Genomic DNA, 83,466 nt, shown 5'->3' with positions numbered 1-83,466 from the left:
TCGAGCAGGTCAAGAACTGGCGTGGCGTGGCGACTCGGTACGACAAGCTGGCCTCGACGTATCGGGCGGGGATCGTAATGGCCCTTGCCGTGGAATGGCTGAAGCTATTGGGAGACATGACCTAGTAGAAGGGGAACCGTCGTGGGAACACCAACGGTCAGTCAGGTCCGGACTCTCGATGTGAGCCCGCTGCTCACCCTCGCCGACGAATGGCGACAGGGACATCGAACCGTGAGCGGGCAGCAGACCACTGTCGCGTCGAATGTCGTCGAATCGCAGTCCTTCTGGCAGGGAACGGGTGGCGATCTCATGCGCGATCGGCACGGCGCGACCGATGAGTTTCTGACGCACACGATCAATGCGCTCGCAGCCGGTGACACCGCCGCCCGCCAGGGCCATGCGGCGTGGTCGCCACCAGCTTCGGCCCCGACTTCGGCCGTCCAGTCTTCGCCATTGCCGAATACGCAGTTATGCAGCGGATTTCAGGCGCAGAACACTAGGCGCCGTGGGCGACCGGGCATCTGGCACGGACGAGGGCGGCCGAATGATCGGTCGGGCCGCCCTCGTCGTTTCGCGTGACCACTTCCACGGCTATCGGCGCTGTGGCCACAGCCTGGCGAGTTGCTAGTGCACTACGCAAGCGCTGCCGAGATTGATACCGTTGCCGACCTCGACTGTGACAGTCTGAGACGCGTCATCGTAGCGAGCCTCGAGGGTGTGCTGACCCGTGGCGGCCGGAATCCATGTCCAGGTGATCGTGTTGCCCGACAGCACGGGAGTCGGCCCGTTTCGCGGCTGCCACCCGTTATCGAGAAGGATCACGTGGGCGGCATCTTCCTCGACCGTCGCCGAGACCTGGTACGAGCAGCCGGTGCCGTAACCGTTGCCGAGACCGGGTGTAACCGTGAAATCGGTAATCGTGTTGGCTGTCGCATGAGGCGCGGCCAGAACCAGTCCCGCCGCTGCCGTGGCGAATACGGCGACAGGTCCGGTTCTCCTGACGTTGTTCAACATGTCTCCTGAGGGGATGCGACGCGCCGCTGCACAAGTAGGTGCCGGCATCGCGTCGAGTAAGCGAACGGCCTGATATTTCCGTTCGGATATTTCGCCGTCAAATTGCGAGTTCCCATCGATGGGGATGGGTCCATCGGGTGGACATGTTCACGTCGTTCTACGGGCGGCGGCTCTACGAACTGATGTCCGCGTACTGGCCGACCGCTGACAAGGCTCCGGACGCCGGCCCCCTGATCGTCGACTTCGCCCGCATCTGGCGCGACATGCCCAAGGTCGTGTTCTCACGCACCCTGGAATCGGCCGACTGGAACTCCCGCCTGGAACGCGGCGACCCGGTCGAGGTGGTAACGAAACTGAAGCCGAAACCGACGGCAGGCTGGAGGTGGCCGGCGCGACACTGGCCGCACCGATCGTGCGGGCCGGACTCGTGGACGAGTACCGGATCGTGGTCACTCCCACCGCCGTAGGCGGCGGCACCCCCTTCTTCCCGACACTGCCGTCATGGATATCACTGCGACTGTTGGAGAATCGCACTTTCCCGGGCGGCACGGTCCTCCTTCGTTACGAGGCAAAGCGCGACTGATCGAGCATCCGCAGGTATGCCCTTGGTATGCCGCTGACCGCGCTGGTGTCCGCTGGTGCTGCGCTTTATGTCGAGAGGCGGTGGGGATTTCAGTGTCAGACTGGGTGGTGGTAGATCCGAGTTGTGCTCGGGATAAGTAAAAACTCGCGTCCGAAGAGTTTCCGGCCCCTCACGTGGGTCTGGGCATACGAGGACTCGGTTGCACCGGCTACCGCTGGAGAAGCCTGCTGTAGCGGGTACGAGGCGGTCATGCCTTTTCCGAGGGCGACCGCGTCGATCGTTGCCGCCCAGTCACAATGGGTGCGGGGTGCGGGGGACTAGATCCCGGATGCGGCGAAGGCACTGCCGAACAACGGAATCGAGGCAGCGCTGCCGGTCGATCCGCCTCCGGAGGGCAGCGTCACCGTCACGGGTGCTCCGACGGCCACCGGTCCGCCCCCATCTCCGGAGTCCCCGCACATGGGCTGTACATGAAAGGTGCCGACCGTTCCCGCCGGCAGTTGCCACCCAGACAACGCCCAACCGTCCTCGGTGACAACCACTCCGTGCCTGTCCTTTTGGCCGACCGTGCTGATGTAACAGGTCGCTGTGGGATCGCTATTGCTGGTCACGCCGGTGAAGACCGCCTCGATGGTCGTCCCGGACACGGTGACGGTGGCGCTGCCGGTGAGGATGCCGGCGGCGGCGTCACCGGCAGCCGCGACCACGCCGATGCCGGTGACGGCGAGCGGGATCAGCGCCGTGGAGGCGGTACGAACGATGCTCACGGTAGTGCTCCGTCTCATGTCGAACAGGTGCGGAGCCGGATTCGTGACGGTTCGTCCTCGGATCTGGGGTGCCGCGGTGATAGGCCTTGCAGGATTCATGAACTCGCGCTGTGTTGCTGAATGGTGAAGTCAGCGAACATCATTGAACCCGGGTGATCGTAACAGCACTCGCTGGGCGGGGGCGGGTACCGTCCGAAGAGGCGTTGCCGCAGAGTCGGCTGCCCGGCCGGACGGACTCCCCGCTTGCGGTCATACCGGGCACCTTGTTCCGGCAGCTGGGCCGGCGCGGCAAGGCCGAAGAGGCAGGATTCCTTGCAGCACCAGGCGGCTGTCCATCTGCGCGGATCCCGGTGTCCCGGCCGGCTTCACTGGCAGTAGCGGATCGATAACCGCCCACCACTGTGCACGGAATCGCCGGGATGGCCGTCGGCGCCGGTCGCGTTGCCGAAGTACACGCGGAAATCGTTGGCGCACAGCTGGTCAGCGATATCGAATGAACCGTTCCAAAATTGTGTCCAGGTGTCCGCCAGCTGAAACCCACCCGCAGGCGCCCTCGGTGCAGTTGCGGCGAAACATCCGCACCGGGCTCCGGGTACGCCGGAAGGCCTCAGGTGGCTTCGGGTGATGCCGCGGTACGCCGCCACTCGGCGGGACTGCAGCCGTGGTGGGCACGGAACCATCGGGAGAAGTTACCGGGGGCGGAGAAGCCGAGGAGTCCGGCCGTCTCGGTGAGGGAGCGGCGCGGATTGGCAACCATGTGGCGTGCCAGTTCGGCGCGGGTCGTATCCAGCAGCGAGCTGAAGGTCTCGCCCTCGGCGGCGAGCCGGCGGTGAACGGTGCGGCGGTCCACGCCGAGACTGCGGGCCACCTGTTCCACCGAACAGCGGCCGGTGGGCAGGAGCAGTTCGATGAGCTCGCGGACCCGGCCGGAAGTGCTTGCGGCACGGTCCGGGCGCACAGGGTCCAGCAGCCGCTGGGTGTAGGTGCGCAGCTGGGGATCGGCCATCGCATTGGGTGCGTCGAGATCGGTTGTGTAGGTGAGGATTCCGTTGAAATCCTGCTCGAAAGTCACTCGTGGCCCGAACACTCGGTGATGGGCACGCAGATCGGGCGGGGCGGAGTGGGTGAAGCGGACCTCTACCGGCTGCCAACCCGGTCCGAGGAACCCGGCGAGCAGGCCGTGCAGGACGCCGACCGCCAATTCGGCGGATTGGCGGGTATCGCCCGGCTGTCCGACATCGAGGGTCAGCCGGATGGTGGCCAGCCCGTTCTGTTCGGTGACGCGGGTGTGCAGCGCCTCGTTGTACATGTCCTCGTGCCGCGCCATCACGGCGACAGCGCTGCGGACGTCGGGCTCCTCGCGGATCACCAGGCTCAGCGGGCCCAGGTTGGCGAAGCGGCGGCGCTCGGCCAGGCGCAGTCCGAAATCGGCGCAGTCGGCGGCGGTGGCGGAGCGCTCGAGCAGTTCGGCGATCGCGGCGGCGGGCGCCCAGCGGTCCTGCAGGCTCAGACCCGCCGGGTCCAGGCCCGACTCGCGGAGCAGTGCCACCGGATCCATGCCCAGCGATCGGCCCAGCTCCACATAGCCGTGGAGTGCGCCGTAGCGGGCCAAGGGCTTCATATCTCTCTCATGTCCCGAAATGAACAGAATACTGTCCCGCCATGATAAGCGATCGGCCTCGGGTCTCCCTACTGTGGGTTTCGTTCCCAGCTACCGACGCGAAGGAAGAGGCGACAGCATGGCTACCACCAATCAGGATTGGTCCACGCCGGCAGCGATGGCCATCCCCGAGACGGGTTACTTCGAGTACGAACAGGGCAGGTACGGGCCGGTCTATCCGAGGACCCCGGCCAACTACGGTTTCTCCATCGTCGCCAAGGTGAAGCCGGGCCGGGAAGCGGCGATCCGGGAGCACGGCAGGGTGATCCAGGCCGCGGTCGAGCAGGATCCGACCGTGCTCGCATCCCTGCGGCTGCACTACCTGCGGTGGGTACTGTTCGATATCGGCGACGGCCTGACATTCCAGTACCAGGGCATCTTCGACACCGATTTCGACAAGTACCTCGAGGACGCCCTCGACCTGTTCCTGTCGACGGGCATCACCACCGCATTCGTGAATCTCGAGGGCTTTCCCGAGGATTGGCGCACCGACCGGGCCGCCGCCATCGAATTCTTTCGCACGCACCAGTTCCCGAGCTTCCTCGAATACGGCGAATACCCGTATGTGACCTCCGACGAGATCAAGAAGGCGCTGCGGCTGAAGGCGGCGTTCTCCGACATGCTCGACGAGATGCAGTAGCGGGAGCGATCGTGCTCGAATTCGACGATATCCAGCACATTCTGCTGACCCGGGTGCCTGCGCTGACCGGGCGCTACGAGTTCCTGTCCTTCACCGATGCCGCCGGGGCGCGGGCCTGGCTCGCCGCGATGGCGGACCGGGTGCCGTCGGTCGCCGACCTGCGGGACTCGGTGGACGACAAGCAATGGGTGTCACTGGCTTTCACCTGGACCGGGCTGCGTGCCCTGGGCGTCCCGGCGGGGGCGCTGGCGAGTTTTCCGGAGGAGTTCCGCCAGGGTATGGCCGCCCGGGCCGAAGTCTTGGGCGATACCGGTGTCAACCATCCCGACCGGTGGAACGACGGGACCGCCGGTGACGATCTGCACGCGATCGTCATCCTCTTCGCCCGCGACGCCGCCGAGCGCGATCGCCGGGTGGCCGAACATCGGGCACTCCTCGCCGCCTGCCCGGGTGTCGAGGTGCTGTCGTCGCTGGATCTGGAGGCGGTACCCCCGTTCGGCTACGCACACGACCACTTCGGCTACCGGGATCGCTTGTCGCAGCCGGTGATCGAAGGCACGGGGGAGGAGCCGACGCCCGGCAGCGGCGCTCCGCTGAAGGCCGGGGAGTTCATCCTCGGCTACGACGACGAGAGCGGGCCACCGACGGAACTGCCGGTGCCCGAAGTCCTTTCGCGCAACGGCACCTTCATGGCCTATCGGCGGCTGCGTGAACACGTGGGGCGGTTCCGCGACTTCCTGGCCGAGCACGGCGATACGCCGGAGGATCGGGAGTTGCTCGCGGCGAAACTGATGGGCCGCTGGCGCAGTGGCGCACCGCTGGTCCTCGCCCCGGAGGCCGACGATCCGGAGCTCGGCGCGGATATGCAGCGCAACAACGACTTCGGCTACCGGCAGCTGGATCCGCACGGCTACGCGGTACCGCTCGGGTCGCACATCCGGCGGATGAACCCCCGCGACACCGGCGTGAACATGCAGCGCCGGCGCATGATTCGCCGCGGCGCGACCTACGGCCCGCATCTGCCGGAGGGGGCACCCGACGACGGCGCCGACCGCGGCATCGCGGCCTTCGTGCTCTGCGCGAGCCTGGTGCGCCAATTCGAGTTCGCGCAGAACGTCTGGGTCAACGACACGTCCTTCCACGAACTCGGCAACGAGCGGGATCCGATCATCGGCAACCAGGACGGCACCCTGGACTTCAAGATTCCGCGGCGCCCGATCCGCAAGACCATCAAGGGAATTCCGGCCTTCACCACCGTCACCGGCGGGGCCTACTTCTTCCTGCCGGGGCTGCGCGCCCTGCGCTATCTGACCACTCTCACCGACAGCGAGGTAACCGCATGAGCTCGTTCACCCCGGCCCGTACCTACAACCAGGCCCACCTGGCCCGCCCGTACACCCCGGGCAAGCGCCGCATCAGCATCTACTGGTCGTGGAGCTATCCCTGGGAGGCGCAGCGCGATCCGGCCGAACTGGACAACCGCTTCTCCACCATGACCGAGGTGCGGCAGGCCACCTGGCCCGCCTACGAGACCCCGGAATACGACGCCGCGCACTTCCTGCAGGGCATCGCCGGCACGCTCGAACTGTTCCATCGCTCGACCCTGGAATTCCAGCGGGTAGCGGGTGCGGTGACCGGGCACCCGGTGGCGGTCTTCCAGCGCATCGACCAGGCCGGCTTCGCCCAGCCCATCGACGAACGCATCCTGGCCGACACCGACACTCTGATGGTCTTCGGTCTCGATCACCTACTGGCACAAGAGGAAGCAGCTCCCGAGGAGATCGCCGCCATCCAGCAGTGGCTGCAGCGGGAGGGGACCACGCTGCTGCTGGCTCCCCATCACGATGTCGGCTTCACCGACGACCTGTTGCAGCGCCAGATGGAATTCGAACACCACGGCGACCCGCTGGTGCCACGCCAGCAGCGTTTCGGCGCCTACACCCGCTCGCTGATGACCGCCCTGGACGTCCCGGTCCGCAACGTCTACGGTCTCCGTCCCGCCGTCGTCGAGGGCACTCGCGCGATCGCGCCCCTGAGCACCTACCGGGATCTCGACACCCCCGGCCTGCTCGACGGCGTCACCACCTTCAACTTCCACCCCCACCTCCCGCACTACGAACTCACCGGGCCGGCAAGCGATTCCGTGCGCCTGCTCGCCCGTCAGCCCATCGAGCTGTCCCGTCCCCACCCCTTCATCGAGGCGGGCAATACCGAATTCAACTCCCTGATCTGGCTGCCGCCCACCGCCACCCGCGCAGGTGACATCGTCATGGCCGACTCGACCAACTTCACCACCCTCTTCGGTGGCACCGACAGCCTCGCCAACTTCTGGCGCAATCTCGCGGCGATGAAATGACCGCGACCGTCAGCGGCTTGCTGCCCCAGGCGATCGGCGTCGCCCTGTCGCCGATTCCGGTGGTGGCGGCGATTCTCATGCTGCTGTCCGCCAACGCGCGACGGGCAGGCACGGGATTCGCCCTCGGGTGGGTGGCCGGGATCCTGGCGGCCACGGGCCTGGCGACAGCCGCGGCCGCCTCGGGCCTGATGAACTCGGCCGGCCACCCGTCTGCCGCGGCCTCGGTGCTCAAGACCCTGATAGGTCTGTTGCTGGTCGTCATCGCCGTTCGGCAGTGGCGCAGCCGCGCGGACGATTCGCAACCGGCATGGATGAAGGCCATCGACGAGCTCGGAGTCGCCAAGGCGGCGGGCCTCGGCCTGGTGCTGTCCTTGTTGAATCCCAAGAACCTGCTGTTGTGTGTCTCGGCGGGTGTGACGATCGGCACCGCGGGGCTGAGCCCGGCCGCCGGCGCGTCGGCGATCACCGCCTTCGTGCTGCTGGGCGCCGCGTCGGTGGTCGTCCCGGTCGGCGGCTACGCCGTCGCGGCGAATCAGCTGCGAGGCGGCTTGGCGCGGCTGAAGAACTGGCTTCAGGCGAACAATCACACCGTGATTGCCGTGGTGTTCCTGGTGATGGGCAGCACGGCTCTCGTCAAAGGGGTCAGCGGATTCTGAGCGGTCGCGGTGGCGGTGGCCGTGCCGACCGGAACGGCCGGGCGAACTCTGACCGCCTCGACGTCTCAGCATTCGCACAATGTGCGCTGTTACTGTAGCTCGGAGTTAGCTGCCATTGCCGGAACGTGCATGGCGGCACATCACCGAGGGAGAAATGGCGAGATGGGCGCAAGGTTCGCCTTGGTACGACTACCAAACAGAATTGCCGCGCCCAGGCTCACGGTGTGGATCGAGGCGCTGGCGGCACTGCTCGGATCGGCGGTGGCGGGTCTGCTGCTGATGGCCCCGCTGATGGCCCCGACCCCGCTCGGCGGAACCTCGGAAATTCCGATACTGCAGACGGACCTGCTGGTGTCGGACTTGCCGCGGGCCGTGGCGTCCGGAGCGGCGCTCGCGGTGGTGTCGGCGGCGCTGGTGGTCGCGCTGGGGCGGCGCAGCGCCTGGATCACCTCGTGTGGAAGCGCGGTGATGCTGTTGATCATCCAGATCTGGAAGGCGAGCGCGGCCACCACGGGAGGCTTCGCCACCGCCAACTACGTCGACTGCGTCTTCAGCGGCATCCTGCTCGGCGCGCTCTCGGTCGCGGTCCTGGGCAAGCCGACCGCGATGGGCGGGTACCTGGTCGGGGCGCTGGGCGCGATCCTGGTCGGCGACCAGACCTCGCTGCCGCCCCCGGGTGGTCACTCCAATCCGCTCCTGCAGTGGGCCTCGACCGACATGCTGCCGATGTGGCTACTCGCGCTGACCGCCCTGCTGCTGGCAGCCGGGATCGCCCTGCAGCATTCCGAGCCTCCGACGGAGGAGGAGAACACCGATCTGGCGATGGGCCCGATAGTGTCCGTACTGGTGGTGGTCACCGCGACCGTACTGTCGACGGAATGGCTGGTGCGCCACGACGGTACAGCCGCGCAGATCGGGGTTGCCGCGGCCGTCACCATCGGCGCGGCCATGGTCGCTGCTTTGTTGCTGCCGGGACGCGAAGGCACTGTGGTCCTGTTGGCGGTGGCGGTGGCCAATGCGGGCAGCGCGGTCATCGTGGTGCCCCGGCCGGACTGGACCGCGCCGCTCCCGGTCATCGCCGTGGTAGTGGGGTTGGCGGCCGGCCGGCGGTGGCGCTCGCCGTGGGTGGCGCTGGCCGCGACCGGTGGGCTGGCGGTCTTCGCGGCCCTCACCGCCGACGCGGCGCACCGGTATGCGTTGATTCCGGTACTCGGCGTGACGCTCACCGCGGTGACGGTCGGGTTCTGCTTCGGTGCTGCGGTGCCCAGAACCGCAGGTAGCGCCGTGGTGGCGATCGCGGTGATGATCGTGCCCTGTCTGGTGGTGGCGCTGCGCGGCGGCAGTTTCGGCCGCGTCGCCTACTCGCCGCGCTGGTATCGGGATCCGAACGGAGTCGTCTCCGCGATGCCCGGCTGGATGGCCTTGGTGGTCAGCCTCGGCTGCGCGGCGGGGGTCTACCTGCTGTGGCGGATCCGGTCCGCGCGCCCCCTGGCCGCGCCCGAGCCGTCGCCTGCCGCCTGGGCACGGAACGGCGTGCCGCAGCATTGAGTGTCCGCCGTCGGAGGTCCGGGATCGCTGTGCCGAGCGGCTGGCGCGCTGCCCTTTCAGTCGAACGGTGCGCCGACCGGTTGAGATCAAGGTCGTTTCCGAACGCCGAGAAGCGGATCCAGATGCATCAGTGCGGGATGCGTTCGTGCAGGGTGAGCAGGATGTGGTCGGACCTCGCCACGATCGTCTCCGGCGCGGCCGGGATGTCGGGCAGCTCTGCGATCAGTTGTTGGGCGAGGTCCCGGAGGCGGGTGTTGGTCTCCTGGGACCGCCACACCAGCAGCTTGAACGCCTGGTCGGCGTCGATGCGATAGATGCGCATCAGCACGCCCTTGGCCTGCTCGATGACCGCCCGCGACTCGAGCAGCTCGGGAATCTGCTCGTCGAGGGCCTCCTGACCGACATCGGCGAGGGTGTTCGACAGGTCGACGTAGTAGCCGGCGGTGCCGACCGCGCGGCCGTCGGCGTCGTGGATGCGATCGGCGACCACCAGCACCTGATGTTCGACGCCGTGGGTATCGAGAAACCGGTGGCGGCTGGAGAACGGTGAGCCGTCAGCGAGCGAGGCAGTGATGATCGCGGCGACCTCGTCGCGGTCGTCGGGATGTTTGTGCTCGAGCAGCAGGTCGGTGGTGGGCTCGACTTCGCCGGGGGCATAGCCGTGCATCAGGTACACCTCGGGTGACCACTCCCAGCGGCGGGTGGCGAACCAGAACCGGAAACTACCGGTCCGCGGGCGAGCGGACCTATTCATCGGTTCCGGCGACGCCACCGGCTCGGAGGGTGTCGTCTCGGGCGGGCCCGGCTCTGCCGGCGGCTCGACGGGAGATTCCACGCGATCATCTTCCCACCGCGGGATCCCGCTCACCAGTGCGGATCGGCCACCCCGAACGCCTTCTTGCCCAGCTCCTGGTCCGGTGGTTCGGAGCGGGAATCTGGGTGCCAGCTGATCGCGGATCTGCAGACCATCCACAGGTTCGGCGAAGTTCCGGCCTGCCGGGTCGCAGCAGGGTCTGGGGCCGTTCTATGTCAGCCCGGCCAGGACGGTTCGCACCGGAAGGGCGCCGTCGAGGGCCGGATCGGCTGGTTCCGGCACAACCGATCTCGTCCCGGCCTGGTGAGCACCTGGCAGCGGGGCAATGTTGCTGTGCCGAGGTCCGGAGTGCGACTTGACTGAAAATTCAGTCAGGATCTATGGTCGTTCGTCGAGCGGCTCACTCGACTCGACAGGAGACCCGAGCACACGGAGCCGGGTGTAGGGCTTCCGCCGCCGGCATACCGCGGGGTGCTCGCGGCACACCCGCGACAAAGGAGAATTCCCATATGCGGCGACGCACATTCGTTCACACCTCGATGGCCGCGATCGGCGGCCTGCTCTTGGCCGGCTGCGACGACCAAGGCCTGCTGTGGGGCGGAAGCTCGAACGGGCCGACCAGCACAGCGCACGACGGGAGAAAGTGGATGATGCCCGAGGAGGGGCAGCCGCATCAGCGCACGTGGATGGCGTTCGGCCCCAGTGAACGGATCTGGGGCGGGAAGCTGCTCCCGCAGGCGCAGCGTGACCTGGCGACTATCGCCACGACGATCGCCCGGTTCGAACCGGTGTCGATGTTGGTCCGCCCGGGGGAGATGGGCATCGCCCAGGCCCTGATCGGTGGCGCGAACGTCGAGCTGATCCCCGCCGCCATCGACGACCTGTGGATACGCGACACGGGCCCGGTGTTCGTCACTGGTGACAACAGCCGCGCCGGCGTCGACTTCAACTTCAACGGCTGGGGTGGCAAACAGCAACACCGCGACGACTCGAAGGTCGCCCAATTCGTCACCGACCGTGCCGGAGTGGAGACACTGCACACCGATCTCGTCCTCGAAGGCGGTGGCATCGAGGTCGACGGCGACGGCACCGCGATCATCACCGAGAGCTGCGTGCTCAACAGCAACCGCAACCGGGGGTGGAAGAAGAGCGACGTCGAAGCGGAACTGGCGTACCTGCTGGGCATCGAGAAGGTGATCTGGCTGCCCGGTATCGCGGGTCACGACATCACCGACGGTCACACCGACTTCTACGCTCGCTTCGCCGGCCCGGGCGTCGTGGTCGCTGGGCTGGACAACGACGAGTCGTCCTTCGACTACGACCTCACCCGCCGTCACCTCGACATCCTGCACTCGGAGACCGACGCCCGCGGCCGCTCACTGCGGGTGGAGGCCTTGGAAGGTCCCTCGACCATCCGGATGAAAAGCGCCGGAGACGATTTCGCCGCCGGGTACGTCAACTTCTATGTCTGCAACGGTGCGGTGATCGCCCCCGAATTCGGTGATCCCGATACGGACTCGGCCGCCAGGTCCACCTTGGAGTCACTGTTCCCCGACCGTCAGGTCGTGCAGATCAATATCGACGCCATCGCGGCCGGCGGTGGCGGGATCCACTGCACCACTCAACAGCAACCCGCCTAGTCCGGCCCGCGAGTCGCATGCCCGAACATCGCGATTCGCCACAATCGTGTGCGGTCGGTCCGGTATACCGCCTGCCGGGCCGGCCGCACCGTAGCCCTACTGTGAGGACTCGTGTCGAAGCGCCGTATCCAGATCTTGGAAGCCGCCGTCCGCGTCATCGCCCGAGACGGCGTGCGCGGTCTGCGCGTCGAAAACCTAGCCGCCGAGGCGAACGTCTCCACCGCACTGATCTATTACCACTTCGACGATCGCGCGGGCGTGCTGCACGCGGCTCTCGAACACATCAACCACCGAGCCGTCCGCTACACCGACCCCGCCCTCACTCGAAGCGACCCCCGCAGCCGAGTCGAAGCCATGCTGCTGCTCGAACTGCAGGACATCGACGAGATCCGGGAAACCAGCATTGCTTGGGGCGAACTGCGTGCCAGCGCGGTGTTCCATCACGACCTGCGCGATGCCTTGCGCGCCACCACCGACGCCTGGAACACCGACATCGCGACCCTGATCCGTGAAGCTCAGGACACCGGGGCCATCAGTTCCGACGTCGACGCCGACGCCACCGCCGAACGGCTCACCGCTCTTGTCGAAGGGCTCAGCGAACGCTGGCACAGCGGCACGATCGACCTCGGCCGCGCCCGAGCGCTGCTCACCGACGCCGTCCGCCTCGAACTCGACAGCCCATGAACCCCAGCCTGCTGGGCCTGGCGGATCCATTCCTCAGGGTCTCGGTGGAAGTCGAGCGAGGATCGAGGATCCCTTGGACCCATAATTGGTGGATCAGTGCCCGCGCTGATCGTGCAGGGCCAGACCTTCCTTGGCCTTGATCCTGCGGTGCTCGAGCAACAACCAGCCCCCACCGAAGGTGAAACTCACCGCGCAAATCGCGCCCGCCACCCATGCTCGCCCGGCAAATCCGTACCCGGCTGCGGTCAAAGCGCATGCCAGCGCGATGATCCCCACCGCACACAACACGATGCCCGGAATGTTGTAGCCGTCCTCGATCGCCTCACCGGCGTGGGCGCGCGATGTCCGCGCATTGTCGGGGAATCCGCTGCTCTTCGGCCTGTCCACCTGGGTACCCGGCCACATCCTGGACACCTCGGTCATGGCTTCCTCCTGTTTCGCTGCCGGCGCTCCCGGTGGGACCGCCTCGGATATCCCGCGTGCTACCCGAGGGTCGTCGCCCGAATCATCGGCGGCAGCCCGAACGGGCCGGCGCCGTCGGGGTGTTTGGCCGTCCACGCCCCGGGTAGGTCGCAGGAGGTTGTGTTCGGCACAACCGTGATCCGCATTCGACTACGGAGGTAGGACAGATGCCGACCGAGGATGACGTCATCTCTCTGTTGGAGGGGCAGCACACGCAGATCAAGGATCTGTTGCGGCAGGTCGAGGTAGCAGTGGGAGAAGCCAAGCAGCGGCCGTTCGAGGATCTCGTGCGTCTGCTGGCCGTGCACGAGAGCGCCGAGGAGCAGGTCGTGCACCCTGCCTCGCGGCATGCCGACGTCGCGGGGGAAATCATCGACGATCGACTCCACGAAGAGGACGAGGCCAAGCATGTGCTGGCCGAACTCTACGAACTCGGTGTCACAGACGACCGATTCGCGAGCAAGTTCCACGCATTCTCGGCGTCGGTGATCGAACATGCCGAGATGGAGGAGAAGGAAGAATTCGAACCGTTGCGGCAGAGCTTGTCCCCGCGGGACCGCACTCGCCTGGCCACCGCGGTACGGGTCGCCGAAGCTGTCGCGCCGACGCGACCGCATCCGCACGCGGGTGAGTCCGCGACCGCGAACTTCGTGTTCGGGCCGCCGCTGGCGCTGTTCGACCGGATTCGTGACGCCGTGCGCGATTGGCGGACCGAGACCGACGGCTGATCGAGGCCGGGGTATTGCCCACGTCCGGGCACGGCCGCAACAAGAATGCGAGCGGTGATGCGGTCATGCCGAAACTGGAAGAGATCAGCGCGGGACGCGCTCGTGCAGGGTGAGCAGCATGTGGTCGAACCTGGTCACGGTCGAGTCGCTCGTGGCCGGCATGTCGGGCAGTTCCGCCATGAATTGTTCGGCGAGGTCGCGCACGCGGATATTTGTTTCCTGGGACCGCCACACCAGCAGATCGAACGCCTGGTCGGCGGTGATGCGGTAGATGCGCATGAGCACGCCCTTGGCCTGTTCGATGGCCGCGCGGGATTCGAACAGCTCCGGTAGCTGCTCGCTGAGGACAGTGGCGATGGTGCTCGACAGGTCGATGTAGTAGCCGGCGGTGCCGACGGGGTGCCCGTCGTCGTCGAGGATGCGATCGCCCACGACCAGTACCTGGTGTTCGATGCCGTGGGTGTCGAGGAAGCGGTGGCGGCCCGAGAACGGTGAACCCTCGGTGAGGGAGCGGGAGATGATCGCGGCGACCATGTCGCGGTCGTCGGGGTGCTTGTGCTCGAGCAGCAGATCGATGGTCGGTTCGACCTCGCCGGGGGTGTATCCGTGCATCCGATACACCTCGGGCGACCACTCCCAGCGTCGGGTGGCGAACCAGAACCGGAAACTGCCGGTTCGCGGGCCGGCGGACCGATTCTTCGCCTCGCCGGTCGATACTGGCTCGGAGAGTGACCTCTCGTGCAGGTCGGACGCGACTGATGACTCAGCGGGAGATGCCACGCATTGATCATCCCATTGTGGAAGCCGTCCGGCCCAGCCCAAACCCGGCACCAACCTCCTCGGGCGGTGGTACGCGGTTGCCCCCCTGGGGGCACCCCGTGGCGTGCGTGGTTCTCTCCGCGTGCGGGTAGCCGGAAGATATGACCGACTATCTCGGCATCTATCTCAACGATCAGCTCGCGATGGGCGTCCTGTGGCGGGAGCTGGCCAGGCGCGCGGCGCGCAACAACGCCGGCACCGAAGCGGAGTCCGCATTGAACGAGGTCGCGCACGAAATCTCCGAGGACGTCGAAACATTCCGCGCCATCATGGACCGAACGGGAGTCCGGGTGAGCCGGGTGAAATCGACCGCTGCGGTCGCTGCCGAACGCGTCGGCCGGTTCAAACCGAACGGCAGGGTGTTCAGCTGCTCTCCGCTGAGCCGGTTCACTGAGCTGGAGATCCTGATCATGGGCATCGATGCCAAGAAGCAACTGTGGTCGACCCTGCGTGACGCGGCCGGGCTCGGCGAGTCCCTGCCCGATATCGATTTCGACGGTCTGATCGAGCGGGCCGACAGACAGAGCACGATGCTGAAACCTTGGCGAGAGACGGCGGGCCGCGCGGCCTTCCGAACCTCATCGTGATCGAAGCGCAAGATCTGCGAGACCCTCGCCACCGCAACGGCATTCGCCATAGCTCCGGCCGACGCAAAATCGAGACCCCCGTGCCGGGAGCGGCGGGCTTCGTGCGCCCGTGGCCGGCCTCGAATCGGTCTGATCGCCGTGGCGCTACGTGCCTCGTTTGGGTGGCAGATTCCCGGGTAAGACGGTCACCGGGCTGAGTCATCGGCTCCGAACACATCGAAAAGAGGCAGTTGCTATGAGTACTACCGACAAGATCAAGAATAAGACCCAACAAGTAAGTGGCAAGGCCAAGGAGAAGGCCGGCCAGGCCACCGGCAATGTTGCCCGCGAGCAGGAGGGCAAGGACGACCAGGTGAAGTCCGACCTGAAGTCGGCTGGAGAGAAAGTCAAGGACGCTTTCAAGCGCTGACGACGAGGATTCCGGGGCGAGCGCATGCGGGTGCACCCCGGTCCGTTCATCGCTCGACTATCGCAGCGGCTGTGCCGTGGCACCAGCGGTCGAGCCAGCAAGGAGTGAGCCATGAAAGGTGGCACAAGAATTGCGATAGGGGTGGGAATCGGTTATCTGTTGGGTCGCACACGCAAGATGCGCTTTGCCTTGGCGCTGGTAGGTGCCTCGATGGCCAAACGGTCTTCGGAGGTGCCCGGTGCGCTGGTGGAGCGCGGGATTTCGTTGCTCAAATCGTCGCCGGAGCTGACTCAGCTCACGGATTCTGTTCGCGGCGAGCTGGGAGGTGCAGTGCGGTCGGCGGCGGTGACCGCGGCCAGCAATGGCATCGACACCCTCAACGCCCGACTCCAGGAGGGGTCGAAGCTCGTCCCGGCGGTTCTGGGCCAATCGAGTGAATCCGATTCAGACGAAGACAGTGAATCCGATTCAGACGAAGACTATGACGAGGAAGACACGGTCTCGGACTCCGGCGAAGAATCCGCCGATGAGGGCGGCGACCGAGACGATTCGGCAACAGACGAAACCGATGAGGAGGGCACGGAAGAATCCGCCGCCCGGCCGAGGCGGCGGGGAACGACACGAACGCGGAAAACCGGTTCTCGAGCTCCGGTTCGTAGGTCTGGGTCCGCGGATCGCAAGGCCGCCTCATCCACTCGGCGCCGTAGCCGTTCCGATGCCGACGAAGCGCCTGTGCGCCGCACGGGGAGGTGAGGACGATGCCGAAGACATTGCACGACAGAACCGACGGGGTCGGCAAGAAGACGGCTCACACCGGCAGCCGGTCGGCGCGAAGCGGGCACCGGAACACGGCGACAGCAGAGAAATCGGCCGACCCGACGGATTTACTCAAGCAATCCGTACAGGGCCTCGCCGGGACGCTGGCCGAACGCGCGGTAGCCAGGCTGTCGGACCGCGTATCCGGGACTGCTGACCGGCTGAACGACTACGCCTCCGGCGGCGGCGGGAATCTGTTGGCGGCCGTGACCGGCGTGGAGAAGTTGGCCGGCGGCGCGTCGCCGTTGAAATCCTTGATGAGCGCAGGGACAAGCAAGCTCGGGCACACGGTCCAGGACACCTTCGAGTCTGTCAAGGAGTCGCTGACCGGCGGGAAGGGCAAAGGCGGAGCGGCGAAGCCGAAAGTGACCAATATTGTCGAGCACATCGATGTGGGCGTGCCGATCGATCTGGCCTACGACCAGTGGACTCAGTTCGCGGACTTTCCGAAATTCACGAAGAAGCTCGAGCAGGTCGAGCAGGTGTCCGACGAGAAGCTCAGCTGGACGGGCAAAGTGTTCTGGTCCAGACGCACCTGGGAGTCCACGATCGTGGAGCAGGTGCCGTTCGAGCGGATCGTGTGGCGCTCCAAAGGCGCCAAAGGCTACATCGACGGTGCCGTCAGCTTCCACGAGCTCACGCCGGATTTCACCCGCATTCTCGTGGTGCTCGTGTACCACCCGCAGGGAGTGTTCGAAAAGACCGCCAATCTGTGGCGGGCCGCGGGTCGCCGATGCCGGCTGGAACTCAAGCACTTCCAGCGGTATGTCATGACGGAGGCACTATTGCACAGCGACGACATCGTGGGTTGGCACGGCGAGATACACGATTCCGAGGTCGTGGAAGACGACGAGACCGCGCGGCAGCGCGAGCAGCAAGCGAACACCGACGATGACGCGGACGACGAAGGCGCGGACGCCGACGAAGGCGCGGACGACGAAGGCGCGGACGCCGACGATGACGCGGACGACGAAGGCGCGGACGACGACGAAGGCGCGGACGAGGTAGGCGAGGTCGAGGACGAAGAAGTCGACGACCAGGAGGAGGAACCGGACTCGTCGCCACGCAGAACCGAGGCCCGGGGCAGGAGCCCGGTGACCCATTCGAAACGTGTGAACCGAGGAGCAAGCTGATGAGCATCGAACCCGCGGGCGCAGGCGGCGGAACCAGCACGTTGGCGCGTCCGAACTCTTCCAGCCTGGCCGATGTCGTGGACACCATTCTCGACAAAGGCCTGGTTATCGACGCGTTCGCCCGAGTGTCGCTGGTCGGCATCGAACTGGTGACCGTAGACGCGCGCGTCGTGGTCGCCAGTGTCGACACGTATCTGCGATTCGCCGAGGCCGTGAACCGGCTCGAGATCTCGAGCAACGAGCCGAAGGGCTTGACCGACATCGTCGGCGACGTCACCGAAGGCGCGTCGAAGCACAAGACGAAGGGCGCACTCGAGGCAGCAGGCGAAAAGGTCACCGACTTTCTCGGTGACGTACAGGGAAAGCGCGAGAAAGCGCGCAAGGCCGAACGCGAGGAGGAGTGATGGCTGCCGACTCGACAGCGGTATACGTCTACGGAATCGTGCCCGCCGACGTCGAACCCGAAGAAGATGCGACCGGAGTCGGCGATCCGCCGGGGAAGGTCGCGACGGTGCGGCACGGCGAGATCGCCGCGCTGGTCAGTGCGCTCGAGTCCGATCGGCCGCTGGGCACGCCCCAGGATCTCACCGCGCATGCCGAACTGCTGGACGGATCGGCCGCCGTCGCTCCGGTGCTGCCGCTGCGGTTCGGTGCGGTGATGACCGATACGGATGCGGTGGAGAACGAACTGCTCGAGGCGAACGAGGACGAATTCCGCGCCGCGCTGCAGGAACTCGAGGGCCGGGCCCAGTTCGTGATCAGAGGGCGCTATGTCGAAGAGGCGATCTTGCGGGAACTACTCGACGAGAATGCCGAAGCCGCCCGATTGAAGGACGAGATCCACGGCAAACCGGAGGATGCCACCCGAAATGAGCGAATCGCTTTGGGCGAGCTGATCAATCGGGCTGTCGAAGTCAAGCGAGCAGAGGACACCGCGACGGTGATCTCCGAACTCGAGCAGCTCGACGTGCTGGTCAACCAGCGCGATCCCAGCGACGAGGAGGACGCCGTCCATCTCGCGGTGCTGATCGAATCGGCTCGGAGGAAAGAGCTGGAGGAAGCGTTGCGTCGGCTCATGGCGGAGTGGGAAGGCAGGGTAGAGCTGGACCTGCTCGGCCCGATGGCGGCCTACGACTTCGTCACGAAGCGAGCACCCCAGGGGTGAGGCATGGGACTGCTCACCTGGGTCGTCTCGTTGCCCTTCGCGCCGGTTCGCGGCGTGATCTGGGTGAGCGAACTGATCCAAGACGAGGTCGAACAGCAACTACATGACCCGAAGAATCTGCGGCGCGAGCTCGAGGAAATCGACCGCGCCGTAGCGACCGGTGAGCTGTCCCCCGACGAGGCCGAGCAAGTGCAGCAAGAGGTCCTGGATCGCATGACCGGCCCCGAGAAAGGCGTGGCGACAGACCGGAAGGAGTGACGATGGCCCGCGACACCATTTCCGATGACTCCGACGCTGCTCGCTCGGCACCGGATGAACAGCCGGACCTGACCGCGGAGGAGGCGGCCGCGGTGGCGGTCGATCGCCTTGTGAACCTGACCTCGAAAGACGTTCAGGGCGTCACCAGGGTGCAACCGATCGACGAGGGTTGGCTCGTGGAGATCGAGGCACTCGAGGATCGCCGCATTCCCTCGTCCGCGGACATACTGGCGCTCTACGAGGTGGAAATCGATTTCGACGAGAATCTGCTCGCGTACCGCAGAATCAAACGCTTCAGCCGTGGCAGTACCGACATCGAGCCGGGTGAGCGACGATGACGGTGGTCGGAGGCGGTTCGTCTGTACCGCAGCCCTATGGGGGCGGGCACCAATCCACAAATCTCGCCGATATCCTGGAGCGAGTACTCGACAAGGGACTGGTGATCGCCGGCGATATCCAGGTGAACCTCCTCGACATCGAGCTGCTCACCATCAAATTGCGTTTGGTGATCGCCTCCTTGGAAACGGCCAAGGCTGTGGGCATCGATTGGTGGGAGGCCGATCCCTGGCTCAACAGCAAGGCTCGCACGCTGGAACGGCAGCAGCCGGATCTCGAACTCGAGAACAGGCAACTGCGCGACCGGATCGCCCAACTGGAGTCCGCGAACGATGGCTATCGGCCTATCGAGCGCGGCCACGAGTCCGAACGCGAACGATCGTGACCGCCGGTTTCGCAGTGTGGCTGTACGTGGTGGCACCCCGCCACGACGGCCACCCCGATCCCGCCGAACTGACCGGAGTCGCGGGCGAGCCGTTGCGGGCCGTCGTTTCGGACGACCTGACGGCTGTGGTGGGCTCAGTGCCGCTGGAGGTTTTCGGGGAACAACAGCTGCGCCGGAACTTCGAGGATCTGGACTGGCTGGAGGCGACAGCGCGGGCACACGATGCGGTGGTGTCGGCAATGGTTCGCAGCGGCCCGGTCGTTCCGCTCCGGCTGGCCACGGTCTTCCACGACGACAACCGCGTACGTGCCCTGCTGGGCGAGCGCCGAGCAGAATTCGCCGCGGCGCTGAAGCTGGTGAGCGGTCGTACGGAGTGGGGCGTGCGGGCTTATGGCGATCGCGCCGCACTCACGGCCGCTGTTGCCGGTGCCAGGATCGGCGAAGCCGGCACGATGACGCCGGGTGCGGCGTACCTGGCCCGCCGGCGCGCGCAACTGTCCGCGCAGGAGACCGTCGAACGGGACGCGGCACAGCAGGCGGACGAAATTCACGATCGTTTGGTGCGTCACGCTGTTGCCGGGCGACGTCAACCGTTGACCGACCCGGCGGTCAGCGGCCGCTCGGATTGGGTGGTACTCAACGGAACATACCTCGTGGACGACGACCGAACCGAGGACTTCAGCGCGACGGTAGCGACGCTCGACGCCGAATTTGCGGGTATCCGGCTCGAGCTCACCGGGCCGTGGCCACCGTATTCGTTCGCAGGCGTCCAGCGAGGGTCGGAATGAGCCGGGCCGTCGACGCCGACCGGCGCATCGCGCTGGTGGATCTACTGGACCGCGTACTGGCCGGTGGCGTAGTCATTTCCGGCGACATCAAACTCGCCATCGCCGACGTCGACCTGGTCCAGATCTCGTTGCGTGCCCTCATCTCCTCGATCAGCACCCTGTACGCACCGGCCGAGTCCGCGACCGACGATGTACCGGAGTCGATCACCGATGTCTGAGTTCGGCGGCATCTCACCGCGAATCGACACCGACCCGGAATCCGTCGAGCGAGGCTTGGTAACGCTGGTCCTCACCCTGGTGGAACTCCTGCGGCAACTGATGGAACGGCAAGCGATACGCCGAGTCGACGCAGGCGACCTCACCGAGGCCCAGGTCGAACGCATCGGCACCACCCTGATGTTGCTGGAACAACGTATGGACGAACTACGCGAACACTTCGGACTCACACCGGAGGACCTCAACATCGATCTGGGCCCTCTCGGCCCCCTCCTCCCACCTGCGGCGATCGATCGCCCGTAGAAGTGTGAGGTGTGGAGGATCGGGTGTGCGGTCTCCACGGCCCACAACACCGACGACGGTACTGATGCTGGGCGGCGACGGTGAGGAAGCGGATCGCGGAGGCCGACACCACGATCGAGCGCCACCGTGGCGCGATCGAAGCCGGAGTGGATCCGGCAATGCGGGTGTGCCCGCGACCGGTCCCCGCGTACGCACCGGATCGGCGAGAACTAATCCAGGTCGGCTCCACGTCGGTCACGGTTCTGGTTTCGCCGGGGCGGCGGTTCGCAGTCCGGTGCAGACCACGTCGATGACCCGGTCCGGGTCCGGGCCGTCGTAGGCCAGGCAGCCGGCCATCAGGGCCTTGAGGTCCGCGAAGGTGATTGCGGAACGGACTGCTCCGAATCGTTGGGCATCGGACAGCAGGCGACGGAGGCGGTCCGAAACGTTGCAGTCCGCGGCGGTGGCGGCACCTTCGACGTCGAATCCGGAGCCCGCGAGAGCTTCTGCCAGGCCGCGATGGGTGGCACCCTCCTGGACCAAGCGCGTGAAGAGCGTGAAGAAGGCTGTGCCGGGATCGTTGTCGGTGGCCAGGTTCTCGGCGTAGGTGCTGAGGTCCCGCATCCGGTCGAGCAGGACCGCCGCGTAGAGGGATTCCTTGGTGGGGAAGTGACGGCTCACCGTGCCTGTGCCCACACCGGCACGGCGAGCGATTTCGTGCACCGGTACCGCAAGTCCCTCAGCGGCAAAGACTTCCGCTGCGGTACGCAGGACGCGCGCGCGGTTGCGCTGTGCGTCGGCCCGCAGCGGGCGATCAGCAGGTTCGGTCACGGCGCCTCTCGATCCATTGACAAACGGGATGGCCGTCCCGGATAGTCGTAACCGGGATGGCTATCCCGATTATGCCTCAGGAGGGTGCGATGACTCGGTGGACCACAGCGAATGTCGGAGACCAGCGCGGCCGGACGGCGGTGATCACGGGCGCGAACACCGGGATCGGATGGGAGACGGCGAAGGTCCTCGCCGAATGCGGGGCCACCGTGGTGCTCGCCTGCCGTGACGACAGCAAAGCCGAGCGGGCGGCAGCTGCGATCGGGGAATCGGTGGTCACCTGCCGAATCGATCTCGCTTCTCTGGACTCGATCCACAGCGCAGCGCAGCGGATCAAGGACCAGTTCTCGCGGGTGGACCTGCTCGTCGCCAACGCCGGGGTGATGATGACGCCGGCCGCAGTCACCGCCGACGGCTTCGAATTACAGTTCGGCACAAACCATCTCGGTCACTTCGCGTTCATCGGCCTGCTACTGGAACGGATGGTAGACGTGCCCGGCTCGCGTGTCGTCGTGGTCAGCAGTTAGGCCAATCGGCAAGGCGTGATCGATCCTGCGGACCTGCATTTCCGGCAACGAAGGTATCGGCCGATCCCGGCCTACGCGCAGTCCAAGCTCGCCAACCTGCTGTACGCCCTGGAACTGAACCAACGACTGGCCGGGGCCGGCGCGGAAACGATCGCGGTCGCACTGGAACCCGGCGTCACACCGACCGACTTGGTCCGCCACGTCCGTGGTGCGACTCGGCTGGCGACACTGGCGATCACCAAGCTGCTCGGTCAACCCGACGCGAGCGCGGGCGCTCGGGTGGTGTTGCGCGCTGCCACCGATCCGGAGGCCCGCGGCGGCGACTATTACGCGCCCGACGGCCGGCCACCACTGCGTGCTCGTGGATACCCGATCCGCATCGCGCCCCCTGGCACCGACGCGGAGATCCGGCACGCCCTGTGGGCCGAGTCCGAGCGGCTCACCGGCGTCGACTACGCCGTCCTGGGTCCGGTCCGATGAAAACCCGCCTGCTGCTGCGAGGTTCGGCCCTCTACCTGGGCGCCGCCGGCGCCTTGGCTCTGCTGGCGCCACGCTCGGCCGTCTCCGGTTTGAAGTCTGATCCTGCCGCATTCGACATCTTCACCACTCGTACTGTCGGCGCCACCCTCGTCGCCCTGGCGATCACGAACTGGTCGGCCACCCCCGGCCGCGGCATTCTGCTCGCCAACCTCGTCCTGAACGCGGTGCTGGGGGTTGTCGACGTCACCGCCATCGCCGAGGGCACCATCGGCAACGACGCTTGGCAGGGCGCAGCCGTGCACGGCGGCCTGATCGCGGCTTTCGGTTCGGCGCTGCGAGCACAGCCTCCGGCGTTCCCGAGCCGAGTACAGCGCGCGCCTCGGCTGAACCTAGCGGCCGGGGGCGCGAATGCCGGTAGCCCACAGCAGTATCCGGCCGCGTGACGACAACCACAGCCGGTCGGCGTTACGGACACGGCGCGGGCGGCGTCCAGTCTGCGACCGAGCTGAAAGGCAGACCGAACATGTCGATCGACAGGACACCGCAGCGCCGCAGATGGCAGCTGCTTCTCATGGCACCCGCGCTGCTGACGGCAGCCGTACTCACCCCGGCCCAGGCGGCCCCGGTCGCGGCGGCGGACGCGTCGCCGCGACCGGGGCCGGTCGCGGCGGCGGACGCGTCGCCGGCGGCCGACGCGTCGCCGGTGGACGGATGGCAGTTCGCCGACACCGGCGTGGCACGGTTCCACTACCGCAGGGCCGGGGAGGGCCCGCCCATCGTGTTGCTACCCGGCGGGTCGCTGTGGTCCTACACCTATCGCGATCTCATCCCCGCGCTCGCCGCCAGGCACACCGTCTACGCGGTGGATCTGCCGGGCTCCGGATACACCACCCTCCACGACCCTGATTTCCGTTACGACGTGCCGGCCATGACCGAGGCGCTGCGCCAGTTCCTCGACGCCGTCGGGCTCACCCGCACATCGGTGCTCGCGCATTCCCTGAACGGTTCCGTCGCGGTGGATTTCGCCGCGCGGTATCCCGATCGGGTGGATCGGCTGGCGCTGCTGGCGCCGCTGGTTCTCGACACCACGCTGAACACGAACATGCAGTTGATGCGGCTGCCGGTCGCCGGTGAACTCGCCACCTCGGTGCTGACCGAGGACATCTACCGGGCCGGTCTGCGCGACGCCTACGCCCACCCCGAGCTGCTGACCGACACACTCGCGCAGCGATATTGGGATCCGCTGAGCCGGCCGGAGAATCGGCTGGCGATGTGGAAGCAGCCCCGCAACCTGGATCTGGCCGCCGTGCAGGCCGAAGCGGGCGCGGTTCGGGCGGACACTCTCCTGATCTGGGGCGATCACGACCACGTCGTCGATCCCGCGCAGGGTGCGCCGCTGCGGGCTCGGATGCCGGCCGCGCGGCTGTGTATCGTCGCGGGCGCCGGACACATTGTGCACGAGGACGATCCGGCCGCGGTCGCCGCAGCGCTCACCGAATTCCTCGACACACCATAGGCGGCACCGAGTGAACAGCCCGCCGGGTGCGCCCGGCGGGCCTTCGGAACAGGTCGGTGGTCCAGGTGCGGCCAGGCTCGCGATCGAAGGACGATCTGCCGGACACAGTGCGCACGAAGACGATCCGGACACAGGACTCCGGTGCCGCACTCTGCGTCATACCGCTGATCGGCGACGCCTTCGCTATCCGGTGCGCAGTGACGCCCGTCACGCCGCGTTATGCCGAAGGGGGTGCGCGCAGTCTCAGGGGCATGACTACATACACAGACATCGCCACCGTGAACGTCGTCGTGATCGGCGGCGGCTACGCCGGGACCGGCGCGGCCAACCGCCTCCTGGCCAGGCCGGGGGTGAAGGTGACCCTGGTGAACCCGCGCCCGCAGTTCGTCGAACGGATTCGGCTGCACCAGTACGTGGCGGGCACCCGGAACGCGACCCTCGACTACGGCACCCTGCTCGGCGACCGCGTCACCCTACTGGTGGACCGGGCGACCCGCATCGACGCCGACGCCCGCAAGGTGCATCTGGCCTCGGGACGCACCCTCGGCTACGACTATCTGATCTACGCCGTCGGCAGCACGGCGGCCATTCCCGCCGCGGTGCCCGGCTCGGCCGAATTCGCCTATCCGATCGGGGAGTGGGAGCACGCACAGCGGCTGCGGGCGGCGATCGACCGGGCGCCGGCCGACGCCTCGGTCACCGTCGTCGGTGGCGGGTCCACCGGCATCGAAACGGCCGCCGAGCTTGCCGACCAGGGTCGCAAGGTCACCCTGGTCTGCGGTGCACAGCTGGCGCCGACGTTTTCGGCGCCGGCCCGTCGATCGGTGGCCCGATGGTTCGGCAAGCATGCCGTCGAGGTCCTGGAGCAGGAGCGGGTGGCCGAGGTCGGGCCGGATTCGGTGGTGCTCACCGACGGGACCGTCCTGCCGAGCGCGGTCACGATCTGGACCTGCGGCTTCGGCGTCCCGGAGTTGGCCGCGGCCAGTGGCCTGCGGACCGACGAGGCCGGCCGGCTGCTCACCGACGAGGCCCTGGTCAGCGTCGACGACGACCGGATCGTCGCGGCCGGGGACTCGGCCGCGCCCTCGGGCCGGGCGCTGCGCATGAGCTGCCAGGCGGCCGCGCCGCTGGGGCTGCACGCCGCCGACACGGTGCTGGCTCTCGTAGCGGGTGTCGCGCCGGTCAACCAGAACATCGGATTCGTCGGCGCCGGTGTCAGTCTCGGCCGCAAGGCCGCCACCGTGCAGTTCACCCGGCGCGACGACACCAACAAGAACATGTACCTGCGCGGCCGCTGGGGTGTGCCGATCAAAGAACTGGCCAGCAAGGGGGCGGTCATGGGAATCCGCAACGAGGCTCGCAAGCCCGGCTCGGCCTACACCACCAAGGGTCCCGGTCATCGCCCCGCGGCGATCGCGGGGGAGTCGGATCGGATCGCGCGCCCGTGACCCTCACCGACGCCCACACCGAGCGGTTCACCCTGCTGCGACCGTTGCTGTTCACGATCGCCTACGAAATCCTGGGCTCCGCCACCGAATCCGACGACGTCCTGCAGGACAGTTATCTGCGGTGGTCGCGGGTGGATCTGGCGACGGTGCGCGACACCAAGTCGTATCTGGCGCAGCTGGTGACCCGCCAGGCACTCGACGCCCTGCGCGCCGGCGCTCGCCGCCGCGAGGACTACACCGGCCCCTGGCTACCCGAGCCGCTGCTGATCACCGATCAGGACGCCTCCACCGATGTGCTGCTGGCCGAGTCGGTATCGATGGGGATGCTGGTGTTGCTCGAAACGCTCGGCCCGGACGAGCGGGCGGTTTTCGTGCTGCGCGAGGTCTTCGGCTTCGAGTACGACGAAATCGCCGCGGCAGTCGGCAAGTCCTCGAACGCGGTGCGCCAGATGGCCTATCGGGCCCGCGCGCACGTCCAAGCGCGACGCAGCCGTTTCGGCCCGGTCGACCCGGCCCGCACCGCGTTGCTCACCGAACGGTTCATGGCCGCCGCGACCTCCGGCGACCTGGACGGACTGCTGGCGCTGTTGGCGCCTGAAGCGACCTTCACCACCGACAGTGGTGGAAAGGTCGCCGCCTGGAGCCTGGGTGCCACGGGCGCGGAGAAGGTCGCCGGCCTGCTGATCGGGTTCTCGCGGGCGGTTCTGAACACGCCCGGCGTGCGGGTCGAGGCGGTCACCTACAACCACACGCCCGCCCTCGCGATCTACCGCGGCGAGGTGCAGGAGGCGGCATGCCTGTTCGAGAGCGCGGGCGACCGCATCACCAGCCTCTACGTCATCCGTAACCCGGACAAACTGGCCGCACTCGCGGTCCCCCGAACCGTCACTCGCACCGACGCGTGACACCCACCCAACACCCTCGAACCTCCATCACGAAGGGATCTGTCGAGCACATGACCGACATCACCGACACCGCCGCCGAGAACCGCCGGATCGTCACGGAAGCTATGACCAGGTTCGCCGCCGGTGACCACGCGGTCCTCGCCGAGGTGCTGGCCGACGATTTCGTCGAGCACAGCCCCGGCAACCCCTCGGGTCGCGATGCGTTCATCGCCCACATCATCGGCGCCCCCGTGGCTCGGTCCCGGCTGCACATCGCCCGGGTGATCGCCGACGAACACCATGTCGTCGTGCATTACCACCTCGATCCCGCCGACGGCACTCGCGGCGACGCGGTCGCCGACATCTGGCGCGTCGATTCGGGCCGCATCACCGAACACTGGGACGTCGTCCAGTCAGTCCCGGAACCCGCACTGACCCCACACGGCATGTTCTGAAGCGAACCCACGCTCGCAGTGGTGCAGCGGGGTCACTCCCCGCACCCGCGCCCAGCGAACCGGGGCCGGACGGTAGGCGCCGAGCTCCGACCGCCGTCCACTACCGGTGCTCGGCGCGATGCGTTTGATCCGCAGATCCGCTACTCGCACACAGGGATGGCGGCCGCTGTGGCCGCCATTCCATGTGCGGTCAGCACTGGTGTCCGGAGGGGGCACATCCGCTAAACACGCGGATCGACCTGCGGAAATGATCGCCCAGGCCGGGTGCGGCAGGGCAGGCCACTGCTTCGCAGCTGCGAATGCCTGACTGCAAACCCAAGCAACCACGCGGCGTTGTTGCAGGGTTCTGTGCCAGGTAGGACCCGGCCTGCTCGATTGCCGAGGGCAGATATCCGAGCACCGCACACAATTCGGTAGCCCCGTCGAGTAGCCGCTGTCCGCCGGTGAGAGACATTGTCCCGGAAGGGAATCCCTGGGCCGTGATCTGCACGCCATCGCCGAGCGGCCGGGAAATCCGGTGGGATGCGCTCGAATAACCTACGGGGGAGCGGTTTTCAGGTCGACACCGAACCTGTCGCTGCCGTGCGATACGAATCGAGGCCTGGTCAGCTACCGGCGCCGCCGTGATCGGTCCAGGCGACGGCGCGCAACGGGAACGAGCCCATCCCGCGCACTGGCGCCGGCAGCGCGACCAGCCTGGCACCGATGTCGGGAACCGCGTCCAGGTTCGTCATCTGCTCGATGATCGGAATTCCCGCACCCAGCAGCGCGTGATGGCACGGCCGCGTCGGCAGCGACGTGTCGTCGATGTCGAGCGAATCGATTCCGACCAGAGCTACATTGGCGGCGACCAGTGCATCCGCGACCTCGCGGACCAGGTATGGATGGTCAGGGCTCCGGTACGCCGGCGAACCCCATCGGGCCGACCATCCGGTGTGCACGAGCACCGCCTTGCCCCACAACCGCGCGGGATCGCCCAGCACATCCGGCCCCACCGCGCGGGTCCCCATCGCGCGGATCACCACGATCGCCACGTTCAGCAGCCGTTCCAGCGGCAACTCGGCGATGTCGGCGCCATCGGCGTGGAAATGAAAAGGCGCGTCGATATACGTCCCGGTATTGCCGACCATATCCACACGCGCGATGTCGTAGGTCATGTCGATCAGCGACGGCTGCTCACGCGAAAGCTCTCTGGTAACTCGGGGCCCGGGCAGGCCCGCGCAGGTGAGCATGCCGTCCGAGATCGGATGGGACAGCTCCACAACCGCCCTGCTCATACCAGGGACCATACCGGCCGACTCCATCGGTGTGTAACGCTGTAATGAAGTTCGCCGGTCAGTGTCGGATGTTCCGTCCGTCGCGTCACGGTCCTGGTCGATGCCGTCGAAGGCTAATGCCGTGTCAGGCAACGGCGAATACACCGAGACCCCTCGTCGACGATCCGAGCTGAGCGGCCTACCGCGTCATCGGGAACTTGGTATCGCCACCATGCCAGCCGGGCACGATCGGCAGCAGCACGCTCGAGGGGTGTGTGGCGTCGTGCAGGATCGTTTGCGTGGCCCCCTGCGTAGCGGTGCTGGTCCCGAACGGATCACCGGTATTCGGGTTCGGCGCGAACTGGGGGTAGTCGCTGCTGGAAACCTCGACGCGCAGCCGATCCCCGGCCTTCACCAGGTAGCTGGTCGGCCAGATGTCGATCGAATACTGATACGGCTGCCCGGGCACGATCGGCGTGGGGTGATCCAGCGAATCGCGGAACGCGGTGTCGAGGATGCCGTTGTTCAAGTTCTCCGTCCCCCCGTCCGGCGTCACCACAACCAGCTTCGCGGTGAAGTCGGTGGCGGTGGCGGTGGATTCGGCCCACAGCTTCAGCTGTATCGGCCCGGTGAGTTCGGTATCGGCCTGTATCGGGTCGGTGGTGTAGGTCAACACGTCACTGCGTTGTTCCACCGGGCCCTGATCGTAGGGCCCCTGCGGTCCGGTGTTCGCACCGCAGCAGGAGTGCCCGCCTGCACTGGGCACCGGGTCCAGCGGGTCGTAATAGTAGGTGTCGGGCGCCTGTGGGGTGGTCGGCTCGGCCGTGCTCAGCCCGCCGGTACGACCGGTCGGTCCGATCCCGCCGGGCCCGGACAGATAGTAGGTCGTGAAACGTGTCCCAGGCACCGGCCAGGCTGATGCCGTCTTCCAGACGTTCGCGCCTCGTACGAAGTAGTCGACCGTCGGCTGCCCGGCGCTGACGTGGTTGTCTTTTCCTTTGAGGAAGTGGTCGTACCAGGCCAGCATCAACTCGTTGATCGGGCTGTCGCCTGCCGCCCCGGCGGCCTCGCCGAGCCGGGGCGCGGATATCGGGCTGCCCGGGCGGCCCCACCCCAGGTGGTCCCACGGGCCGATGACCAGCCGCTGGTTGGCGCGCGCCGCGGCCGTACCGCCATGCGCGACCATCCCGGTGAAGTTCTCCACGCCGCCGGACAAGAAGGCGTCGTACCACCCCTCGAAATCCAGTACCGGCACCTTGACCTGGGGGTACCGGTCGCGAATGCTCCACTGCTTCCAGTAGGCGTCGCGGGTGGGATGGCGCAGCCAGTCGTAGAACCACGGTGCCACGTTCGGATCACCCGGATGCAGCGGCGGAAACTGTTGGTATGGCCGGAAATTCAGCCATCGGGTGTATTGCGCGGCGTCACCGGCAAGCTGCTCGGCCGTCGCCGTGTCACCGCGGTTGAGCGCGGCGGTGGCGCCGATGGTGGCCATGGCCCAGGGCTCCACGAAGGCCAACCGGAACTCGCCGCCCTGATAGGTCCACCCGTCGTAGTAGTCCGACGCCGTGTTGGCGGGCACGATGGTGGCCAGATGCGGCGGGGTGGCGGTGGCGGCCAACCATTGCGTGGCACCTACATACGAGGAGCCGTACATGCCCACTTTGCCGTTGGATCCGGGCAATGCGGCTGCCCATTCCACACTGTCGTAGCCGTCGTTGTTGTCGTTGGCGAACTCGGTGAAGGTGCCGCCGGATTCCCCTTGTCCGCGAATGTCTTGGACGACCACGAGATAACAGTGCGAGGCAAACCAATCCGGCGACCGGTAGCGGTGCGGGTCCACCTGCGCCCCAGCCTTGCCGTACTGGGTGCGCATCACAATGACCGGCACCTGGTCCGAGGTCTGCGGCCGATACACATCAGCCTTCAGCACCACTCCGTCGCGCATGGTGGCGGGCACATTCTGCTGCTCGGCCACAGCGCACGGCCCGCGGTCGCCGGCCGGTGGCCAGGCGTCGGTGCGTTGCGCGGCCGGGCCTGATGGGCTGGTCCCGCATGCCGAACTGAGCAACGCGAGCGCGGCGGCCACTGCGCAGAATTGTCCGACTCTGCCGATCCGATCGCCTGCTCCCGCGTTTCGGCTCACCAACTGACCCTAGCAGCGTGCAGATCAGCCCATTGATCAGTTGACAGCCTGACCTGAACGACGGTGGGAGGGTCCGCCGCCGACTCTCCCACCATCTCGACCAGTGTCCGGAGAGACCGGACACCTGGAAGCCGCCGGCGCTCATCGAGCCGTAGCGCCGACGCCGTTCGGATTGCGAACTCTCCGGCGCCGAAGCTCGGTCCAGGTTCTGTTTCGAAGTGAGTGATGGGGGTGGCGTAGTCAAGAGCCGAGCGCACACCCTGCTTCAGGACTCTCGGCGGCCGACCGGCGTGATCGCTGGGTCGAAACTGTTGGCGCGCTGGTGAATTCCGTCGCCGATGCCTCTCTGGTTCGAGCTCGTCACTGCGCGGCACATGCGTGAGATCGCCTCGGTCAGCACAGCGGAAGAGGTGGCGAAGTTCATCCGGACGTGCCCTTCGCCTCCGGTGCCGAAGACATGGCCCGAACTGAGCGCGACCCTGGCGTTCTCGAGGAACATGCGGGCCGGGCCGGACACGTCGGTGACCACGCGGAGCCCGTCGGCATCGGCGCCCTCGTCGATACCCAATGCGCGGCAGTCCAGCCAGGCCAGATAGGTGCCTTCAGGTGGTGTGTAGCGGACAGCGGGCAGGTGTTCGGTGAGCAGGTCGCCGAGCAGGCGGCGGTTGGTGTCGAGGCCGGCGAGGAGGGCGTCGAGCCATGCTCCACCGTGCCGGAAGGCGGCGGTGTGAGCGATGATGCCGAGGTGGGACGGCCCGTGACCGACCTCTTCAGGGAGGCGGCGGAGTTCGGCCTCGGCTCCGGTTCCGGCGATGAGCAGGGCCGCCTTGAGGCCGGCAAGGTTCCAGCCCTTGGAAGCGGACATGAGGGCGAACGCGTCCTCGCTGCCGGGCACGCTGAGGTACGGCGTGAACCGGGCCCCGGGCAGGACCAGCGGGGCATGGATCTCGTCGGCGACGACCCGGATGCCGTATCGCCGCGCCAATTCCGCGACCGCCCGGAGCTCATCCGCAGTGTGCACGGTCCCGGTCGGGTTGTGGGGGCTGCACAGTAGGTAGGCGGGATGGCCGCCCGCGGCGCGTGCCTGCCGGAACGCCGATTCGAGGGTCTCCGGGCTGATGCGCAGGTCCTCGCCCAGCGGAGCCTCCAGAACTCTGCGGCCGTCGTGGGAGATGAAGGCGTAGAACGGTGTGTACACCGGGGAGTTGACCACCACGATGTCGCCGGGTTTCGTCACCAGCCGCAGTGCTTCGACCGCGCCCATCATGACGTCCGGAACGATCGCGGTTCGGTCGATGTCCAGACCGTGCCAGTCCCATCGCCGGGACGCGAAGTCACCGAGCGCCTCGGCATACCCCGTGCCGGCGGGATAACCGGTGTCTCCGGCGTCGATGGCGATCTTCAGCGCCTCGGCGACGGGTGGCGCGAGGCGGACGTCCATCTCGGCCACCCAGAGCGGAAGGACGTCGGCGGGATAGGTGCTCCACTTCAGGCTGGTTCTCGTCCGCAGCTGGGCCAGCGTGAGCTCCTCGAGTGGGTTCGCCGGGTACCCCATGGGTCGACAGCTCCTCCCTGCCGGCGCAGCGCCGGCTCGTACCGATCACGGGTTCCGGGGTGGCCTGACCCACGTCGCCGGCCATTCGTCGAATTCCGCGACATCGCTTCCGTCGACAATCAACGTATACGGCAGGGGCAGCGACGGTAGCGCTGCCTGAATCGGGCGCGCCTCGACCCGGGTTACCTGCGCGGGACCGCGGCGGCCAGCTGCTGGGTCAGGATCTGGCGGGCATCGATCAGGGACGGGCCGTACCAGGTGAGGCTGCGCCCGGAGACCATGGCGGCGGGAATGGCGGGGAACATCTCGGGGCCGTCGTTCTCGGTGAACGGGTACGGTTCGTCCGGCAGCACAGCGAGTTCCACTCCGGTGGTGAGTTCGTCCGGTGACACCGTCGGGTACCGTTGCGGCCGGTCGGCGTGGACCAGCCGCAGTCCGAGCCGGCGGGCGATATCGCCGGTGAAGGTGGACCGGCCGGCGGAAAATGGCGCCGGATTCGGCGGCGAAGCTGGCCGACACGGTGACCTCGAAAGCGCGGATGTCGAACCTGATCACGGAGGTGCTGCCGATCGTGCCGGCCGTCCTCGGCATCGGGTGCTGGGTCGTCGCGTTCGTGCGTGGCCGATTTCTGGCAGTAGGCGGCGAGTGTTTCCGGGATTTCTTCAGAGGTGCTGGGCAAGTACGGCTTTGAGCCGGGTTTGGAGTCGGCGGATTGTACCGGCGTCGCGGCCCGTAACGCTGCTCTCGGATCCGGCCACCGGGCAAGGCTTCTCGGCGCACGGCCGCACAGGCACTCGCGCGTGGTTTGAGACAATCGCGTGCGAGTCGTGCCCTAGCCTGCGATAGGAGCTGTCGATGGATGTTCGCCGTGTGGTTCCGAACCTGAGGTCGAAGGCGGTGGAGGAGAGCCGTGCGTTCTACGGCCTGCTCGGCTTCGAGGAGGTGATGAACCACGGTTGGATCACGACGCTGGCCGCACGGTCGGCACCCGAAGCGCAGATCAGCTTCATGGTCGAGGACAAGACCGCGCCGATCGCACCCGATCTGAGCATCGAGGTCGACGATATCGACGCGGCCTACAACGCGATCCGCGACAGCGGAGCGGAGATCATCCACCCGCTGCGGGACGAGGATTGGGGGGTACGGCGCTTCTTTGTCCGCGACCCGACTGGCCACGTGGTCAACATCCTGGGGCACCGATAACTGCCGATCGAGGCGCCGGTGCCGTTCGACCAACGGTTTCCGGGGAGTACGCCAAGGTGGAGATCCAGGACCGCCGGGTGTGGACACAAGATGTGGACACGACCTGGTCAAGACCATAGAAGATGGTCATCGGATCTGTCGTCGTATTTGATCATCGGACCGCTGGCAACAGTCGGCGGCTGACGAAGCGCTCACCACGTCCAGCATGCCCCCGGTCCAAACCGCCTGACCCCAACTCGTGTGCTCGCAGCACCTCGGGCAACGGCTCGGACCGATGTCGCGCCAGAACCTGCGGGCAACGATAACCGCATCGTATCCAGTGCATTACTCGGGGGCAATTCGGTCGTCCACGGGTTGCGTGGCCGCGAGGGGATGTTCTATACGCTCTGGAAGGGGACTCTCTTCGGCCGGACCAGGCGAGAATGGCGGGGTCGATCCCGCCAGGCTTACGTAGCCGTCGATACTCTGCTGAAGGGAAAGTGAGAAGTTGTCAGAGGTGCGCGCATATGCCGCTCGTGGCCGGGGGCCGTGATCGGTTTGGATCGGCCACCCCAGTTCGATCCAGAATCGTATGACGCTCTCGAAGATCCCGTCGACATTGTCCGGAGTTGTGCCTATAATCCAGTACGCGATATCGAAGAATTCCGCACGAACATCCTCGTCGGAGTCGTCGCAGGGTAGCGTGACGCCGTTGTGAAACCGGGCTTGCGGGATTTCGGGATGTACGAGTGCCAAGGTCAGATTCGCTGGGAGCGCGCGCAGCGTTCCCACGAAATATCGATGCAACCGCTTTCGGGCCGCTGTTTGAGTCAATTCTGTACGCATACAATCACCCTCGTCCACGTCACCTGTTCCGCCTGGGAGATCATTTCACCAGAGCCCCGTTTCCGGTAATAATCAATCCGATGTTCCGAGAAGCCGGATTGCCGGAGTCGAGATAGTGTTCCGAAGAGTGGTCCTGAGGATTCCAACGATACTCTCCCGGGGTTGAACTGGATCCGAAAACGGTAGCACCGAAGCTCGGATCAACCGGAGACGGCCCATGCGTTTTGGGCATCAATTGCACAGAATCGCTCGGCGCCATGGTGGCGAACACATGTTCGCCGATGTTCTCAGGCGCGACGCCCGACAGGCTCAACTCGCCGACGTTGCGCACTCCCGTACCCCAACTGCCGATAAAGACCATATCATCGGTGTTCAGAGTAGCCCCGTGACCCGCAGCATGACCGGCGAGGACACCTCCGTACGAGTGCCCTATGGTAGTAGTGTGCGCGGGCGGTCCTTCGTGCGTAATCTCCAGTCCTTTATGGAAATCGCGCGCCATGGCGGCCCCATCCTCAGCGTACCGGGGAAACATGGACTGCACCATCGAGTGCGGATTGTCGTAGGCGCCGAAGAACGTCACCCCGGTTCTAGCCTTGGGATCGATCCGCAATGCCGTTTGGCGTAGTTGCCGCATCGTGTCTTCGGCATAATCGATCGGGAATCGTGCCGCAGGTTTGAGCAACACCACCGCATGATCCGCGGAATCCAGGTCGTCGAGGTCGATTGCAAATCGGCCTTCACGGTCGAGATACGATAGGTAGAATGACGGATGCCCGCGCTCGCTCGTATAGAGAAGTTTCGTCATCTCGTCGTATGTTCGAGCCTGCGAAAAATCGCCCGAAGCCTGCGCTCGGTCCCACAATGTTTGCAAAGTGCTACGATTGTATATATCGCGCTCCAGCCGCGGAATACCGTTCCGGTTGCCAATGAAGGGATCCGCGCGGAACAGATCTCCTTTGTCTTTTTTGGACAGGCCCGACCAGAATTCTCGGAGTTCCGCCGGGTCCTCAGGAATCCCGATACCCGGGTTCCTGGACAGCGAACTCTCGGCTGACCGTTCAGCCTCGCCAATTATGCGGGAAACCTCCCTGTCGGAAGTCAAGAATTCATACTCTCCACGCCGCACCGATTCGGATATACCGCGATACAGTTTTTCGGCGACGCCTTCACCCGCCTCGCGAATTATCGACTCCAGCCGACGCGCGATTACATTCGCCTGGAGAATGCCTCGATGCATGGGGAGCGAAAGAAAATTGAGCGCATTCTCTTCCGGGTCGAGTGCGCTCATCTGCACCTCTTGATGATCGCGAAATCCGCTGCATGCGCCGGTGCCGCGCACCGTCCGGCCGATGTCGCCGCCCGCTCACAAGCTGGGTCGCGATCAATTGGCTGACCTATCACGTCGACAAGTTTGTCAGACGGCGCCTCCCGATCACCACACCGGACACCGACCCGGACGGCACATCCGGCGGCGCTCCCGGCGATGAGCCCGAGAGTCTCGCAGATGATCACCCATTCGATGGGTATATCACCGTTCCGGCAGCTGTACATGCCGCGGCCGGGCAGCACCTAGAGTGGCTATACGACTCGGACGAGGGTACCGCGTCCCCGCCGGACCTGACCCGAAACCTGATGGCTCACAGGATGCTCCCGGCTGGACCCGACTCGAACCCCCCACGGGCCTGACCAGCAGACATCGCATCGCCGACGAAAACACCCACCGCTGTGCTCGCATTATCGCAAATCAAGCACACTGCAGTGGGTGTCGAGATGTGCCCGGAGGGGGACAAATCCGCTAAATACACGCCTCTACTTGCGGAAATGGTCGAGCGGGGAGTCGTCCAAAGAAGTGGATGATTTCGGGCTTGGTCCCGACGCAGCGGGCTGGCGGTGGCCAGTGGCGTCGAGTCGTGCCGGATGCGCAGGTTCGGGCCCACGGGGCGAGGTCGCCGGACAGGGCGATCGAGTGCGGTGCACGGTGTCCACGACCAGCGCACCGGAGTGTGCCGATGCACCGACGCAAGAACGTCCGCCGCCACCGACAGTTTCTGCCGCCGCTCCGCTGTTCGCGGTCGGGACCTGCACCAGTGTGGCTGCGCTCATCCGGCCTTCAACCCGGTTCGCCACGCCGCCGGCCGGGCATGACCGGCGCGACACGATCAGGAAAGATGGCACCCGAGCTCATCACAAATCACCGACTTCAGCAATCACCCGACTCGATGACCCGTCGCCGGATCCCCACCGAGCGGGTCACCACGACGCGCTGCGACCTCGGCCTCTCGGCGTCGCGGCCCGTCCGCATGGATACCGCGGCTGCAGGCGACAACTCCACAACCCGTCGCGCGGCACGAACCCCCGGAGGCCGCCGGTGTCGGGCGTTGCAGACCAGTTCGTCGCGTTAGCCGATCGTTTGTCCACATACCTGCGGAAGTACGTTCAGGAGGTCCACGCCCAGGCGGGCCACCTGATCGATAGCGGGTTACGAGTGCCGCAGGAGCTGCTGGACAGTGACGCGGTGGGGGCCGGGCAGATTCGGGATGCGATGCGGGCCGAGAACTCGGCTGCCCGAAAGGACGCAATCGAACCGGATCGGGGTACCCGCGCAGAGGCGTTGACTCCTCAGTTGCCGGAAGGGCAGCGTCCCATTTTTCCTGATCGCCAGAACGTAGCGAAGATCGTGCACAGCGCTGGCGCACGGAGGGGAAACTTCGGTATCGGCGAAGGTGGCCGAGCCGAAGCGGATGCTGCCGGCCTGGCCTGGGTCGGTGTCGATGCGCGCCGGCTGCCGTATGGAGACACCTACCGCCTGGTCAGCAAGGATGGGTTGCGGCAATATCGTCCGCCTCAGCAGAAGCCGTCCGGCCGCGGAGTGGAAGCCAACTACGAGTGGCGGTCCGAATCCGGCAGGCACTGGGAAAGCAATGCCCACCTAGTGATCCAGGAGCGGTGATGAAAGCCGAACTCAAGGGAATCCATAGCCCGGACGCCGATCTCACCGACAGCGCAGACGTGCTTTCCGTCGATACGCTGCTGGTGCAGTTGATGATCGGCCCGCAGGACGCACCGGGGGAGGAGTCTTTCGACATCGTTGTCTGCACTCCCGAACGGCACGCGCGGGCCGGCGACGCGCGCGGGCCCGAACCGGATGAATACACACTGGTCCTCGACCGAATCGATCTTGCACTGATTCGCCGATACATCGAAAACTTCCTGCGAGATCTCGAACGTCCCACCTGGGAAGAATTGGCTACGGAAATAAGCCGCATCGGCAAGTGGGAATTCCAGGACTACCGCCCCCACCCGGGCGAGGTCGAGTAGACGTTGGCCGAGCACCCCGGACTTTTCGGGTTCTCGGTGATAGGCGGCGTGCCAGAGCAGCGGGCAGGGCGCCGCGAGGAAGGATCTGAGACCGTTCAGCCGCCCACCTGTTGCCACGGAGAACAATCGGCGAGCCTGTTGGGTCGTGGGCAGATCATGTATCCAGAGACGTTCGCATCCGCGATGAGCTCGGCGAACTGCTGGTGGAACGGCGTGGGTCCTGCCACGATGCGGTCGGTGGTCGTGAGGAAGTGCACGACTTGGTTTCCGCCATCGTGGAGGTTGTCGGGGGCAAACGCCAGGACGTACACCAGAGTGACCGGTGTGGGGATGACGTCCATTCCGTCGGCAATGTCGGAAGGGGCACCGTCTCTCCCGTAGATGAAGGCATGCGCTCCCGACACCTGGACCAGGTCGTTGTGCCACTCCAGCTTTGACTCGGGCGGTTCCCGGTAGCCCTCCGGCTTCTGAAGTGACAGCACCGACGACGCGACCAGGATCGCCAGGCCAGCCAGAGTTGCCACGACAGAAGCCGGGGTGGGGTCGATCTTTGTCTGGCCATCAGTGTCCGTCGTCGCCAGCGCGCGATCTGTCGGTGGCGGTACCTGCTCAGCAGCTTCAGTTCGGTCCGGTTCCATCCCCACATGGCGATCGCGACGATCGGAAAGCAGGCGAAGAACCCGGTCAGATCGAATGCGGGCGAATCGGTCCAGGCTGTGGGCAAGGGCACCAGAAACAGAAGCCACCAGTACACGGTGGTGACGATGGCCGTCAGCAAGGTGTACCTGGGCACGGAGTGGTTGTGGCGCACGGTCCACCGGGCCAGTGTCACCAGGAGACGCAGTGCCAGCCAGAGGACCGCGGCGAAGGTGACCAATGTTGTTGTGATGAAAACCGGTCCGAACCATCCGAAGGCCGAGATGCCGCCCTCGCGCACCGCCTCGAGCACGTCGTTGGTCGACTCGACAAAGCTGAGGAACAGCCCTCCGGCCACCAGAAGGGCAACCTGCAGCATGAGCGACGACGGTCTGGACCTCGGACGCCTACCCTCGAGTAGTAGCGCGTTACGAACCCGCTGTCGCTGGTAGGCCCAAAAACCCTGCTGCCGGGCGTTGTTGAGGTGATCGATCCGTTCAATCTCTCGATGAATCGCACGAAAACACTCACCGCGGTGCTCGACCGAAAACACTCACCACGGTGCTCGACCGAAATCTCAGGTCGAGCGCACCGCGATGGATCTCGAGATGTGTCCGGAGGGGGACACATCCCCTAACCACACGGATCGAACTGGGGAAATAGCGCAGCTGACTGGGCGGAGCCGCACACATCGTTTCGAAACTCCGCCCTCGTTGGGCGTGCGCACCGCGCAGTGGCCGGCCGTTCCCGGACGGGTGGCCCTCCGGCCGTGAGCGGCCCCTCAGTGGCGTGTGGTGATGACGACCGGTTTGATCTCGGTGGGGATCGCGGCCAGGGCCGAGACCGGGACGCCGAGCACGGAGGCGGTGACGTCGCGGGGCATCGAGTTCATGGCGGCGAGCAGGCCGATGTCGTCGCTGGTTTCCGGTGCGCTGGTGTTGAAGACGATCAGCAGCTCGAGGGGTGCATCGGTGCGGGCGTTCTCGAAGTAGTGGAAGAAGCCCTGCGGGGCGAAGACCAGATCGCCGGCGTGGGCTTCGAATACATCGGTGCGGTAGCTGCCGTCCGGATGTGTGCCCAGCAGTGTCCATTTCGCGGTGCCGGAGATGTGGTAGTTCAGCTCCCAGGCGGTGGGATGCCAGTGCGGTTCGCGGATGCCGCCAGGTTCCAGCCGGACGAAATAGGCTGCGCCGTTCTGGCCCGCGAGCACCGGGAAGTTCTGTTCGTGCGCGCCCTGGAGCGTGCCGCCGTCGAAGCGGTCGGGGGAGGCGGCCGTGAGGTGGAACAGATGGGTCGATCTGTTCAGGTTCGCATCGACCTCGCTCGCACTGGGCAGCGTGCTCGGTGTGGTGTCCGCGCAGGCCGCGGCGGCGGTCAGCCCGGCTCCGAGCGCCGCGCCACCCAGCGCCGCCGCACCAGCGCCCAGTGCGGACCGGCGATTCACCGTGGGCTGGTCCTCGGGTAGATCGTCGGACATGTCGCTCCGTTCTGGCGCAGAAGGGAATTGGCGATGCCTCCGAACTCGTCTTCGATCCGGAAAGCTTAACGTCGCGGCGCGGGCGCGGAGCGAACGACTCGCGCGCCGCATTCGTCGCCTGCCTGCCGGTACGGCGGCACGGTCCGGGCTCGAACGGCGTGGCACCCCTCCGACGAAAAGGCATCGCATGAGCTGCGTGACAACGTCTTTCGAGCGTCCGTTCGTCGTCGCCAACCACGACTGTGTTCGTTCCGAAGCTTCAGACAATGCGCGACGGTGTGGCGAGGAAGGCCGACCTCGTTCTCGGCGCTGCCGTTCTGCGTCGGTGTGGCGAATTTCCTCGAGGTCGAGGCAAGATCGGAAGTACAACGGCGGCTTGCTCGTTGAGACCCTGAGGTCACTGACGAAGGAGATCATGATGGCGGAAGCGTTCGTGCTCGGTGGCGTCCGGACCCCCTTCGCGCGGTACGGTGGTTCGCTGTCGCACATTCGCGCCGACGACCTGCTGGGGATGACCATGAAGGGTGCGTGCGAACGAGTCGGCGTGGGGCTCGATCAGATCGAGGACATTGTCGCGGGCTGCGTCAACCCGGCCCACGAAGGTATGGGTGATGTCGCACGGTGGGCGGCACTGGCAGCGGGATTCCCCGACACGGTGGCCGGAGCGACGATCAACCGGTTCTGCGGGTCGTCGCTGAGTGCGACGATCAATGTCGCGCACGCGATCGCAGCCGGGGATCTGGGCGTCGGAATCGCCTGCGGCGTCGAGTCGATGTCGCGGTCGGGATGGGCGTACATGAAGGGCGACGCCGCGTTCGGCCCCCGCGGCCCGGTCATCCTGCTCGACACCATGTGGGCGGGTGCGGGTGGTCCCGCCAATCCGGCGCTGCTGGCGCGCAATGCTTACATCGGAATGATCGAGACCGCACAGAACGTCGCCGACCGCTACGGGCTGACCAGAGCGGAAATCGACGCGTTCGCGCTCAGGACGCAACGAAATGCCAAGGCGGCCAGGGATTCCGGGCGGCTGGCCAAGGAGATCATGCCGATCGAGATCGCCGCGACCAAGAAGACCCCCGGCCGCCTGTTCGAGCACGACGAATTCATCCGCGACGACACCACCGCCGAAGGGCTCGCGGCACTGCCCCCGCAGCCCGGCACGACGCAGATGACCGCAGGGAACTCGACGCCACTGACCGACGGCGCCAGCGCCCTGGTGCTGGCCTCGGGTGAACGAGCACGCGAACTCGGCGTCGAACCGTTGGCGCGGGTGGTGTCGTCCGCGGTGTATGGGATCGATCCCCTCTATATGGGTCTGGCTCCGGCGTGGGCGCTGCCACTGGCGATCCGACGTGCGGGCCTGACAGCCGACCAGATCGACGTGTGGGAAGTGCACGAGGCATTCAGCGCCCAAGCGCTGGGTGTGCTACGTGAGCTGCCCAACCAGCTGGGCGGTTTCGTCATCCCCGACGAGAAGCTGACTCCGAACGGCGGCGCGGTGGCGATCGGTCATCCGTTCGGCGCGACCGGTGCCCGCTACGTCCTGACCCTTGCCACCGAACTGCGGGAACGCAACGCGCGGTACGGCGCGATCGGAGTGTGCATCGGATCCGGTCAAGGAGTCGCGATCGTTCTCGAAAACCCGTCCGCCGCTTGAAGAATTTCACCGAAGGTACGCGGTGCGTCGCATGTCTCCCCCGCGCGGTCACGAGAACGCCGACCGCGCGCGGGGGGAGACATGATCGGGTCCATGCTCATCGATACGGACCCACGCGTGCCGCGTCGAGTGTGGGTCTAATCGGCCGCGCGTAGATCGAGCCGGAGAACGGAATGGCCGGCTGTGACCCTCTCGTCAACAATGGGGGCGACGTTGGACAGCAGGTGGCGGGCCGCGGTGTTTTCCGCGAGCAGGTCGGCGCGAAACAGGGTGATGCCCGCGTGCCGTGCTTGTTCGACGAGCCGGTGCAGAAGTTGACCTCCGACGCCGTGGTGCTGCCATTCGTCGGCGATCAGTATCGCGATTTCGGCGGTATCGCTGTCGACGGCGTCTCGAGCGAACCGGGCGACGCCGGCGATACCTCGGGCGTCGACGGCGACGACGGCTTCGCGTTGTCCGGGCTCCAGGTCGAGTAGACGGTCGAGTGTCGGCTCGGTGAGCATTTTGACCGCGCCGTGGAAGCGCAGGACGGCGCTGGTGGGTGAGACCCGATCCGGCAGTCGGCGTAGTGCGGCGCGATCCGCTGCGGTGAGGGGCCGGATGGTCGGACGTGCGGTGGCGGGGGTGGGATCGTTGTCGTTCATATCTACGGCGCGACTTCCGCTTTGGTCGCGGCCGACGTCGACGTCGTGAGCGTCCGGTCGTTGGTCATTCGCTTCTCCTCGGTGCGGGTAGCGGCAGTCCAGGCTGGCTGAATCGGCGGCGGGAGGCTCACTGTCGCGCGGTCAAGGCCTTCGCGGCACGCTTTTCGTCGATCGGCTGGAAGTCAGGATAGGCACCTTCTGGCCCCAGGTGACGGCGCCGCAGACGTGATTGCACCGGCGATCGGCTCCGGTCGGCTCGCGGGCACCGGTCCCCGGGTGCCGACCAGGGATCAACACTGGTTCGACGAGCCCGGCCCGAGCGCACTCTGACAGATGCAAGCACCACCGCTGGCATCTGAACAACAAGGAGTGCAGGGCTATGAACACCACACGGGTTCCCGCGCTGAAGCTCGAAGCGGTCGTCATCCCGGTCGCCGACGTGGACCGCTCGAAGAAGTTCTACGACGGTCTGGGCTGGCGCCTCGACGCCGACTTCGAGTTCGACAACGGCTTCCGGGTCGTGCAGTTCACGCCCCCGGGATCGCCGGCGTCCATCCAGTTCGGCACGAACATCACCAATGCCCAGCCGGGCACCGCCGAGGGCCTGTACCTGGTGGTCTCCGACGTGCAACAGGCGCGCGACGCACTCGCGGCGCAGGGCGCGGAGATCAGCGAAGTCTTCCACCCCGGCGCTCCTGGATCGCAGTTCCAGCCCATGTCGGGTGACGGGCGCGTAGCGGGAGCGGCGGACGAGCGGGCGAGTTACGGGTCGTTCGCGACCTTCACCGACCCGGATGGCAATGCGTTCCTGCTCCAGGAAGTCACCATCCGGTTCCCCGGCCGCGTCGAGGCCGCCGAGACGTCGTACGCCACGACGAGCGACCTCGTCGCCGCGCTCGAACGCGCTGCTCTCGCGCACGGCGCGCACGAGGCCCGCAACGGCGGTGAATACGACCGGGCCTGGCCGCAGTGGTATGCGGCCTACATGGTCGCCGAACAACACGGCGAAGAACTCCCCGAGTAGGCCATCGCCGGCACAGCAACAACCAGCCGAAAACCGATGCAGCACAAGCAAGGAGAAAGACGATGACAACCATCCGAATGCACGCGAACACGCGTGTGACACCCGAGGAATTCGTGGCAGCCCTCACCGACTTCGGTCCGGACCGGTCGAAGCTGTTCGGCAACAGCGACGGCGAGTACCTGAAGGTCCATTCCCTGGGCGACGGTCAGGCGGACGTCACCGAGGGGTCCGGCGGCGTCTGGGAGCGCCTCCGCTACGACTGGAGCAACCCGCAGCACGTGGTACTCACCACCACGGCGTCCAACGCGTGGGGCCACGCTTCGGGCCACACCTACGACCTGACCCGGCGCGCCGACGGCACCACCGATGTCGACTACGTGGTGGTGCGGGAGGGCAAGAACCTGCGCGGCTGGTTCCTCGGCGCCGTGCTCGGCACGGTCGGAAAGAGCGTGCTGACCAACGCGTTCCGCAACTCGGTGTCCGCGATCGAGGCTCGCAAGGAGGTGCGGTCGTGACCGCGGTGGACAAGGTGATCGTGACCGCGGTGGGCACGGACCTCGAGAACAACATCGCCCTGGTATCCGAGGCGAACCTCACGGCAGGCGCCGGTGAGGTCGTGGTCGAGGTCGAAGCGGCACCGGTCAACGGCGCCGACACGCTCTTCGCCATGGGCTGGTTCGGGGTCTATCCCGAAGTGCCCGCGGCGATGGGTGCCGAGGGCGTGGGCCGGGTCGTCGCGGTGGGGTCGGGCGTGGACGCGGCCCTACTCGGGCGGCGCGTGATCATGATCCCTACCTTCCGGTTCGGCACCTGGGCGACCAGAACGGTGGTTCCCGCAGCCAACGTTGTTCCGGTCCCCGAGGACGCGGACCCCCTGCAACTGGCGATGCTCGCGGTCAACCCGGCCACCGCCCACGTGCTGCTGCACGAGTACGTCGACCTGGAGCCCGGCGACTGGATCGGTCTGGATCTGGCCAATTCGGCTGTCGCCCACTACCTCGTCCCGCTGGCGAAACGGGCGGGGCTCGCGGTACTGGCCGTCGTCCGGCGTGAGGCAGTCGTCGACGAGGTGAAGGATCTGGGCGCCGACATCGTGCTGGTCGACGGCGAGGATCTGTCTGCCCGGATTGCGGATGCGCTTGCGGGAGAACGTCTTCGGGTTTTGTTCGAGGGCACCGGTGACCCGGCCCAGGTGGCCCGGCTGGTGCCGGCGGTGGCAGACGGCGGCACGGTGGTGGCATTCGCGTCGGCGACGGGACAGACACCCGCGATCCCGCTCGCGGACTTGATCTACCGGGGCATAGCGCTGCGGTCGGTCTACATCGTCGGCTAGCTGCACAACGCACCGAGCGAGAAGGTTCAGCGGATGTACACCGAACTCGCCGGCCTGGTGTCCGAAGGAGTGATCGGCGCCGAGATCACCGCGACCTACCCGCTCGAGGACTTCGCCAAGGCAATCCGGCACGCCCAGCAGACCGAGCGCAACGGCAAGGTCCTCATCGTCCCCGTCACCCGACCCTGACCGCGCCCGTGGCGCGTGCCCGACCGCACGCACCACGGGCGCCCCCACGGAGATCGCCGACACAACACTACGAAACAGAGCGAGAAGCACATGACCACGACCGAGATCGCCGAGCAGTCCCAGCTGACCGCCCGGATCCACACTGTCGACGCCGCCAACGGCGTCACCTACGCCTACCGTCGCTTCGGTAACACCGCCGGAGCGCCGCCTTTGGTTTTCCTGCAGCACTTTCGGGGCAACCTCGACAACTGGGACCCGATCCTGGTCGACAGTCTCGCCCAGCACCGCGAGGTGGTGCTGCTCGACAACACCGGCGTCGGTCTGTCCACCGGAACGGTCCCGGTGTCGGTGACACAGATGGCGCGCGACGCGATCGCGTTCCTGGACGCGCTCGACCTCGACGAGGTCGACCTGCTCGGGTTCTCGCTCGGCGGCATGGTCGCCCAGGAGATCGCGCTGCTGCGGCCACGGGTCGTGCGCCGGCTCGTGCTGGCCGGCACCGGGCCGCGCGGCGGCCGCCAAATGCACGGCTGGACTTTCGATATCGAGCGCACCGCGATCCAGGCGGACAACGGACTCGAGGATCTGCTGCACATCTTCTTCGGCGTCACCGAGAGCAGCCGCGCACTCGGCATCGAATACGTGCAGCGCATCTTCAGCCGAACCGAGAACGCCGACCGGCCCACCGGCCCCGAGGTCGCGCGAGCGCAATACGACGCGATCGTCGAGTGGGGAATCCCGGACCCGAGCAGGCTGGCCCGCCTGGCGGGTATCACCGCGCCGACGTTGGTGGCCGCCGGAGACAACGATCTGATGATCCCCACGGTGAATTCGCAACTCCTCGTCGACCATCTGCCCAACGCCCGGCTGCGGATCTTCAGCGACGCGGCCCACGGGTTCCTCTTCCAGTACCCCAGCCAGTTCGCCACGCTGGTAGACGAATTCCTCGGCGGCCGAACCGCGTAGCGGCGCGTGCGGTACGACACGAGGGCGGTGGCTAGTGTGGCGGGATGGCCGCCACACCGACCACCGCCCTTCGCGGTCGCACGGAGGAACTGTCCCGCCTCGACGACGCCCTGTACCGGGTTCGGCACGGTGCGAGCGGTGCGCTCGTGCTCCGCGGCGAAGCCGGTATCGGCAAGACCACGCTGCTGGCCTACCTCTCGGAGCGGGCGACCGGATGCCGGGTGGCCGCGGTGACCGGGATGGAATCCGAGCTCGAACTGCCGTTCGCGGCCCTGCACCAGTTGTGCTCTCCGATGCTGGATCTGATTGCGGGCCTGCCGGATCCGCAGCAGCGGGCGTTGCGGATCGCGTTCGGATATGTGGCGGGGGATGCGCCCGACAAGTTCGTCCTCGGGCTGGCGGTCCTGGGGCTGTTGGCGGAGGCGGCGAACGACCAGCCGGCCGTGTGCCTGATCGACGATGCCCAGTGGATCGACGACGCGTCGATCCAGATCCTGGGTTTCGTGGCCAGGAGGCTGGCGGCGGAGTCGGTGCTGATGGTGTTCGCGGTGCGCGAGCCCGAGGGCGAGAAGCTGCTGGCGGGCATTCCCGCACTCCCTGTCTCGGGTCTCGGCCACGACGCGGCGCTCGCGCTGCTGACCGCGACCCTGCCCGGGCAGTTCGACAGCCGGGTTCGGGACCGAATCGTCGCTGAGACCCGGGGGAACCCCCTGGCTCTGCTGGAGCTGGCCCAGCGTGGAAAGGCCGAGCTGATGGGCGGGTTCGCATTCCCCGCGATCGGCGCCGGCAGCCTGCACGACCACTACGTGCGGCGGATTCGAGCGCTACCTGACCCGACTCGGCACCTGTTGCTGCTGGCCGCGGCAGAACCCACCGGAGACGCCACCGTGCTGTGGCGGGCCGCCGAGTCACTGGGCTTGCGGCCCTCCGCCGCGGCACCCGCAGGGGAGGAGCAGCTCTTCGAGGTCGGGGGACAGGCGCGGTTCAGCCACCCGCTGATTCGCAGTGCCGCCTACGCCGCCGGAACCGCCGAGGAGCGCCGCACGGTGAACGCCGCCCTGGCCGATGCGCTCGATCCGGAGTCCGAGCCGGAGCGCCGGGTCTGGCATCTCGGCGCCGCGACCACCGGACCCGACGAAAAGGTCGCGACCGCGCTGTACGACGCGGCCGAACGGGCCAGGACGCGCGGGGGTGTCGCGGCGGCCGCGTCCTTCCTGCAGCGGGCGGCGGCGCTCACCGCAGACGCACGACTACGCACCGAACGAACCCTGGAGGCGGCGCAAGCGCAGCTCGACGCGGGACGATACGACACGGCGCTCGGTCTCGTCGCCGAAGCCGAGGCCGGCGCGGTCGACGAGCTGCAACGCGCCCGCGCGGATCTGGTGCGCGGTCTCACCGGCCGTGCGGCGAGATCCGGCAGCGACGCCGCATTGGCGCTGCTGCGGGCGGCTCGGCGCCTCGAATCGCTCGACCGAAGGCTGGCGCGCGACACCTATGTGGACGCGTGGGGTGCCGCATTGGTCGCGGGCCGCCTGGCCGATGCGGACGCCGACCTGGTGACGGTGTCGGGAGCTGCCTGCGCGGTACCGGCCGCGGATCCGCCGGATCCCGCCGACGCGCTGGGATCCGGGCTGGCCACCATGGTCACCGCCGGAACGGCGGCCGCGGCGCCTGCGCTCCGGGAGGCAGTGACGTACTTCCTCGATGCCGAACTCCCCACCGATGTCTTCCTGCGCCGCGGTGTCCTGGTCGCAAACGCGGCCCTGTCGCTGTGGGACTTCGAGGCATGGGACGCGGTCAGCAGCCGGCACGTGGAGCTGGCCCGTCGAGCCGGAGCCCTTGCGCCGCTGGCCAATGCGCTCAACGCACATCGCGTGGTGGCGCTGTGGCGCGGCGACGTCGAGCACGCGCGTGCTCTCGGCCTGGAGGAGCAGCGGGTCAAGGAAGTCACCGGAACACTGCGGGCGTCGTACGGCGATCTGTTCCTGCTGGCCTACCAGGGAAACGCCACCCGGGCCGAACCGGTGCTCGCGACGGCGGCCGCTGAGGCCACGGCTCGCGGCGAAGGGCTGGGACTGCAGATCACCCATCGCGCCACTGCGCTACTGCAGCTCGGTCTCGGCCGATACGACCTGGCCTTCGACGCGGCGGTCCGGGCGGCCGACGGGAACCTCGGTCCGTTCACCGCGCAGGCGCTGCCGGATCTCGTGGAAGCCGCCGTACGCAGCGGGGCCGTCGCGGCGGCGATGACCGCGCTGGACCGATTGACCACCTACACAGCGGTTCCGGACTCGGATTGGGCTGCCGGGTTGCTGGCTCGCGCACGGGCCCTGACCGGTCCCGACGACACGGCCGAGCATTTCTACGCCGAGTCGGTGGACTGTCTCGGGCGCACCCGCCTTCGCTTCGAGCTGGCCCGCTCGAGTCTGTTGTTCGGTGAGTGGCTGCGCCGGCAACGCCGGCGCGGTGATGCGCGCACCCATCTGAAGCGAGCCTTCGAGGAATTCGTCGCGATGGGAGCCGACGGCTTCGCCGAACGTGCCCGGCACGAGCTGCTCGCCACCGGCGAGAAGGTCCGCAAACGGACAGCCGATACCCGTAACGATCTGACCCCACAGGAGCACCAGATCGCGCAGCTGGCGCGCGACGGCCGCACCAATCAGGAAATCGGCAGCGAGCTGTACCTCAGTGCCCGCACCGTAGAATGGCACCTGCGCAAAGTCTTCGACAAGCTGGGGATCACTTCCCGACGCGGCCTGCGCGACGCGCTGCCCGACCGCGTGGCGGACCGCGTTCGGGCTGAGTGAAGGCCGGCGAGGTGGTCGTTCTCGCTGCCACCCCGCCGCAGCCGGTTGCCGTCAGCCGACCGTCACATTGTCGAGCGCGACGGTGACGAGGATCGGATCCGCTACGCGGTGTCCGGACGCGTCGCGGCCGTAGACGACGCGGTTGGTCGGCAGGACGATGCCGTCGACACTCAGAAAGTCGCTCGAGTAATGGGCGGCAGGCGAATTCGCCGAGATGTCGACCTCGTAATCACGCCGGCGAATCAGGCCGTCGGCGTCGATGTAGAGCACCTGAACGGCACTGTGCGTAGCGATGGTGTCCGGGTATCGCACTCCTAGCCGCCGCCAGGTCTGCCCGTCCTCATGCCAGGTGCTGAGCTCCTCGGTGTACACCCCGGGCAAGGTCAACGAATAGGGCTCGGACAGGTAGGTCCACATGGCGTAGCCGGAGAAATACGCCAATTGCAAAGTCGACCAGGGGGTTTCCAGGGTATGACCGGCGAACGAGTCGCGCGGATCGGCCAGTTCCTCGACCACCCGGGCTGCGGGATCGTCGGTCTCGATCGTCACGCGATCGGGACCGAAGGACAGCCGTACATCGGGTGTCGACGCCGGCCGGAGCCAGGTGCGTTCCTCCTGCACCCGGATCTGCACGGTCGAATCGTCGAGGATCCCGTCGACACCCTTGAGCGTCCACAGCACCCCACCGACGCGCTGATGCGCGGTGATGGTGTCGAGCTGCCGCCAGCGCTCGATACCGCCGTACGCGTTGACCACATCATCGAGTAGATCCATGTCCGTCGCTCCTTGCCTCACCCGCAGGAACATCCCGCGGCATAGAACACGGTCCGTCACTGCGCCTGTGCTTCGCACCCGTGATCACCCCTGGCCGTGCGCCCGGACCATCGGGCCAGGGGTCGGGGCCACGCGAGCGAACCTCGTCGGGGAACGTCGGTAACCCGGTCGGTGCCCGTGGGCGGTGACCGTCATACTTCTTCGGCTGCGAGTGCGGTGATTGCGGCGACCTCTGTGGGCGAGAGTGCGATGCGGCCGGCAGCGATATTGTCCTCGAGGTGCTCGATGCTGGTTGTGCCGGGGATGGGCAGTGTGTGCTCGCCGCGATGCAGCTGCCAGGCGAGGGCGATCTGCCGGGCGGTGGCGTGATGCTCGGCGGCGATCGGATCGATCACCGCGCGGGCGTTCTCATCTCGAGGAATCACGCCGGGATGCCACGGGGAGAATACGATGCCGGTGCTGCGCGCGATCTGCCCGACGGCGGCACCGCCGCGCTCGGCGATGTTGTAATGCACTGTGACCGCGGCGATCTCGGTGATCGCCAGCGCGGTGCGGAGCTGGTCGCCGCTGACGTTGGACAACCCGATGTGGCGGATGAGCCCGTCCTGGCGCAGCTGCGCGAGGGTGGCGATCATCTCCTCGAAGGGCGCATCGGTCATGGTCGGGGTGTGCAGGTAGTACAGGTCGAGGTGGTCCAGGCCGAGCCGCCGGGCGCTCAGGTACGCGGCCTGCCGCAGATAGTTCCGGTTCCCGACAGCACCCAGATCGGTGTATTCGGGTCCGCCGCGGACGAATCCGCCTTTGGTGGCGATCACCAGATCCCGCGGATAGGGGTGCAGTGCCTCGCGGATGAGTTCCTCGTTGGAGTGGGGGCCGTAGACGTCGGCCGTGTCGACGAAGGTGACGCCCAGGTCGACGGCGGAGCGCAGCAGGGCGATGCCGTGGTCGTGGTCGGGGTAGGGGCCCCAGACTTTGGGCCCGGTCAGCTGCATCGCGCCGTAGCCGATCGGGCCCACCGCCAGATCGCCGCCGATGGTCACGGTTCGGGTTGCGGGGGTTGTCATTTCGAGTCCTTTCGATCGACGGAATCCTGATCCATGGCACCTGCGTCGGGTTGGACGAAGTCGGTGCGCGCGCTGAGCCGGGCCCACTTGCGGTCGGATGCGGCCTGCCGGGCGAGGATGTCGGCGGCTTCGGCGGCCACGACTTCGGAGAATCCGCCGAACTCGCCCCGGTGCGGCTCGCGGCCGTCACGAAAGCGCCTTCAGCCGTCGGCGCCGGCGCACCGGCCCGCCCGATTGCGCTGCCACCACCTGTGCCGAGCGCCGTTTCCGGTCAACTGTGTCACTTACTTTGTCTTTCCGGTGCTTTCAGCCCTGCAACGAGCTGGTCGAGCGAACGATGATCTCGTTGACGTCTACGGTGTCGGGTTGGCCGACCGCGTATTCGATGGCGGCAGCAATGGCGGAGGCGTCGAGACCGACTGTGGCGAGGGCGCTGCGGACCCCGTCCTGTAGCTCGGGTGTTCCGCCGGAGTGAGTGAGTTCGGTGCGGGTGAGCCCGGGATTGACCAGGGTGACGCGGATGTCCGGAGTCTCCTGGCGCAGGCCCTCGGAGACAGCGCGCACCGCGTATTTCGTTGCGGAATACACCACCCCGGTCGGGTCCACCCGCTCGGCCGCGGTCGAGGCGATGTTCACGATGTGTCCGGACCTGTGTACGCGCATCGACGGCAGCACCGCCGCGATGCCGTGCAGCACGCCGCGCAGGTTGACGTCGATCATTCGGTCCCAGTCCTCGACCCGTAGGTCCGCGACCAGCGATAGCGGCATTACACCGGCATTGTTGACCAGCACGTCGACCCGCCCGTGGCGGGCGAGCACATCGCTCACGACAGCACGCACATTCTCCGGGTCGGTCACATCCAGCTGCGCGTACTCCGCGTCGTATCCGGCTTCCTTCAGCTCGGTGACCAGTTGAGCCAACCTGTCCACGCGCCGCGCACCCAGGACGACGTGATGTCCGGCCGCGGCCAGACGGCGGGCCGTGGCCTCGCCGATACCGCTGGACGCACCGGTGACCAACACGATCTTCGACCTGTCCATTTTCTGCTTCTCCTGTCAGTGGTGTACGGGACCCATTCAGGACACCACTGGAGTGAATCGCCAGGTAGAGGGCAGTTTTTACCGGGGTACGGCATACCGGGGGCACAAAGTTACCCCCTCTGCGGCCCACCCGTCGTTAGCCTGGGTGATCGTGATCGAAACCGACCTTCGGGAGTTCCTACGGTCCCGGCGGGCTCGCGTCAGCCCCGAGTCCGCCGGCTTGTCCCCACACGCCGGAGTCCGGCGTGTTCCCGGACTCCGGCGTGAGGAGGTCGCCCAGCTGGCGGGGGTCAGCGTATGATTAGTGGCCCCAATTCTTTTGGGAGTGGTCACTGTGTCGAATGCCCTGGTCGCGGGTGCCGGTGGGTTGATTCTAGACATTTATGCGCGGGTATCGCGGGTCGGTGACGACCGGCAGCGGTCTACCGGCGGGCAGGTCGGCGACTGCCGGGTCCGGGTCGCCGAACACGGTGCGACCGTGGGGGAAGTGTTCGTGGACCAGGGCCGGTCGGCGTGGAACCCGCGCGTACGCCGCAAAGCGTGGGAGTCGTTGATGGAGCGCCTGGAATCAGGCGCTACCGGGGGTGTGGTGGTCTTCGACATGGCGCGGTTCTCCCGCCGCCCGATCGAGGGAGAGCGACTGATCCTGGCCGCCGAGAAGGGCCTGGTGATCCTTGACAGCGAGGGTGAATACGATCTGTCGACCGCCAACGGCCGCAAAACGTTTCGTGATCAGCTGAACGCAGCAGCCTACGAATCCGATCGCCTGTCGACCCGTGTGAAACGCGGGAAGCGGCTGAAAGCGATTGGGGGCGAAACGAATCACACCCATCGCCCGTTCGGGTACGAGCGTGACGGCGTCACCGTGAGGGAGTCCGAGGCGGTGGTGTTGCGGGAGATGGTGACCCGGCTGCTGGCCGGGGAAAGTCTGCGCAAGATCGCGATCGATCTCAACGGGCGCGGGATCACCACGACCGTGAAGGCGAAGTGGTCCGGGGACAAGGTGAAACGAGTCGCGCTCAATCCCCGCAACGGAGGGTACGTCGCTCATCTGGGCGAGATCGTGGCGCGGGCCCCGGGCACGCCGTTGATCGGTGAAACCGACTGGGAACGGCTGACAGCGCTGTTCACTGCGCGAGGCAAAGGCCGGCCTGCCTCGGCGGAGTACGTGTGCTCGGGACTGGTCCATTGCGGTCATTGTGGCCGTGGATTGACCGGGCGGCCGAACCCGAATCGGGGCTCCTACCCCGATGGTGGGGTGCGGCGGCGGTATTGGTGCCAGAAGCGGGTGACCGGGGGCGGCTGTAACAAAGTGTCGGTGGACATGCGGATTTTGGATACCGCGTTGGGGTCGCTGGTGGTGACGATCCTGTCTGACCCGCGTCACGCCGAAGCAGTCAACACCGCAGCGGTCGCAGCGGCGGAGAAACGCCGCCCGATCGCGGACGATCTGGCGACGGCGGAGGAGCTGGCGACTCAGTTGTCGGGGCGGTTGGGTCGCGGGGAGATCAGCTTGGAACGTTACGACGCAGCCGTGGAACCCCTGGATCGGCGGATCGCTGAGCTGCGCGGCAAGCTCGACGCGCTCGATGCTGTTCATGCGGTGGATGATTCGCAGGAGGCGGTGGCGGAGTCGGTGGAGGTGTGGACCGCGCGGTGGGACGCGGCGAACGTGGCCGAGAAGCGGGCGTTGATCAAGCGCGCGCTGCGGGGCAAACGGGTGAAGATCATGCCTGCCACGGTGCGGGGTCCGGTGTTCGACCGGGACCGGGTAGTGGTCGAGGACCGGACCGCCACCGCGTAGGCCGGGCGCCGAGTGACCGAGCCCCCGCCCACAGGCATCCCTCATGGCATGCGGTCTGGGCGGGGGCTCCACGATCTCGCTGCGTTCACGAGTGTGCAGCGAGATGTCGTCTTCTGACGGATTCCGGTCCTCAGCCGGTCGTCTCTAGGCGAATCCCGGACTCGACTGGCGGCGTGCTGCTGTGGCTACTGCCGTGCGGAAACTGTTGGTGGCCGCTGACATTCGCCGACACCAGCGCGTCAGGCGGCGTGTGGCCGTTGCTGCGGGCCGCCGGCGTGGGTGGCAGTGGCCCGGCGCTGGTCGATGCGGGCGACGATGGCGGCGATGGCGTCGATCTGGTCGCGGTCCAACGGCGGCCAGGCGCGGGTGTAGTTGCGCCAGTAGTCGATCCAGTCTTCGTCGAAACTCAGCTGCTCGGGCTGGGTTTGACTGGCGCGGGGTGGGCGGAGTCGGCGGACGTTGTCTGCGGTGGTGTCGTCGGGCATGGCGGGGCCTTCCGTGATCGTCCGGGCGGGGCGGCGGCTGCCAGCGCTGGCGGGTCGCCGCCGGGGTGAGCGGGCGGTGGGGCTCACTGATTAGTGTCTGGATTTCGGCCGTTTTTGGACAAGGACCGGTGAGCATCACAACGGCCCTGGTATGCGCGGCGTGGCGTGGTCACGGTGCCGACGGGTCCTCGCGCCACAGTGCGGGGCATCGCGGCGGCGGTACGGGCAGGCTCACCAGCCCGCCGCTGGTGTGCGGGACCTGTTCGGACTCGGGGACCGGTGGTGCCACGGTGCGGGCGGGCCATACCGCGGCCAGCTCGTGCAGGAACAGGCGGCCGGAGGTGGTGGGGCCCAACGGTATCCACACCCGGTCGGCTGGGCCGGGATGCGGCGCATCCGGATCCAGCAGAGCGGCGGCAGCGGTCGCGACCGGCACCTGTTGCCAGTTGGGCAACTTCGCCCACACCTTGTGCAGGGCCACCCGGGCGTGTTTCTCGCGTGCGAGGCTGGGGAACCAGAACAGGACCGGGGTGACGACGCCGGTGGATCGGGCGAGGTCGGCATAGCCGAACAGTTTCGCCGCGACGCGCGGCAGGCTGGTGGTGGCGAGGTCGTACTCGAGGAAGAAATCCAGCACCGCGGTCTCTGCGGTGGTGGTGTGCGTGTAGCGGCCGTAACCGTCGGGGCGGGCGAGGTCTCCCCACCGGCGTGCGGCGCGGGTCTGCGACCACCAGATCACCAGTTCCGGTGTCCCGCCGCCGATCCCGGCCCCGGTACTCGCGTCGGCCGGGTCGGTCCGGTGGTCGGTGGTGGCGAGTGCGGTGAACCATTCGTTGATGCCGAGGGTGTGGTTCAGGTGCAGGCTGTGGGCGATGGTCTCGGCGTGATGGGGCAGGTAGCCGAGCTTGCGTGGCTCGGTCCCGGCCTGCGCCGCGAGAATCGTCGCGCCGGCACGGGCGAGGACCCAGTGCGAGGGCGCGCTGCCGACCGGGAGCAGGGGCCGGAACCGGTCGAGGACCCCGTAGGAGTGCAGGCGGGCGAGGCGGCGGCGGGCGAGGTTCTCGGTCGGGAACGCCAGGGCGGCGAGATGCATGGTGGTCAGGACGCGGTGCTCGTGCAGCATCGCCAGGATCCACGAATCCCGGGCGGTGAGCTTCGAAACCAGGTGCATGGGGTCGATCGGCGAGCGGGGGGTGCGGGTGGTGTGTCGGTCGCGCTGGTTCATGTCGGCGGGGCCTCCGGACAGGTCGCGAGAGAGGTCGTCTGTACACCTATCAATGTTCGAAAAAATCGCCTTTTGAGACACCGAGACCCTGAATTGTTTCTGAGAATCCCGGTGCCTCGACCGGGTGCGCGGATTTCACGAAACCCCGTCGGGTAGCGGAGTATTCGCGTGAGTGGGTTGGAGATGTTCTCCGGGAGCGTCTCCGAAACGTCTCTGTACCATCTCCGCTACAGGTAGCAGCGGGTTTTGCTTGTGGTGCTGCGCCACAGGCGTGCGAGTGTTGCAATCGGGTTGCCTGATGTGGTCGGAGACGTGGCGGTGATGTTCCGGAGAGACTGCGTTCGGGTCTAGGGGGCTTTCCGGGAGGTTCTGTGTTCTGGCGAGATTCGGACTCGCCGTCTCGGCGCGCAGCCGACGTATGGCTCCGTGCACTCGGCGACGGCCGTGGGGCCGAACGACGCGCGTCGTTCGGCCCCACGGGGACTTCTACGGTGCTCTCTCGCTGGTCAGGAGGCCGGGTCGAGGGTGTATTTCTTCGGCCGGGCGCTGGTCTTGCGGGCGGTTCCGAGCGCGGTCAGCTTTTCCAGGGCATTGTGCACAGCCCCGCTCGACCGCCCGATCGTCTTGCCGATCTGGTGCGGGGTGAACTCGCTGCCGGGGTGGTCGCGCAGGAAGTCCTCGACCTGTCCCCGTAACGCGCCTGCCGCCAGCCGTACCGGCGACTCCTGCTGCCCCGCTGCGGCATCGGTCCCGGCGGCCGGGGCGTCGGCGGCCTGGGTGGCGCTGTGACCGTCGTCCGTGCCGTTGGCGGGCTGTTGCGGGCCGGGTGTCCCGTCGGGGACGGTCAGGGCGGGCTGGTCGGCGCTCGTGTCGGGTGCCGGAAGCGGGGTGGCGTCGGTGGGTTCGCCTGCGGCATGGTCGGTGTCGGGCTCGGGGCGGGTCAGTGGTCCCGCATCGTCGTTGTCGGCGGCAGTGTCGGGCTCGGTGGTGGCGGGAGTCCATCGGTCGGCGACGCGGGGGCCCGCCTCGGTACTGCGCAGGCGGAGCGCGGCCCCCACGGTGGCCCAGCGCGAGAGGATCGCGCGGGCGGTCGATGCACCGGTTCCGGCGGCGTCCGCCAGTTCGGCGGCGGTCGACCCCGGATGTGCTGCGAGGGTGGGCCACAACGCCTTCTCCGCGTCGGTGCGCAGCAGCGGCACGACCGCCGATGGCGTGGCCGGACCGCTGTTCGTGGCGGTGGTGGCCGAGGTGGGGTCGGTGGTGTTGGTTCGTGTGGACATGACAATGCCTCCCAAGCATTCAGGGGTGAGTGGGTGTACTGGTCATGTCCCGGCCGGGACGGAAACCGGGCCGCTCCGGGATATTTCCCCGTTCGCGGTGCAGTTCCCGTAACTATGGACGCTCGATACCGGTGCCGATGTCAAGCGGATGTGAAGCGAAACCCGTTTACGCGCAGGTGATTCCACGTTCCCGTTGCCGGAATTCTGTCACCGGATACTCGCTCGGTTGCGGGAGTTCGACTCGGCCGCCGCACGATTCCGGTGCCCGAATGTGTCGCCGGATCTCGAGGCGGGTCGGACACTCGGCGTGTGGCGACCAACACGGGAATGAAACGCGCTGACCGCGACTCGAGAGTATCTTGAACCGCCGGCACTGTGGAGGCGGAAAGGAAACGACAAATCGAAAACTAATGATAACTAAACTGAAGCGAGGATGAGCGGCATGTTTATCGCACCGAAAAGCCCCGCGTGCGGGCGGGGTGATCATGTTCCTAGTCTAACCAGTTAGGAACAATCCCGGGTTGGAGACGCTGCGGCGGAACATCGGTCTACCAGCTGTTATGGCGGCCGATGGTGTGGTATTGGGTGGGTTGATCCAAAGGCAGCCGTCGGACAAGCCCCCGGGATATTGCACGGAATACCCCACGGAATCCGTTTCAGTATCACCGAAACAGTTGGAATACTCGATTATTATCCGCTACCGAATGTGGCGCCATCAGAGGCCGCATTCGGCCATCCCTGGCCGACGTTTCAGGGGCCGTCGGTGGTGCGTCGGATCGGATCGGATTTCGATATTACTATACATTCTTGTGTCCACATTCGGTGGTCGGCAAGCATGGCATCCTTTCCTGTGGCCGAGTGCGTTGCCTCGCCGCAGGCCGGAATCAGAGGGTGTCGACGTCTGTTCCTGCCCGCTCTTCGTCGACTCCTCCGAGGTGATAGTCGGAGCTTCCAATAATTCCTTGACATTGCCCCTATATGGAGCGTCCATGGACGTGTGGGAAACAAATAGATTACCGCCGGACGTGCGTTCCCCTGATGTCGAATCGTCCGGTCTACGCGCGACATTTATTGATTCGAGGAGTGAACCGTGCCCCCGACCCGAGAATTCACCGGACGCCGACACCGTAGGGAGTATCGGTGATGACGAGCCCGCACCCCGCAGCCCGCGCCACGAGCGGCGTCCCCGACCCGTATCGGGCCGATACCCGGGCGCGCCCGCACCGGGTGAAGCTACCGCCGTTGTGCTACGGCTACGTGCGCACCGACTTGATCGATACCGACCGGATCGGTGAGTTCGACGAGGAACTCGCGCTCATCGCGCGAGTCCAGTTCGGGCACGAACTCGCCGGGGTGTTCCACGAGCCGCCTCCGCAGAACTGTCAGCTCCCGCCCGCGCTGGTGTGCTTGGCCACCGAATGCGCACGCGCCGAAGCGAACATGATCCTCACCCCGGTCGGGCACCTGTCCGGGTTGGCAGTGGCCCGGATGTCCATCCTGGACTACCTCGCCGCCAAGACCCCCGCCCATGTCATCGAGATCCGCATGACAACCTGACCTGCGAAATTGGCACCGAGACCGGGCTGGCAACTCTACCGAGTCGCCAGCCCGGTCTTCTCTCGTCAGTGGCCGTTCCACAGCGGTGCGCCTCCTACCGTGGAGTACCGGGATAGGAGATGCCGTCGAGGTGGTGACGCATGCTGTCCAGGATCCCGGCGATCCTTCCGGGACCCCAGGAGGCGACCTCCGCGTTGTGGTTCATCGCCTCGGAAACGAAGTTCAAGACGAACACGTCACGCAGCACGAGGAACGGTTCGAGCAGTTGTTCGAAGTTGTCTGGGAGGCTCACGATCCGGGAGTACCCGTCGATGAAGGTTGCGTAGAACTTCTCGTATTCGCCTGGGGCTTCGGCGATTCGGTGGATGCTGGACAGAACGGTTGCGATGTCGAGGATCGGGTTGCCCCATCCGCAGTCGTCGAAGTCGATGATGCCGACCGCACCGTCCGGCATGCCGATCATGTTCTCGCGGTGGAGGTCTCCGTGTATGCGGAGTTCGATGTCGTGGTGACCGGCCATGGCACGCCTGAGTTGTTCGCCGATCGCTTGGAGTGTCGCGCGTCCGTTCTCTCCGAGGTTGGCTTGTGCTGCTGGGTTCACCGTGGTGGCGCCAGTGGTGAGGATGGTGTCGAGGTTCCAGCGCGGGCGGTCGAATGGGATGTCGACGGTCGCGGCGTTGTGGTGCAGGTGTGCGGTGGCCGCTCCCATGCCGGCGGCGTTGGTGGGGTTGTGGAAATCTGGTTCGGCGGTTCCGGGGACCCAGTGGAGGATGGCGAGGGTCGCCTCCTCCGGGTGTCCGGGGATGTCGAGGCTGAGTACCGGCTCGCCGGCTGTGGTTGTGATCGGTGAGGGAACGGCGACTTTCTCGGTTTCGGCGAGGCTGGTGAGCCAGCGCATTTCCGATTTCTGTTGCGGCACTGTTCTTCCGGCGCGGACCGACAGGCGGGCGACATACGGCTGGCGTGGTGTGTCGATGCGCCAGACCGCGTTGTCTTCGTACTGCTGCAGGGTCATTTCGGCGTCTGTGTCGATGTCGTATCTGCTGAGTTCGGCGCGGACGGACTGCTCCAGCACAGCGAGCTGCTCGTTGTGCCCGAGAGCGGAAAAGCTGGTCATCGGTGGTGCGGTTCCTCTCGTCGCTATCGTCGAATGTCGGTGGTGGGTGACGCTTGGTTCGGTACGCAGTCGTCTCCGGGGGTGGTTTGAGTGGCTGCGAGTTCGGCGAGCAGCTGGTAACGGTAGCGCTCCCATGCGGCCCGTATGTGGTCGTCGTCGGTGTTTCGTTCCGCTGGTGGGTGGGTGAGCAGGGTCCGGATCGCGGCAGCGGTGGCTGCGACGTCATCGACGGGCACGAAAGTGGCAGGGCCCGATTGCGCGCCGTCTCGGTGTCCAGGGATGTCGGTGAGGATCAGGGGCAGGCCGTGTTGGCAGGCTTCGAGGATCGAGATGGGGATGCCTTCGAATCTACTGGTGGAGATGAACGCTGCGGCGCCTTCGAGAACCGTATGAACGACGTCGCGGTGCCAAACCGCACCGAGCCAGACCACTCGATCACCGATATGGAGGTCTTCGGCCAGCCGGTGTAGCGCGATGGTCTGGTCACCGTCGCCGATGATGACGAGCCGGACGTCGCTGGGACGGTCTCGGGTGGCCTCGGCGAACGCCTGCAGCAGTGTGTCATGGCCTTTGTGCTGGTAGAGGCTCTGGACTGCGACGAGGTATCCCGTTGCGGTCCATGACCAGGGCGGGGGCTCGGGAGCGGCGTGTATGGGTTCGATGGCGTTGGCGAGCGTGACGACCTTGTGGCCGGGAATTCCGACGTCGTCGAGCAGGAATCGTGTGGATCGGCCGCCGACTGCGATGATTCGGTCTTCGCCCGCTGCCAGTAGGCGGTCGAGCAGGTTCTTGGTCCGATTGCGCAGGTGAGAGTAGTCGGAGTGGCAGAACCGGATCACTCTCCGGGCGGTCAGTAGTGCCGGCCGGATGGTCGGGTAGAGGCGGCCGTCGCCGAATTCGAGGATGACGACCCGGTCGTGGACGATCTGGCGCAGGAACGAGTGCCGCTGCAGGGGGTTCGCCGGTGCGGTGACGAGGTGGACGGCGGGTGGGAGTTCGAAGACGAGAGCGTTGTCACGTCCGGGGTCGAGGACGCAGACCGTGACGTCGTAGTTGGCGTCGAGGAGTATTCGGACGTGGGACAGCAGGACGCGTTCGAGGCCGCCGACCGTGAAGTGCCGCAGGATCAGCACGATGTGGTTCATCGGGTGCTCGCTTCCGCGGTGGTGAGGCGGTGGACTTTGTGTTGCGCTGCTTGGGCCAGGGGTCGGACTTCGAGGAGATCGATGTCGACGTGGGGTGGCCGGGTGGCGACCCAGCTGATGCAGTCGGCGATGTCGGCGGGTGTAAGGGGTTCGGGGACACCGGCGTAGACGGCGTCGATGGCGTCCCGGTCGCCCCCGAAGCGCCGCTGCATGAACTCGCCTCCCTGGGCGTTGCCGCGCATCATGCCAGGGGCGATTTCGCTGACTCGGACCGGTGTTCCGTTGAGTTCGAGTCGGAGTGTGGAGATCAGGGCGGCGACGGCGTGTTTGCTGGCCGCGTAGGCGGCGCCGCGTTCGTAGGCGACGCGCCCGACGGTGGATCCGATGACGATGATGTGGCCGTGGTTGCGGGTGAGGTCGGGCAGGAACGCTTTGATGCATCGAACGACGCCGACGACGTTGGTGTCGTATATCGTCCGCCATTCGTCGGGGTCGCTGTCGGCGATTGTGGCTGCGGTGCAAGGGATTCCGGCGTTGGCGACGAGCAGGGTGAGTGGCTGCGGGTGGTCGGCAACGGTGCGCGCGAGCCGGTCGATGGAGGCGGTGCTGCCGACGTCGAGGTTGTGGGTCGAGGTTCCGTCCGGGTCGGTGGAGTTGGGCAGACGGCGTGCGGCGGCGATGACGGAGTATCCGGTCGCGGTGAGGGTTTCGGCGGTGGCTGCGCCGATGCCGGCGCTGCCACCGGTGACGAGGGCCAGGCCGCGAGAGATGTTGTTGCTCATCGTGTGTAGATCCGTTCAGTGGGTGGGTGCATGAGCCAGGAGTGGGCGGGGTCTGTGTGCATGGCCAAGGTGGTGTCGGGGCCGTGGGCGGCCCACAGGTAGAGCAGATCGTGGCCTCCAGCAGCGGCGACGGTGTGATAGCCGGACGGGACGGAGGCCAGAGCGTTGTCCTCCAGGATGTGCGTGCGGCCGTCAGCCGGGGTTCGGTCGTAGGTGAGCAGGAACCCGAACCCGGTCGCGGGTTTGAGGCGAAACAGGAAGACCTCTTCGAGGTTCGACTCCTCGGGTAATCGGCTGTGGTCGTGCCGATGCGGCGGGTAGGTGGACCAGCGGCCGTCGCGGGCGATGGTCTCGCCGACCAGGAGCCCCGCGGTGTGCGGTGGCGTGACGAAGGTGGTGGCCTCGCGCTGCCACGAACCCTGCCCCCGCTGCTCAGGTGGTGGTGCGGTTGAAGTGGTCGGCAAGTTGATCGTCGGGGGTTGGGTCAGCGGGGCGCGGATTTCGGCGATCTCTGCAGGTGCCTGCCCTGTCCTGATGGTGGCAGCCGTTCCCGGCGGCAGGTACCAGATGGTGGCGGGCGTGGTGAAGGGGTCGTCGCGATGGCCGCTCGACAGCGGGCCGCTGGCACCGAGGTCAACGATCACGCGGCCGGTGATAAGGACCAGCACGATTTCGGCACCAGCGGGCGCGGTGATCCTGGTGCTGGTACCGGTCAGGTGATGCCGGATGAGGGTCAGGCCGTTGGGGGTGCTGATAATCGACATGGCTGGTTCTCCGGTGCGGTCAGGGAGTTCGGAATATGTACGGCGCGAACGGTTTCGGCGGATTCGCGGATCGCGCTGCCGGTCGCGACGGTGAGGGCGGCCTCGGCGGCGGTCGCGAACGACGGTGATCTCCCGCCGCGGGCGGCGCTGGGAAGGGCGGTGAGCATGCGGGCATCGGCGCCGGCGTGCGTGCCGGGCTCGCGGGCGATGAGCCGCGGCCATCCGGTGCCGTGACTGCCGGTGCGGATGTGGACTTCGTGTGGTCCCGCCGCGGCGTTGTAGGCGATCTGGAGGCGGCCGTCGGTGCCCTCGATCGTGCAGGTGTAGCTGTCGTGGCGAGCACCCGGCTGCAGTGTGTATTGGGCGGTCTGCCCAGTGTCGTAGGTGATCAGAGCTTCGATGGTGTCGTGGATGTCGGCGCCGGTTGCTCGGTAGTCGGCTGCGGGCAGGCGGCGGTCCATCCGGCCCCGGACTCCGGTCGGTGTGGCGTCGAGCCACCAGGACAGCAGGTCGAGGTGGTGGCAAGCCTTGGTGATCTCAAGGCCCCCGCTGGCGGCCCGATGGCGGTGCCACCGGTACAGGTAGGAGCGGGCGTGGTCAGTGGTCAGGTGATAGGAGAACTCGACCGTTCGCACGGTTCCGATCAGCCCGGCCTGCAGGCTCGTGCGCACCCAGGTGTTCAGGTTGACTGATCGGAAGTTCGTGGCAACCAGCACCCGGTCGGATCGCACCGATCGTGCAAGTTCCAGCGCATCGGAAAGGGTTGTCGTGAGCGGCTTCTCAACCAGCACGGTCACAGCGGCGGTCAATGACCTCCGCACGTAGCTGGCGTGCGCGGCGTCCGGCGCCGCGACGATGATCAAGTCCGGCTGGGTGTCCGCGATGACAGACTCCACGTCGCCAGGTCGGGCTGCGACGGCTCTAGTGAATTGTGCCGCTGCGCGGTGCGCGGCGCCGATGTCGGAGTCGACGACGGCGACGCACACGGCGGCTCCCGAGCGCGACAGCCAAGGCAAATAGACCTTGTGGGTGCGGGTTCCTGCACCGATCAGCACCACACGTAGCGCCCTCACGAGGCACCTACCAGTCGGCCGGCGATGATGACGGCGGCTACTTCCAGGTCCGGCGTGAACACGACTGCGTCACCGTCGGCAGCACCGGGGATATGGCTGCCTTTCTGGGGGTAGCGGCCGAGGACTCTCGCCGGTGTTGCGGTCGCCATGGTGAGAATGTCCGGCACGGAAGTGTCTGTACGCTTCCGCATTTCGGCGACACAACCAGCCAGCGTGGTGGTGCTTCCGCACAGGCTGTGGCCGTCGAGGGTGGTGGCATAGCCGTCGTGAACTACGCCGGTCGTCGCGCCGACCCGGAACTGGGAACCGCGCGGCAGGCCGGTGGCGGCGGTGGCGTCGGATACCAAGCACAGCCGGTCCGCGCCGAGGCAGCGGTGGGCGATCGTGAGTAGTTCGCGTGGAAGGTGGTGCCCGTCGGCGATGATCTCGGCTGTCAGGCCATCGGAAGCCAGCGATGCCTCCAGCAGCCCCGGAACCCGATGCGCGGCAGGGCGGGTCAGGGTGGACTGGCCGCTCCACAGGTGCGACAAATGGCTGAGACCAGCCGATTTCGCGGCGTCGAGTTGAGCGGAGGTCGCGGCACTGTGCCCGGCGGCGACTACCACGCCCTGCCGGACGAGGTAGGTGATCACCTGTTGGGCACCGGGCAGCTCGGGTGCCAGGGTCACCATCCGCAGTGCGGGCGGTATCGGTGTCAGTTCCTCGAGCAGTTCGCGCGGCTCGCGCAGATGGTTGCGATCGTGAGCGCCGCGCTGCTCGCCAGCCAGGCAGGGGCCCTCCAAGTGGACACCGGCGAGGTTGAGAGCCTCTGGCCCACCGGCCAGTTCGTGGGCGGTAGCGAGCGCTGCTCGGGCCGCTGCCGGGCTGGTGCTGGCGATGGTTGCCAGCGCGGTCGTGGTTCCGGCGGCCAAATGGGCGCGCAAGATGGCCGCCCAGGAGTCCGGTTCGGCGTCCGCAAAGTCGTGTCCTGCGCTGCCGTGCAGGTGTAGATCGACCAGACCTGGGCTGATCCAGCCTCCAGCTGCGTCGACGAGCCTCGGTTGGTGAGCGCATTTTGCCGCAACCACATGACCGCGGCAGACCGCGACGCGCGCCCGATCCATGTCGGAGCTGCTGACCGATCGGCCGGAATGTATTACGACACAGCCTGGTTCGATGTCGTTGCCGGTCATGCGCTCACGCTCGCGGCAGTGGTCGACAGTGTGCATGCGCAGCGAGTGCCGTGTGAGCCGCCGGGCAGGTGCCGGTCGTAACTTCCTCCATCCCACAGGAACCGGGTTCCGTCGAAGTCGAGAGGATCGTCGATCGCGGTCGCGACCACGTGATCGAGCGCTCCGTCGAGTGCGCGAGACAGGCCGACTCGGCGGACCAGGCCGAGTGCGTGGAGCCGTTCGGCGTGCACGTTCTGCTCCACCTCACGGACCTGGCGAGGGATCGCGATGGCATTGACACCGGTGGCGAGGACTTCGCCGAGCATGTTGGCGCCGGCGGCACCGACGAACAGATCGGCCGCCTTCATCCACGGCATCAGGTCTGGCTCGTAGGTGCGCACTGCGACACCGGAGTCGTGTTTCCATAGCTGGCGCAGGGCGCGTCGGTCGGCGGGTTCGAGGTACGGTCCGGTGACCAGGACCGCTCGGTCGAAGCGGGAACGGTTGCGGTTCAACGCAGTCGACAGTGACCGCCATAGTTCGCCGGCGCCCTGCCCTCCGCCCATGGCCGCGACGATGAGACGTTCGTCCGGGGTCACGCCGAGCCGGGCGCGGCACTCGAGCCTGGGTTCTTTGTACGGTTCGGCGAGATAGCCTGTGTAGTGCAACCTTTCACTCATCGATCCCGGAAGCCCGTAATAGTCGGCGAGGTCGAAGACAGCCGGGTCGCAGTGGACGTTGAATTGGCAGTAGTTGTCGGCCAGCCATGGTCCGCGTCCGTGGTCGCCGAAGTACTTGCGCATGGTCTTGTCCCGGTCGAACAGCACACCGCGCAGGGTCAGCACCGCATGCTGGGCATAGCGCCCCTCCAGTGAGGGGACGAGTTCGTCGTCGGCGCCACGCGGGATGTGGTCGCTCATCAGCACTTCGGGGCGGAAGCACCGTAGGAACACGGTGATCAGGTCTGAGCGGACGCGGTGCAGTTCGGCTTCGGAGATGGCCAGGCGGGGTCGCAGATGCCAGCCGTCCGGGTCGTCGCGGTTGGTGAAGGAGGGGATTTTCACCAGATCCACGTCGGCCGGGAGCAGATCCAGCCCGTGATAGGCACCGGTGATGCCGGCGATCGAATACGGGTCAGAGGACCGCAGCAGGTAGCGGGCGACCTTGACGGTGCTGGCCGTGTGGCCCAGGGACCGGCCGTTGTGCCAGTACAGGGCGACGGTGCGAGGCTGAGATGTCATGGGGATCGTTCCTTCCTCACCGAATTTCGCTGGTCGGCGTGGGGCTTGTGCGGCGTGCGCTGGCGGGGACGGGATCGTCGTCGAGCGCGGCGCGGAACTGCCGCAGGTCCCATCTCGGGTCGACCTGGATGCGCGGCAACTGATTCGGGTCCAGGCCGGTGGCCTGGCGTTCTCGGGTGGCCAGCGCGAGCGGGTACACCTGCGCCACTGCGGCACGGACACGGGCGTCGTGGGCGCCATAGGGGTAGGCGAATATTCGTGGTGTGACGCCGAGGCGCTCGGTGAGGGTTTCTGCGTCGCCGTGGATCTGCCAGTGCAGGGCGGTGTCGGTGAGTGTGGTCAGGCGGGGGTGGGTATAGCTGTGTGCGGCGATTTCTCGTCCGGATTCCAGCCAGGCTGCCACGGCGGCTGTATCAGCGACCTCTTGGCTGGCGTGCGGCAGATGGAGGGGAAGGTCGTCGGTCAGGTAGCCGCCGCACACCGCCATGACAGCGGGCACCCCGTAGTGCTTCAACACGGGCAGCGCCGTGGTGAGAGTGTTGGTGTAGCCGTCGTCGAAGGTCACCAATACGGCGTTGTGCGGCAGTGGCTGCCCGTTCAGCAGCGCGTCGTGAACCTCGGAGCCGGTGACGAGCCGGTAGCCCCCGCCCGCCAGCAGGGCCATCTGCTCGGCGAATCGGCTGGGCGGCACCGCCATCGGGCTGTCGATGTCGTCGATCAGGTGGTACATCAAGATCTTCATCACCGATCACCCGCCGACAACGCCGCCGTCCTCTGGCCGTCGGAGTGATGCCGGCGATGCCATTCGAGCGTCTCGGCCAACCCGGCACGCAGGTCAATCGGCCGCACGGTCGGGAAGAGCGCCTGGAACCGGTCCGGGTCTGCGGGTGAATTCCTCACGTCACCCGCCCGAGGCGCTGTGTGCCGCACGGCGACGGGAGCCCCGAGCAGTTCGCTCACCATCGTGACCAGGTCGAGTACCGAAGTTGCCGATCCGAATCCGACGTTGACCGGATCGGATGTCACCCGCCGCGTGAGTGCGTCTTCGATAACGTCACAAACGACGTCGACGAAGGTGAAGTCCCGGCTCTGGTGCCCGTCGCCGTGCACGGTGAACTCCTGGCCGGTCAGCGCGGCGCGGCACAGTCGCGGCACCACCGCGGCGTACGGGTGATCGGCGCGCTGGCGCGGCCCGTACACGTTGAACAGCCGCAGCGGTAGCGCTGGCAGCTCGTAGGTCTGAGCGAACGCACGTACGTAGGCTTCCCCGGCCAGTTTGCTGGCGCCGTACGGACTGACCGGGAGCGGACAGCTGTGCTCGGTGCGGGGAACCTTCGGCTGTGATCCGTACACCGACGACGAGGATGCCGTGACCAGCAGTGAACACTCCGCTGCCCGCGCTGCTTGCAGAACATGAACGGTCCCAGTCACATTCGCGTGATGGGTTGCCACCGGATCCGACACCGACCGTGGAACCGACCCCAGTGCCGCCAGATGCACGATCGCATCGGCCCCGAATGTGGCGGCGTCGACGGCGTCGGGATCCAGAATGCTGCCGCGCCGAAAGTCCACGTGCGCCAGATCGTCGCCTAGCATCGCCGGGCTGCCGGTGGAACAGTCGTCGATGACGGTGACCTGGCCGATGGCCGCGTGGCGAACCAGCCTCGACACCACGGTGGACCCGATGAACCCGGCTCCGCCGGTGACGGTGACCCGCAGCCCGCTCACAGCTGCACCACGTGCTGCGCGCCGAGTCCCCGCAGGCGGCCACAGCAGTCCAGCACCGTTGCCGCACTGCTGACCAGGGCGGCGTAATCGAACGCCGGGTGCGCGGTCGCCAGCACCACCACATCCGCTGCAGCCGCTTCGTCCTCATTCGCGTCTACCAGCGCAATTCCGTCCAGGGCAACAGCTTCGAGATCCGACACCATCGGGTCAGCCGCCCGCACAGTCGCGCCTGACGCGTACAACAGTCGCGCAACCTCCCGCGCCGGCGATTCCCGAAGGTCTCCGGTACCCGGCTTGTAGGCCAACCCGAGCAGAAGGATCCGTGCACCGGCGACCGCGCGCCCGGCCTCGGCGAGCAATTGAGTCACACGTTCGGCGACGTATGCCGGGCGGGACCGGTTGATCCGGTCGGCCAGCTCGATCATTTCGCTGGGCTTTCCGGTCTTCTGCTGCCGCGCCCACCAGGCCAGGAACATCGGGTCGACCGGCACGCAATGTCCGCCGACGCCCGTTCCCGGCCGAAACGCCATGAAGCCGAACGGCTTCGTTGCGGCAGCGTCCATCGCGGCAGCGAAGTCGATGCCGGCGGCGTGCGCGATCTCGGCCAGCTCGTTGACCAGCCCGATGTTCACCGCTCTGAAGGTGTTCTCGATCGTTTTGGCCAACTCGGCCTCCTCACAACGGCCAACGGTCACCACCTCGGCGACCAGATCGGTGTAGAACCGCTCGGCCGCGCGTAAGGACCACTCATCCACCCCGGACACGAGCTTGGGAGTGTTGTCCAGGCGGTGATGCGGATTCCCCGGGTCGATCCGCTCCGGGCTGTAGCCGAGGTGGAAGTCGCTGCCCGCCGTGAGCCCGGACTGCTCTTCGAGTACCCGGCCGAGAACGGTCCGGGTCGTGCCCGGGTAGCTGGTCGACTCGAGAATCACGAGCGCGCCAGGCCGCAAGTACTTGCCGACCAACCGTCCCGCCGACTCGACATACGACAGATCCGGAACTCCGGCCGTCAGCGGCGTCGGCACCGCGATCACCGCAACGTCGAATCCGGCGAGGTCTTCGTGTCGCGCGGTCGGGTGGTAGCGATCCGCCGCCGACACAGCCGCGATCTGGTCATCGGACACGTCTTCGATCGGTGAAATCCATTCCCGCAGTAGCGCAATCCGACGCTCGTCGTGATCGAAGCCGATACAGCGGTATCCCGCCTGAGCAGCGCGAACCGACAGCGGAAGACCGACATAGCCTTGTCCGATCACAGCCAGCCGACCGCGCTGATCAGGGTTGGCGTGGTGGCCGCGATAGTCCGACAGGCCGTATTCATCGGCGTCTGCCTGTCGGCTGAGTGCATCCTCTGTCGTGGCATTGAAGTGCATGGAACCTCCTCGGTATCGGGCGGAAGAAGAGATCCGTCCCCGGAGTCGGGCCCGCTCGGCCCGGCGTTCGTGATAGCTACCGAGAGTTCCACCGGCACGTGTCGGTTCGTAAGCTGCGCGGCAACCCTTGCCGGGCATGGCGGGATGCCTTGCTGGGCAAGTCATTTCGCTACGGCCACGATCGAGCTACCGTCATAGGCATGGAACTGGGGCACACAGCGCCGGTCGCTGCAGTGGAGTGGGAACGCGAACGCATGCGCCGAGCGCTCGCCGAGCGCGACTTCCGGCGCGTCTTCCAGCTACTCGCCTCTGTCGGAGTTTCGCAGCGGCGCATCGGCCGACTCACGGGCCTGAGCTCTTCAGACCTCTACGAGATCCTGCACCGGGACCGCGTTCTCAGCGACATCAACGTGCTGCTGCGGGTCGTCGATGGCCTCGGAATCCCTCGGGGATACGCCGGCCTGGCCTATTCCGACTCGACGCGAACCCTGCTCGATATGGCCGCAGCCAGCTGCACGGCAAAGCCGTCCGAACAGGACGAAGTCCGTGATCTGCTCGCATACGCGTCCACGGTGGCCACCGGCACCGCCAGCGACGACCTTGCCCAGTGGTGGGAGCCCATCACGCAGTCGACCTCGCCTCCGTCGACGGTGTACCTCACGGACGTATCCGGCGTGCAGGGCTTTACTGCAGCGATGCGGAAACTCGACTACCGCTTCGGCGGCGGCTCGGTGCGTGACGCGGTGATCGCGCATGTCCGCTACGCCGAGGGCTTGCTCACCGCCGACTACACCGACGGTGTTGGGCCACAGCTGCATTCCGCAGTCGCTGACCTGCACAATCTCGCCGGCTGGACCAGCTTCGACATCGGAAACTTCCGGCAGGCCCGCCGCCACTTCCGGCGCGCCCTGAAACTTGGTCTGCAAGCCCAGGATTCGTCGCTGTTGTCGAACATCCTCTACCGCGCCGGGCGCTTGCACTTGCACCGCGGCATGCCGGACATCGCGCTGAAGTACTTTCAGCTGGGCCAGCTGACCGCACAGGACTCCGGATGCGGACTGACCGTCGCGATGCTCCACGTCAACGCGGCGTGGGCCCAGGCCATCCTCGGCAACCGAGCCCATATGCTCCAGTCCATCGGCCGAGCCGAGGACGAATTCGCCAGAGCCAACAGCGCTTCCGCCAACCCATGGGTCCGGTTCTTCGGCGAAGCCGACCTGCACGCCTCTACTGGGGTCGCACTCGCTTCCAATGCCGCCGCTACCTCCGCTGACCTGGCCGCGAGCATCGAGCACATCTCGGCGGCGGTACAGTTGCGAGGACCCGATATGACACGAAGCCAAGCCTTCGAACGAACCGCATTGGCGACCGCGTACCTGCGGCACGGAGACATCGACATGGGCATACAGATTGGGATGAAGGTCCTCGAGTCGGCCGCGGAGATCCGATCGGTTCGTGTCATCGACCGACTCGCCCCTCTGCGCAGAGCCGCCAGCACCCGCACAACCGGCGATCAACGCGAGCTCGTGCAGATGATCGACGCACTCGGCCCCGCGAACCCGACAGAAATCGAGCCATGACCCCCACATCATCGAGCGACACCCTGCTCGACAACAACCTGCAGCACATCCTGTACGAGGCATGTGGCGCAGCGGGATTCGATCCACATGGCGCCAGTCTCGTGAAGTACACCAACAATGCAGTCTTCCGACTTGCGCACGCCCCTGTTGTCGTCCGTATCGCGGGCCCTGCCACCGCAATTCGAGTACCCAAGGTCGTAGCCGTCGCCCGATGGTTGGCCGACCACGACATGCCCAGTGTGCGCTTGATCGACGAGATCCCTCAGCCCATCAACGTTAACGGGCGACCGGTAACGTTCTGGCACGCCGTGCCCGTGTCATCGCCGGCTCCGACACCGGGCGGTGCGGAACTGGGAGAAGTCTTGCGCCGTTTCCATGCACTTCCGGCTCCACTGTTCGATCTTCCGCGCTGGGATCCGCTGAACTCCATCCGGCAGCGTATCGGCGCTCAGAAGGTTCTGACGGACAGCGATCACGAGTTGCTGGCCGGCCGAGTCGACCACCTGGCCGACGAATTGGCCGCCGTCGAGTTCATTCTGCCGCAGGGGCCGATCCACGGAGACGCCTTCGTCGGAAACTTGATCGCCGGCCCGACCGGTGCAGTGATATGCGACTTCGACAGCGCCTCAATCGGTCCCCGAGAGTGGGACTTCACACCCGCTGCCGTCGGACAACTACGCTTCCGCTACAATCCCGACCACCACCGCCGACTCGCTGACACAATCGGGTACGACGTGACCAACTGGGCGGGCTTCGAGACACTGCGTGAGCTTCGCGAGCTGCAGCTCGTAACCAGCGTGCTGCCGACCCTCGACGAAAACCCGTCATTGCGGCCACAGTGGGCGGATCGCTTCCGCAGCTACATATGCCGTGACCTGACGGCCCGCTGGACACCGTATGCCTGAGTACAGACCCCGCTGGCGTGCGGGTTTCCGGTGCGGAACAACGCGATTCGGACCAGGTCTGCATGATCACTGTGAGCGACACCGATCGCGATGTCGGCGACTTCTCCGGCGAACGCTTCGCCGATACTGCGCCGGTCGACGAGCACGAACGGGTCGTCCATCGCTGTCTCGGCCTCGAAGTCGGCCAGCGCCCGCTCCAGCCGCGCCAAGCGCCGCGCGGCGGCGACCGCGCCGTCTCGGGCGGGTTGCGGCCGACGCTGGGCGCTTCGCGAACGGCCCGCACCAGTGAGATCGCCTGCCACATCATCCGCCAGGTCGGGTTGATTTGTTCGCTAATCAGTTCCCGCAGCTCGGTCCGTGCCGCCGACAGTGCGGACTGGTCACCGCAAGCGCGGGCGTCATCGAGGTCGCGCAGCGCCGGAACCCGACCTTCGACACGAAGGACCCGCGCTGGTCAACACGGTGCCTTCGGCATGGTAGCCGTTGCGGACAATCAGCCGGTGGCCGCTACCGTCGACCTGGCCGGCATGCTGGGCGATATGTGCGGCGACCTCGGCCTGCAGCGGCGCGGTCAGCATCCGCCGCGCGCCCTCGCAGACGATCTCGTCGATCGGCGAGAACGACTCGCCGCCCGCCACACCGTTCTGGATTGGAGCCAGCACAGCCGTCGATTACCTTGAGCATGGGACATACCCTCCCGCCCGGTGTTGGCGCGCCGAGACGATCGAAACCTGTTGTCTTTCAGATCATCCGGGAGGGTACTCCCTCCCGGTCATCCACAGGTTTTGATCATTCCTCGATCGGATGCCAGAGATGTCGGCGGTCTCGGATAGCCTGATCTACTGCCCAAATCAGGAAGGAGGCCCTGTGGCCGTGACCCACCAGCCACGAGCACGCTATGCGTTGTCGTTCACGAGTGGCGGCCTCTTGGTCCGTGAGGGCGAGGTGGTCGCGGAGGTATATCTGGCTTGCCGTTCCTGGGACAAGACTCGGACCCGGATCGTAGAGGGTAACCGGCTACAAGCACGTACGTCCTCATCGAGCACTCGTGTCACCCGCGAGACTGTTCAACGTCTGTCCGTGCTGAGCGACAGTGAGCTCGAGCTGCTCGTCGACGCAAGTCCCACCGAGCAGGGCCATCTCATGTGGGTTGCGGCCTGCCGTCGCTATGACTTCATCGGCGACTTCGCTGAAGAAGTTCTCCGCGAACGTTTCCTGCTGATGAGCCTCACCCTCAGCACCGAGGACTTCGACCGTTTCCTGACCGGCAAGAGCCTGTGGCACCCGGAACTCGACGAGCTGAAACCTTCGACCAGTCAGAAGCTCCGCCAGACCCTGTTCCGGATGCTCCACGAGGCAGGACTGCACACCACGAGTGGGGACATCATCCCTGCGGTGCTCTCCGCGCGTGTCGCCGAGGTACTCGGCCGCCGGACCCCTAGTGACCTCCGGTTCTTCCCGACCATGACGCCGATCAGCGAGTTCGACCACGAGGTGCAGCGATGAGGACCACCCAACGGGACCTCGTCAGCGACGAGAAGCACGTCTACGACGTGCTGCGCAGTGAGCGGTTCCTGAAGATGGAAGGCCTGTCCAAGGAAGTCCCTTTCTTCATCTACCACTTCCCGCCATCATGGGCACTCGACGTGGAAGACATGCGTGACCGTGTGCAGACGAAGCTGCAGAGCGACGAGGGGCGCAGTGTCGCGGAAATCAATCTCTACGACCTTGCCGTGGAGCTGTTGCGGGCCCGCGGTGTCTGGGAACGCGTCCTCGACCTTGAGCCAACGATGGACAAGTCGGAGTTCCGTGGGGTGTTGCAGGGCATGCTCGATCCGCACGACCACCTCGCACCCGCCATCCGGGCACGGCTCGATGAGGTGCCCAGCGACATGGTCTTCCTCACCGGCATCGGCGAGGTGTTTCCCTTCATCCGCACCCACACGGTGCTGGAGAACCTGCAAAGCGTCGTGGTCGGGCGTCCGATGCTCGTGTGGTTCCCGGGCATCTACGAGTTCACTCAGACTGCCGGTCACCAGCTGCGCGCACTGAATCTCGGTGCCAGCGACAGCTACTACCGGGCCAAGGACATTCTGGAGCAAGAAGTATGAGCGTGCGCACGATCAACGAGATCTTCGCCAAGCGGATCGACCGAGCGATCGAAGGTGTCATCAAGGCCGATGACACCTCCCAGCTCGCCACCGAGGTGGAGGAGTATGTCCTCACAAACGAGGCCGCCAAGGGCGTGGAACATGTGCTGGAGGCCTACACCAACTACACGAACGCCAACGGCGTATGGATCTCCGGCTTTTTCGGCTCCGGTAAGTCACACCTTTTGAAGATGCTCGCCCACCTGCTCGGTGATATCGACGGCCACGAGTATCCACGGGCGCGGATCTCGGAACAATTCCGGGCCAAGGCTGATGGCGCACTCCTGCCTGGCCTGATCGAGAAGGCCGACCGGATCGCGGCCAAGAGTCTTCTGTTCAACATCGACCAGAAGGCCACGCTGATCTCGAAGGACCAGAACGACGCGTTGCTCAAGGTTTTCGTGAAGGTCTTCGACGAGTCTCGCGGCTACTACGGCAATCAAGGGCATATCGCCCGTTTCGAACGCGACCTGGACTCCCGTGGTCAGTACGCCGAGTTCAAGGCTGCCTTCGAGCGCATCGCAGGGATTCCGTGGTCGCAGGGCCGCGAACAGGCGGCATTGGAAACGGGGAACATCGACAAGGCGTTCGCCGAGGTCAACGGCTCCGAGAGCCCCGGCATCATCCGCCAGTACAGCCAGACCTACCAGGTCTCGATCGAGGACTTCGCTGACGAGGTCGCCGCCTGGCTGGGCTGGCAGCCCGAGGGCTACCGACTGAACTTCTTCGTCGACGAGGTCGGCCAGTTCATCGGCACCAATACCCAGCTCATGCTGAACCTCCAGACCATCGCGGAGTCCCTTGCGACGAAGTGCGCGGGCCGCGCGTGGATCTTCGTCACCTCGCAGGAGGACATGGAGAAGGTCGGCGGAGACCGCACCAAGCAGCAGGCCAACGACTTCTCTAAGATCCAGGCACGCTTCAAGAACCGGCTCAAGCTCACCAGTCAGGATGTCGAAGAAGTCATCCGGAAGCGACTGCTCGCCAAGACGGCGTCCGCCACAGGTGAGATCGCGGCGATCTACAGCGCCGAACACGCGAACTTCAAGACGCTGTTCGACTTCGTCCAGGGACGTCACTACCCGAACTACCGGGATGAGTCCCACTTCGTAGGCACTTACCCATTCGTGAGCTACCAGTTCCCGCTGTTCCAGTCCGCGATCGAAGGCATCAGCGACCACAACATCTTCGAAGGCCGCAACAGCTCCGTCGGTGAGCGCTCCATGCTCGGCGTTGTTCAGCAGGTCGCCACCGAACTAGCCGACAAACCTTTGGGGACGCTCGCTTCCTTCGACCAGATGTTCGAGGGCATCCGCGCCTCGTTGAAGTCGGCAAACCAGCGGGCCATCAACGACGCAGAGCGCAGCCCCTCACTGCCTCCACTGGCCGTCCGGCTGCTGAAGGCCCTGTTCCTGGTCAAGTACGTGGACACCTTCAAAGCCACCGCTCGGAACCTCACCGTGCTCGTCTATGACCATTTCGGCACGGATCTCACCCACCTAGGCAAGGACGTCAACGCGGCCCTCAACGCGCTGGAGGCGCAGACCTATATCCAGCGCAACGGCGACCTGTACGACTATCTGACCAATGAAGAGCAGAAGATCGAGCAGGAGATCAAGAATGTCGACATCGACAACTCCGAGGTCTCCGGAAAGCTCAACAAGCTGCTCGCAGAGTCCGTGGTCAAGCTAACCAAGACCACCTACAAGAACGGGCAAAATTTCCCCTTCGGATACAAGCTCGACGGCACTTCGTATGGCAAGCAGTACGAGCTGTCACTCCACTTCACCAGCCCTGAAAGCGAGTTCAGCCTGGATCAGATCAAGGCCCACAGCGCCGGGTTGGACGAACTGCGCGTTGTTCTCCCGGCCGAGGCCAACCGTATCCTCGGCGACCTGCGCCTGCTGCTGAAGACGGAGAAGTATGTCAAGCGTGCCCAGGGGTCGAGTCGCACGGCGATCGAGCAGACGATCCTGCAAGCGAAGGGAACCCAGAACGCGGAACGGGAAAAGGAAATCGTCGAACGGTTGCGTACCGCGGTCGGCAACTCGACGCTGATCCACAACGCCGGCATCCTGGACGCCAGCTCGTCCGACGCGCAGGCCAGGATCAACGAGGGGTTCCAGCGGGTCATCGCCGCGACGTACAAGAATCTCGGGATGCTCGCCGGCAAGACCTTCAACGAGCAGAGCCTGGGCGGATTCGTGAACCCCGCAGGCGACGCCTTGTTCGAGGAGACAGCGAGCATCCTGAAGGTTCCCGGCGGAGATGTACTCGGTCACCTCGAGCTGCGCAGCAAGCGCCATGAGCAGGTCACCATGCGGCAACTCATCGATCGGTACACAGCGAAGCCGTTCGGCTGGGATCAGTGGTCTGTCGCCGCGGTGGTCGCATATCTTGCCGGGCAGTCGAAGATCGAGATCCAACTGAACGGGAAGGTCCTGGCCCGTACCGAGATCACCGGTGCGCTGCGGAACACACATAGCTATTCGGCCATGATCGTCGCGCCGCAGCGGGTGTTCGATCCCAAGATCGTGACCGCGTTCCGCAAGTTCGTCGTGGAGTTCACCGATGACGGAGGAATCACCAAAGACCCGTTGGAACTCGCGCGGGCCGGCAAAGAACGCTTGGAAGCCAAGCTCACCGAACTGAAGACCCTGCGTACAGCTTCACCGTTCGCGTTCATCGATCAGCTGGACGAGCCGACCCAGATGCTCGCCGAGCTGTGCGAACGCAAGGCGGACTGGTTCATCACCGACTTCAGTGACGCTGATGACCTGCTCGAAGCGAAGGGCAACGTGATCGACCCGATCAAGGCCTTCCTGAACGGCAGCCAACGCGGCATATTCGAAAATGCCATGGCATTCATGCAGGACAACCAGTCCAACATCGCCTACCTGCCTCCCGGCGCCACTGACGCCGTCGAATCCGCCCTGGAAGACCCCCAGATTTTCCGCGGCAACAAGACCCGGCAGCTCGGTGCCGCGGTGGAGATCCTGGAACGGCAGTTGCACACCTTGATCGACGCGGAACGTACCGCCGCCACCGTCAAGATCGACGACTACTGGCTTCAAGTGCCGCAAAGCAAGGCATACGCCGACGCAACCGAAACCGCCCAGCATTCGGTGACGAGCAAGACGCAGGCCGTGCTCGACCAGGTGCGGCAGGAGACACAGATCCCGGCTATCAGGAACCTCGCGGCTCACTTCGCCGACACGATCTACCCGGAGATCATCGACGAATTGGTAGCCGCCAAGCCCGCGCCCGATCCGAGTTTCAAACCGAACTCCCAGCCCGGCTCCGGCCCAGCCCCGAAGCCCGCTCCGGCGCCGGCCAAACAGACCGTGTCAATCAAGAAGCTGACACTGCCCGGCAACGGGCAGGTCCTCGAAACCGCGGACGACGTCGACGCCTACCTCGGCAGGCTCCGTGCTGCGCTGCTCGCCACGATCAACGACAACAAGCGCATCACGCTCTGAGGCGGAGGAGAAACACATGGAAACCAAGCCCCTGGAGCGATTCGCCACCCGGGCCCGCCGAGAACTGCTCGCCGCCGTCGAAGCCCAGGCCTCGGCGGTGCTCGCCGCCGGTTCGGTTGCGCGGAGCGAGCGTGGCCAGACGGTCGGGCGACTCGAAAAGGAGATCGCCGACCACGGTCGCAAGCACGTGATCGACAAGGTCGCCTACACCTGGTTCAACCGGCTCATCGCACTGCGCTATATGGATGTCCGCGGCTATACGACAGCCGGGATCGTCTCCCCGGCGCACGGCCACGACCACGGCCAGCCGGAGATCCTCGCCGACGCCAAGCGGGGACACCTCGATACCGACGTGGTCACCCGCGACCGCATGGCCGATGCGATCCTCGGACTGCTCGACGGGGCCCGTCGCAGCACGGACGCCGAAGGGGAGGCCTACGCGCTGCTCTTGACCGAGTACTGCCGGTACTGGAACAAGACAATGCCGTTCATGTTCGAGCGCGAAGGCGATTACACCGAACTCCTCGTCCCGTCGGGGCTTCTCACCGACGGTGGGATTCTGTCGCGTGCGCGCGAGGTGCTCACGGAGGACGTCTGCAAGGACGTCGAGGTGATCGGATGGCTCTACCAGTTCTACATCTCCGAGCAAAAAGACGAGGTCTTCGCCGGTTTCAAGAAGAACAAAAAGGCTGGCGCCGACGAGATCCCGGCGGCAACCCAGCTCTTCACGCCACACTGGATTGTTCGCTATCTGGTCGAGAACTCGCTCGGCAGGCTGTGGATGCTCAATCGGCCGACCTCGCGCCTCGTCGACCGGATGGATTACTACCTCGCCCCGGTCGACGAAATAACCGACGTCCTCGAGGTCAACGGCCCCGAGGACCTGACGGTGATCGACCCGGCCTGCGGGTCGGGCCATATGCTCACCTATGCCTTCGACCTGCTCTACGCAATCTACGAAGAAGAGGGCTACGCCCCCTCGGAAATCCCGAGCCTGATCCTCGCCCACAACCTCCACGGCACCGAGATCGACCCCCGCGCAGGATCACTGGCAGCCTTTGCGCTCACCATGAAAGCCCGCGACAGGGACTGGCGTTTCTTCACTCGTTCGCAGGTGAAGCCCAAGATCTGCTTGATCGAACCGATTTCGTTCGGACCCGATGAACTGGACTTCCTGGTGACCGTGGACGGCAACCGGCACGCGGAGGAGGCGTTCTGGAATCAGTTCCGCGACGCCGACCGGCTCGGTGCACTGATTCAACCGGACGCCGAAGAAGCCAAGCGAGCAGCCGGCGTAGTGGAAGATTTGAAGGAGCAGGAAGGGACGCTCCTTTTCGAGATGCTGGACCAGGCACGCAAGGTCGTCACGCAGGCCGCGATCCTCAGCCGCGAGTACGCGATTGCGGTGGCAAACCCTCCCTACATGGGCAGTAAGAACATGGATGCTCGGCTTACCGAATTCGCCAAAACCGAGTTCAAAGAATCGAAGGCTGACCTCTTTGCCATGTTCATTCAGCGATGTCTGACTTTGACGGCAAAGCACGGCGCTACCGCCATGGTCACCATGCAGTCCTGGATGTTTACTTCGTCCTATGAGGCTTTGAGACAGAGGATTGTCCGCTCAAGCCCGCCAGTTTCTATGGTCCATCTCGGCGAACGAGCTTTCGATTCAATCGGCGGAGCAGTCGTGTCTACGACCGCCTTCGTGCTCGAACCCGGCCGGGAAACCACGCGCGCAGCAGATTTTGTGCGTGCGGTTGATGGACAGAATGAAGCCGAAAAAAGAGCGGCCGTGCTCAAGGCGGCGAAGAGGGCTGATTGCGAGTGGCGATTTACGAAATCCTCCGAAGATTTCGCCAAAGTACCTGGCTCACCGATCGCGTACTGGCTTCCCGATTCCATACGTGCCGCTTTTTCCAAGGGGCGGCCGTTGAAGGAAGCTGCAGAGCCGCGTCAGGGCCTCGCGACCGCTGATAACAACCGGTTTCTCCGCTCCTGGTGGGAAGTCAGTACAAATCGGACCGCCTTTGAATGCTCGAACCGCGACGAAGCCAAGGCATCTGGAAAACGTTGGTTCCCTTACAACAAAGGCGGAGAGTTCCGAAAGTGGTGGGGCAACCATGAGCATGTCGTGAACTGGGAAAATGATGGCGCCGAGATTCGCGTATTCGGAATGGAAGAAGGTGGGCGTCCACGTTCGCGCGCCCAGAACACGAGTACCTACTTCTTGCCCTCTGTTTCCTGGTCGAAAATCGGTTCTGGCGAACCTGCTTTCCGGATGTATCCGGCCGGATTCATCTATGACGTAGCCGGCACATCAATATTCACGGCCGACCCCGAGCGTCGCGCCGAGCTGGCGGCATTCACAAATTCCTCGGTGGCACTCGAAATGCTGAAGGCGATTTCTCCAACCCTCAACTTTGAGGTCGGTCAGATCGCGCAGCTTCCAGTGGTGCCGCTGCAGGGAACACGGGCGGTTGAGCTTTCCAATCACGCCGTTGAACTGAGTCGACAAGATTGGAACGAGTTCGAAACATCGTGGGATTTCGAAGTGCCTGCTATCCGGAAGGCCGCAGAGGGCTCGCTGGACGAACGTTATAGGCAAGTTTCACGCGAATGGCGGGAAGCTTCGGAGCGATTGCGTGAACTGGAGTCTGAAAACAACGCCATTATTGCGGCGGCATACGACGTATCGCAGATCGTAACTGTGGGTATTGCACTTGAACGAATTTCGCTGACGCGCAACGTCGAGTTCCGGTACGGCCCTGGCAGAACGGACGTCGAGTACGAGGCTCTGGAACGGGCGGATGTCGCAGAAGAGTTGATCTCCTACGCCGTTGGTTGCATGTTCGGCCGCTACAGTCTCGACGCGCCAGGGCTGATCCTCGCCGGCGAGGGAGGCACGCTTCAGGACTACCTCGCGAAGGTGCCGTCGCCGACCTTCGCGCCGGACGCCGACAACGTCATCCCGTTCGTCGACGATGGTTGGTTCGAGGACGACATCGTGGAGTGCTTCCGCAAGTTCTTGCGTATGGCCTTCGGTGCGGAGAACTTCGAGGAGAACCTGCGATTCGTGGAGGAATCCCTGGGCGTCAAGACGATTCGGGACTATTTCATCGCGAAGTCGAACCCAGCCGGTAAGAACGTCGCGAGGTCGAGGTTCTACGAGGATCACGTGCAACGCTACAAGAAGCGCCCGATCTATTGGATGTTCTCCTCTCCCAAGGGATCATTCAACGCGCTGATCTACATGCACCGCTACACCCCGTCGACGGTGTCGACGGTCCTGAACGAGTACCTCCGTGAATACCGAGCGAAGCTTGAGGTCGCGCTCCAGAGCGCTGAGGAAGCCTCTGCCGGTGGCGCATCGGCGAAAGCGCAGAAACAAGCTGATCGCCTGCGCGCGATTCTCGCCGAGCTGCGCGACTACGAGCATGACGTCCTCTACCCGTTGGACATCCAGAGAGCAGAGATCGACCTCGACAACGGCGTGAGGGTGAACTACCCGAAGTTCTACCCAGCTTTGAGGAAGATCACTGGTCTGGAGGCATCGGATGAGTGACTTGAAGCCCGCCGGCGGACCGAGCGTGGCGGGCACGTTCGAGCAGGGCTCTGCGCTGATCGAGACGGCCGGGTCGGCTGTCGCCCCGCCAGCGAACGCGCCGTTGGCGCTGATGAATTGGCAAATCGGCCACCTGATCGACACCAAGAGACTCCAGCAGCAGCGCGCGGAGTACGGGGTTGCGCTTCGCGAATTCGGCTCCCGCCGAGATGACGAGGACCACGAATGAGCAGGACGTCCACGATCTCCAGCCATCTCGCGGACCGCTTCGCCGGGCGACGCATCGTCGTGTGGCACGACCCCGACGGCGGCTACGCAGCTGACCTCGACAGCAACTTGCCGGGTGACGTCACCGTGCTACGCATCGAGGACAATGAGTTCGCCGTCAAGCATCGTGTGCTCCGCGAGGATACGACGACTCGGTTTCTGCTCTACCGTTCTGGACCCATTGCTGAAGGGGCGGGGAACTGGTTGCTCGACCTCGAGTTGGCCTATGGGCCCGTGTTCACGGCAGATTCTGGTGAGCTCATGCGGGCCGGCCTGGGGCTGACTCAGCCTGGTGCCAACGCGCTCATCGCCGAGCATGCCTTGTTCTTCGCGGACGCCACGTTGGTCGACAAACTGAAGGCGTTGCTCGCTCCGAGCGATGACCTCGTGACAGTGCGGGCGAAGATGTGCGCTATCGCGATCGGGCAGAAGGAGCACAGCTTCTCCGAGCTCACGCGTACCCTGCTGGTTCAGCAGGCACAGGACAGCTCGGCCGGTTTCGACGTCCTCTCCCAGTACGGGCTCGCCGACTTCCACTGGACCGGTGCAGAGCACATCTATGGGTACCGATCCGAGTCACCGACAGTGCCGGGATTCATCCTGTGGATGTTTAAACAAGCTCGCGATGGCTTCGACGTCACCTCGTCGAAGGCCGCCCGCAACCTCGCGATCGACTTCCGTAGCTTTCGGGACTCCAAACGCAGCTCGACCGCGATCAAGGTACTCGCTCGCAATGCCGAGGAGGACCTCGGCTACCAAGAGGGAGTCGCCGAAATCCCGTGGGATGCGCTCAGGGACGCCGATATCTTCGAAGCCGCTGAGCGGGAGACAATCCGCCGTCTGGTCGATGGGCTCGTCAACCAGACGATGCCACAGCGCGATGTCCTCGAAGCCATCGGCACCCGCCGTCGCGACAGCTTCTGGTTCGAGGACTACGCCACCCTCTACGAGGCATTGGCGTCCGCCGCCGAGCTTCTCCCCGCGATCCGCACCGTCCGACTGGATTTCACCAGCTTCGACCAGGGGATCACGCGGTACCGTGACGAGCTGTTCCGTATCGATCAGTGCTACCGCCAGTTCACCCACGCCTACCTGACGGCCGAGTTCAAGCAGCCGCTCGATGAGTTGGCGGAGCGGGTCGAGGCTGCCTACGTCACGAACTTCCTGGCCCCGCTCGGCATAAGCTGGCAGCAGCAGGTCGAAGCGGTCGAGCAGTGGCATACGCCCGCCGTGACCTCTCAATCCTCGTTCTACGACCAGTACGTCGCGCAACTCACCAAAGGTGGTCACAAGAAGGCCGTCGTCGTGATCTCTGACGCGATGCGTTACGAGATCGCGGAGGAGTTGACTTCGAAGATCCGGGGGGAGAACAAGTTCGAGGCCAAGATCGAGGCACTGCTGGGTGTGCTGCCGAGCTACACGCAGCTGGGCATGGCGGCGCTCTTACCGCACAAGACCCTGGCGCATTCTCCGGCTGGTGATCCGGTTCTGGTCGATGGGCTGAAGTCCGATGGTTTGGCGAGCCGCAACAAGATTCTGAACGCAGTGGGTGGCGTTGCCGTCCAAGCGAAAGACTTCGTCGAGATGAAGCCGGCCGAGCGGCGAGAACTGTATTCATCCCACCAGGTGCTCTACGTCTATCACGACACGATCGACGCCACGGGAGACAGCGCGAAATCGGAACACCGCACCTTTTCAGCAGTGGCAGAAACACTCGATCAGCTGGTCGATATCGTGAAGAAGCTCGCCAATGCGAATGCCACGAACATCTTTGTCACCGCGGATCACGGCTTCCTCTATCAGCGCTCCAAACTGGCGCGGCAGTTCAACCTCACCGTCAAACCGCAAGGTGATGAGATCATTGCAGAGAAGCGTCGTTACGTACTTGGCCGTGGCCTGAAGGAGGATGCCGGATTCCGGACATTTCGACCGGATCAGCTGGGGCTGTCCGGCGGTCTTGAGGTGCAGATTCCGAATTCGATTCACCGGATAGTCAAGCCAGGTGCCGGGTTCCAGTTCGTGCACGGGGGAGCATCGCTCCAGGAGATCGTGGTGCCGGTCGTCTCGATAAACAAGAGACGCAACAACACAGTCGAGCCAGTCAACATCGACATCCACCCTGAGTCCGACAAGATCACTACGGGTCAGATTGTTGTCAAGCTCTACCAGTCGATGAAGGTCGAACCACACCGCACCGCACGACGATTGCGTGCCGGACTGTACTTCGGGGATCAGCTGATCTCGAACGAACAAGAGATGATATTCGACTCGGCGAGCGACCAGGGGCGTGACCGATTCCAGAGCGTTCGGCTCCTACTGAGCAAAGACGCGGACGATGCGAACAACCAGAGTGTGGAATTCCGCCTGTCCGGGCCGATCGAGGGCACCGACCAGTGGAAGAAGTACAAGAGCGTGCCGTACACGATCAAACGTTCCTTCACCACGGACTTCGACTTCTAAGGGAGCGACGGTGAGCGAAAACATCGACCTGAACCAGGCCGCGCCCATCGAGGACGTTCTGGAAGCCGAGGTGCCGCAAGCAACCGATCAGCCCAGCGATCTGGATCGCAAGATCAACGAGCACTTCGCCGGCGCCGTCGTCCGCAAGGACCTGGTCAAGGCAGTCAAGGGCAATGCGATCGTGCCCTCTTACGTGTTGGAGTACCTACTCGGTCAGTACGCGGCTTCCGACGATGACGCCACGATCCGGGCAGGCATCGACAGGGTGCGAGAGATCCTTGCCCAGCATTACGTGCACCGTAACGAGTCCGAACTGGTCAAGTCGCGTATTCGCGAAAAGGGGCGCTTCCGGATCATCGATAAGGTGAGCGTCACCCTCAACGAGAGGGACGACGTCTACCAAGCATTCTTCGCCAACCTCGGAATCAGCGGAGTTCTCGTAGAACCGGGCACCGTGAACGCGAATCAGAAGCTGCTCGTCAGTGGCGTGTGGTGCCTGTGCGACATCGAATACTTCCACAGCGATGACCCCCGTGCCGTGCCATGGATTCTCGGTAGCTTGAAGCCGATCCAGATGTCGAACTTCGACTACCAGAATTACCTGGATGCGCGGGCGAAGTTCACCACGGCCGAGTGGATCGATCTGCTGATCCAGTCGATCGGCTTCGACCCGGAGAAGTTCGGCCATCGCGCAAAGCTACTCCAGCTCATCCGCCTCATCCCGTTCGTTGAGCGCAACTACAACCTTGTCGAGCTCGGCCCGAAGGGAACCGGTAAGTCGCACATCTACTCGGAGTTCTCGCCTCACGGCATGCTGATCTCCGGCGGTGAGGTCACCGTGCCCAAGCTTTTCGTCAACAACGCCAACGGCCGCCTCGGGCTCGTCGGCTACTGGGACGTGGTTGCATTCGACGAGTTCGCAGGCAAGAAGAAGCGCACTGACAAGGCACTCGTCGACATCATGAAGAACTACATGGCGAATAAGTCGTTCTCCCGTGGAGTCGAGACCCTCGGCGCAGAGGCCTCGATGGTGTTCGTGGGCAATACCTCGCACACCGTGCCGTACATGCTGAAGCACTCCGACCTTTTCGACGAGCTCCCCCAGAGCTACCACGACCCGGCCTACCTCGACCGCTTGCACTGCTACATTCCTGGCTGGGAGTTCGACACGATCCGCGGCGACATGTTCTCCACCGGGTACGGATTCGTCGTCGACTACGTCGCCGAGGTGCTCAAGTCGATGCGGGACCTCGACTATTCCGATCGCTACCAGCCGCATTTCACGCTTGGCTCAGACATCTCGACCCGCGACCGCGACGGCATCCACAAGACCTTCTCTGGCCTCATGAAGCTGCTCTACCCGCACGAGAAAGCCACCGCAGAGGAGATCGAGGAGATCCTGCGCTTGGCGGTCGAGGGGCGTAAGCGTGTGAAGGACCAGATCCTGCGTATCGACGACACCATGGCCGCGGTGAATTTCGGCTACCAGCCACTGGCCGGCGAATGGACGGCCGTCACCACGCTGGAGGAAGACGA

79 protein-coding genes and 6 pseudogenes (1 of these 85 only partly in view) are annotated in these 83,466 nt (G+C 65.7%); 50 read left to right on the top strand and 35 right to left on the bottom strand.

Features of this window, described 5'->3' with window-relative positions:
• Window positions 1–624: 624 nt before the first annotated feature.
• Window positions 625–1,014 (bottom strand): hypothetical protein, encoded by a 390-nt coding sequence (locus EBN03_RS28215; protein WP_122191180.1) that lies wholly within the window; start codon window positions 1,012–1,014, stop codon window positions 625–627.
• Between the two features lie 152 nt (window positions 1,015–1,166).
• Here EBN03_RS28215 and EBN03_RS28210 point away from each other — a divergent pair.
• Window positions 1,167–1,597, top strand: a pseudogene (locus tag EBN03_RS28210) (dihydrofolate reductase family protein); the annotation flags it as partial.
• 317 nt (window positions 1,598–1,914) lie between these two features.
• Here the strand turns inward: EBN03_RS28210 and EBN03_RS28205 are convergent.
• Window positions 1,915–2,364 (bottom strand): hypothetical protein, encoded by a 450-nt coding sequence (locus tag EBN03_RS28205; RefSeq protein WP_122191179.1) that lies wholly within the window; start codon window positions 2,362–2,364, stop codon window positions 1,915–1,917.
• Window positions 2,365–2,971: 607 nt separating this feature from the next.
• The gene (locus EBN03_RS28200; protein ID WP_122191178.1) at window positions 2,972–3,985 is read right to left on the bottom strand and encodes an AraC family transcriptional regulator; all 1,014 of its coding nucleotides are present in this window, start codon (window positions 3,983–3,985) and stop codon (window positions 2,972–2,974) included.
• A 118-nt stretch (window positions 3,986–4,103) separates the two neighbouring features.
• Here EBN03_RS28200 and EBN03_RS28195 point away from each other — a divergent pair, with 118 nt between their 5' ends.
• From EBN03_RS28195 to EBN03_RS28175, 5 genes are all read left to right on the top strand, one after another.
• Window positions 4,104–4,664, top strand: coding sequence for a hypothetical protein (locus EBN03_RS28195; RefSeq protein ID WP_122191177.1), 561 nt, complete (start codon window positions 4,104–4,106; stop codon window positions 4,662–4,664).
• An 11-nt stretch (window positions 4,665–4,675) separates the two neighbouring features.
• Window positions 4,676–6,007, top strand: coding sequence for a Dyp-type peroxidase (locus EBN03_RS28190; protein ID WP_122191176.1), 1,332 nt, complete (start codon window positions 4,676–4,678; stop codon window positions 6,005–6,007).
• Entirely contained in the window at window positions 6,004–7,020 is a 1,017-nt protein-coding gene (locus tag EBN03_RS28185; RefSeq protein WP_122191175.1) for a hypothetical protein, read from the top strand. Before EBN03_RS28190 ends, EBN03_RS28185 begins: the two co-directional genes overlap by 4 nt.
• Window positions 7,017–7,676, top strand: coding sequence for a GAP family protein (locus tag EBN03_RS28180; protein WP_122191174.1), 660 nt, complete (start codon window positions 7,017–7,019; stop codon window positions 7,674–7,676). The genes EBN03_RS28185 and EBN03_RS28180 overlap by 4 nt, the downstream gene beginning before the upstream one ends.
• Window positions 7,677–7,856: 180 nt before the next feature.
• On the top strand, window positions 7,857–9,224 hold the full coding sequence (locus EBN03_RS28175) for a hypothetical protein (protein ID WP_147471732.1): 1,368 nt from the start codon (window positions 7,857–7,859) through the stop codon (window positions 9,222–9,224).
• Window positions 9,225–9,351: 127 nt separating this feature from the next.
• On the opposite strand, the gene EBN03_RS28170 is transcribed toward EBN03_RS28175, so the two are convergent.
• Window positions 9,352–9,978 (bottom strand): PAS and ANTAR domain-containing protein, encoded by a 627-nt coding sequence (locus EBN03_RS28170; RefSeq protein WP_122191195.1) that lies wholly within the window; start codon window positions 9,976–9,978, stop codon window positions 9,352–9,354.
• 569 nt (window positions 9,979–10,547) lie between these two features.
• On the opposite strand from EBN03_RS28170, the gene EBN03_RS28165 reads away from it, so the two are divergent.
• Both EBN03_RS28165 and EBN03_RS28160 read left to right on the top strand, forming a co-directional pair.
• Window positions 10,548–11,678, top strand: coding sequence for an agmatine deiminase family protein (locus EBN03_RS28165; protein WP_122191172.1), 1,131 nt, complete (start codon window positions 10,548–10,550; stop codon window positions 11,676–11,678).
• 111 nt (window positions 11,679–11,789) lie between these two features.
• Entirely contained in the window at window positions 11,790–12,362 is a 573-nt protein-coding gene (locus tag EBN03_RS28160) for a TetR/AcrR family transcriptional regulator (RefSeq protein ID WP_122191171.1), read from the top strand.
• 93 nt (window positions 12,363–12,455) lie between these two features.
• Here the strand turns inward: EBN03_RS28160 and EBN03_RS28155 are convergent, their stop codons facing one another.
• Window positions 12,456–12,785, bottom strand: a complete 330-nt coding sequence (locus tag EBN03_RS28155) for a hypothetical protein (RefSeq protein ID WP_233608690.1) — start codon at window positions 12,783–12,785, stop codon at window positions 12,456–12,458.
• A 206-nt stretch (window positions 12,786–12,991) separates the two neighbouring features.
• Here EBN03_RS28155 and EBN03_RS28150 point away from each other — a divergent pair, with 206 nt between their 5' ends.
• Complete coding sequence (locus tag EBN03_RS28150; RefSeq protein WP_122191170.1) at window positions 12,992–13,552, top strand: hemerythrin domain-containing protein; 561 nt, start codon at window positions 12,992–12,994, stop codon at window positions 13,550–13,552.
• 84 nt (window positions 13,553–13,636) lie between these two features.
• Here the strand turns inward: EBN03_RS28150 and EBN03_RS28145 are convergent, their stop codons facing one another.
• On the bottom strand, window positions 13,637–14,296 hold the full coding sequence (locus EBN03_RS28145; protein ID WP_122191193.1) for a PAS and ANTAR domain-containing protein: 660 nt from the start codon (window positions 14,294–14,296) through the stop codon (window positions 13,637–13,639).
• Between the two features lie 176 nt (window positions 14,297–14,472).
• Here EBN03_RS28145 and EBN03_RS28140 point away from each other — a divergent pair, with 176 nt between their 5' ends.
• The 12 genes from EBN03_RS28140 to EBN03_RS28090 all read left to right on the top strand — a co-directional run bounded on the left by EBN03_RS28140 (window position 14,473) and on the right by EBN03_RS28090 (window position 20,767).
• A complete protein-coding gene (locus EBN03_RS28140; RefSeq protein ID WP_122191169.1) occupies window positions 14,473–14,958 on the top strand; it encodes a hypothetical protein in 486 nt (161 codons plus the stop codon).
• Window positions 14,959–15,193: 235 nt separating this feature from the next.
• Complete coding sequence (locus tag EBN03_RS28135) at window positions 15,194–15,367, top strand: CsbD family protein (RefSeq protein ID WP_122191168.1); 174 nt, start codon at window positions 15,194–15,196, stop codon at window positions 15,365–15,367.
• Between the two features lie 111 nt (window positions 15,368–15,478).
• Window positions 15,479–16,120 (top strand): hypothetical protein, encoded by a 642-nt coding sequence (locus EBN03_RS33865; protein WP_147471731.1) that lies wholly within the window; start codon window positions 15,479–15,481, stop codon window positions 16,118–16,120.
• A 5-nt stretch (window positions 16,121–16,125) separates the two neighbouring features.
• Entirely contained in the window at window positions 16,126–17,316 is a 1,191-nt protein-coding gene (locus EBN03_RS28130) for an SRPBCC family protein (protein WP_122191167.1), read from the top strand.
• Window positions 17,316–17,720: a gas vesicle protein GvpJ gene (gvpJ, locus tag EBN03_RS28125; RefSeq protein WP_199742995.1), complete on the top strand. Its 405-nt coding sequence runs from the start codon at window positions 17,316–17,318 to the stop codon at window positions 17,718–17,720. The genes EBN03_RS28130 and gvpJ overlap by 1 nt, the downstream gene beginning before the upstream one ends.
• A complete protein-coding gene (locus EBN03_RS28120) occupies window positions 17,720–18,481 on the top strand; it encodes a GvpL/GvpF family gas vesicle protein (protein WP_122191166.1) in 762 nt (253 codons plus the stop codon). Before gvpJ ends, EBN03_RS28120 begins: the two co-directional genes overlap by 1 nt.
• Window positions 18,482–18,484: 3 nt before the next feature.
• The gene (locus tag EBN03_RS28115) at window positions 18,485–18,739 is read left to right on the top strand and encodes a gas vesicle protein GvpG (RefSeq protein WP_122191165.1); all 255 of its coding nucleotides are present in this window, start codon (window positions 18,485–18,487) and stop codon (window positions 18,737–18,739) included.
• 2 nt (window positions 18,740–18,741) lie between these two features.
• Window positions 18,742–19,077 carry a gas vesicle protein GvpO gene (gene gvpO, locus EBN03_RS28110; protein WP_122191164.1) on the top strand — a complete coding sequence of 112 codons (336 nt, stop codon included), beginning with the start codon at window positions 18,742–18,744 and terminating at the stop codon, window positions 19,075–19,077.
• Entirely contained in the window at window positions 19,074–19,460 is a 387-nt protein-coding gene (locus EBN03_RS28105; RefSeq protein WP_122191163.1) for a gas vesicle protein, read from the top strand. The genes gvpO and EBN03_RS28105 overlap by 4 nt, the downstream gene beginning before the upstream one ends.
• Window positions 19,457–20,248, top strand: coding sequence for a GvpL/GvpF family gas vesicle protein (locus EBN03_RS28100; RefSeq protein WP_122191162.1), 792 nt, complete (start codon window positions 19,457–19,459; stop codon window positions 20,246–20,248). The genes EBN03_RS28105 and EBN03_RS28100 overlap by 4 nt, the downstream gene beginning before the upstream one ends.
• Window positions 20,245–20,466: a gas vesicle protein gene (locus EBN03_RS28095; RefSeq protein WP_122191161.1), complete on the top strand. Its 222-nt coding sequence runs from the start codon at window positions 20,245–20,247 to the stop codon at window positions 20,464–20,466. The genes EBN03_RS28100 and EBN03_RS28095 overlap by 4 nt, the downstream gene beginning before the upstream one ends.
• Complete coding sequence (locus tag EBN03_RS28090; RefSeq protein ID WP_122191160.1) at window positions 20,459–20,767, top strand: gas vesicle protein K; 309 nt, start codon at window positions 20,459–20,461, stop codon at window positions 20,765–20,767. The genes EBN03_RS28095 and EBN03_RS28090 overlap by 8 nt, the downstream gene beginning before the upstream one ends.
• Window positions 20,768–21,001: 234 nt before the next feature.
• Here the strand turns inward: EBN03_RS28090 and EBN03_RS28085 are convergent, their stop codons facing one another.
• The gene (locus EBN03_RS28085; RefSeq protein ID WP_199742994.1) at window positions 21,002–21,577 is read right to left on the bottom strand and encodes a TetR/AcrR family transcriptional regulator; all 576 of its coding nucleotides are present in this window, start codon (window positions 21,575–21,577) and stop codon (window positions 21,002–21,004) included.
• Between the two features lie 89 nt (window positions 21,578–21,666).
• On the opposite strand from EBN03_RS28085, the pseudogene EBN03_RS28080 reads away from it, so the two are divergent.
• The 6 genes and pseudogenes from EBN03_RS28080 (at window position 21,667) to EBN03_RS28055 (ending at window position 26,887) form a co-directional block, all read left to right on the top strand.
• Window positions 21,667–22,584 (top strand): annotated as a pseudogene (locus tag EBN03_RS28080) (oxidoreductase).
• Entirely contained in the window at window positions 22,581–23,027 is a 447-nt protein-coding gene (locus EBN03_RS28075) for a hypothetical protein (RefSeq protein WP_122191159.1), read from the top strand. Before EBN03_RS28080 ends, EBN03_RS28075 begins: the two are co-directional and overlap by 4 nt.
• Before the next feature lie 80 nt (window positions 23,028–23,107).
• Window positions 23,108–24,100 (top strand): alpha/beta fold hydrolase, encoded by a 993-nt coding sequence (locus EBN03_RS28070; RefSeq protein ID WP_122191158.1) that lies wholly within the window; start codon window positions 23,108–23,110, stop codon window positions 24,098–24,100.
• A gap of 251 nt (window positions 24,101–24,351) precedes the next feature.
• A complete protein-coding gene (locus EBN03_RS28065) occupies window positions 24,352–25,548 on the top strand; it encodes an NAD(P)/FAD-dependent oxidoreductase (RefSeq protein WP_122191157.1) in 1,197 nt (398 codons plus the stop codon).
• On the top strand, window positions 25,545–26,453 hold the full coding sequence (gene sigJ / locus EBN03_RS28060) for an RNA polymerase sigma factor SigJ (protein ID WP_122191156.1): 909 nt from the start codon (window positions 25,545–25,547) through the stop codon (window positions 26,451–26,453). The genes EBN03_RS28065 and sigJ overlap by 4 nt, the downstream gene beginning before the upstream one ends.
• A gap of 50 nt (window positions 26,454–26,503) precedes the next feature.
• Window positions 26,504–26,887, top strand: coding sequence for a nuclear transport factor 2 family protein (locus EBN03_RS28055; protein ID WP_122191155.1), 384 nt, complete (start codon window positions 26,504–26,506; stop codon window positions 26,885–26,887).
• A 605-nt stretch (window positions 26,888–27,492) separates the two neighbouring features.
• Here EBN03_RS28055 and EBN03_RS28050 read toward each other — a convergent pair.
• The 4 genes and pseudogenes from EBN03_RS28050 to EBN03_RS28035 form a co-directional block, all read right to left on the bottom strand.
• A complete protein-coding gene (locus EBN03_RS28050; protein ID WP_199742993.1) occupies window positions 27,493–28,308 on the bottom strand; it encodes a cyclase family protein in 816 nt (271 codons plus the stop codon).
• A 34-nt stretch (window positions 28,309–28,342) separates the two neighbouring features.
• Window positions 28,343–30,091: a CocE/NonD family hydrolase gene (locus tag EBN03_RS28045; RefSeq protein WP_122191189.1), complete on the bottom strand. Its 1,749-nt coding sequence runs from the start codon at window positions 30,089–30,091 to the stop codon at window positions 28,343–28,345.
• A gap of 550 nt (window positions 30,092–30,641) precedes the next feature.
• A pseudogene (locus EBN03_RS28040) lies at window positions 30,642–31,844 on the bottom strand (MalY/PatB family protein); the annotation flags it as partial.
• A 182-nt stretch (window positions 31,845–32,026) separates the two neighbouring features.
• Window positions 32,027–32,314: pseudogene (locus tag EBN03_RS28035) on the bottom strand (helical backbone metal receptor); the annotation flags it as partial.
• Window positions 32,315–32,328: 14 nt separating this feature from the next.
• On the opposite strand from EBN03_RS28035, the gene EBN03_RS34350 reads away from it, so the two are divergent.
• Both EBN03_RS34350 and EBN03_RS28025 read left to right on the top strand, forming a co-directional pair.
• A complete protein-coding gene (locus tag EBN03_RS34350; protein ID WP_122191153.1) occupies window positions 32,329–32,535 on the top strand; it encodes a hypothetical protein in 207 nt (68 codons plus the stop codon).
• A gap of 164 nt (window positions 32,536–32,699) precedes the next feature.
• The gene (locus tag EBN03_RS28025; protein WP_122191152.1) at window positions 32,700–33,047 is read left to right on the top strand and encodes a VOC family protein; all 348 of its coding nucleotides are present in this window, start codon (window positions 32,700–32,702) and stop codon (window positions 33,045–33,047) included.
• 324 nt (window positions 33,048–33,371) lie between these two features.
• Here EBN03_RS28025 and EBN03_RS33860 read toward each other — a convergent pair whose 3' ends face one another.
• Window positions 33,372–33,872 carry a hypothetical protein gene (locus EBN03_RS33860; protein WP_147471730.1) on the bottom strand — a complete coding sequence of 167 codons (501 nt, stop codon included), beginning with the start codon at window positions 33,870–33,872 and terminating at the stop codon, window positions 33,372–33,374.
• 40 nt (window positions 33,873–33,912) lie between these two features.
• The gene (locus EBN03_RS28020) at window positions 33,913–35,160 is read right to left on the bottom strand and encodes an alpha/beta hydrolase (protein WP_147471729.1); all 1,248 of its coding nucleotides are present in this window, start codon (window positions 35,158–35,160) and stop codon (window positions 33,913–33,915) included.
• 1,080 nt (window positions 35,161–36,240) lie between these two features.
• On the opposite strand from EBN03_RS28020, the gene EBN03_RS28015 reads away from it, so the two are divergent.
• Window positions 36,241–36,822, top strand: a complete 582-nt coding sequence (locus EBN03_RS28015; protein WP_122191150.1) for a hypothetical protein — start codon at window positions 36,241–36,243, stop codon at window positions 36,820–36,822.
• A complete protein-coding gene (locus EBN03_RS28010; RefSeq protein ID WP_122191149.1) occupies window positions 36,822–37,190 on the top strand; it encodes an Imm8 family immunity protein in 369 nt (122 codons plus the stop codon). Before EBN03_RS28015 ends, EBN03_RS28010 begins: the two co-directional genes overlap by 1 nt.
• A gap of 95 nt (window positions 37,191–37,285) precedes the next feature.
• On the opposite strand, the gene EBN03_RS28005 is transcribed toward EBN03_RS28010, so the two are convergent.
• Window positions 37,286–37,936, bottom strand: a complete 651-nt coding sequence (locus EBN03_RS28005; protein WP_147471728.1) for a hypothetical protein — start codon at window positions 37,934–37,936, stop codon at window positions 37,286–37,288.
• Between the two features lie 671 nt (window positions 37,937–38,607).
• Window positions 38,608–39,303, bottom strand: coding sequence for a cupin domain-containing protein (locus tag EBN03_RS27995; protein ID WP_122191146.1), 696 nt, complete (start codon window positions 39,301–39,303; stop codon window positions 38,608–38,610).
• Between the two features lie 418 nt (window positions 39,304–39,721).
• Between EBN03_RS27995 and EBN03_RS27990 the strand changes: the two genes are divergently transcribed.
• Entirely contained in the window at window positions 39,722–40,960 is a 1,239-nt protein-coding gene (locus tag EBN03_RS27990) for a thiolase family protein (protein WP_122191188.1), read from the top strand.
• Window positions 40,961–41,097: 137 nt separating this feature from the next.
• Here the strand turns inward: EBN03_RS27990 and EBN03_RS27985 are convergent, their stop codons facing one another.
• Window positions 41,098–41,604: a GNAT family N-acetyltransferase gene (locus tag EBN03_RS27985; protein ID WP_122191145.1), complete on the bottom strand. Its 507-nt coding sequence runs from the start codon at window positions 41,602–41,604 to the stop codon at window positions 41,098–41,100.
• Between the two features lie 379 nt (window positions 41,605–41,983).
• Here EBN03_RS27985 and EBN03_RS27980 point away from each other — a divergent pair, with 379 nt between their 5' ends.
• The 6 genes from EBN03_RS27980 to EBN03_RS27955 all read left to right on the top strand — a co-directional run bounded on the left by EBN03_RS27980 (window position 41,984) and on the right by EBN03_RS27955 (window position 47,923).
• Entirely contained in the window at window positions 41,984–42,628 is a 645-nt protein-coding gene (locus EBN03_RS27980; RefSeq protein WP_122191144.1) for a VOC family protein, read from the top strand.
• A gap of 62 nt (window positions 42,629–42,690) precedes the next feature.
• A complete protein-coding gene (locus EBN03_RS27975) occupies window positions 42,691–43,143 on the top strand; it encodes a hypothetical protein (RefSeq protein WP_122191143.1) in 453 nt (150 codons plus the stop codon).
• On the top strand, window positions 43,140–43,961 hold the full coding sequence (locus EBN03_RS27970; RefSeq protein WP_158675760.1) for a zinc-binding dehydrogenase: 822 nt from the start codon (window positions 43,140–43,142) through the stop codon (window positions 43,959–43,961). Before EBN03_RS27975 ends, EBN03_RS27970 begins: the two co-directional genes overlap by 4 nt.
• A gap of 33 nt (window positions 43,962–43,994) precedes the next feature.
• Window positions 43,995–44,150, top strand: coding sequence for a zinc-binding dehydrogenase (locus tag EBN03_RS27965; RefSeq protein WP_122191141.1), 156 nt, complete (start codon window positions 43,995–43,997; stop codon window positions 44,148–44,150).
• 90 nt (window positions 44,151–44,240) lie between these two features.
• Window positions 44,241–45,116: an alpha/beta fold hydrolase gene (locus EBN03_RS27960; protein ID WP_122191140.1), complete on the top strand. Its 876-nt coding sequence runs from the start codon at window positions 44,241–44,243 to the stop codon at window positions 45,114–45,116.
• A gap of 44 nt (window positions 45,117–45,160) precedes the next feature.
• On the top strand, window positions 45,161–47,923 hold the full coding sequence (locus tag EBN03_RS27955) for an ATP-binding protein (RefSeq protein ID WP_122191139.1): 2,763 nt from the start codon (window positions 45,161–45,163) through the stop codon (window positions 47,921–47,923).
• A 51-nt stretch (window positions 47,924–47,974) separates the two neighbouring features.
• Here EBN03_RS27955 and EBN03_RS27950 read toward each other — a convergent pair whose 3' ends face one another.
• The 4 genes from EBN03_RS27950 to EBN03_RS27940 form a co-directional block, all read right to left on the bottom strand.
• Entirely contained in the window at window positions 47,975–48,697 is a 723-nt protein-coding gene (locus EBN03_RS27950; protein WP_122191138.1) for a hypothetical protein, read from the bottom strand.
• A gap of 191 nt (window positions 48,698–48,888) precedes the next feature.
• On the bottom strand, window positions 48,889–49,761 hold the full coding sequence (locus tag EBN03_RS27945; RefSeq protein WP_122191137.1) for an aldo/keto reductase: 873 nt from the start codon (window positions 49,759–49,761) through the stop codon (window positions 48,889–48,891).
• The gene (locus EBN03_RS34345; RefSeq protein WP_158675759.1) at window positions 49,758–49,901 is read right to left on the bottom strand and encodes a hypothetical protein; all 144 of its coding nucleotides are present in this window, start codon (window positions 49,899–49,901) and stop codon (window positions 49,758–49,760) included. Before EBN03_RS34345 ends, EBN03_RS27945 begins: the two co-directional genes overlap by 4 nt.
• Window positions 49,902–50,067: 166 nt before the next feature.
• Window positions 50,068–50,802, bottom strand: a complete 735-nt coding sequence (locus EBN03_RS27940) for an SDR family oxidoreductase (RefSeq protein ID WP_122191136.1) — start codon at window positions 50,800–50,802, stop codon at window positions 50,068–50,070.
• 148 nt (window positions 50,803–50,950) lie between these two features.
• On the opposite strand from EBN03_RS27940, the pseudogene EBN03_RS35295 reads away from it, so the two are divergent.
• Window positions 50,951–51,100 (top strand): annotated as a pseudogene (locus tag EBN03_RS35295) (transcriptional regulator); the annotation flags it as partial.
• Between the two features lie 6 nt (window positions 51,101–51,106).
• Window positions 51,107–52,606, top strand: coding sequence for a recombinase family protein (locus EBN03_RS27930; protein WP_122191135.1), 1,500 nt, complete (start codon window positions 51,107–51,109; stop codon window positions 52,604–52,606).
• A 239-nt stretch (window positions 52,607–52,845) separates the two neighbouring features.
• On the opposite strand, the gene EBN03_RS27925 is transcribed toward EBN03_RS27930, so the two are convergent.
• The 3 genes from EBN03_RS27925 to EBN03_RS27915 all read right to left on the bottom strand — a co-directional run bounded on the left by EBN03_RS27925 (window position 52,846) and on the right by EBN03_RS27915 (window position 55,596).
• Window positions 52,846–53,091: a hypothetical protein gene (locus tag EBN03_RS27925; protein WP_122191134.1), complete on the bottom strand. Its 246-nt coding sequence runs from the start codon at window positions 53,089–53,091 to the stop codon at window positions 52,846–52,848.
• 169 nt (window positions 53,092–53,260) lie between these two features.
• On the bottom strand, window positions 53,261–54,316 hold the full coding sequence (locus tag EBN03_RS27920; RefSeq protein ID WP_122191133.1) for a replication-relaxation family protein: 1,056 nt from the start codon (window positions 54,314–54,316) through the stop codon (window positions 53,261–53,263).
• Window positions 54,317–54,822: 506 nt separating this feature from the next.
• On the bottom strand, window positions 54,823–55,596 hold the full coding sequence (locus tag EBN03_RS27915) for a MarR family transcriptional regulator (protein WP_122191132.1): 774 nt from the start codon (window positions 55,594–55,596) through the stop codon (window positions 54,823–54,825).
• A 1,143-nt stretch (window positions 55,597–56,739) separates the two neighbouring features.
• On the opposite strand from EBN03_RS27915, the gene EBN03_RS27910 reads away from it, so the two are divergent.
• Window positions 56,740–57,153 carry a hypothetical protein gene (locus tag EBN03_RS27910; protein WP_122191131.1) on the top strand — a complete coding sequence of 138 codons (414 nt, stop codon included), beginning with the start codon at window positions 56,740–56,742 and terminating at the stop codon, window positions 57,151–57,153.
• 94 nt (window positions 57,154–57,247) lie between these two features.
• Here EBN03_RS27910 and EBN03_RS27905 read toward each other — a convergent pair whose 3' ends face one another.
• The 10 genes from EBN03_RS27905 to EBN03_RS27860 all read right to left on the bottom strand — a co-directional run bounded on the left by EBN03_RS27905 (window position 57,248) and on the right by EBN03_RS27860 (window position 67,410).
• Window positions 57,248–58,270 (bottom strand): phosphotransferase enzyme family protein, encoded by a 1,023-nt coding sequence (locus tag EBN03_RS27905; RefSeq protein ID WP_158675757.1) that lies wholly within the window; start codon window positions 58,268–58,270, stop codon window positions 57,248–57,250.
• A 23-nt stretch (window positions 58,271–58,293) separates the two neighbouring features.
• The gene (locus EBN03_RS27900) at window positions 58,294–59,415 is read right to left on the bottom strand and encodes a glycosyltransferase (RefSeq protein ID WP_122191129.1); all 1,122 of its coding nucleotides are present in this window, start codon (window positions 59,413–59,415) and stop codon (window positions 58,294–58,296) included.
• Window positions 59,412–60,197 (bottom strand): SDR family oxidoreductase, encoded by a 786-nt coding sequence (locus EBN03_RS27895; RefSeq protein ID WP_122191128.1) that lies wholly within the window; start codon window positions 60,195–60,197, stop codon window positions 59,412–59,414. Before EBN03_RS27895 ends, EBN03_RS27900 begins: the two co-directional genes overlap by 4 nt.
• On the bottom strand, window positions 60,194–60,961 hold the full coding sequence (locus EBN03_RS27890; protein ID WP_122191127.1) for a 5-deoxy-glucuronate isomerase: 768 nt from the start codon (window positions 60,959–60,961) through the stop codon (window positions 60,194–60,196). The genes EBN03_RS27895 and EBN03_RS27890 overlap by 4 nt, the downstream gene beginning before the upstream one ends.
• Entirely contained in the window at window positions 60,931–62,019 is a 1,089-nt protein-coding gene (locus tag EBN03_RS27885) for a Gfo/Idh/MocA family protein (protein WP_158675756.1), read from the bottom strand. The genes EBN03_RS27890 and EBN03_RS27885 overlap by 31 nt, the downstream gene beginning before the upstream one ends.
• An 11-nt stretch (window positions 62,020–62,030) precedes the next feature.
• Window positions 62,031–63,137 carry an N-acetylglucosamine-6-phosphate deacetylase gene (locus tag EBN03_RS27880; protein WP_158675755.1) on the bottom strand — a complete coding sequence of 369 codons (1,107 nt, stop codon included), beginning with the start codon at window positions 63,135–63,137 and terminating at the stop codon, window positions 62,031–62,033.
• A gap of 65 nt (window positions 63,138–63,202) precedes the next feature.
• Window positions 63,203–64,426, bottom strand: a complete 1,224-nt coding sequence (locus EBN03_RS27875) for a glycosyltransferase family protein (protein ID WP_158675754.1) — start codon at window positions 64,424–64,426, stop codon at window positions 63,203–63,205.
• A gap of 16 nt (window positions 64,427–64,442) precedes the next feature.
• Complete coding sequence (locus EBN03_RS27870) at window positions 64,443–65,168, bottom strand: polysaccharide deacetylase family protein (RefSeq protein WP_122191123.1); 726 nt, start codon at window positions 65,166–65,168, stop codon at window positions 64,443–64,445.
• Window positions 65,168–66,154: an NAD-dependent epimerase/dehydratase family protein gene (locus EBN03_RS27865; RefSeq protein ID WP_199742992.1), complete on the bottom strand. Its 987-nt coding sequence runs from the start codon at window positions 66,152–66,154 to the stop codon at window positions 65,168–65,170. Before EBN03_RS27865 ends, EBN03_RS27870 begins: the two co-directional genes overlap by 1 nt.
• Entirely contained in the window at window positions 66,151–67,410 is a 1,260-nt protein-coding gene (locus EBN03_RS27860; RefSeq protein ID WP_233608692.1) for a nucleotide sugar dehydrogenase, read from the bottom strand. Before EBN03_RS27860 ends, EBN03_RS27865 begins: the two co-directional genes overlap by 4 nt.
• A gap of 317 nt (window positions 67,411–67,727) precedes the next feature.
• Here EBN03_RS27860 and EBN03_RS27855 point away from each other — a divergent pair, with 317 nt between their 5' ends.
• Both EBN03_RS27855 and EBN03_RS27850 read left to right on the top strand, forming a co-directional pair.
• Window positions 67,728–69,107 (top strand): tetratricopeptide repeat protein, encoded by a 1,380-nt coding sequence (locus tag EBN03_RS27855; RefSeq protein ID WP_199742991.1) that lies wholly within the window; start codon window positions 67,728–67,730, stop codon window positions 69,105–69,107.
• Complete coding sequence (locus tag EBN03_RS27850; protein WP_147471726.1) at window positions 69,104–70,012, top strand: phosphotransferase enzyme family protein; 909 nt, start codon at window positions 69,104–69,106, stop codon at window positions 70,010–70,012. The genes EBN03_RS27855 and EBN03_RS27850 overlap by 4 nt, the downstream gene beginning before the upstream one ends.
• Here EBN03_RS27850 and EBN03_RS35290 read toward each other — a convergent pair.
• Window positions 69,967–70,314 (bottom strand): hypothetical protein, encoded by a 348-nt coding sequence (locus EBN03_RS35290; protein WP_122191120.1) that lies wholly within the window; start codon window positions 70,312–70,314, stop codon window positions 69,967–69,969. The genes EBN03_RS27850 and EBN03_RS35290 overlap by 46 nt on opposite strands.
• 141 nt (window positions 70,315–70,455) lie before the next feature.
• Window positions 70,456–70,674: pseudogene (locus EBN03_RS35285) on the bottom strand (IS256 family transposase); the annotation flags it as partial.
• Window positions 70,675–70,816: 142 nt separating this feature from the next.
• Here EBN03_RS35285 and EBN03_RS27835 point away from each other — a divergent pair.
• The 7 genes in view from EBN03_RS27835 to brxL are tightly spaced (at most 16 nt apart) and all read left to right on the top strand, a layout consistent with a single transcriptional unit that may run on beyond the window.
• Entirely contained in the window at window positions 70,817–71,518 is a 702-nt protein-coding gene (locus EBN03_RS27835) for a DUF1819 family protein (protein ID WP_325052104.1), read from the top strand.
• Window positions 71,515–72,123, top strand: a complete 609-nt coding sequence (locus EBN03_RS27830; protein WP_122191118.1) for a DUF1788 domain-containing protein — start codon at window positions 71,515–71,517, stop codon at window positions 72,121–72,123. Before EBN03_RS27835 ends, EBN03_RS27830 begins: the two co-directional genes overlap by 4 nt.
• A complete protein-coding gene (gene brxC, locus EBN03_RS27825; protein ID WP_122191117.1) occupies window positions 72,120–75,641 on the top strand; it encodes a BREX system P-loop protein BrxC in 3,522 nt (1,173 codons plus the stop codon). Before EBN03_RS27830 ends, brxC begins: the two co-directional genes overlap by 4 nt.
• 16 nt (window positions 75,642–75,657) lie before the next feature.
• Window positions 75,658–79,203, top strand: coding sequence for a BREX-1 system adenine-specific DNA-methyltransferase PglX (gene pglX, locus EBN03_RS27820; protein WP_122191116.1), 3,546 nt, complete (start codon window positions 75,658–75,660; stop codon window positions 79,201–79,203).
• On the top strand, window positions 79,196–79,432 hold the full coding sequence (locus tag EBN03_RS27815) for a DUF1016 N-terminal domain-containing protein (protein WP_147471724.1): 237 nt from the start codon (window positions 79,196–79,198) through the stop codon (window positions 79,430–79,432). Before pglX ends, EBN03_RS27815 begins: the two co-directional genes overlap by 8 nt.
• Window positions 79,429–81,930 (top strand): BREX-1 system phosphatase PglZ type A, encoded by a 2,502-nt coding sequence (pglZ, locus tag EBN03_RS35280; protein ID WP_122191114.1) that lies wholly within the window; start codon window positions 79,429–79,431, stop codon window positions 81,928–81,930. The genes EBN03_RS27815 and pglZ overlap by 4 nt, the downstream gene beginning before the upstream one ends.
• A 10-nt stretch (window positions 81,931–81,940) precedes the next feature.
• On the top strand, window positions 81,941–83,466 hold the 5' portion of the coding sequence (brxL, locus tag EBN03_RS27805; RefSeq protein ID WP_233608689.1) for a BREX system Lon protease-like protein BrxL. The gene runs 601 nt beyond the window's last position; only the first 1,526 of its 2,127 coding nucleotides appear in the window; its start codon is at window positions 81,941–81,943; the stop codon falls past the right edge of the window.

The organism is Nocardia stercoris, assembly GCF_003696265.1.
Taxonomy (GTDB): Bacteria; Actinomycetota; Actinomycetes; order Mycobacteriales; family Mycobacteriaceae; genus Nocardia; species Nocardia stercoris.
This window is presented reverse-complemented; position numbering and strand designations above follow the sequence as displayed.

What these genes read in the sequence shown, in the direction of transcription:
- EBN03_RS28215 (WP_122191180.1), bottom strand. Translation starts at nt 1,014, where the DNA reads ATGTTGAACAACGTCAGGAGAACCGGACCTGTCGCCGTATTCGCCACG.
- EBN03_RS28200 (WP_122191178.1), bottom strand. Translation starts at nt 3,985, where the DNA reads ATGAAGCCCTTGGCCCGCTACGGCGCACTCCACGGCTATGTGGAGCTG.
- EBN03_RS28195 (WP_122191177.1), top strand. Translation starts at nt 4,104, where the DNA reads ATGGCTACCACCAATCAGGATTGGTCCACGCCGGCAGCGATGGCCATC.
- EBN03_RS28185 (WP_122191175.1), top strand. Translation starts at nt 6,004, where the DNA reads ATGAGCTCGTTCACCCCGGCCCGTACCTACAACCAGGCCCACCTGGCC.
- EBN03_RS28180 (WP_122191174.1), top strand. Translation starts at nt 7,017, where the DNA reads ATGACCGCGACCGTCAGCGGCTTGCTGCCCCAGGCGATCGGCGTCGCC.
- EBN03_RS28170 (WP_122191195.1), bottom strand. Translation starts at nt 9,978, where the DNA reads ATGAATAGGTCCGCTCGCCCGCGGACCGGTAGTTTCCGGTTCTGGTTC.
- EBN03_RS28165 (WP_122191172.1), top strand. Translation starts at nt 10,548, where the DNA reads ATGCGGCGACGCACATTCGTTCACACCTCGATGGCCGCGATCGGCGGC.
- EBN03_RS28155 (WP_233608690.1), bottom strand. Translation starts at nt 12,785, where the DNA reads ATGACCGAGGTGTCCAGGATGTGGCCGGGTACCCAGGTGGACAGGCCG.
- EBN03_RS28150 (WP_122191170.1), top strand. Translation starts at nt 12,992, where the DNA reads ATGCCGACCGAGGATGACGTCATCTCTCTGTTGGAGGGGCAGCACACG.
- EBN03_RS28140 (WP_122191169.1), top strand. Translation starts at nt 14,473, where the DNA reads ATGACCGACTATCTCGGCATCTATCTCAACGATCAGCTCGCGATGGGC.
- EBN03_RS28135 (WP_122191168.1), top strand. Translation starts at nt 15,194, where the DNA reads ATGAGTACTACCGACAAGATCAAGAATAAGACCCAACAAGTAAGTGGC.
- EBN03_RS33865 (WP_147471731.1), top strand. Translation starts at nt 15,479, where the DNA reads ATGAAAGGTGGCACAAGAATTGCGATAGGGGTGGGAATCGGTTATCTG.
- EBN03_RS28130 (WP_122191167.1), top strand. Translation starts at nt 16,126, where the DNA reads ATGCCGAAGACATTGCACGACAGAACCGACGGGGTCGGCAAGAAGACG.
- gvpJ (WP_199742995.1), top strand. Translation starts at nt 17,316, where the DNA reads ATGAGCATCGAACCCGCGGGCGCAGGCGGCGGAACCAGCACGTTGGCG.
- EBN03_RS28120 (WP_122191166.1), top strand. Translation starts at nt 17,720, where the DNA reads ATGGCTGCCGACTCGACAGCGGTATACGTCTACGGAATCGTGCCCGCC.
- EBN03_RS28115 (WP_122191165.1), top strand. Translation starts at nt 18,485, where the DNA reads ATGGGACTGCTCACCTGGGTCGTCTCGTTGCCCTTCGCGCCGGTTCGC.
- gvpO (WP_122191164.1), top strand. Translation starts at nt 18,742, where the DNA reads ATGGCCCGCGACACCATTTCCGATGACTCCGACGCTGCTCGCTCGGCA.
- EBN03_RS28105 (WP_122191163.1), top strand. Translation starts at nt 19,074, where the DNA reads ATGACGGTGGTCGGAGGCGGTTCGTCTGTACCGCAGCCCTATGGGGGC.
- EBN03_RS28095 (WP_122191161.1), top strand. Translation starts at nt 20,245, where the DNA reads ATGAGCCGGGCCGTCGACGCCGACCGGCGCATCGCGCTGGTGGATCTA.
- EBN03_RS28090 (WP_122191160.1), top strand. Translation starts at nt 20,459, where the DNA reads ATGTCTGAGTTCGGCGGCATCTCACCGCGAATCGACACCGACCCGGAA.
- EBN03_RS28075 (WP_122191159.1), top strand. Translation starts at nt 22,581, where the DNA reads ATGAAAACCCGCCTGCTGCTGCGAGGTTCGGCCCTCTACCTGGGCGCC.
- EBN03_RS28070 (WP_122191158.1), top strand. Translation starts at nt 23,108, where the DNA reads ATGTCGATCGACAGGACACCGCAGCGCCGCAGATGGCAGCTGCTTCTC.
- EBN03_RS28065 (WP_122191157.1), top strand. Translation starts at nt 24,352, where the DNA reads ATGACTACATACACAGACATCGCCACCGTGAACGTCGTCGTGATCGGC.
- EBN03_RS28055 (WP_122191155.1), top strand. Translation starts at nt 26,504, where the DNA reads ATGACCGACATCACCGACACCGCCGCCGAGAACCGCCGGATCGTCACG.
- EBN03_RS28045 (WP_122191189.1), bottom strand. Translation starts at nt 30,091, where the DNA reads ATGCGCGACGGAGTGGTGCTGAAGGCTGATGTGTATCGGCCGCAGACC.
- EBN03_RS34350 (WP_122191153.1), top strand. Translation starts at nt 32,329, where the DNA reads ATGGCGCCGGATTCGGCGGCGAAGCTGGCCGACACGGTGACCTCGAAA.
- EBN03_RS28025 (WP_122191152.1), top strand. Translation starts at nt 32,700, where the DNA reads ATGGATGTTCGCCGTGTGGTTCCGAACCTGAGGTCGAAGGCGGTGGAG.
- EBN03_RS33860 (WP_147471730.1), bottom strand. Translation starts at nt 33,872, where the DNA reads ATGCGTACAGAATTGACTCAAACAGCGGCCCGAAAGCGGTTGCATCGA.
- EBN03_RS28020 (WP_147471729.1), bottom strand. Translation starts at nt 35,160, where the DNA reads ATGAGCGCACTCGACCCGGAAGAGAATGCGCTCAATTTTCTTTCGCTC.
- EBN03_RS28010 (WP_122191149.1), top strand. Translation starts at nt 36,822, where the DNA reads ATGAAAGCCGAACTCAAGGGAATCCATAGCCCGGACGCCGATCTCACC.
- EBN03_RS27995 (WP_122191146.1), bottom strand. Translation starts at nt 39,303, where the DNA reads ATGTCCGACGATCTACCCGAGGACCAGCCCACGGTGAATCGCCGGTCC.
- EBN03_RS27990 (WP_122191188.1), top strand. Translation starts at nt 39,722, where the DNA reads ATGGCGGAAGCGTTCGTGCTCGGTGGCGTCCGGACCCCCTTCGCGCGG.
- EBN03_RS27985 (WP_122191145.1), bottom strand. Translation starts at nt 41,604, where the DNA reads ATGAACGACAACGATCCCACCCCCGCCACCGCACGTCCGACCATCCGG.
- EBN03_RS27980 (WP_122191144.1), top strand. Translation starts at nt 41,984, where the DNA reads ATGAACACCACACGGGTTCCCGCGCTGAAGCTCGAAGCGGTCGTCATC.
- EBN03_RS27975 (WP_122191143.1), top strand. Translation starts at nt 42,691, where the DNA reads ATGACAACCATCCGAATGCACGCGAACACGCGTGTGACACCCGAGGAA.
- EBN03_RS27965 (WP_122191141.1), top strand. Translation starts at nt 43,995, where the DNA reads ATGTACACCGAACTCGCCGGCCTGGTGTCCGAAGGAGTGATCGGCGCC.
- EBN03_RS27960 (WP_122191140.1), top strand. Translation starts at nt 44,241, where the DNA reads ATGACCACGACCGAGATCGCCGAGCAGTCCCAGCTGACCGCCCGGATC.
- EBN03_RS27955 (WP_122191139.1), top strand. Translation starts at nt 45,161, where the DNA reads ATGGCCGCCACACCGACCACCGCCCTTCGCGGTCGCACGGAGGAACTG.
- EBN03_RS27950 (WP_122191138.1), bottom strand. Translation starts at nt 48,697, where the DNA reads ATGGATCTACTCGATGATGTGGTCAACGCGTACGGCGGTATCGAGCGC.
- EBN03_RS27945 (WP_122191137.1), bottom strand. Translation starts at nt 49,761, where the DNA reads ATGACAACCCCCGCAACCCGAACCGTGACCATCGGCGGCGATCTGGCG.
- EBN03_RS27940 (WP_122191136.1), bottom strand. Translation starts at nt 50,802, where the DNA reads ATGGACAGGTCGAAGATCGTGTTGGTCACCGGTGCGTCCAGCGGTATC.
- EBN03_RS27925 (WP_122191134.1), bottom strand. Translation starts at nt 53,091, where the DNA reads ATGCCCGACGACACCACCGCAGACAACGTCCGCCGACTCCGCCCACCC.
- EBN03_RS27920 (WP_122191133.1), bottom strand. Translation starts at nt 54,316, where the DNA reads ATGAACCAGCGCGACCGACACACCACCCGCACCCCCCGCTCGCCGATC.
- EBN03_RS27915 (WP_122191132.1), bottom strand. Translation starts at nt 55,596, where the DNA reads ATGTCCACACGAACCAACACCACCGACCCCACCTCGGCCACCACCGCC.
- EBN03_RS27910 (WP_122191131.1), top strand. Translation starts at nt 56,740, where the DNA reads ATGACGAGCCCGCACCCCGCAGCCCGCGCCACGAGCGGCGTCCCCGAC.
- EBN03_RS27905 (WP_158675757.1), bottom strand. Translation starts at nt 58,270, where the DNA reads ATGACCAGCTTTTCCGCTCTCGGGCACAACGAGCAGCTCGCTGTGCTG.
- EBN03_RS27900 (WP_122191129.1), bottom strand. Translation starts at nt 59,415, where the DNA reads ATGAACCACATCGTGCTGATCCTGCGGCACTTCACGGTCGGCGGCCTC.
- EBN03_RS27895 (WP_122191128.1), bottom strand. Translation starts at nt 60,197, where the DNA reads ATGAGCAACAACATCTCTCGCGGCCTGGCCCTCGTCACCGGTGGCAGC.
- EBN03_RS27890 (WP_122191127.1), bottom strand. Translation starts at nt 60,961, where the DNA reads ATGTCGATTATCAGCACCCCCAACGGCCTGACCCTCATCCGGCATCAC.
- EBN03_RS27880 (WP_158675755.1), bottom strand. Translation starts at nt 63,137, where the DNA reads ATGGATCGGGCGCGCGTCGCGGTCTGCCGCGGTCATGTGGTTGCGGCA.
- EBN03_RS27875 (WP_158675754.1), bottom strand. Translation starts at nt 64,426, where the DNA reads ATGACATCTCAGCCTCGCACCGTCGCCCTGTACTGGCACAACGGCCGG.
- EBN03_RS27870 (WP_122191123.1), bottom strand. Translation starts at nt 65,168, where the DNA reads ATGAAGATCTTGATGTACCACCTGATCGACGACATCGACAGCCCGATG.
- EBN03_RS27855 (WP_199742991.1), top strand. Translation starts at nt 67,728, where the DNA reads ATGGAACTGGGGCACACAGCGCCGGTCGCTGCAGTGGAGTGGGAACGC.
- EBN03_RS27850 (WP_147471726.1), top strand. Translation starts at nt 69,104, where the DNA reads ATGACCCCCACATCATCGAGCGACACCCTGCTCGACAACAACCTGCAG.
- EBN03_RS27835 (WP_325052104.1), top strand. Translation starts at nt 70,817, where the DNA reads ATGCCAGAGATGTCGGCGGTCTCGGATAGCCTGATCTACTGCCCAAAT.
- EBN03_RS27830 (WP_122191118.1), top strand. Translation starts at nt 71,515, where the DNA reads ATGAGGACCACCCAACGGGACCTCGTCAGCGACGAGAAGCACGTCTAC.
- brxC (WP_122191117.1), top strand. Translation starts at nt 72,120, where the DNA reads ATGAGCGTGCGCACGATCAACGAGATCTTCGCCAAGCGGATCGACCGA.
- pglX (WP_122191116.1), top strand. Translation starts at nt 75,658, where the DNA reads ATGGAAACCAAGCCCCTGGAGCGATTCGCCACCCGGGCCCGCCGAGAA.
- EBN03_RS27815 (WP_147471724.1), top strand. Translation starts at nt 79,196, where the DNA reads ATGAGTGACTTGAAGCCCGCCGGCGGACCGAGCGTGGCGGGCACGTTC.
- pglZ (WP_122191114.1), top strand. Translation starts at nt 79,429, where the DNA reads ATGAGCAGGACGTCCACGATCTCCAGCCATCTCGCGGACCGCTTCGCC.